Source organism: Rhodococcus globerulus NBRC 14531 (assembly GCF_001894805.1).
In the GTDB taxonomy this organism is placed as follows: Bacteria; Actinomycetota; Actinomycetes; order Mycobacteriales; family Mycobacteriaceae; genus Rhodococcus_F; species Rhodococcus_F globerula.
Map to the genome: position 1 here is coordinate 457,687 of NZ_BCWX01000001.1, position 115,343 is coordinate 573,029.

Here is a 115,343-nt window from a genome sequence, read left to right on the forward strand (position 1 = left end):
CAGGCTGGTCGTACCGCGGGTTGGGTCGGCCGTGACAGAGATAGATTCGACGGAGAGTCGAACGCTTGTGGGACATTCAGACGACGATCTTGAAATCCGCGCCAACACCACAAAGGCTGCAGCAAGTACAGATGACGTCGCTCCGGAGATTTTGATTGGATCATCAGACAACACGGGCGACGATCGTCAGATATTGACGAACCTGAAGGTCGGTAGCGTGTCGATATCATTTGATACGCGCACAATAGCCGAGATTATTAGCATTTTAACCCGTGCCACACCGACAAAATGGCAGACGGTCGTCACGCCCAATCTCCATCACATTAACCTAATCGAAAAGGATCCGGAGTTAGCATCGATCTACTCGAATGCCGGTATAGTCCTCCCCGACGGGTGGCCGGTAGCTTGGGTGCTCTCCAGGGTGAAGGGGTGCCGGGTAGGTCGTGTCGCTGGGTCTGACTTGCTTGAATTGCTTCTGTCGGCTGATGGGAAGGGCAAACCGCTGGTCTTGGTCGGTGGTCGAGACGAGATGGCGGTAAAGGTAGTCGAACGTCGTGCGAAATTGGCGGGGTGGGCAGTCGTATCGGAGCCTGCTCCGCCGTCAGAGTTAGCGAATGAGCAGTCGAGAAACGCTCTCCAAGCGCGAGTGGCCGCGGCAGGTACCGATGGAGTCGTGGTCCTGGGTTTAGGAGCGCCAAAACAGGAGCAGTTTGCTACGGCACTCGCTTCCGGACCAGGGCAAGGCTACATTCTCTGTTTAGGGATGGCCATCAATTTCAGTGCAGGAGTCATGAAGAGGGCCCCCAGCTGGATGCAGAAAGCCAAAATTGAATGGTTGCACCGTATATTGCAAGAACGTCAACGCCTATTGCCCCGCTATGTCAATGACGCGCGGTCTCTAGTACCGCTAATGATAAATAATGTGAGGTCTCGCTAAATGGACTGTGTAATTGTCACACCGATGCACAATGAGGCTGCCAATATTGCAGTCCTCGCGCAACAGTTGACGAGATCTACCGTCAAGCCAATTGCGTGGATTGTCGTTGATGACGGGAGTTCTGACGACAGTCGGGGATCTCTTTCGTCGGTTCCAACTGACGTCAATACAATTGTGCTTACGCGTGACAACGCCGGTGGGCTAATCGGCGGATCGGCTTTCACAGCCTGGCAGTACGGAGTCGACCATGCTTTAAGTCTCTACCCTGACTTGTCGTACATAATGAAACTTGATGCAGACGTGGAATTGCCGAGTGATTATCTGCAGAAAGTGCTGGAAACGTTCGCTGATTCACCAGAAATTGCATTGGTCGGTGGAGTGCTCATTGAAAAGGCCGATCGAGAGCAAACAATACATGTCCCAGGTCCAGTCAAGATGTACTCCGCCGCGGGGTATCGATCTCTGGATTCAGTTCCGCGTGTAGTCGGGTTCGATGTCATGGACGAAATTGCAATCAAAGATGCTGGCCTTAAAGTTATTGTACGAAAGGACCTTCCGTTCCGCGTACGTCGCCCTATTGGAGCAAGTCAGGGTCTAGTTCACGGGCGACGACGGAATGGTCAGGTCTGTAAATGGACCGGGTACTGGACACCATATTTCGTCTTGCATGCAACCCGTTATGCGTTTCGCAAACCCTATTTTGTAGGATCATTTGCGATGATTGCAGGCTACTTAAAAGCTTCCGCAAGTCCCTATTCTGAGCATCTCAGGCGCGCGCATGCACTAGAACAGCGTGGAAAACTGAAAAATGCAATCGCGTCTCCGCGTAAATGGCTAAAATCCACATATGGGGTGAAACCATGAAGCCTCCAGGGTCAATTGGATACATCATTGTTGCCTATAGAAACTCAACTGAGGATCTAGCGCGACTTTGCAGGAAGCTTCTGAGCTCGGCGTCAGCTGTGGGACTCGCGTCCACTACGTATATCGTCGTAAACGACGAATCTCAGATCTGCGCTGAGCCCGGGGTTACCGTAATATCCGGGCACGGCAATGTTGGATTTGCTGGTGGTATCAAGATGGCAGTTGATATTGCTACAGAAGATTATTTAATATTCTTGAACCCCGACTGCGACGTCAACACCGAGCAGGTTGAAGCATTCATTTGTGAGTCAACGACTCGGGCAGGTATTACCGTGCCAGTTATTGAGACTTCGGCTGGGGATTTTGACTACCAAACCTACGAGAACTGGACATTTACACCAGGTCGTATGATCAGTGCATATCTTTGTCAGCATCACTTGCTTCGAGATCGATCAAGCGACTTACTTCCCAGATATGCAAAGATCTCAGGTGCGTTCGTTGGAATGCCGCTGCAACTAGCTCGTGAGCTCAAATCTCCATTCGACCCAGAATTCTTTCTCTACGCTGAAGATCGGGACCTTACTCGGCGAGTACGTAAACGCGGAATTGATATTCATTTCGTGAAGTCCGTTCGAATTCGGCACGCCGGCGGTGTTAGCGGAACCTCTGTATCGGAACTTGTATCTATAGCCAAGTCCGATGGGTCTATTCGAGTCGCCAGTCGCCGTTTTGGGCGTTTCGGAGTAGCGCTCTATATTTTCGATGAATTGATATTTGACTCTATTCGAGTCGTTATCGGAAAAAAAGTGCCGTGGTCTTCAAGAAGAATAGCCGCCGCAAGATGGAAGCGGAGCGGCCTTCGAAATCCTGGATCGTTAACTGCGCCCATCCTTCGCGATCTCACATATACAAGCTCCGACGCGCGAGGCGCTACTGAAAGTGTGAATCGATGAGTGATGAACGGAAACTAAACGTACTGGTTCTTTGGGCAGATACGCGTGCCGCTAACTTTGGATTGCGCGTCCTGTCACATGGGAATGCGGGGTTAATTAAAGACGCATTCTCAAGTGACGCAACGGTAGACTTTCAGGACTTCGGCCCAGGAGATTCAGATACCTCTTTTGGGACGAAATCTATTATTCGAAATATATTTCGACGTTCCGGGCCCATCACGGAGAAAATTCGTAAATATGATCTAATAGTGGACACGGGTGCCGGGGACAGCTTCGCCGACATTTATGGTCTTAAGAGACTATTCTTCATTGCCTACGCTCATCAGGTTATAAAGAAGAACAATATTCCCTTAGTTCTGGCGCCTCAAACAATTGGACCATTTAATACCAAGATCGGACGATTCTTCGCTCGACGTTCCTTGAAGATCGCAAGACTGGTTACTGTTCGAGATACTGCAAGTGCCGAGTATGTACAGACTCTTGGTCGGTCGGCGGATGCAACTGCGACTGATGTCGTCTTTGCGCTTCCATCTGAGCATGTCGCGAGGGCGAAAACCTATGATATTCTTTTCAATGTTTCTGGACTTCTCTGGTTCTCAGATGATCACGGAAACTCTTCGCGATACCGGACCGAGACAATTGAGGCAATAACTAGGCTGACCAAGTCCGGTCGTCGCGTGGATTTGCTCCCACATGTTATCGCGAGCAAAAGTGGAAACGACGACGTCGATGCATCTAAGGAGCTCACAGAGCTGCTTACTGATTCCGGGGTCAATGGTGTCGACACCCTAATAGCGTCGGACTTGACCGAGATGCGCTCATTTATGTCTGCAGCAGAAGTCGTCATTGGTGCACGCATGCACGCATGTCTCAATGCACTTTCTGTCGGCACTCCGGCGATACCATGGGCTTACTCCCGGAAGTTTGCCCCGTTGCTCGGTGATCTAGGTTGGAGATACGTCATCGACCTGTCTACATCGACTGCACCCGCGGCAGAAACCGTAAGTATGATTGACAGCCTGACTGCGAATCCAGAGGCGGATCTAATTGACTCCATTCGAGCGAAAGCCGTCAGCAGCCTCGGAGACTACTCACGCAAACTTTCGGCTGTGGTCAATTGGAAGAGCGATGTTTCCAATTGATTTGGGCGGTCGGTCTCACGAGGGACGGGGGTTTGCGATATTGAATCGTAGGCCAGAATCGGTTCGGCCGGTGGTATCAATCGGGAGAAGCGATCCGTCACACAACGTCAATTTACTCCATTCTGGATCACATTACGTTTCGAGGCATAATGTCTAGCAGATATGCAATGGCGCGCTCCGTCATCCGGGCGCGTTTGCCAGAACAAGTTGTAGTCTTGGCTCGGGTAGCTCGCGCTGCACTCGACCTCGCGCCAGCCTATCTTTATGACCTAAAGCGTTATTATCAATTCTCTTCCTCTCGCGGCGCTGAACATCACAAGGTCAATCTTCAAGCTGCGATAACGGAGCGGTATCATAGTATTGAGAAGGGACTCTCATTACCCTCTCCGAGGCCGGCATTCGGTGCTGCTCCATTGCGCGGTCTTTTAGATTATGTCGATATATATTTGGATCTGTATGGACGGGATGAATTTCTAGATGTGGTGGCTGGGGTTCTTGATGAATACGTGAACTTTAACGCTAAAGTTGGTGTGCTCCCCGATTCAATTCCTGAATACAGCCGTATATCACGGGCGCTTGAGATTGTAAGAATGCCGGATCACGATGCTGGCATCAAGTCTGTTGATCGGGATATTGTATACGCTGCCACAAACGGCGTCGATCTCGATTTCTTTACGAGCCGTAGTTCAGTCAGGCAATACTCAGATGAACCAATCTTGGAATCTGAAATTGTCGTTGCAACCATGGCTGCTCTGAAATCACCGGCGGTTTGTAACCGGCAATTCGGCAAAATATATGCTTTTACCGACGAAGACACGATTCGAAGGCTATTAGACGTTCAGGGGGGCGCAAACGGGTTCGCGTCTGAGATAAAGGGATTGGCGATTGTTACAACCAATCTTCGTGCGTATTGGAACGCCGGTCAACGGAATCAGGCATGGGTCGACGGTGGTCTATTTGCGATGAGCTTCATACTTGGACTGCATGCGCAGGGAATTGGGTCAGTCTGCCTTAACTGGAGCAAAAAGCCTTCAAAGGATCAAGAAATGAGGCTCGCTGCCGGAATTCCACAAGAAGACGCTATTGTCATGCTTATTGGTTTCGGTAAGCTCCGAGAAGAATACGTAGTTGCTGCATCCAGCAGGGTGCCAGTTGCGCAAGCATTGATTTATGATGGCGGAAAAGATATGTTTTCTGTCAGAAAAAATGACGAAGTGATCACGAATCGGTGAAATCTGCACTAGGAGTTCTGCGACGAATTGGAGGCTTCGGGTCCTCGGTCGTATTAAGTGGGCTTGTTAGTTTGGCGACAATTCCATTCATTATGTCTCACACTGGGCAGAGTGGTTGGTCCTCAGTCGCAGTGGGACAGAGTTTAGGAGCACTAGTCGGAATTCTAACCATGTTCGGCTACTGGCAGTCTGGACCTACACATGTGGCGAGGAGAAAATCCGGACGTGGTTTCTTCTATCTAGAGAGCCTTCGTGTTCGTCTAATATTTCTGGTACCCGCGTCTGTCTTGGTTATCGCGGTATCATTTCTTCTTGGTACGGCGTCCGTTACGGCGACTTGTTTAATGGCATGCTCATACTTGGTAATTAACGTTGGAGCTGGTTGGTTCTATGTTGGCGAGTCGAACCCACTGGGGCTTTTCTTATTTGACACATTGCCCCGGGTCGGTTCGATAATTGCAGCGACTTTCGCGATCTCAATTGGTCTGAGCATCGTGTACTACACTGCATTGGTTCTAGGAGGTTCGCTTATTGCAGTCGCTGTTTCCAGCGTCGATATCTTCCGGCGTTATGGTCGCAGACGGGTAGATCCCGGGCCGCCTCGTAGGATTTTGGATATCTTGAAGGACCAACGTCATGGTGTGGGGACCGCTGTGCTCTCGACGGCCTATTTGCAGGCGCCGATGCTGGTTTTGCAACACATGGTTCCGTCCGCTATTCCGGTGTACGCGCTTGCTGACAAGGTGAAGCAGCAAGCGTTATCAGCGTATCGGCCGATTTCACAGGTAATACAGGGGTGGACACCGGCTGGCGGCGATACGTCGTTGGTACCGAGAATTCGGCGAGCGACTTGGGCGGTATTGGCGACATCGCTTCTGGGGTCGTTGGGTTTCGGTATCGCTTTGCCTATATTGTCTTCAGTGCTAGGGGGCAACAGTCTCTCAGTGGGAGTCATGTATATTATTCCATTTTCTCTCGCATTCGGAATGAATATTATCTCTCTAACGGTCGGGGTTGCATGCTTGGTCCCATTAGGGCTTGAAAGGTATGTGACGGCTAGCGCAGCGCTAGGTACGGTCACAATCCTAGTGACGATCGTACCGTTTATTCTCATTGGAGGTGGGGTTGGCGCGGCTTATGCGGTACTTATGAGTCAGATAGCTGTGTCGCTCTACCAGCTGTTGATATTGCGACGTTACCTGCACAAGCACTCAGAGTTGTCGACTGTGTGAAATTAATCTGCAGCATATTAGACTATTTGAACCGGCATTAGTGTCAGAGATTCGAGTCTGTTAGAGGGGCATGGAAATCTGACCTATTCAGCAATCGCTATATTGGCATAACGAATATCCAAATGTATTCAACTACAAAATTCTAGCTTCACATGGCGGCGACGGGACTGCGGCACTCCCACACTTCGATGTTATACATACCTAGGAAACTGTTAAAATGGTAGAAGGCTGACAACGCTACCTGGAGTTGGGCCGTCGTGAGCGGTCTGAATACAATTGTAGTACAGCACCGTTATCTTCGAAGTTTGTAAGGAAGATCGAATGTGCTTCGGTTATCGAAGCGTGCGACCGTGACAGACAGATGTCCTACGTGAAGCTCTTGGTGTTTTCAGTCTCAGTCGAATTCGATTGTGGGTGTTGTCGGGGCCTCTGGTGCCACAGAAGTATGCCGGAGATTTCATGGTTACGGCACGATCGATTCGATGCGAGCGTAGTTGCGTTCCGTTGCATCCTTTTGTGGACGCCACCATTGCTCGTTATCGCTGTACCAGTCGACGGTTGCTTTCAAACCGCTCCGAAAGTCAACGTATTGCGGTGTCCACCCCAATTCGGTGCGCAGCTTGGTCGAGTCGATTGCATATCGCAGGTCGTGCCCCGGGCGATCCGTTACAAAGTCAAACGCATCGGAAGACTGTCCGGTCTCTTCGAGGATGGCCTCAAGGACCTCTCGGTTATTCTTCTCGCCGTCCGCACCTATCAGGTACGTCTCGCCTAAAGCGCCCTTCTCAATGATGGTCCAGACCGCGTGATTGTGGTCATCGACATGAATCCAGTCGCGTACGTTCTGACCGGCGCCATACAGCTTGGGGCGCTGACCGCTGAGTATGTTGGTGATCTGCCGAGGAATGAATTTCTCTACATGCTGATACGGCCCGTAATTGTTGGAACAGTTTGAGATCGTTGCCCGCACTCCGAATGACCGGGCCCATGCCCGAACCAGCAAATCGCTTGATGCCTTGGTTGAGGAATAGGGGCTTGACGGGTTGTACGGAGTCGACTCCGTAAACCGCGCGGGATCATCAAGTTCGAGGTCGCCATACACTTCGTCGGTGGAGATATGGTGGTAGCGCACGTCGTGTTCACGAACCGCCTGCAGCAGTGTTGTTGTGCCGATGACGTTGGTATGGACGAACGGCCATGGGTTGCTCAGGCTGTTGTCGTTATGTGATTCCGCAGCAAAGTGGACAACAAGATCGGACTCGCTTACGAGTTTGTCAACGAGGGCCGCATCGGCGACGTCGCCGTGGACGAATTCGATCTTGTCCGCAACGGAATCCAAGGATGCGCGATTACCCGCATAAGTGAGGGCGTCCAGTACCGTAACTTCAACGTCGGGACGTTCGTCCACAGTTGAAAGGACAAAATTCGCGCCGATAAACCCGGCACCCCCGGTTACGAGCAGTTTCATAACTCGTGACTCTACCGGAAAGTCCGTATTCTGCCGAGTTGCAAACTGCTTGGTCAATTTTGTTCTCGCGATTAGTCGACTCGCGAGGTTTCGCTGTTATATGAGAGTATTAGCCATTATGCGCGGAATAATATTAGCGGGCGGAACTGGTTCCCGGCTACATCCGATCACGATGGGCATCAGCAAGCAGCTCGTGCCGGTCTACGACAAGCCCATGATCTACTATCCGCTGTCGACTCTGATCTTGGCGGGAATCCACGATATCCTGGTGATTACGACGCCGCATGATTCGGATCAGTTCCAGCGACTGCTCGGTGATGGCTCCCAGTTTGGCATCAACCTCACCTACAGCGTCCAGCAAGAACCGAACGGACTCGCGCAGGCGTTTGTTTTGGGGGCCGACCACATCGGTAGCGATAGTGCAGCACTTGTCCTGGGCGACAACATTTTCTACGGTCCGGGGCTGGGCTCGCAGTTGAACCGATTTGATGACATCGTCGGCGGAGCTGTCTTTGCGTACCAGGTATCGGATCCTTCCGCATACGGTGTCATCGAATTCGATTCTGCGGGCAAGGCGATCTCGCTCGAAGAGAAGCCGAAGGTGCCGAAATCGAACTTCGCGGTCCCCGGGATGTACTTCTACGACAACGATGTCATTTCCATTGCTCGAGACCTCAGACCGTCGGAGCGCGGCGAGTACGAGATCACCGACGTCAACCGCCATTACCTCGATGCCGGCCGGCTTCAAGTCGAGGTCTTGCCCCGTGGTACCGCCTGGCTCGATACCGGCACCTTTGATTCGTTGCTCGACGCCTCTAACTACGTGCGCACCATCGAGCAACGTCAGGGTCTGAAAATTGGTGCGCCTGAAGAAGTTTCTTGGCGCCGCGGTTTCATCAGTGATGATGAGCTCCGCGAACGAGCTGAGAAGCTAATCAAGTCCGGATACGGCAAGTACCTTCTCGATCTCCTCGATGGGAACAGTGAATAGCATGGGTTTTCGCGAACTGAAGATTGCTGGCGCGTGGGAGTACACCCCCCGTCAATTCGGAGATGACCGCGGCGTCTTCTTCGAATGGTTCAAGTCCTCCGCGTTTCAGGAGACGACCGGCCGTCCGTTGGACTTGCAGCAGGCGAACTGCTCGGTCTCCGCTGCTGGGGTACTACGAGGCATTCATTTCACTGATACACCGCCCGGGCAAGCAAAATACGTCACCTGCACGAAGGGCGCGTTTCTCGACGTCATCGTCGACTTACGTGTTGGATCCCCGACATTCGGCCAGTGGGACAGCGTGCTGATCGATGACATCGACCGCCGTGCGGTGTATCTGAGCGAAGGGCTGGGGCACGCAATCCTGTCGCTCGAAGACAACTCGACCGTGATGTACCTGTGCTCGATCGAATACACGCCGTCGCTCGATCGGGATCTCAATCCGCTCGATGCTGAGTTGGCAATCGATTGGCCCACTCACGCCCGCGATGGCAGCGTACTGACCTACCAACTCTCGGATAAGGACAAAGCCGCTCCGTCGCTCGCCGACGCACTCGCTGCGGGGTACCTGCCGAAATTCGACGACGAAGTCGCGCGAGTCTAGATTTCATCGGACACGTACTGATCGGCTGATTGACGGGCCGCCAGCTCATGTTGGTTGTGCGGCCCGTCAATCTATTGATCTAGCAAGTAGGTACGTCGATTGTGATGGTCGGGTCATCGACCAACGGCTGCACGGGAACTCGTGCCGCGCCGGCCGCAGTGGGTTCCTTGAGGTTGAAAACAATATCCACCGTTTGGCCCTTCGGAATCTCGGCTAAAGTCATGAAAACAGGGTGACCAAGTTCCTGTCCTGTCGCGGAGAAGGCGATCTTTCCGCCCACTGCAACGTTTTCCAATTTCGCTCCTTGGGTTGCAAGCAGTGAAATAGCAGCCATGTTGGTGCCCTGAGGGAGGTTTCGGGGGTTCGCTACGATGCCGTCCACGTAGTCCGGAAGATCACCTGCCGGAGTATTATTGGTGAGGCTGACGGTCACCTTCGAACTCCGGGTGTCGCCCTCGCAGCTGTCAGCGGAATAGGTGATCGAGCGCGTCAGGTAGTAGTCGAGCTTGTTGCCGGCCTGGTTGTTGATCACCACACCCGCAAAAGGCGCCTCGTCGGTGGGCACGGTATGTCCCAACGGTGTTGTGGCAAGTAGTTCCTGCTCATCGGGATGTGAGCTCCACACTGCGATGCGGCCCTCGGAGACACCGCGGCCCAAAGCGTCGAGAAGTGCACTGGGAGAGCTGATATTGCCGGTCATCTTGTCCACCACAAGTGCGGCAATAGTCTGCAGGTACTCCTTGCGTGCGTTGTTGTCATCTGCGAAACGTATGTACGCCGTTGATTCGGTGAGTTCCACAACGTTGTCGGCAGTAACTTTTTCGCCGTCGGGCATTGTGACCGGCCCCACAACTTTGAGTATGTAGCTCAACGCAATTGGATCGATTGCGATAGCTCCGTCAACCATCTCGCCGTTTGACTCCTGCTTCCACAGCGATTGCCAGATTTGCGCAGCGTAGGGGAAGTGTGAACTGAGGTTGCTGTTGCGGAAATCGGTGGTAGGACGGCTCATTCCGTACAGGTTGGCAAAGTCAGGACCTAGGTCTATTGGACTGTTGTCCACTCCCAATTCGGAGTTGCGACCTAATGTGTCGACTCGCGCGGCCCCGTCGTTGACTCGGACAATTCCGTAGCCGCCCAGCAGTCCGCCTGTACCGCGTGCCTCGGCGTTTGTCTGGAATCCGATGAAGTAATTGCGTGGTCCGTCGGCTCCGAGCATCGTCGGTGCGAGCCGTGCCGCGAGCGCCGTGTTCTCCAGAAGGTTAGTCAGCTCAGTAGTTTGATCCACTAACGAGGTGCGCGCATCGTTAACTGCGCCTATGAAGTTGGCTTCCGGGACGGCCGCCGCTCGGGTCGACAACTCGGCCGCGGAGGCTGCTGTCTGTTCGAGAACGGGTGTAGCTTGCCGCAATGGTTCGAGCGCAATCTGGCCCCCTGACTGAATCAATTCACCAGGAGCAAGCGCGGTTCCAGCATTGACCGCAGGCAAGAGGACGTCGTTGGTCAATCCATGGACCACATCTGTCATTTGTTTGGTGGTCTCGAACGGGCTGCCGACGACTGGGATTGCTGACGCGATGCTCCAGGGGAGGGATTGCGTCTCCGAATATGCCAAACTCGCATATTTGTCGGCATCTGCTGCAGACTGCTCGGCGGCCTCCGTGTCGCCAGCGAGGAGTGCCGTCTTGGTGGACTGCGCGTGATCTCGAGCCGATTCGAGATTACCCTTTGTTGTGATGGCGGAGTAGCCCATCCAGGCTCCAAAAGCGACGACTACCAGCACAAATGCGCTCGATCCGGCAATGATGTTGCGTCGTCGATTTGACGTCTTGATGCGGCTTCGGCGTCGAATCCGAGTAGTAGATGTTGATGTGGAATCTATAGCTTCGGATTCGTCATCGGACCTTGGTCCCGATGTGGTGCTGGACATTGCGAATTACTCCTGACTTTCGGGGTCGTCAGAGGTTACCGCGGTGTGCCAGAATTGACCCTGAAGTGGTGGGAGGGGGCGTTGCACCGTAAACTTCAGCCTGGCCGTTCTTGTTGTGCGCGTAATTAGATGGACCTGATCAGCCGGCGTTTCCAATACATAATTCGGGGCTGATGAAGGTGGAGGTATCGGGTTTGAACTCTTTCCCGCTGTCTCGTGCCCAACAGGCGCTGTGGCTGGCGCAGCAAGTCAATCCTTCAACCCCTTTTGTTGTTGCCCAGTACGTGGAACTTCGGGGACTTATCGACGTGTCCGCTTTGATCGAAGCAACGGACCGTGGGTGCCGCGAGATCGAATCTGCGCTGGTACGGCTGGTCGAGACGGATGCGGCACCACACCAGGTTGTTGACCTTTCAATTCCCGATTCGCTTGGCTATGTTGACCTACGCGGCAGTAAGAATCCGTTCGAAGCAGCACATCAGTGGATGACGCTGAGATATTCACGCCCGATTGATATGTCGGTCGATCGTCTAATTGCCGCCACTTTGTTGCACGTCTCAGAAAATCATTACTTCTGGTATTCGCACGCCCACCACTTGGTACTCGACGGACATGGCGCAATGACGCTTATGAATCGAGTTGCGGAGCATTACACACATTTGGTGGAAAACACTGAGGTGCCGCCCTTACGTGCGCTCGGATTGCATGAGCTGTACCAGTTGGATACGTCGTATCGTTCGTCTTCCCGATTCGAAACAGACCGGCAATATTGGGCTCAGCTGGTTGACGGTATGCCAGAACCCGTGCGGTTGACCGAGCGCCGCGCAGCGCCGTCGATGCCGCAGCGCATGCTCACCCGCACCATGGACGCAGATCTCGCCGCGCGGATCACCACAGTTGCGAAACTGTGGGAAACCAGCGAGGTTCCGATTATCGCCGGTGCCTACGCCGTGTACCTGGCCCGCATGGCCGGAGTTACCGAAGTTACTCTGAGCCTTCCCATTTCAGGACGGACGACGGCCGCGATGCGACGCTCCGGCGGAATGCTCGCCAACATCGTGCCGATGCGCGTGTCGGTTGATCCGGAATTGACAGCGGCCCAACTCGTGAGTCAGCTGTCCACGCAGTTGACCGGCGCCCTGCGCCATCAACGATTCCGTTACGAAGATATGGCCGGCCCCGGCAGCCGCGGTGGGACCCGTGATTCGGCTGGGCCCGCCGTGAACATCATGATGTTCCACAACACTATTCGCCTCGGCGACGTTGTCGGAGAATTTCACGTACTCACGTCCGGCCCTATCGACGATCTGTTCTTCAGCATCTACCCAGCGGTTGCGGGCGCTGATATTCGGTTGGGATTCGAGGCCAACCCCGGTGTTTACAGCGAGCAAGACCTCGAGCTTCACCACCAGCAGTTTGTGCAGGTTCTGACCGAGCTTGTCGATGCGCCCGAGGATCTTCCGGTGGGCAGGCTCGGTGTGCTGACCGCCGAGGATTACGCGATGCTGGTGCCCAGCAGGGGATTACCGGCAATCGCGCCGCAGACACTCGACGCAGTTCTGTCCGAAGGATCCGGCGGCGCCGGAACACCGGCAGTCCGCGCGGACGGCGCTACGATCACCTATGGTGAGCTCCGCTCCCGATCAGCCTTCTTGTGTAACAAGCTGATTGATCGCAGGGTTGGCGCCGGCGATGTGGTGGCGATCATCGCAGCGCGTTCGGCGGGGTCGGTAATCGCCTTCCGCGCGGTCATCCGATCAGGCGCCGCCTTCATGTTCGTCGATCCGGACTACCCGGCCGAACGTATCGAATTCATGTTGGCAGACGCGGGCGTGAGCGTCGTAGTTGCGCCGCGATCGTGGTCGGCGCCTACGGGAATTACGCACGTGGACATCAACACCGACCACTACGACGATGCCGATCAACACGAAACACCTGTACTGCGCGCTGCGGCGATCGATGACGTCGCCTACATCGTTTACACATCAGGCTCCACCGGGCAGCCGAAAGGTGTTGCGGTGACACACCGCGCTGCGACTTCGCTGCTGCGCGGCCACTCCAGGAATCTTGTTGTCGACGCGTCGGCCCGGGTCGCTCACTTTGTTTCACCCGCTTTCGACGTTGCGGTACTGGAACTCCTTCTTGCACACGGAACCGGCGCAACCGCGGTAGTGGTGCCGCCCGGCTTGATCGGCGGTGCTGATCTGGCCGACTACCTACGCGCAGAACGCGTGACGCACTTCCTGTCCACGCCGGCGGTGGCGTCGTCGATGGATCCGAGTGGCTTGCCGGACCTGCGCATGCTCAACGTCGGCGGCGAGTCGCCCTCGCCGGATCTGATCGAGCGGTGGTCGCCGTACGTCGGCGTCGTCAACTCGTACGGTCCCACCGAAGCGAGTGTGACCGCGTTCATGAGCGAACCGCTGGACCCGGCGCAGCGACCACCGATCGGCCGGCCCATCGACGGCGTATCCGCTGTTGTGCTGGATGCACGTCTGCAGCCGAGCGCAATTGGAGCAACCGGCGAACTGTATGTGATGGGCCCCGGACTGGCACGCGGATACGTGCGCCGCGCGGGCCTCACCGCTGAGAAGTTTGTTGCGGCGCCGTACGGAGACCCGTCGAGTCGCATGTACCGAACCGGCGACCTCGTGCGGTGGACGGCAGAGCGCCAGCTCGAATTTGTCGGGCGCGCAGACCATCAGGTCAAGATCCGCGGTGTCCGGGTCGAACTCGGTGAGGTGGAAGCGGCACTGACGTCCGTCTCAGGTGTGGCGTCGGCGCTGGCTGTCGCTCGCGACGGCGAAATCGCTGCGTACGTTGTACTCAAGGCCGATGAGGGGCCTGAGTCCACCTACACGTCGATTGTCACCGAGACGTCGTTTGTCACCGAGCATCTGGTGAATGTTCTACCCGCTGCGATGATGCCGTCCTCGGTCACCGTGGTCTCTACCTGGCCGACCACAATAAACGGCAAGATCGACCGAGACGCGCTACCCACGCCGCATCGCGAAGCGGACGTCGCGCTGCAACCGGTCGATCACCACGAAGCTCTTGTTGCCGCCGTGATGGCAGATGTACTCGGCGTTGCATCGCTGAGTGCCGATGCCGATTTCTTTGCCTCCGGCGGGAACTCGCTTGCCGCGGTGTATGTCGCGAACAGGCTGTCCGAGGCCCTTCGCATTCGCGTAGGTGTCCGCGACGTGTTCGAGGCCTCGACACCCACGGGACTCGCGCAGCACCTTCGCCGATCGGCCGCAGGTTCGGCGTTGCCGGAACCTGTTGTGGTCACCGCCAATGTCGTGGTGGAACCGTCACTGGCGCAACAACGTATCTGGCTGCTCTCGCGTCTCGCCCCGGAATCTTCTGCCTACAACGTCTCTTTCGAGGTGACACTCGGCGGAGTGCTCGACATCGACGCGCTCGAGCAGGCGTTTGCCGACGTCCAACAGCGGCATCGCGTCTTGCGGACGACGTATCCCATCGGAACTGCAGGCACAGCAGTGCAGGTCCTGTCGGACTCCACGACAAGCCTGCTGCAGGTTGGCGCAGACGAATACGCCGGCGCGGCCGCAGATGCAGCCGGACGCGGATTCGACGTCGCTGCCGAACTGCCACTGCGCTTGGTGCTGGCGTCGTTCGGCGAACACGACCACCGCTTGACCGTCGTTGCTCATCACATTGCTGTAGACGGACTCTCGTTCGGTGCGGTGGTAGGTGACCTGGTCCGGGCATATGACGATCGCGTTAGCGGCGCACAGCCGAACTGGCCGGCGCAGTTGCTGGATTACCGCGACTATTCGGTGTGGCAGCGAGCAGCGCTCGGCGACCCCGATCAGCCGGGAAGCCTTGCTCATGACCAACTTGCGTTCTGGGAGAACACGCTTGGGTCGCTGCCGACGCAATTGGATCTGCCCACCGACAGGCGACGGGCGATGGGCACGGAGCCGCCCGCTGCCACTATCGCGTTCGACATACCGGCAGATCTTCACGTACGGCTGACGGCGATTGCCCGCCAGCACAACGCCACCACGTTCATGGCGCTGCATGCAGTGCTCGCAATCCTGCTCCACAAGATCACCGGCGCAGAGGATTTTGCGATCGGGACTCCCACGTCCGGACGCGCACACCCTGCGTTCGATTCCACAGTTGGCATGTTTGCCGGCACGGTGGCACTGCGCACGGCGACCAAGCCGGGGGACACCTTTGCTGCATTCCTCGAACAGGTTCGCGATGTCGATCTCGCCGCAATGTCACACGCGGACGTGCCGTTCGATTGGGTGGTCGATCGGGTTGCACCCAACCGTGGACTGAACCGGAATCCGTTGTTCCGTGTGGTGCTAGCGCTCGACGCGTTTGGTACCGAGGCCGATATGGCACTCGGCTCGGCGACGGCACACGGCGTGGGACGCACCCCCGATCACGCTCGGTTCGACATCGAAATCGCCGTCCGTGAAGAACGCCTTCCCGACGGCTCGCCCGGAGGAATCGCCGGGTCACTCACCTACGCTGCCGATATCTTCGACGCGGAGACCGTGACCGGATGGATGGACCGGCTGCTGCTAGTCTGCGAAGCCGTCACGGCCACGCCGGATATCACGCTTCGTGCTGTCGACATCCTGAGCAGCGGCGAACATGATGCGCTGACGCCAGTTGTTGCGGCGCCTGCTTACTCGGCACACTCCTTGGCAGAACTGTTTCTGGCACAGGCGATTACACACGGTGATGACGTTGCAGTAGGCGTCGGCGAAGATCGTCTCACGTACTCCGAGCTCGAACATCGGTCTGCAGTGCTTGCCGGCGCATTGATCGAGCGCGGTGTGCGAGTGGGAGACCGGGTGGCCGTTGCGCTGCCGCGCTCGTCGGAGTTTGTGATTGCGGTGCTGGCCGTAGTTCGGTCCGGCGGTGTGTACGTTCCCCTGGACCTCGACTATCCCGACGCGCGGGTCGAGTATCTACTCGGCGACGCCGCACCGACACACGTGCTCTGCGCCGAATCTGCGGTACCCCGCCTGACGAACTTCGGCCGCGAACTGATCGACGTTGCGGCAGTGGGTGATCCCGACCTTGCCCGACGCCGCGCGGTGGTACCTGCGCAGGACGCGTACCTGATCTACACCTCCGGCTCCACCGGCACCCCCAAAGGTGTTGTGGTGTCACATGCCAACGTCATCGCGTTGCTGGCGGCAACCGAAAAGATTCTCGATGTAGGCGCAGGCGACGTGTGGACGATGTTCCACTCCGGTGCATTCGACTTCTCGGTCTGGGAGATGTGGGGAGCGTTGACAACCGGTGGACGGTTGGTTCCCGTCGACGCCTATGTCGCCCGGTCCACTCCGCAGTTCGCGCAGTTGCTGGTAGACGAAGGAGTCACTGTTCTCAATCAGACTCCGTCGGCGTTCCAGGCGCTTGCCGCGATCACGCAGTCCACCGAACTGCCCGTGCGGCTGTTGATCTTCGGCGGGGAAGCACTGGATGTGGGCTCGGTTCGCGGCTGGCTCGACAGCCATCGCGAGATTCGCGCCGTGAACATGTTCGGCATCACCGAAACCACGGTGCACGTCACAGCATTCGATCTTTCGGGCGCCGGTGACGACGATTCAGTCATCGGCACGGCGCTTCCCGGACTCCGTACGTATGTATTGGACAGCTCGTTGCGGCCGGTGCCGGAAGGTACCGTCGGCGAACTGTATGTTGCCGGCCCGCAGGTTTCGGCCGGATACTTCGGTAAGCCCGCACTGAGTGCAACCAGATTTGTTCCCGAACCCGCCGTTGCCGGATCGGTGATGTACCGCAGCGGCGACAGGGTTCGGATGTACCGGGGCGCGCTGCGGTACATCGGTCGTGCCGACAGTCAGGTAGAGCTGCGCGGCTATCGCATCGAGCCGGGCGAGATCGAAGCGGCGCTGTTGCGTCGGCCCGAGATCAGCGCGGCCGCAGTAGTTCTGCGTGAGCTGCCCACCGGACCGGCGCTGGTGGCCTACATCGCGCCGGACAGCGGGGATGCGGACGCCGTTGTCACGGATCTGCGCAACCAGTTGCCCGCTCATCTGGTGCCCACGCTGATTGTGCCGCTGCCCGCACTGCCGATCACCGCGCACGGCAAACTCGACCGAGCAGGATTGCCTGAGCCTGCCTCGCGCCCCACCCACGGGCGGCCACCGCGCGACCCGATGGAAGAAACCGTTGCAGCAGTATTCGCCGAACTCCTGCACCTCGAAACCGTGGACGTCGCACGGAGTTTCTTCGACCAGGGCGGAAACTCTCTTATCGCGACCCGTCTGTCTACCCGGTTGAGCGCGGTCTTCGACACCGACATCGATGTGCGTGAAGTATTCGAGCGCCCCACCGTCAGCGAATTGGCCGCAGGCATCAGCGCCAGGATCGGCAGTGGCCGTCGACGCATCGCTCTCGAACCTGCCGGCAGCGATGCAGAATTGATCCTCTCGCCGGCGCAGCACCGCATGTGGATTCTCAACCAGTTCGACACCACCGCAGCCGGATACAACATTCCCGTGATTCTGCGACTCGACGGAAACGTCGACGCCAAGACGCTGCGCAAAGCCGCGGTTGACGTAGTAGAGCGGCACGCGACGCTCCGGACGGTCTACCCGGTGGGAGTCGACGGTGTGCGTCAGGTGGTGCTCGAGGCCGAACTGGTCACTCCCGCACTCGAACCCGTGACAATCGGCTCTGAATCGGTCATGGACCGGGTTGCCGAGTTGGTGGGATCAAGCTTCGATGTGACGGTGGATCCACCGGTTCGCGGCGAACTGTTCCGCCTCGACGAGGGCTCTCATGTTCTGGCATTGGTGATCCACCACATTGCCGCGGACGCGTGGTCGATGGACGCGTTGATTCGAGACACCGTCACCGCATACACCGCCCACGCGAAGGGCGTCGCGCCGTCCTGGCAGCCGTTGCCGGTTCGGTACACCGATTACAGCGTGTGGCAGCGCGATTCGGGAGTTCCCGATCATGTCGCCGAATACTGGCTGGAGAACCTGGCCGGTTTGCCAGATCAGGTGACGTTGCCGCTGGATCATCCACGGCCGCTGACGCCGTCGGGCCTGGGCCGATCCCATCAGGTCGAGCTCGGTGATTCCTTGCGCGGGCTGCTCGACACCCTGGCACGATCACACAACGCCACCACGTTCATGGTGATGCATGCCGCGCTGGCCGCACTCGTCTCGCGGTACAGCGCCAGCGCCGACGTGCCGATCGGGACAGTGGTGGCCGGCCGCTCCGATCCCAAGCTGGACGATCTGGTGGGAATGTTCGCGGGCACGTTGGTTCTGCGAACCACGATCGATCGAACCGCGTCCTTCGCGGAGTTGTTGGGCCACGTTCACCAGCAGGACCTGGCCGCATACACCCACGCGGACATGCCTTTCGAGACGCTCGTCGAACAGCTGAATCCGGCCAGGTCGCCGTCGCACCACCCGCTGTTCCAGATCGCGCTGTCCTTCCAGGCGCCGCGGCCGACCAGCTGGGAACTGCCGGGCCTGACTCTCACCCCGATGGTTGCGGAGTTCGAACATGCGAACTTCGATCTCCAGCTGAATGTGACTGACGCCGCCGACGATCACCCGATGCGCCTGGAATTTGCCTACAACGCAGATCTATTCGACGCAGACACGGTCACCCGGTTCGCGGAACGGTACGTGCGCTTGCTCGAGCGGGTAACCGCTGATCCGTCGGTGATTCTCGGGCGGATCGATCTTCTGGACTCGGGCGAGCGAGCAGCGTTGGTTCCGGCCAGCGGGGTCGACACTAGCGCGACAACCACATTGGCGTCGATGCTCACCCGTGGAGTGCGCACCGCACCGGACGCGCTGGCAGTTACCGGCAACGGCGATACCCTGACCTATCGCGAACTCGATCGCCGCTCCGACGTTGCCGCGGCGGACTTGCGCGCCGACGGTGCGGGGCCCGAACGGGTGATCCCGTGGACGGCGGATCGCACTGTCGATTCCATCGTCCGGTTGTGGGCCATCGCCAAGACCGGTGCGGCGCCCGCCTTGATCGACCCCGCTCAACCGGCGTCGCGCACCCTCGATGCGCTCAGCGCGGTGCTTTCCCCAGATCTTGGTGCTGCAGCGACAGAGACGATCCCCAGCGGCGGCGCCGCCTACGTCGTGTTCACCTCGGGTACCTCGGGCGCGCCCAAAGCCGTCGTGGTCACGCACGAGGGTCTGGGAGCACTCGACGCCGATCTGGCAGCGCGCTACCGCGCAAGCACTGGTTCGCGCGTACTTCACCGCGGCGCACCGGGATTCGACATGACGCTCCTGGAGGTGTTGATCGCCGGCTCGAGCGGGGCAACACTGGTGCTCGCGTCGGATGCCGAGTTTGCCGGTCCCGCGCTCACCGACCTGCTTCGACGCGAACAGATCACACACCTGTGCATCACACCGACGGTGATGGCGACGGTCGAGGACAACGATCTGCCGCACCTCGAGATGGTGATGCTCGGTGGTGAGCGCCTGACCGTCGACATTGTCGAACGATGGTCACCGGGACGACGCGTAGTGAACGGCTACGGTCCGGCCGAGGCAACCATGTACACCGTTGCGACAGAACCGCTTATCGCAAACGGCCGCGACATCCCCATCGGGTATCCCGTCGCCGGCGTCGACGCTTTTGTGCTCGACAACTTCCTCGAGCCGGTTCCACCTGGCGTCGCGGGCGAGCTCTACCTTGCGGGCGCTGCGCTTGCGCGTGGATACGCCGGTCACCCCGAATGGACGGCCGAACGCTTTGTCGCCACCGCAGGCGGCGCCAGGATGTACCGCACCGGCGATCTGGTGATGTGGAAGAACACCGGTAGTGGCCACCGGCTGCACTACCTAGGCCGCAACGACGCGCAGTTGAAAGTCAACGGTGTGCGGATCGAGCCTGCCGAGATCGAAGCGGCCATCGCAGCGATCACGGAAGTCGACTTCTGCGCAACGGTTCTCCGCACCAGCACCGCGGACACTCCGATGCTGGTGACGTATGTGCGCCCGAAACGTGGTGCGCAGCTTGACGGTGACGACCTGCGCCGCAGGCTCGCCGATGCGCTCCCGTCGTACATGGTCCCGGGTGCCGTTGTGGTTTTCCACGGCGATCCGCCCGTGGTGAACGGCAAACTCGACGTGCGCGCATTGCCGACACCCCGCGTTTCCGCCTTGCCCTTCGAACCTCCGCGCACCGCCACCGAGCGTGCTGTGGCCGACGTATTCGCCAGCGTGCTCGGAACCGACCACATCGGCCGTGGCACACACTTCTTCGATCATGGCGGTAACTCGCTACTTGCTACCCGAGTGACGTCGCAAGTAGGAAACACCCTGGCACGGAACATCTCGCTGAGACTGCTGTTTGCACACCCGACCGTCGCGGAACTTGCTGCGGCGCTGGAACAAGAGCCGGATTCCGATCGGGGTGTAGCGGACATTGTTGCCGGTCCGCGTCCGGTAGAAATTCCGCTCTCACGCAATCAGCAACGTATGTGGGTGCTCAACACCCTCGACGCCACCAGCAGCGCGTACAACCTGCCGGTTGCCGTTGACCTACGCGGTGAGCTCGACGGTGCGGCTTTGCAACTCGCCCTCGGTGACGTGCTGAACCGGCACGAGATCCTGCGAACCGTCTATCCGCAGCGGCCACCGGTGCAGCAGATTCTGGCCGATGCGAACCTGATACTTGAATCCCGTTCTGCCACCGAAGACTCACTGGATGCCGATCTGCATGCCTTTGCATCCCAAGGGTTTTACGTGAGCAATCAGCTCCCCATTCGCGCCGCACTGTTCATACTCGCGCCCGAGCATCATGTGCTCGCGGTGAATGTGCACCACATTGCCGCAGACGGTGGCTCTCTGGTGCCGATCGTTCGCGACGTGCTTGCTGCCTATTCGTCCCGGCGCGCAGGTTCGGCTCCGCAGTGGCAGCCGCTGCCGGTTCAGTACGCGGATTATGCAGTGTGGGAACAGGCTTCGGAAACCGAATCGGTATCTCACTGGCAGACGGAACTCGCGGACGTCACCTCGGTGGCGCCGCTGACGCCGGATCGCGGCCTCGTGTCGACGACGTGGACAGCAGATCGTGTGGAGTTCTCCCTCGACGCCCACACCACGTCGGCGATCGCTGACTTGGCCGGCCGGGCCCAGGCAACACCCTTCATGGTCTTTCACGCCGCACTGGCAGCAGTTCTCTCGAGGTTGAGTGGCAGCTCGGACGTGGTGATCGCAACCGCGGTGGACGGACGCCGCTCACCTGCCTTGGACGGCCTGATCGGAATGTTTGTCGATACTGTCCCGCTGCGGGCACAGATCCTCCGCGACACGACGATGCTGCAGCTCGTGGAACAGGTTCGTGACCGAGATCTTGCGGCCTTCGAGCACAGCGATGTGCCCGTGGAAGCTCTGACCTCGATGCTCGGTGGCCGGATGCCGCAAGTTGCGTTGGCCCTGCAGAACTTCACCATTCCTGACGTCGACATCGCCGGCCTGGCCGTCAGTGCTACCGAAATCGATACCGGTGCAGCCAAGTTCGAGATGCAGGTATCGCTGACCGAGCGGCCGGACGGCCACACGGACGGGCTGGTTGTGTACGCGCGAGAGTACTTCGACGCAGCGACTGCGCGATCGGTGGCCGACCTGTTTGTCGACGTTGTGCAGCGCGCGCTGGCCAACCCCTCCGTGGTGGCGTCGGAAGCATCAACGATCTCAGCACCCAGCTGGGTGGCAACACCCGTTGATTCGTCCCGGACTCTGAGTGAGATCTTCACCCGTACCGCAGCGGCGTTTCCCGACAACGTCGCACTGCGCGACGGCACAGAGATGCTCACGTATCGAGAACTCGACGACGCGTCGAACGAACTGGCACGTGAGCTGGTAGCTGCCGGCGCCGGACCGGGCGCGGTGATCGAGATCAGCGCGGTGCGATCGATCGACTACGTCATCCGTCTGTGGGCGATAACCAAGACCGGCGCTGCTTTTGCGCCGATCGACCCTGATTTCCCCGACGCCCGTCTGCGTCAGTTGCGGGCGGTGTTGCACTCGGTCAGCCCTGTTCCCGGCACGCAGAATCCGGACGCCGTGGCGTATGTCATCCATACCTCCGGGTCGACCGGCAACCCCAAAGCAGTTGCGGTAACCCACCGCGGGCTTGGCCCGCTCACTGACGAAGCTGTGGCGCGATACCGCGTCACACCGGATTCGGTTGTCCTGCAGGGCTACAATCCGAGCTTCGATGCCGCTGTGCTCGAGATGTTGCTTGCTTTCGGCAGCGGAGCAGCATTGGTTGTGGCGCCTCCCGACGTTTACGGTGGCCGAGACCTCGAAAAGTTCGTGGCAGAACACCGCATCACGCACCTACTGTCCACCCCGGGTGTGCTCGACACGATGGACCCGGCCGCACTGCCACTGCTCGACGTGGTTGCCGTGGGCGGCGACGTGCTCTCGCCCGCGACCGCACACGCCTGGAGTACCGGCGCGCGGATGCTCAACGCCTACGGCCCCACGGAAGCCAGCGTCGTGGCAACTCTTGCGGATATCGACTCGGACAACGGAATTGGTGAACCCATCACCGGTACCGGAGCCGAAGTGCTCGACGCCGCTCTGCGCCCCGTCCCGTTTGGCGGGGTGGGGGAGTTGTACGTCAATGGTCCCGGTCTCGCGATGGGTTATCTCGGCGATCCCGCCGCAACGGCTACATCCTTTGTGGCGGCAGCGGGCGGGCGGCGACGCTACCGCACCGGGGACCTGGTACACCGAACAGCGAGCGGCGCATTGGGATTCGTCGGTCGGTCGGACCGCCAAGTCAAAGTGCGCGGTGTGCGTGTGGAACTGGCCGAGATCGAGACTGCGGCGCGGTTGCTCCCCGGAGTGAGTGCTGTGTCCGCGCTCCTGATTGGCGACGTGATCACCGCATTTGTCGTTGGCGAGGAAACCAGCGAAGACGCGCTCCGACATGAATTGGCGGCGCAGCTACCCGGGTACCTCGTGCCGGGACGTATCGTCATGCTCGATGCGTTGCCTCTCACCCGCAACGGCAAGGTGGATGTGAGCGCACTGCACGCGCACCTCGGCGAATCCACACCTCACGCATGGCCGCTCACTGCCACAGAAGAATTGGTGACGGCAGTGATGTCGCACCACGCGGGCAGCACTGTGGGTGTGAGCCACAACTTCTTCGAATCCGGTGGAGATTCACTGTCTGCCACGGTGGTCGCGGGTCGACTGGCTTCGGTGTTCGGGCGCGACGTATCCGTTGGTGCGGTTTTCGAGAATCCGTCGCCGCGTGCGTTGGCTTGCTGGATCGATGCGGCCGAAGACGTTGTGGTCCGGCCACCGCTCACCAGTCGTGCCGCCGAAAGCCGGGTGCCGTTGGCTCCCGCGCAGCAGCGTATGTGGTTGAGCTCGCAGCTCGGTCCGGCGTCGTCGGCATACAACTTGGTATTCGCGGTCGCCATCGGACCGGACATCGAGGTAGACGCTCTGGCGGAAGCCATATCGGATGTGGTTGGCCGGCACAGTATTTTGCGCACCGTCTTTCCCGCTGATTCCGTCGGGCCACACCAAGTAGTCGCAGATGTCGCGGCAATCGATCTTGATCCCGTGCTTGTCGGCGATCTGTACGAGAGCGCAGCGCTCTTTGCGTCCGCGCCATTCCAGTTGGAACACCAACCGCCGATGCGCGTGCAGTTGACCGTTGACGGCTCCGGCGCCCGGGCCTTGGTTGTTGTGGTGCACCATATTGCGCTCGACGGCGGTTCGACGGGCATCGTGCTCACGGATTTTGCCGCCGCACTGTCTGCGAGAGGTGCGGGGCATCAACCGGATTGGCGCCCGCTGCCCGTCGACTACCAGGACTACAGCATCTGGATGCGCGGCGTGCTCGGTGACAAGAACGATCCGACCTCACTCGCTCACCGCCAACTGGACTACTGGACAACAGTTCTCCGCGGTGTCGACGGCGTTTTGCCGCTGCCGACAGACCACCCGCGGCCCGCTGCTCCGACACAACGAGGTTCCGTCGTGTCCGCCGCGGTTGACGGTGACCTGTACGCGGGGCTGACAGCTCTGGCCCACTCGCAGGGAGTGACTGTCTTCATGCTCCTGCACAGCGTGATCGCGGTGCTGCTCGCGCGTGAAAGCGCAACCGACGACGTGGTTGTCGGCACAGCGGTAAGCCTACGAAACGATCCGGACCTGCAGTCGATGGTCGGAATGATGGTGGGTACCGTCGCGCTGCGGACGAATATCCGTCCAGGCGATCAATTCTCGGACATCCTCGACCAGGTACGACGCGTCGATCTCGGGGCCATGGACAACGCCGACGTGTCCTTCGACGACGTGGTTGCCCGAATCGCGCCGCCGCGCACGGCAAACGAACACCCGCTCTTCACCGTGATGCTTGCGTACCAACGTGCACACGAACTTCCGAGTGTGCCCGGGATCGAACCGCTCCGGCTGACCGGGGAAGCCCCCGTAACCGCCGATTACGATCTGACCTGGGATCTGACCGACACCGGCGTCGGTGTGCGCCTGCGATTGCTGTATGCCACCGACCTGTTCGAGCAGTCGACAGCAGAACTGTTTGCCGCGAGGTTCATGCGGATTCTGGGCGAAGTGGTGGCGCATCCGCAGAGTGTGGTGGGGGATATCGATGTACTCGGTGACCGAGCGAACCAGCCGCAGCGCAGTCGCGGTGATATCGCGCCGCTCACCCTGGCCGCACTCATCGGCAATGTGCTCGCTGAAGCTCCCGAGGCCATCGCGCTCGAGGCAGACGGCCGGGTATGGACTTACCAAGAGCTGTTCGACCAATCAACATACTGGGCTCAGGAACTGGTGGATCGGGGAATCGGGCCCGACGACGTTGTTGCCGTTGCAACTGGTCGCGGACATCTGTGGGTAGTTGCACTGTGGGCCGTGGCGCGAGCCGGCGCCGCCTGGGTTTCCGTGGACCCGGATCAGCACCATGAGCGACTCGAAGCGATGGTTGCCGACAGCGGAGCGAGCCTTGGACTGTGCGTGGCGGGCGCCCGCTCCCTGCCTGCGGTGACGACGTGGATTCCGATGTCCGATCGCACTGCGACAACGTCGTTGACCGGCGCGCGGGCAGCTCACCCGGACAACCTCGCTTACGTCATCTACACCTCGGGATCGACCGGTACCCCTAAGGGCGTTGCGGTATCTCATCGCGGCCTGGCAAATGTGTGTGCCACCCATCTCGAGATGTTCGAGACGGGCACCGCCATGCGCATCCTGCAGCTGGCGTCACCTACCTTCGACGCCTCGGTCCTCGAATTCATGATTGCGCCGGCCGCGCTCGGAACGCTGGTACTGGCACCGGAATATGTCTTCGCGGGAGCCGAACTGACGGAGTTCATCGTCTCGCACGCGATCACCCATCTCATCGCAACACCCACTGTTCTCTCGACACTCGACCCGAACGAGATCCCCTCGTTGACAGTGGAATCGGCGGGAGAGATGTTGAGCGTGGATCTGGCGGCGCAGTGGTCCGCTCGGCACCGGATCTTCAACGGATACGGACCCAGTGAGACCACGATCGCGGCGGCAACGTCGGCGCAGATAACCGGCGGCGACACAGCGATCGGAACCCCGGTACATGGAGCGTCGACGCTTGTCCTCGACTCCAGGCTGCATCCGGTTCCCGACGGCGTCACCGGCGAGCTCTACATCGCCGGCCACAACCTTGCCCGCGGATACATCCACGCGCCCGAGCGGACAGCTCTTCGGTTTGTTGCCGACCCGAACCGTCCCGGTGCCCGGATGTACCGCACCGGAGACCTCGTTCGACGACGGCGAAACGACGGTGCCCTCGAATTCGTGAGCCGCAACGACGACCAGGTGAAGATCCGCGGCATCCGCGTCGAACCCGCCGAGGTCGACGCCGGATTGCGTCAGCATCCCGCTGTCACGTTTGCGGTAACCGTTGTGGTGGACGGGGAACTGGCGTCGTACGTCACGCTCGAGGATGCGTCGGCGGATCCGAGCAGTCTGCGCAAGTTTGCGTCGGCAACCCTGCCGAGTCACCTTGTTCCCGCAACCGTCACGGTGATCGACGCGGTTCCGGTGCTACCGTCCGGCAAGGTCGACAAGGTGGCATTGCCGGCGCCGGACCACCGCGTCTCAGGTGTGATCGAGCCACCCGAAACGGAACTGGAAGAGTGCATCGCACAAGCGTTTGCGCACAACACATCCGCGCACACGGTTGGTCGGTATGACAATTTCTTCGACCTCGGCGGAACCTCCATGGGCGCGGTTGACGTAGCGTCGACGCTACGCACGCGGCTCGATCGTGATGTGCAGGTTCAATGGATCTTCACCGATCCGACCGTGGCCGAACTTGCCGAACGTATCGAGGCCGGCGGAAAGACCGATCCGATGGACACCATTGTCCTGCTCGGGGGAGATCCACTCGATCAGCGTCTGCCGCTCTTCTGCGTTCACCCCGTGAGCGGATTGGCGTGGTGCTACGCCGGTGTGGCGCAGCACCTGGGCGGACGTCGGGTCTACGGAGTGCAGGCAACGGGTGCGGGCGAGCTGCCCGGAACCCTCAACGCGCTCGCCGAACGGTACGTGGACGCGGTGCGGATCGTTCAACCCGAGGGCGCGTACCACCTGCTCGGCTGGTCGCTCGGTGGAACCGTGGCGCAGGAGATGGCGGTGGCGCTCGAGGAGTCCGGCGCGAGCGTCGGATCGGTTGTCATGCTCGATACGTTGCCGCCGGAGAGGATACCGGCCATTCAAGTAGCTCCCACCGCTGGCGAGCTATTTGCCGAACTGGGTCTGACCGAGCTGGAAGCGCCGCGCGTCGATCTGACCTTTGCGCAGGCGGCCGACGAGATCCGCACCAGAGCTCACCTGGAATTTGTGACCGCTGAACTCCTGGAAGCTGCTTCGGAGAGAGTGGAGAAACTTGCCAGAATGGCGAGTGACCACGAACCGAGGAGCTACCGCGGAGTTGTGGATTTTGTTGTTGCGCAGAGAGATCTCCATCGTCATCGCGACCTGGTCGAGCGATGGTCGGATCGGGTCGCGATCATTCGCGAACACTCGGTCGATGCCACGCATGCCGAGATGATGGCGCCATCAGTTCTCTCTCAGATCTTTGACCTGGTGCGGTATCGAGAGGATTCTGATGTGACGTAGCAAGCAGTGTCTAAGGATTTGCTGTTCAATTGAATGTCAGGTATGCGGCAAATGTCGCGGGTTCTGACGTGACGCTTGTGATCATCGCTCCAACGCGCAGCTCAGTGCGTGAGCCGAAAGGGATTGAAGATGGAAGTACAGGACTACCTGAAGGTATTGCAGGCGCGCTGGAAGATCATCGCTGTTGTCACCGTTGTCGCGATTCTCGGCGCGTTGGGCGCCTCGCTGATCTCGACCCCGATCTACCAGGCCTCTACCAGGCTGTTCGTGTCCACCACGCTGGGAAGCTCCGTCAACGAGGCATACCAGGGAAACTTGCTGTCACAGCAGCGGGTTACGTCGTACACCAAGCTGCTGACCGGACAAACCCTCGCACAGCGCACTATCGATCGGCTCGGTAGCGATGCAGTCAACGGAATGACGCCGGCCCAACTCGCGGCAAGCGTTGTGGCGACGTCCGCACCCGACACGGTTCTGATCGACGTGGGCGTGAAGGATCCGTCGCCCGAACGTGCACGCGATATCGCGAACGCGCTATCGGACGAGTTTGTCTTGATGGCAAAGGAATTGGAGACCCCGGAGACGGGTGGAACCCCGGCGGCCCGTGTGGTCGTCGAGCAGGAAGCGGGAACACCCACCACACCGGTCTCGCCGAACACCAAGCGCAACATCGCACTCGGCGCAGCAGTTGGTCTGCTTCTGGGTATCGCGCTTGCCGTCTTGCGTGACCGTCTCGACAACACCGTCAAGGATCGTCGGGTTGTCGAAGAGGTAGCAGGCTCGGCGTTGGTCGGAACCATTCCCTTCGACAAGGAAATGCAGACCAAGCACACCATCGAATTCAACGAAGGCAACTCTGCCAGCGCAGAGGCCTACCGCGAGCTGCGTACCAACCTTCAGTTCCTCGAAGTCGACAACCCGCCACGCGTCATCGTTGTCACGAGTTCGCTTTCCGCAGAAGGTAAGACGACGACGGCCGTCAACATTGCTCTGGTTCTCGCCGAGGCCGGAAAATCGGTCTGCCTCGTGGAAGGCGACCTGCGCAAGCCGCGAGTCTCGAAGTATCTCGGCATGATCGGTACCGTCGGCCTCAGCTCGGTCCTGGCCGGTCAAGCGCAACTCGACGACGTACTGCAGCCGACAACGCACGGCGATCTGGTTGTCCTTGCCTCAGGACCTATTCCGCCGAACCCGAGCGAATTGCTCGGCACCGATCACTCTCGGCAGGTTCTTGCCGAACTTCGTGATCGCTTCGAGTACGTCATCATCGACGCGCCGCCGCTGCTTCCGGTCACGGACGCTGCAGTTCTGACCGCAATGTCAGACGGCGCCTTGGTAATTGCGCGCCACGCCAGCACCAAGCGAGACCAGCTTGCCCGGGCCGTCGGCAACCTTCAGAGCGTCGGCGCACGCATCTTGGGCACCGTCATCACGATGACGCCCGCCAACAAGCGCGGCGGTGGATACGAGTACAAGTACTACTACGAAACCGACAAGACGGTGCCTGCGCTCGCTGAAGCTGCGCCGTTACCGGGAGCCTCCGAAGGTTCTGCGGCTCCTGCCAAGGCCACCGCACCGAAGAAGGCGCCGGCACCCGCGACGGACGCCGCAGATACCAACGCCGCTCCCGTCAAGGCTCCCGTGAAGGCTTCCGAGGAAGCCCCACACTCCTCGATACCGTTCGATGATGCGCCAACTCAGGAGTTCCAGCTCCGGACGAGTGAAAACGGACATCGCTATCTCGATTGATTCTGTTACCGCCGAATCAGCCTGAGTACATAAACGGGACTTTGGTCCGGAAACGATCACTTTTTTTCCGACCAAATGCCCGGAATGTGCTAAAAAAGGTTAGTATCACGGCGGTGGCAATCCGCCATTCACCTTAATGATCCGGAGGATCTCATGCTCGGTTCCCTGTATTCTTTCAGCGCAGAAATTGGCGTCCCGTCTGTTGATGACATTCTGGCATTCATCGGCAAGGGCATCGGGTCGATCTTGAACGTGAGTGCGTAGTAGCTAACAAACAGCCCCTGTCCAACTGAGCTGGACAGGGGCTGTTTTCTGTCTGAGGGCAATGATTACCGAAGAGGATCGGCAAGCGGAGTCCTATTGAGCGGGAATCGCAATGCGCCGTAGCAAAGGCCCCAGAAGAGTGGCGATCTCCAAACCCACAGCGTGGAAAGTTTCCTCATCCGCGCCTATAGGATCGGCAACGTCTTCACTTTCCTGAACGTGATAGCGCGGGCGAGCGTCGGCGAGTTCGGCAACGGTTGTTGCCGCCGATTCTTCCGCTAACCGAGCGGCCTCACGTAATGTGAAAGTTCGCTTGAACTGCGATGGCGCCAACGCCAGAATCTTGTCGCGATGACGCTCCGTCATAGCCAGAATCAAATCGGCTTCAGACGCGATCGCAGTGGTAAGTCGGCGAGCGCGAAAATTGGAGGGATCGCCTCCCAGCCCTTCCAGTACCAGCGCCGCTGTCGGTTCCACCGCATGACCGACAAGGGCGCGTGTGCCGGCACTCGACGCCGTGAGATCCGTGATTCCCGCTTCCTCCGCAAATGCTCGAGCAAGGCGTTCCCCTGTTGGCGATCGGCAGATATTTCCGGTGCAGACAAAGAGGATGTGCATGAGGTCAATCATAAAGGGGCAGCGCCACAATGCGGCACCATGATGTCGCGAAATGTTTGCACATCGACTACGCGGTGTTCCCGCCGCGTCCGTCGCTGGGATATATGAACTACTCATGAGACTGACCGTGTTCGGGACCGGGTACCTGGGGCTGACCCATGCCGTGTGTATGGCGGAACTGGGACATGAGGTTCTGGGCGTCGACATCGACGCCGCGAAGGTCGAGATGCTGTGCGCCGGTCATGTTCCGTTCTTCGAACCTGAACTGGCACAGCTGTTGACGCGGAATCTCGAGTCCGGGCGGCTGGGCTTCACGACGTCGTACGCGGAGGCCTCGGAGTTCGCGGATTTCCATTTTCTTTGCGTGGGCACTCCGCAGAAGCGCGGCGAGAAGGCTGCGGACATTTCTCACGTCGATGCCGTGATCGACACGCTGGCACCGCTATTGGAGCGTCCGGCCGTCATTGTCGGGAAGTCGACAGTTCCCGTGGGGACAGCCGCACGGCTAGGCGCGCGGGTTCGGGCCGCTGCCCCGGCCGGCGACGGCGTCGAGGTGGCGTGGAATCCCGAATTCCTGCGCGAAGGAAAAGCCGTCGCAGATACGCTGCGTCCGGACCGGCTGGTTGTCGGCGTCGATCGGGATCGCCCCGGCACCGCCGAATCTGCTCTTCGGGACGTCTATGCCTCGATGCTCGACGCGCGCATCCCGTTTCTGGTTACCGACCTGGCGACATCGGAACTCGTGAAAGGTTCGGCAAACGCCTTTCTGGCCACAAAAATTTCGTTCATCAACGCGATCGCGGAAATCTGCGAGGCAACCGGAGCCGACGTCACCGTGTTAGCTGACGCCCTCGGTCACGACGAGCGGATCGGGCGGAGCTTTTTGAATGCCGGTCTGGGATTCGGCGGCGGTTGCCTGCCGAAGGACATTCGGTCGTTTGCGGCGCGGGCCGGGGAGCTGGGCGTTGATCAAGCCTTGTCGTTCCTCCGTGAGGTGGACAGCATCAACATGCGACGCCGAACCAAGGTCCTCGAGATGGTGACGCAAGCCTGCGGGGGCAGTTTGCTGGGAATGAACGTGGCTGTCCTAGGGGCGGCCTTCAAGCCAGAATCGGACGATGTGCGCGATTCGCCCGCACTGAATGTTGCGGGCATGATGCAACTGCACGGCGCGAACGTGACGGTGTACGACCCCAAGGCGATTGAGAATTCGCGCACCATTTTTCCCACGCTCAACTATGCAACGTCGACGTCAGAGGCGTGCAAGCGCGCAGATGTCGTACTGGTTGCCACCGAATGGTCTGAGGTTGCCGAACTCCAACCGTCACAGCTGGATTCGGTTGTGCACGGGCGGGTGATCGTCGACGGACGCAACTGCCTCGACCCGTCACTCTGGCGATCGGCCGGCTGGATTTATCGCGGGGTAGGGCGGTGAGAGCTAAGGGTAAATAACTGACAAGTTGCCAGCCGTACGGTCGGTTCGACTCTGCACACCTCCCCGATGCAATCGAATGGGTAGACTTCCCGCCGGAAGGTGACGGGTCTGCTCATGGATCTGTTTGCAGTCGACGAAGGTGGCTCATGAACTTGGTGCTCGGTGTAACAGTGGGGGCGAGCGCTGTGCGCTTGGCACGCCCAGGAGCGCCGGAGCACGGTGGGCCGGTATTTCGATCCAGAGCGATCGTGCGCGGACACGAAACCCCCGAAGACGTGGCAGCCGATTCCATTCGCGTCGCGCTCGCGGAATTCGCCGGCCAAGACAACTCCGTCGCCGTCGTCTATCGCGATCAGAGTCAGGCAGGCGCCCTCAGCCAGGCACTTGATCGTGGCCGGATCGACAACTACCGGCTGATACCCGAATCTGCGGCGATTCTGCGGATGCTCGAGGAACCGGGAACGCTGGGCGCACAGAACACCCTGGTGGTCATCGACCTCGGCGCCACCGGTGCAACCGTCGACGTCCTCGATCGCACCACCGGTGCAACCGTCGTCACCGCCAGATCCAGTCAAGTCAGCGGCGATCAGTTCGACGCACTCGTCTACCTCGACCAAACCGAACGACGTCGCATCGCGACGCCTACCGATCCCGAAGGCATCGCAGAACTCCAAGCCCGGAGCCAACTGGCCAAGGAACAACTCTCGACCCGCAGCGCAGTCTGCCTCCCCGGACCAGGCGGATTACTACTCCTCTCCCGAGAAGTCTTCGACTCCTTGGTCGCGCCCAGCGTCGAGGCTCTGGCCCGAGAGGTCCGTGAGGTGGTTGCCACCTCCGGTCGGCGCCCGGACTCCGTTCTACTGATCGGCGGCGGCGCCCGAGTCCCCATCATTCGCACCGTGCTGGAACGGTGGATCGAAATCCCCGTCATAGCGCCGGAACAGCCAGACCTCCTCGCCACGCAGGGAGCCGCACTACTTGCCGGCGGCGCGCCCCGCAGAGAACCCGTCGCTGCGCCCGCCGTGACTGTTGCGGCCCCGGCAGTGGCGCCGATCTTTGCGCCGTACCCGATCAACACTCCTGCTGTGGCGCCGGCGCCCGTCCAGGCATTCGCCCACGGTGGCCTTGCAACGATGACCGGGCCAGGGCCTGCGCCGGCTAGTGCCGATCTCCATGCGCCCGCGCATGCGCAGGTGGCGCCCGCACCCGAGTCAGTACCGACCCAGGCTCAACCAGCCGCCGACTACGACAGCGACGAATCAGACGTCAAAGAACCCGTCATGGTCGATGCCCAGGCGTACTCGGCTGTTCACGAGGACGTCAGTGGGGGACAACCCACCTGGCTCGCCACTACTTCACACGACGAGACAACCACCCCGGAGTCAGGCAGGCAGTTCCGATTCGCCGGACTGGGAGCCGGTGTTGTTGCCGCGATCGTCATCGTCGGTCTGGGAATGGGCTACGGCGGGAAGGTGTTCGGCGATTCGGGCGAAGCCGGCCCGGTAGCAACAGAGGTCACCACAACACAAACGCCGTCGACGACGGTTCCGACCACCACCACAACACCGCCGCCTACCACCACAACAGAGCCGCCTCCGGTGACGGAGGAAGCTCCCGTGTACGAGGCACCATACGAGGCGCCGTACGTCCCGCCGGCACCTGCGCCGGCGCCGCCGCCCGCGCTGTACATTCCCGGGCTGCCCCCGATCCTGCTTCCCGTTCTGCCGCCCATCCCCGGTTTGTGAGCTAGCGCTTGGAGTGACGCCCACCGTTCGATGCGGTGGCCGTCGAACTTCCCGGCGGACGGGCAAGGAGCACTGCGATAGCCGTCGTGAGCGGAACCGACAGCGCAAGCGCGATGCCGCCGACAGCAGATCGCACAATTTCGATGGCTACGGCGTCGCCGACCAGAACGTCGCCCAGCGGACGGCCACTGACACTGAACAACAGCAGCAACGGCAAAGCGCCGCCCGCATAGGCCAAGACCAAGGTGTAGACGGTACTGGCGATGTGATCGCGACCCACGCGCATCGAGCCGGCAAACACCTGGCGTCGGGTCGCGCCCTTGTCCAACTGCGCCAACTCGAATGCCGACGACGCCTGGGTGATCGTGACGTCGTTGAGCACACCCAGCGAGCCGATGATGAAGCCTGCGAGCAGGAGTCCGGTGATGTCGACGTGCTGAATGTAGGTCTGCACGTTGGTGTTCTGCTCTTCGGAGAGCCCGGTGAGTTGTGTCAGTTCGATCGACAGGTAAGACAGCACCGCAGCAAGAACCATGGCGGCGAGCGTTCCGAGAAGCGCAGAACTGGTTCGGAGCGAGACCCCGTGCGCGAGGTACAGGACGGCATACAAAATGACGGCGCCCGACACCAGCGCAACGGGTATCGCGGGTTTTCCGTCCAACAATGCGGGGAGGAGAAAGCCGACCACCACGCCGAACGCCACCACAAGCCCGAGAAGTGCCCGCAATCCGCGCCACCGGGCAACAGCGATGATCACCACGGCAAAAGCCACGACGATCAGCGTCAGCGACAATCCGCGTGAATAGTCCTCGAAGGAATACTGTGTCGCCCCGGTCGGATCGGTCTGGCGCAGCAGACGGATATGCTCGCCGACTCGCAAATCAGGTTGGCCGGGACCCGGAATGATCTCCAGCAATGTCTGGGTACCGGCGTTCGGACCCGATTCGATGTCGACGATGCTTCGCTGACACTGATAACTCGTATTCGCCGGGGGTGCCGGTTCGCCGACGAATGGTCTTCCCGCCGAGACACTTCCGCAGGCGCCGATCTCCTGGAGGGTGACCGTGCCGGCCTCCGTGACCACTGACCCGCCGTCGGAGTTCTGAAACGGCAACGGGATGTCGAGGTTGGCCTTGTCCGGCCACAGGGCGATGACGCCGACGAGTACGGCTAGACCGACGACGGTGAGGATGCCGACGACGACGCGGGCAGCAGTGGCTCCGATGTGGAGTGGGCCGTCATGACCATGGCCGTGACCGTGGCTCATCGGAAACTGAGTGTCGGACTGGGGATTTGCACCGGTGCCATGTTAGCGGCAGTTGCTGTGAACAGGTGAGTCGCCGGACTTGGCGGCTGGAGAGGAAGAGTTCGAGCTGGGTGGCGGGGAACAGGGGGGGTTGTCCCCGCCACCAACCTGGTATCCACAGGGGGGGGAGGGATACCAGGTGCTCGCGGCACCGAAGTGCTGAAACCAATGTACCCAATTTCAAACCAATCTGGTGCATTGTCTTGCTACTAATTTACAACAGTTATCGGACCAATTGCGCTGTTTCTACCGTAGCGGCAGGTCGCGACTAGTCAAACGCTCAACCAAACCGATCGGTTTCGGAAATTTGTGACCAAGGTCGCACGAATGCCCCGCACATTTATCTGCGCGGGGCATTCGTGGAACAGCAAACTGGTCAAGTGTCCATGGCCGTGGCCAGTGGGTTTCCAGCTTCCTACTGTTTGTAACTCGTAAGGAAGTTGCCAAACCGCTCGATTGCGACAGCGAGGTCACGGGCCCACGGAAGGGTAACGATTCGCAAATGGTCATGATCGGGCCAATTGAAGCCCGTTCCCTGAACCATCAGGATCTTCTCCTGCAGAAGAAGATCCTGAACCAACTTCTCGTCGTTGTGGATCTCGTGAACATTCGGATCCAAGCGAGGGAACGCGTACAGCGCACCACGCGGCTTGACACACGAGACACCCGGAATCATGTTCAGGCGTTCCCATGCGACATCGCGCTGCTCGAGCAGACGTCCGCCGGGGAGGATGAGGTCCTCGATGCTCTGATGGCCACCGAGCGCCACCTGGATAGCGTGCTGACCCGGAACATTCGGGCACAAGCGCGTCGACGCCAAGAGGTCGAGCCCCTCGAGGAAGCCGCCGGCGTGCTCCTTCGGGCCGGTGATCGCCACCCAACCCGAACGGTAGCCCGCAACGCGATACGCCTTCGAGAGACCGTTGAACGTCAGGCACAGAAGATCGGGAGCCAACGACGCAAGCGAGATGTGCTTGGCGTCGTCGTACAAGATCTTGTCGTAAATCTCGTCAGCGAGCAGGAGAAGCTGATGCTTGCGCGCCAGATCGACCAACTGCTGGAGAATCTCCATCGAGTACACCGCACCCGTGGGGTTGTTCGGGTTGATGACCAGCAAGGCCTTGGTCTTGTCGGTGATCTTGGATTCGATATCCGCGATATCGGGATTCCAGTCGTTGCCTTCGTCGCACAGATAGTGCACCGGAGTTCCGCCGGACAAGCTGGTCATTGCCGTCCACAACGGGTAGTCCGGCGCTGGGATCAGCACCTCGTCCCCGTTGTTGAGCAGGGCCTGCATTGTCATGGTGATCAGCTCGGACACCCCGTTGCCGAGGTAGATGTCATCGACGTCCACCTCGGGGAAGCCGGGAACCAGCTCGTACCGAGTCACGATCGCGCGCCTGGCCGACAGAATGCCCTTGGACTCCGAGTACCCCTGAGCGTAGGGAAGAGCGGCGATCATGTCGCGCATGATCACGTCCGGTGCGTCGAAACCGAACGGTGCGGGGTTTCCGATGTTGAGCTTGAGGATCCGGTGCCCTTCCGCCTCCAACCGGGCGGCATGCGCGTGCACCGGTCCACGGATTTCGTACAGGACGTTCTGGAGCTTCGACGACTGCTCCAGCTCGCGCTGCGGCTGACGATGGCGGACGGGTTCTGGTGTGCTCACGACTTACATGATTCCACCTGTGCGCAAGTGGATTCTTCCGGGCACGACAGAAGGTGCCGTCTGTTCGGTTGGCTTACACGTCGGTTGGCTTATTCTGGGGCGCATGACGCCGACCGACGTGATCGCAGCCCCGTACGGATCGTGGGCATCGCCCATCGACGCAGCAGATCTGGCCAACGGAGGTCACCCGGTAGAAGGTGGCCGCTACGTCGGTGACGAGGTGTGGTGGGCGGAGCTGCGGCCAACCGAAGGCGGGCGCGTCGCGATTCGACGGTTGGGACTCGACGATCAGCCCGTCGACGTACTGCCCGCGCCGTGGAACGCACGCACCCGAGTTCACGAGTACGGCGGCGGCGCGTGGACGGTCACGGACGCCGGGCGGTTGGTTTTCAGTGAGTTCTCCGATCAGCGGGTGTACATCCTCGAAGGTCTCAGGCCGCGAGCATTGACACCTCCGACATCGTCGTCGGTGCGATACGCGGATTTGTCGATTGTCGGCGCCGACGTGTGGGCCGTGCGCGAGTCCCACGCGCCAGGCGGCACGATCACGCGCGACATCTGCGCCATTCCGCTCGACGGATCCGGCGAGATTCGCGCCATCGTCGGCGGTTCGGACTTCCTTGCATACCCGCGGCCCTCCCCGGACGGAAGCAAGATCGCCTGGATCGCCTGGAATCACCCGCAGATGCCCTGGGACGGAACCGAACTGCGGGTCGCGGATCTGGTCGACGGAGTGGCGGGTCCGCATCGAGTTCTTCTCGGCGGCACGGAAGAATCAGTGCTGCAACCGGAATGGATATCGGGCGACGAACTGTACGTGGTCAGCGATCGCAGCGGGTGGTGGAATATCTATCGCGTGGGTACAGACGTGGCCGCGCTCTGCCCGGTTGATGCCGACTTCGGTGACGCGCTGTGGCAGTTCGGCGCCCGCTGGTACGAGGTGCTCGGCAACGGAAAACTGTTGACTGTGCGCACTTTCGGCACGGATACCCTCGCGGTGCTGGACCCGGAAACCGGCGACTTGCGCGACATCGACGTCTCCGGCGTCACCAGCATCGGCCTCATGCAGGTGCGCGATGATCAGCTGCTGATCAAAAGCGGCGGCGCAAAACTGGCTACCGGACTGCGTGAACTGGACCTCGGAACCGGCGCGCTGCGTGATGTACGTCTGTCCGTCGACGCGCTTCCCGAATCTGCTTATCTCCCGGAAGCTCGAACCGTTGTTGCACACGGGTACGGCCGCGAAGTCCACGCGTTTGCCTACCCGCCCCGCAATCCCCGCTACCGCGGCCAAGACGGTGAACTCCCGCCGTACGTCGCCTTTGTGCACGGCGGACCCACCGCGCACATCGCGCCAGCTCTGAACCTCGTGTACGCCTACTTCACCAGTCGGGGAATCGGCGTCGTGGACGTCAACTACGGCGGATCCACCGGATATGGCCGCGAGTACCGCAATCGTCTGCGTGGGCAGTGGGGCGTCGTCGATGTCCAGGATGTGATCACCGCGGTCACCGGACTCGCCGAGCAGGGGCTTGCCGACCCTGCCCGTCTGGCCATCGAAGGCGGGTCTGCGGGCGGCTGGACCGTGCTGGCCGCGTTGACAACCTCCGACGTGTTTGCATGTGGCGCTTCCTATTACGGCGTTGCCGAGCTGGACGGCTTTGTCAAGGAAACCCATGACTTCGAATCGCGGTACATCGACGGACTGATCGGGCCGCTGCCGGAATCCGCAGCGCTGTACGCGGAGCGCGCACCGCTCAACAACGTCGACGGTTTGAACTGCCCGGTATTGCTGCTGCAAGGTCTCGACGATCCGATCGTTCCGCCGTCACAAGCCGAACGCTTTCGAGATGCACTGGTATCGAAGGGCATTCCGCACGCCTACCTGGCCTACGAAGGCGAATCCCACGGCTTCCGTAAGCAGTCCACGATCATCAGTTCCCGCAACGCGGAACTGTCCTTCTACGGCCAGGTGTTGGGGTTCACGCCGCCAGGTGTTCCGCAGCTGAAGCTGTGGACTCACGAGGTGTAGTGCCGCTTCCGTTGTCGAGGATCGTGACCGCCCAGTTCTTCTCGGGGACAAGATGAGTCACCGACGTACAGCCGTTGGTTGCGGCTCCTGCAGTGCCGGGGAAGAGGGTGAGTGCCACTGTAAGTGTCACTGCCACTGCAAGAGTCCGCGTGGCTGCAGACTAACCGGTCTGAACTTTTGGCGGATGGCCAAGCGGACAATTCGGGTACTTGGTCCTCGGGGATCAGTGGTTGTGGGGAAGCTGACATGGTTTGTGTGCAGTGAACATGGTGTGCGGCACGCTGGTACGGGTGCTCACTGGGCAGAAACTGTGCTCACTTGCAGGGTTGGCTGGGCGGCCGGCTATGGGGTGCGGCCGCGGTTGAATGCCGCACGGATACGATCCGAGACCACCTGCGGCGTCGACAAGTCCGCCCACGTCCACCGAACCACCTGCCAACCCGCATCCCGCAGACGGTCTTCGCGGAGCTTCTCCGCCCAGAGCACATCCTCAGGGGTGCGGCCGACGGGAACGAAGCGGCCGTACTTGACTCGGCCGTCGAACTCCCCGACAGTGCGATGCTCGCGCCACAGGAAATCGACACGAGCATCACCGATCTGAACTTGCGGTTCGGGTATCGGAAGGCGCTCGGAGACAAAGAGCGCCAAACTCCTTGACTCGCCGACGCTTTCGATCCGGCCGTCCATCGCGTCGATCGCATGGAACGCGTGGCGGTGCGACGGATGACGCGGCACCCCAGCCAGATTCGAGGTGATGTCGGCCAGAGCGAGCGGTGTTCGGTGCAGCGCAGAGTTCCCCGCGACCAGGGCCGGCTCGAACGGTAGTGAACGGGCGAGGTCGACTACCGTGCGCGCAAGCGTTGTCACCCGCAGACCGTCGACGGTCGTGACTTCGTCCACGGTGAATAACGCAGAGTGCACCTGCCTGTGAGTGGACGTGCTGCCGCCACCTCGACGGTTTCGAGTCAGGTGAACCAGGCGGAGCGGAGTGTTCCATAATTCGAGGCCGTGCAGTACTGCCGCGGAGGTATGACTGACAACTGCGTCGGACGTGGCTGCCTTCGCTATCGCATGGACCTGCAGACGATGGCGCGCATGTGCGTCGAGTTCGGAGAACGGCTGCGTCGACACGTAGGCGCCGCGATGTAGGCGGGTCCAGTCGCCGTGTGAACAGCTGCGACGGATCTCGGAGTCGGTGCCGCCGGTGGCGAGATGCTCGGGTCTGCGGACGATGTGCGGTTGTTCCCCCATGCCGAACAATCCTGGTGCATCGGAGCCCGTCTGGGCCGACGGGTTTCTGTGCTGTGGATAGGTCGCGCAGTGTGCATAGTTTGTGTGCAGTGAGCAGTGTTTGTGTGCAGTGAGCAAGGGTTCCGGCGACCTGGAAGGGGTGCTCGCTACCCAGAAACCCTGCTCGCTTACGAGCCAGGCAAACACGAACGCCCCCGCCGTAATGGCGAGGGCGTTCGATGACGTGATTACTACTTGCGGCCGGGAGCCTTTGCGCCTGCCTTGAATCCGAGCCCGCCCGGCTTTGCGGCCGGGGGAGCCTTGGGGGCCTGCGCAGCGGGAGCCTCAGCTGCTGGTGCCTCGGTGGCTGGTGCTTCGGTAGCCGGAGCTTCAGGTGCAGCTGCTTCCACTACCGGTTCGGCAGCGGGAACCGGCGCTGCAGCAGCGGGTGCTGCCTTGCGTGCACCGGGAGCCTTTGCACCCGATTTGAATCCGAGCCCACCAGCCTTGGCAACCGGCGGAGCCTTAGGAGCGGGAGTCTCGGCAGCCGGTGCTTCAGTGGCTGGTGCCTCGGCAACAGGAGCTGCCGGGGTTTCCGCAGCGGGAGCCGGAGCTGCGGCAGCTGCCTTCTTTGCACCGGGAGCCTTTGCGCCCGACTTGAATCCGAGCCCGCCGGCCTTGGCAACCGGAGCAGCCTTGGGGGCCTCGGCAGCAGAGACCGGTGCAGCCTCAGCAGCAGGTGCGGCGGGAGCCTCAGCAGCAGGTGCGGCGGGAGCCTCAGCAGCCTTTGCGCCCGGAGCCTTTGCCCCACCCTTCATCTGCAAGCCCTTGCCGGGAGCCTTGGCGCCGGACGCCAGGCCCAGCCCCTTCGGCTTGGCGGGTGCGGCCGGAGCAGCGGCTTCGGGTGCAGCGGTTTCAGGAGCGGGTGCGGCTGCAGCCTTTGCACCCGGCGCCTTGGCAGCGCCCTTCATCTGCAGGCCCTTGCCACCGGGAGCCTTGGCTCCGCCGGCCAGGCCGAGGCCCTTGGGCTTTGCGGCGGGTGCAGCTTCGGGTGCTGCGGACTCGGGAGCTTCGGCAGCTGCCGGAGCAGCCTTCTTGGCACCGGGAGCCTTTGCCCCACCTGCCATTCCGAGTCCCTTGCCGGGTGCCTTTGCGCCGGGTGCTTTCGCGCCGGGTGCCTTGGCCAGACCCTTCATTGCGAGGCCCTTGCCGGCGGGTGCGGCCTTGGCTTCCGGCGTCGCGGCAGCTTCCTCGACCTCGGCGACACGATCCTGCTCGACAGCTTCGGCCTTGGCTTCGGCAACAACCGGGGCCTTCTCACGCGGGATCACCTTGATGTTCTCGGTGAGCTGGCTGGGTTCGAGGCGGGTGACGGAGTTCAGCATCAGCTGTGCGACGTCGACAACCTCGACGCCTTCTCCCTTGCCCTGTTCCTGGCGTGCGGTGACGCCGTCGTTGAGCATCACGCGGCAGAACGGGCAACCCGTTGCGATCTTCTTGGGGTTGGTGGACAGCGCTTCGTCGACGCGGTCGACGTTGATGCGCTTACCGATGTTCTCTTCCATCCACATGCGAGCGCCACCGGCACCACAGCACATGGAACGTTCGCCGTGACGAGGCATTTCGACGAGCTTGGCGCCGGATGCTTCCATGAGTTCACGGGGTGCGTCGTAGACCTTGTTGTGGCGGCCGAGGAAGCACGGGTCGTGGTAGGTGATGTCTTCGCTCACCGACGCGACGGGGATCAGCTTCTTCTGGCGCACCAGACGGTTGAGCAGCTGGGTGTGGTGCACGACCTCGTAGTCGCCGCCCACCTCCGGGTACTCGTTACCGAGGGCGTTGAAGCAGTGCGCACACGTGACGACGATCTTGCGCTTCTTCTGCTCGACACCCTCGAAGACGGAGTTGAGCATTTCGATGTTCTGCAGCGCGAGCTGCTGGAAGAGGAACTCGTTGCCGGCGCGGCGAGCGGAGTCGCCGGTGCAGGTTTCGTCGGCGCCGAGGACCATGAACTTCACACCCGCGGTCGCGAGAAGTTCCGCGACAGCCTTCGTGGTCTTCTTGGCGCGGTCTTCGTAGGCGCCGGCGCAGCCGACCCAGAACAGGTACTCGTAGTCCTCGAATGTGTCGGCGTCCTTGCCGTACACGGGGATCTCGAAGTCCATCTCGTTGATCCAGTTGAGGCGGTCCTTGGAGTTCTGGCCCCAGGGGTTGCCCTTGTTCTCGAGGTTCTTGAACAGGCCGGCGAGCTCGGACGGGAACTCCGATTCGATCAGGACCTGGTAGCGGCGCATGTCGATGATGTGGTCGACGTGTTCGATGTCGACCGGGCACTGTTCGACGCAGGCGCCGCAGTTGGTGCAGCTCCACAGGGTTTCGAGATCGATGACCGGTGCGAGTTCACCCTCGACCGTCTCGCCGACGAGTTTGCGCTCGGCTTCCTGGCGGGCGGCCTCGGGGATTGCGGCGAGGGCGGCTTCGTTGACGTTGCCGTCGGCGTCGACCAATCCGATTTCGTCGCCGCCCATGTCCTTGCGGCCACCGGCCAGCAGGTACGGGGCCTTGGCGTAGCCGTGGTCACGCAGCGACATGATGAGGAGCTTGGGAGAGAGCGGCTTTCCGGTGTTCCAGGCGGGGCACTGGGACTGGCAGCGGCCGCACTCGGTGCACGTGGTGAAGTCGAGCCAGCCCTTCCAGGAGAAGTCTTCGATCTGGCCGGCGCCGAGGGTGTCGGTGTCGGGATCGACGTTGTCCATCGTCAGGGCTTTGCCCGCGCTCATCATGGGCTTTGCCGCGCCGAGAGCAACGGTTCCGTCGTCTTCACGCTTGAAGTAGATGTTGAAGAACGCGGAGAAGCGGTGCCAGGCAACACCCCAGGTGATGTTGCGGCCGACGATGTATAGCCAGATCATGCCGGACATCAGCTTGATGAACGCAAAGATGGCCACCATCGTGGCGCTGGCCGGGAGCAGCTTGGCCAGGTTCATCGTGAAGAAGTCGGTCCACGGATTGGAATGACCGTAAGTCGCGATCTTGCCGGCCTTCACGAAGATCATGCCGAGGCCCTCGATGAGGACAACGGTTTCGACGAAGTAGGCAGCCTTGAAATCCGAGCCGCCGAAGCGGGACAGGCGGATCGGCAGGCGCGGGTGGTTGAGCTGGCGGATGACGATCAGCGTGGTGATACCGATGACGGTGCCAAGACCCAGAATCTCGTCGACCAGGTGGTAGATGGCCCAGTTGCCGAAGATCGGCCAGTGGAACTCGGGGTTGAACGTCTGGCCGTAAGCCTCGAACCAGACGATGGCGCCGAGCAGGAAGCCGACCATGACGAGCCAGTGAGCCCAGCCGACGGTACGGAACTTCGCCATGCGCGTGTGCGCGATGAACTCGATGACCATCTGCTTGAAGCGGGGGAAGAACGGACGCCAGCGGTCTGGTGCTGATTGGCCGATTTGGACGACCTTCACCATCTTGAGCGCGCCACCGATGAAGGAATACCAACACACGAGGCTCAGCAGCACACCGATGGTGCCCAACGTGATCGTCAGGGCATTCATGTCGCGGCCTTTCATTTGAGGGCGACGCGTCGGCCACCTGGTAAGAGCCCACTGATACTAACCTGCCATATGTTACCCACCAGTAGCTTGATGTGTCGACCATGTATACCGGCGAGTAACCATGCTTGGCCTGGCGAGATCAATTATTCCGCAACGACGGGCTGGGCCGTTACGCAAACATATCTACCGTCACGTTAGGTGGTGTGCATCTCGCCCCTGTTAATCAGGCAGCCCTAACCTGCCGTCCGCGCTGTTTTTGGGGGTACCGACCGACCCGTCCGGAGCGAACGCACCTTTCGGCGCATCCAGGGCGATGAAAGGTACGTTCGCGCCGGTAGGGGCGGGGGGAAACGGCGCATTTGCGACAAAAAACTGTGGCCCACCTCGACAGGAGGTGAGCCACAGTAGGTGCGGTGCGATCAGTAGTCGCGGACTTTCAAGCCGGGGTTTTCGGCGAGGATGTCCTTGATGGGCGTTCCGTACTGAATCGGCTGAGGGCTGCCGATGAGTGTCGCCGCCCGAGCGACCTCGCAGAAGGATGATGTTGCGACCGTCGACGCGCTGGTGATGCCCAGTGCGCGGGTGCCGGTCATGATCGGGCCGCCGCTGTCGCCCTGAAGGACGCAGATGTCGGTGGTGAAGAGGTTGGACATCGGCTGCTCCGAGACCACTGCATTGCGATTGACGCTGGTGACAACGCCGCAGCTGTAGCCGGTGGTCGATCCGGCCTTGCAGACCGGTGCGCCGACAACGGGATCGGCAACCCCGTCGATGTTGACGGATCGGTTGAAGGGAACCCGGACGCTGTTGTTGTCGAACCGGTACTTCGCCTGGTCGTCGATGTTGATGATCGAGTAGTCCCGCGGCCCGAACACGCTCTTGGCGAAGTATCCCACTCGCGGTCCCGGCTGGTTGTTGACGAGCGGGAAGGCTTCAGAGGCGTACTGCGTGCCTGCGGCGATGCGGTTGGGGTCGCAGTGTCCTGCGCTGATGTTCACGGTGCGACCGGAGGCATCGGTTCCGTTGAAACCGAAGGAACATTTGAACCCGTTGAAGCCGGAGATTCCGCCGAACGCGTCGCCGCCGAGTGCGGCGTCGCCGGTCAGGGAACCGGTGGCGGGGAGGAGGTCGACAACGATCGGCGGCACGGAGATCGGGACGGCGGCGTGGCGGACGGTTGTGTTCAGGAAGTCCGGCAGGGTCAGTCCGGCTGCCGGATCTGCGGTCAACTCGACGCCGTTTCCGACAACGTCGATGGCAATTCCCCGAACCAGATCTGCGACGGCAGGTGGCTGCGACTCGAGCCAGGTGTTGAGTGCGGACACCTCGTTCTGCAAAGCCGATTCGCTCTGTGCCACGTCATTGACCTGGAAACCGGCTTTTTCGGCGGCCGAGCGAGCTGCATCGTTGCCCTGCCCGGAGGCCAGTGCAACAACGGCCTGCCCGAGGTCGTCCAGCCAGACTCCGGCAAAACTGTCGGGGAACTGCACCCGCGCGATGTCTGCGAACTCGGCAAGTTTCTGCGCGAGTTCCGAACGCGTCAGGTACTGATCAGGCGTCAATGCCAGATCGTGCTGAAGTGCCTCGGCGAGTTCGACGGGCAGATGTGCGGCCTGGTCGGACACGCCGGGCGTCGACGGTTCGGCACTCGCAACAGCGGCAATCGGTCCGAGGAGCAGCAGCATCGTCGATCCGAACACTGCGGCGCGACGTGCGGTGGAGCTTCGCATGTGGGCCTTTCCGCTTCATTGACCGCGTGCGGCCCCCCTGGGTGCACGCGGATACGGCCCGCCTTTCGGCGAGCCGTATCGCAGTCGCACACGACTATAACGGGTTCTTCCCCACGAATCCCACCCGTTACAACGAGTGAGTTCCGGTGATCAGCCGATTGTGCGGACCCGGATTCCGGATCCGACGCCGCCACTGGAGGCTGCGTCAGCGGCCTGCGTGATGTTGTCGACGGGGATTCCGATGTTCGTGGTCCCGCCGGACATGGCGAGGACAAGATTCGCTTCGGTGCAGTTGGGGGCGCCGGTGCTGTTGGAACCGCTCGTGATTCCCAATGCCAGGGTTCCGGTGACGATAGCTCCGCCGCTGTCGCCCGCAAGGGTGCATGCTGTTCCGGCAAAGCCGCGAACGGTGCGCGATTCGCCGCCGGGCCGGACAAGCTGGATTTCGACCTGATCGGCTGCGACCACGCCACACGTGAACGAGCTGGCCTGACCGGACTTGCACATCGGTGCTCCGATGACGGGGCGTGCGGTGCCCGTGATCTCGAGTGTCGTGCCACCGGCGCCGCGCACCGATGCGCGGTCGAGTCCGGCGTCGACGCCCGCTTGGTTGAGCTTGATGACGGAGTAGTCGAGTTCTTCGCCGGCCTTGCCTACCGCGGACTGGGCGAAGTTGCCGACCTGGAGGCTGTCGTCGATGTTCTGCGGGTTGGGCAGATAGACGGGTGCAGCGGTTCCCTCGGCCTTATTACAGTGTCCCGCACTGATATTGAGCGCATTGTCGTGACTGTCGACTGCATTGAATCCGAACGAGCAGACGGAGATGTCCTCGGTCGGTGTCTCGCGGATCGGACCCGGTGACGTGACATAGATGTCGCCGCCGAGTGCGCGAGCGTCGATCGCGCCGCCGCCATCCGGGCTGAGCCGAATTTTGGTGTTCTCGAGCATCGTGGGCAGGTTGAGTGCCTTGCCGACGGGGCTGTTGGCAACGTCGACGACAACCTGGTTGTTCAGTACGTCGATGGAGGTGGAGCTGACTGCCGTCGCGATATCGCCGGGCAGTTTCGCGATCCATCCGTTGACGTCGGCAAGGCTCTGTTCCAGACTGCCTGCGGAGACCGGTGCCACATGCGTGACGAATCCGTCGGCTGCCGCGACGCGTGCTGCATCGGCGCTGGTAACTGCCACAACCGGTTGACCGTCGAGGTTCATCCACGAGCCCGCGTAATCGCCGGGGCGCGAGGACCGGAAGCTTTCCGCGTACGCACCCAACTCCTGGGCCTTGGCGGCGCGATCGAGATATTCCTGTGGGGAAATCTTCAGATCTCGGCTGATCGCCTCGACCAGTTCGGCGGGTAGCTGATCCGCGGAGAGCTGTTCGACTGATGATTCGGATGTGGGTTCTGCCGGCTGCGCCAAAGCTGTAGCTGAGAACGATGTTGCGAGCAGAAGTGCCGAGGCGCCGACCAGAACGGTCCGGATCGCCGACGAGTTACGCATGAAATCCCTTCGAGTCTTTCGGCCGTAACGCCGGAAGGTACCGCCCCACCATAGGGGAAGGCTCCGATGTGAGATCGGGCGCCTAGGTCGAGGGAAGTCGATATGTGCAGCTAGGGAGTTGTTTCTGGTGCCTGTTCGGGATCGACGGGCTGCGGGTCGACAGGCTGCGGGTCGACCGGTTCGGGATCGACAGGCTGCGGATCGACCGGTTCCGGATCAGTTGTGCCAGGGTCGACGGGATCGGTCTGTTCGCCGCCAACGTCGTAGTCGTCCACGGCGGGGATCTCGGATGCGAGCGGTTCGACGCTCTCGTCTTCGGTCGGAACGTCGTCGAACTCGTCGACCAGAAGGGCGTCCTGGGTGGGAGCCTGATATCGCGGGGTCGGCGTGCGGTTCTGTGGGACGACGGCCACGGGCGCGGCAGTGGGGAATTGGATCGGAACCTCGCGAAGGGGCGCGGGATCGGTGGGCGGCGCTATTTCGGCATACGCCGGGACGGCGGCGTCACGAATTTCCGGCACCTGCGTTGTGGGGGCGTTACCGATCAACACCGCGAGCGCGCATGCCGCGGCAGTCAAGAGACCGGCGACGGCGGCTGCGAGGTAGACGGGCCGCCGACTCGGTGCGGCATCTGTGCTGAGGATGTCTTCCGTCTCCGGCGCCTGCTCGATGTCGGGGACGGAAGCACTCGCCGCGCGGGGAACAGCCAGAATCGCGGCTCCCCGTGCCGAGCGTTCACCCGTGGTGATGTCGGAATCGAGGTTGTAGGCGCCGAGGGTCGCGGAGTAGGGCGCAAGCTCGATGTAGTCGAGATCCATGCTGTCGAGCGCGGTTCGCAGCGTGTCCACAGATCGAGCCGAGAAGTTGGGAGGGATGGCGGCGACAACGCGCAGCGGCTGATCGGTGAGGCTGTGCACTTCCGTAACGAGGCAGTACAGCGCGGTTGCGACCAGTTCTTCACCGCGCGTCCGCTGGGTGGGAGCCGCTTCGTTGTCGGTTGTGACTCGGTCGAGGAACCGTCGTACGCCCGGTGAATGTGTGTGGGCAGTACCCAGTGCGATAGTTCCGTCCGGCGCGTGGTGCAGCACGGACTCGTGGTCGATGATCACCGGTTCGGCGTCGGGCACGGCGATCACCGCAGTGCAACGTGTGTTGCCGACATCAAGTCCGACTCCCCAGGTCACTGCGTCCCCCCTCAGTGGCTATCGCATCGCATCGCGCAACAAACATGCACTGGCTGTGGAAACTACCACTCGAAAGCTCGTTCGTGTCGGGAGGGTGAATGTTCAGCTAATTCCGGTTCTGGGTCGTGAGGCTGCGCAGGACTACCAGGAGTTCTGAACGGGACTGCGCTCCGACTTTCCGCTTGATGCGCGCGACATGATGTTCGACGGTTTTCGCGGAGATGTAGAGGCGCTCACCGATTTCGCGGTAGGTGAGCCCGAGTACGACAAGTTCGGAGATCTGGTGTTCGCGCTCGGTCAAGGGCGAGTCGGGGAGTGCGTTGGCATCTTCTCTCGAGGAACCAGGCTCAGGTGTGTTGACCCGAAAGGAGCGCGCGAGCTGAAGCAACGTTGTTGCGGACTTGGTGTCGGGTGCCCGAAGCGCGGCCTCTCCCGCAAGGCGCGCAGCGTCCCACGAGTGACCGATTCGATTCAGAGTTCTTGCAGCGGTCTCGATTTCGTCGCCGCTCACCGTTCCTTGAAGGACAAGCAGCCATTGGCGGCCGGCTTCGGCGAGACCTGCGGAATACGAGTGGATCTTGGCTGATTCCGCGAGCGCACGCGCGTGCGGCAGCAGATCAGCCGGGGATTGTCCCAAAATCGCGGCCTGGACGCCGTACCAGTGAAACAGCGACGACCACAGCGGCGGATCGCCGAGCAGCCGTAGCAGATCCTGAGCCTCGTCGATGAGATGGTCGACGTGTTCCGTATCGCCGAGACGAACTGCGGCCAGCCACAATTCGCAGATCGGCAACAGATCGAGCAGATTGACGCTGCATTCGAAGAGGGTTCCCGACGCCCGAGACCACGTGCGACGCACGTCCTCGAGGTCACCGAATCTCCGGGCGACACCCACTTCCAACGCTAGGAGAAACAATGTGTCGCGCTGGCCGAGGGTATCCGTGAGCGCTGATTCGGGGATGTCGGCGACGGGGTTTTCACTGCCGGCGAGCAGTGCTGCCCACGCGGCGAGAATCTGATGACGGGCCCACAGATGGCTGGACGTGTCGTGCGCCGGGGTTGCTTTCGCCAGAACGTCTCTAGCCCGATCATGTGCTCCGGTGTGCATGAGTGCAGTGGCGACGATGGCAGCAGGGGAGTCGGCCTGAAAGCGCGAAGCCCCAGGAGATCGAGGCAGTGTCAGCGCCCGGGACATCGTGTTGAGCGCAAGCGGAGGCGGTCCCGTCAGCGACTGCATGAGTCCACGGGCGAGCAGGCCGGTACCGGTACTGCCTGGCGATGGTGCGCCGCTGGTTCCGGCGAGCATCGCTGCGGCGTCGTCGATGCGGCCGGACGCGACGAGGAGGATCGCCCCGAATGCCGATTCCGCGTCTGCTCGCGCGGGGCCGAGCCACGCGTAGAGTTCTGCGCCGGAGGCGATTTGACCGCACACTGCGGATACCGCTGCTGAGATTCGCACTGCAACAGCTAGATCGGCGTCTTGTGCGCTCTGATCGCCGAGTATCGAATCTGTCAGGCTGACAGCGGTATCGAGGTCGCCGCGCGAGGCCGCGCACTCCGCGTGGTGCAGCATGGTTTCGGCAGAAGGGGATTCGATCACCGCAGCGCGCTGGTACAGATCGGCGGCCGTAGCGGAGGTGGCGCGCTTGGCGTGCTCGTAGAAGTGGTGTGCGATCCCCGGGTGACGTACTCCTGCATCAAAAAGTCGCACAGCGGTGTCGATATCGAGAACGCCCGCTTCGATGCGCCGGTCCAGTATTCGATCCAATGTCGCGCGCTCGGAGCCGACTCCGAGAGGATGCGCCAGTGATTCGACGATCGCGGGGGATTGCGCAGCAAACAGTCCCGTTCCCAGCGCGCGATCGAATGCGTCGCTCGGACCGCCGAGTTCCAGTTCGTCGGGCGCGAGATTGTGCACGATACTCGAGATGTGCAGAATCTCGCGTTGCCAGGCATCGAGCGCACCCACGGTGCGGGCGAAGTACCCCCGAAGTGCATCGTCGACGGTCTGACGCCCCCGAACCGGCGACCGAAGGGCCGCGTCGAGGGCACCGAAATGTCCACCCGACAAGAACTCGAGATCGCTGGCTTCGTCCGGCGCGAGTGAATGCCCGTACCCGTTCGCGAGTGCCTGAATATCCGAGCAGCGCAAGCGGTCCAGGTGGAGTACCGAACCTGACGCGGAGAAGTCGGCCGCAGTGTCGGCCAGACGCGGATCGACCATGTCCGTCGCCACGACGGCTGAGATGTTGGGGCGTCGCAGCGTTTCGAGGACCTTCGCAAGCTCGGCCGCGTCGAGGTCCAGCGCGTTGTCGATCAAGAGAACGGTATCGGGCCCACGGTCGTCTCCGGTGAAATCGGCTGTCACGACGACGGCTTCGCGGCCGATCAAGCGTCGGTGCACCGCTGCGACAAGCTGTGGCCGAGCACTTGCACCGGAACCGGTGACAAACAACCTCAGCGGTTCGGCCTCCAGGTCGATAGTGCTCAGAAGGTCACGGATATAAGGAGATTCACTGTTCACGACGCAGCCTCGGCTATCCGACGGGGAAGCGTGGGATGGCCGTTGGCAGTGTCAGTTGGTCCGGGAATTGCGGCGCGACAACAACGGGAAGCTCCGGAACCTCGAACGCCGGGACCTGTGGAATCTGAAATGGCGAACCGGAGTCGACGTTCTGCTGGGCGGTCGTGGGATCGGAGTTCGGCTGCGCGGCAGCAGGTGGGTCTGTGGCTACTGGTGCGGCGGGCGCACCCGTTCCGGCAGCCCCCGTCGTCGCGACGCCCACAGATCGGGTGCCGGGGGCGGGCGACCCGGTGACGGCGACGGCCACGCCCGTCGATGGCGCGGCGTCGGCCACCGGTTCGGAGCCCGATGGCGCGCTCGGGTTGGACACTGTTGCGGAAGTAGGGGATTCGATACTCGGGTCGGCGGAACTCGAAGCGGGTTTGATCTTGTCCACGGCGGTACCGATTCCGAGTCCACCAGCCGCGAGGATCGCACACGCGCCGACGACAGCTGCGACGATGCCTACTCGGGACGAGCGCCGCGCCGCCGATGTGGCCTCGGGGTCCGAAGTAACAACAATCGGTGTCGAGAATGCCGGAACGGGAATCGGTTTCGGCTGCGAATGTTCGACGGCAGTAGCGGTATTTCCTATTGCGGTTGCGCGAGTCGCAGCTCCGGCCGCCGCGCAGGATCGTGGATCCGGTGCGGCGATCATCGGTACTCGGAGTTCGGACGACAACAGTTCCGCGACCAGCGGGATGGACGAGCTACCGCCCGCGAGAACAACATGACTGACGTCGTTCGACTCGACACCGGCTGATCGCATCGCCTCGTATACCAAGGCAACCGATCGTGTGATCGCGGGACGGAGTAGGTCTTCGAGTTCAGACCGGACAAGCCGTAGGTTGTGGGAGCCGCCGGGAAGATCAACGTGGACAACCGTTTCGGTATCGAAAGACAGTGTCTCTTTGGCCTCGCGAGCGTGGCCACGCAGCGCTGTCAACGCGTCGAGCGTTTCCGGCATGGACGTGTCGATGTGTGTATCGCGGTCGAATTCAGCGAGCAGATGCATCGTGACAAGATGATCGAAGTCGTCTCCGCCGATATCGTCGGAGTGCAGGGGCTTGCCGACGATCGTGGTATTCCCACCAGTGGTGGTCACGACAGTGACGTCGAGCGATCGGGCACCCAGATCGAAGACAACGGTGAGCCCTTCCGAATCGGGGTGACCGGAGGTGCGCAACCAGTCCACCACGGCGATCGGCTCCGCGACCAGCGTCGTATTTACCGCGGTGGCGTCGTGAATCATTCTGGTAGACAGGGCGTTTTCCAATGTCGAAACCGCGTGACGGCTCCACCAGGCGGGATGGGCGATGACAACGTGGCTCGGCTGGTCGTGATCAGCAAGAGCGTCGCGCATCAGCGTCGTAATCGCTACCGCGGTGAGGTCCTCGCCGCGATGTGGGGTCCCGTCGGCGGAGAACAGCGGAACCGGGTCACCCACGCGTTCCACGAAATCGGTGAAGACGCTGCTCGGATCCAGTTGAACGACACTGTCACTCCGCACGGTACGTCGGGAGCTTGCGGGGGCGTCGTCGAGTTTGTCGACGACGGCCACCAGAGTTGTCGAGCCGATACCGATGCCGAGCCCTGCCTCCATGAAAGTGAACTCCTCGGTAGTGGATGGTCGAACGCCCGTCGCAGTTGTCTGCAATGTCGGGATGAAGGACGGGTTTGTTACTCCCCGGAGGCTCCTCGATGCGAAGTAGGGGAGCGATCCCCTATCGGGGGCAAATCCCCTAACGCCGATACCGGGGGATTCTCCCTGCGATCTGGAGCAGGAGTGGGGGCGTTCCCCGTTGGGGTCGGCGCTCGATCGACTTAGCGTTGACGGCAGTCGATTCGCATGCAGCGAAGCACCATCCGCTCGAACCGCGATATTCACCAAGATTCTAGGAGAACCCATCATGGCTACCAATGCCGTACTCGAATTCATTCTCGGTCTGTTGCGTGACGACGAGGCCGCCGCTCAGTACTGCGCAAATCCCGTCGCAGCACTCAATGCAGCCGGCCTGTGCGAGGTGAGTCCTGCCGACATCGTCGCCGTTGCACCTCTTGTTGCCGAGTCCGGACTTTTTGCCGGAGCGGGCGCTGACCTGTCCGCGATCGTCAACGCCGGAACCCAGGCGGCCGGAGCACTCGGTGGCACGCTGGGTGGCGGATTGGGTGCTGGCCTCGGTTTGGGAGGCAGCGTCGGTCTCGGCGCGGGAGCCGGATTGGGTCTCGGCGGCGCGCTTGGTGGTGAGTTCGGTGGTGGCATAGACGTCGCCGGTGATTTTGCCGCGGCACTGAGCGCTGCCCTCGCTATCGGTGGCGACATCAGTGCGCAGCTCGGAGCCGCTTTTGGTGGCGTCATCGAAGCTGGTCTCGGGCTTGGCTCGGCTGTTGATCTGGAGGGCGTTCTCGATATCGGAGCACAGCTCAGTGCGGCTCTGAGTGGGGCGCTGGGTGTGGGCGGTTCCCTCACCGCTGAGTTGGGTGCGGCCCTGGATGCTGCGATTGCAGCGGCCGGTGGGCTGGACCTGGCGGCCGGGCTTTCCGGAGCGTTGGCGCCGGTGTTCGCGGTCGGTGGGGATATCGGTGCGGGCCTCGGTCTTGCGCTCGGTGGGGTGCTCGACGGCGCCGCTAGCCTCGACGGACTCCTCGCTCTCGGCGGTGGGTTGGGTGCCGGCCTGTCAGGCGCACTCGAATCGGCGTTGGCACTCGGTGGTGGCATCGACGTCGCCGGTGATCTTGCCGGTGCTCTGGGCGCGGCGCTCGGATTCGGTGGGGACATCAGCTCGCAGCTCGGAGCTGCTTTTGGCGGAGTCCTCGAAGCTGGTCTCGGTCTCGGTTCCGTGGTTGATCTGGGGGGAGCTCTCGACGTCGGAGCTCAGCTCAGTGCGGCTCTGAGTGGGGCACTCGGAGTGGGTGGCTCTCTGACGACCGAGTTGGGTGCGGCTCTGGACGCTGCGATCGCCGCGGCCGGTGGACTGGACTTGGCGGCCGGGCTTTCCGGAGCATTGGCACCGGTGTTCGCGGTCGGTGGGGATATCGGTGCGGACCTCGGTCTGGCGCTCGGCGGAGTGCTCGACGGCGCCGGGAGCCTCGACGGGCTTCTCGCACTCGGCGGCGGATTGGGCGCAGAGCTGTCGGGCGCACTGGAATCGGCGTTGGCACTGGGCGGCGGAATCGATCTCGGCGGCGATCTGAGCGCTGCCTTGTCCACTGCACTCGCGGCCGGCGGATCGATCGGCACCGACCTCGGAGCGTCTCTCGGCGGCACTCTCGGAGCATTGACGGACGTCAGCGCACTGACCGGGCTGGCCGGCGATCTTGATCTCGGCGCCGTACTCAGCGGGGCGCTGACAAGCGCACTGGGAGTGGGCGGCAGTCTCGACACCGGGGTGGAAGCTGCATTGGCAGGCGCTCTGGATTCAGCTCTGGCTCTCGGCGGCGGACTCGACCTCGACGCCGTACTTGGCGGAAGCGCGGATCTCGGAACCGAGCTTTCCACGGTGCTGTCCGGTGCTCTGGGCGGTGGAGGATCGGTCGGAGCAGACCTCGGCGGCGCACTCGGCGGCGTGTTGAACGGATCCACAGGCTCGGCAATCGGCGGCGACGCCGTCGCAGGGCTTGGTGCGTCGTTGGATGCAGCACTGAACGCCGGCGGATTCGATACCGGTTCGATCGGCGCAACCCTGCCCAGCCTCGACCTGGGGGCCGTGAACCTCGGTTCCGTCAGCGCGGATCTGCCGGAACTCGATCTCGGCAGCTTCTCGGCCGAGGGGCTGGATATCGGCGGGGTCAGTGCGGGCCTGAACTCGACGGTTGGCGGCGTGCTTGACGCAGGTGCCGGTCTCGATGCAACAGCCGGCCTCGACGCGGTCACTGACGCGGCGACGCAGATCGGTGGCTCGCTCGAGGGCGCACTTGGCGGTTCAGGCGCACTCGGTGGATCGTTCGATGGCGGTCTGGGCGGTTCATTCGACGGCGGTCTTGGTAGCTCGACCAACCCCTGGTCGTCGATCGACGCCAGCGACGTATTCGGGACCGGATCAAGCGGATCGCTGGCTGCTGATTCCTCGGAGTCGTTGTTCGCGCCGGACTCGGTTGCCGACGTTGTCGAGCAGGTCGATCCGCTGGCAGTACTCGACAACCTGCACCCCTGAGTCAGCGGGTAGGGAAACGGACTGATGTAACAATTCCGGCCCTGTGTGCGCTAAGCGTGCAGGGCCGGAATTGCCGAATCGGAAGAACTGCGAGTCGACGGAACACATGGAAACTGCAGCGGATCAGGTCAGCAGTCGTAAGGCACGCGTCGCGTCGGCGGCCGCGTCGTTGCTCGATCGAACGGCGGTACTTGCGAGAGATATCGATCGATCCGATCTGGTCGCACGCGCCGAGAGCGCGCTGGTGCGCGTCACCGATCCCCGGATTCGCATCGTTGTCGTAGGCCCGCTCAATCAGGGCAAGAGCCAGTTCGTGAATTCGCTGCTCGGTTGCGACGTGTGTTCCGTCGGAGACGACGAGACAACGGCCGTTGCGACGGTAGTTCAGTACGGGGAAACCGCTGGCGCAGAGCTGGTTCTGGCCGAACCTGGTAGTGAACCTCGGAGAGTTCCGCTCCCGCTCGACGAGTTGCTCGGCATAACGCCCGCAACACCACGGGCCGACGGACGGGAAGTCCTCCGCATCGACGTTTCCGTTCCGAGCCCGCTGTTGGCCGACGGGCTGGTCTTCATCGACACACCGGGCGTCGGAGGGCACGGAAATCCGCATGCTGCTGGAACTTTGGGATTGATTACGTCGGCAGATGCGGTGCTGGTGCTCTCGGATTCGAGTGCGGAGTTCACCGAGCCTGAAGTCGCGTTCATCCGGCAGGTCCTGAATCTGTGCCCCGTTGTTGCCGGTCTTGTCAGCAAGACGGATCTGTACCCTCACTGGCGTCGGATTGTCGACGCAAATCATGGTCACCTGCAACGCGCCGGCCTCGAGCTTCCGCTGATTCCGATATCTTCCGTCCTGCGATCGCATGCGCTGCGCTTGGACGACCGGGAACTCGATGCGGAATCCGGATTTCCCGACCTCTATCAGTTCTTGCGGGACAAGGTTGTTGCGCGCGGCGAGGCAAATACGCGGCGAGCGGTGGTGATGGACGTGCAGTCCATTGCCGCCCACTTGTCGCTGGAAATGGGCAGTGAGCTTGCGGCGCTGCGTGATCCGTCGACGGCGCAAGCAGCAGTGGCCGGGTTGCATCGGGCCAGGGAGGTCGCAGAAGAACTGCACAAGAAGACATCCCGCTGGCAGCAGAGCCTCGGCGACGGAATCGCCGATCTCGCGGCAGATATCGATCACGACCTGCGTGATCGCCTGCGCCGCGTCACCCGAGCGGCCGAGGAAACCGTCGACGGGTGTGACCCGGGCAAGGACTGGGATGCCGTCGGGACCTGGCTCGAGCAAGAGATCGCAACAGCCATCGGCGACAACTTCGTCTGGGCGCACGATCGTGCGCAGTGGTTGGCGGAGGTAGTGGCCGAACACTTCGCCGAAACCGGTGACGTGGCGCTGCCGCAGATCGACCTTGCCGACACCGACGCTTTCCTCGAACCTGTTGCGGCGCTGTCGGATCTCGAATCCGGCCGTATCGGCATTACGCAGAAAGTTCTGGTGGGCATGCGCGGTTCGTACGGTGGCGTCCTGATGTTCGGGCTGATCACCACGATGATGGGTATGGCGTTGGTGAATCCGATCTCGATCGGTGCCGGGGTTCTGCTTGGCACCAAGGCTTATCGTGAAGACAAGCAGACACAGGTGCTCAAGCGCCGGGCCGATGCAAAGTCGGCGATCAGGCGCTACGCGGACGACGTGAGTTTCCAGGTGGGCAAGGAATCGAAAGACCGGCTCCGCCTGGTGCAGCGGCTCCTGCGTGATCATTTCACGGACATCGCCGAGCAGGCCTTGCGCTCGATCAACGAATCGTTGCGAGCGACGCAGGAGGCGGCCAAACTGGAATCGAGCGAGCGGGCCGGACGCATCGCGCAACTCGAAGAGAATCTGCGTGCGGCAGAGGAATTGACCACGCGTGCCGGATCGTTGGTCGGCGAGCGAGTGCAAGCGGGCAGGTCTCGGAAGGCTGAGGTCGGAGCATGAACGTCACCGCCACGGAGTCGGCGCGCACGTTGATCGAGCAGGCGCGAGGATTTTATCTCGACAGCCCGGAACTCTGTGCTCAATTGGACGAGTGCGCGGCGCGGTTGGACGAGCCGCTGCGGGTAGCTCTGGCAGGTTCGCTCAAGGCCGGTAAGTCGACACTTCTCAATTCTCTTGTCGGGCAAGATATTGCACCGACAGATGCCACCGAATGCACACGAGTTGTCACCTGGTATCGAAACGGTACGACGCCGAAGGTAAGCGCTACGGACTCCGGCGGCACCGAGTTCCACATACCGGTGGCACGCAACAGCGGCCGGCTGACGTTCGATCTGGGTGTGCGCACATCCGAGATCGTCGATCGAATCGACGTGGAGTGGCCGTCGTCGGCGCTGGCGCGCATGACGATCATCGATACACCAGGCACGTCGTCGCTGTCCACCGACGTGTCGGCCCGGACGTGGAAAGCCCTCGTTCCCGACGACGGGGTGCCCGGCGCTGATGCCGTCGTGTATTTGCTGCGGGCATTGAATGCGACTGACCTGCAGTTCTTGACGAAGGTTGCCGAACACGTCGGTGGTGAATCAGGTCCGCTCGGTGTGATCGGGGTGCTCTCGCGCGCGGACGAAGTGGGCGCGGGCCGAATGGACGCGATGGCGTCGGCCGACGATGTGGCGGGACGGTTTGCCGAGGAACTCGGCCGCTCGGGCCTGTGCCAGTCGGTGGTGCCGGTCGCCGGACTGTTGGCACTGGCTGCCCGAACTTTGCGGCAGAGCGAGTTTGCGGCGTTCGCGGCGCTTGCCGAGGTGCCTGCAGCCGATCTGAGCTCGGCGATGCTGTCGGCGGATCGTTTTGTCCGCGAAGATAGTTCGCTGCCGGTGGATGCGGCGATGCGGGCTCAGTTGGTGGAACGGTTCGGGCTGTTCGGGATTCGGCTGGCGGTGACGTCGGTCAAGTTGGGCGTCGGCGATTCTCCCACGCTGGCAGCGGAATTGCTCCGCCGCAGTGGATTGGACGAGTTGCGTCGGGTGATCGATGTTCAGTTCGGCCAGCGCGCCGACCAACTCAAATCCCATACAGCGCTGGTAACACTGAGCCGACTGCTCGAACGCAATCCGCGCGAGAACACTGCACCGATCGCAGCGTCGGCGGCGCGACTCCTCGCCGACGTGCACGGTTTTCGCGAACTTCGACTGCTCGGGCGGCTCGGATCGGTTCACACCGATCTCTTGCCGGACGATCTCGCAGCGCTGCAGCGATTGATCGGCGGCCACGGAATCAGAACGCACGAGCGCTTGGGGGCGACAGAAGGGGAGAGCCTCGATGCTCAGCGCGCCCAGGCCGCGGACGCAGCGCAGCGGTGGCGCACATTGTCGTCGCACCCACTGTTCGATCAGTTCACAGCGAGAGCGTGTCAGGTCGCAGCGCGCAGCGCGGAAGGTGTACTCGCGGAAATCGTGGCCGAATAGGGATGTCATTAGTCCTGCGCGAGCGAGCCGACGGATCTATGTTGAGTTCGGAATGATCCGGACAAAACGCCTGGTTCGGATTCGGCCTCGTTGGGAGCAGCCCTATGTCGAACGACATCACGTCGAAGTCTCCGGATCGTGCCACGTACGTACTCGGCACACTCATTCTGGTTGCGGCGGTGGCAAACCTCAATCTGTCGGTGGCCAATGTTGCCCTGCCTGACATCGGCAAGGCGTTCGACGCGAGTCAGACGCAACTCAATCTGATAGCCGTCGGGTATTCACTGGGATTGGCAGGCACAGTCCTGTATCTCGGTGCGGTCGGTGACCGGTACGGCCGCAAGATGCTCCTGGTGACGGGTATGGCGTTGTCGATTCCGGCGTCACTCGTCGCGGGGTTCGCAGGCGGCTTCGAAGTATTGTTCGCGGCCCGCATCGTCGGTGGTATCTCGGCGGGCTTGGCGTTCCCGACAACGCTGGCGATCATCACGGCACTGTGGGCGGGGCCGGCGAGGACCAAGGCGATCGCGATGTGGTCTGCGATCGGTGGCGCGATTTCGGCTCTCGGTCCGATCGTTTCCGGGGCCTTGCTCGAGAAATTCGATTGGGGCTCGGTCTTTTTCGTGACCCTCCCGTTGGCTCTCCTGGCCTTGGTGTGCGCGGTGATTCTGGTTCCCGCCCATGTCAACGAGACCACCGATCCGGTTGATCATCTCGGCGGAATCGTGTCCGTCGTTTTCATCGGGGCGCTGGTGTTGTCCATCAACTTCGCACCGGTCAAGGGCTCCGGAACAATGGCGTTGGTCCTGGGCGCGATCGCACTGGTCGCAGGTATCGGGTTCTTCCTGCAACAACGACGCGCAGTCAATCCACTGTTCGACCTTCACGTAGCCGCTCGTCCCACCTTCTGGGTAGCGGCCGTTGGCGGCTTGGTGGTGTTCGGTTCGCTCATGGGCGCAATGTTCATCGGCCAGCAGTTCCTGCAGAACGTACTGAGTTACTCGACGCTGGCGGCGGGTGCGGCCATCATTCCGGCCGCTCTGGCGATGGTGATCGTTGCGCCGCAGTCGGCGACGATGATCGAAAGGTACGGCGCCCGCGTCACTCTGCTCTCCGGTTACCTGTTTGTGGTTCTCGGATTGTTTGTCGCGCTGTTCATGTGGAACGAAAGCACACAGTACTGGCAGGTCGCGCTCGCCTACGCACTTGTCGGTATCGGCGTCGGCCTGGCCGGCACACCGGCATCGCGTTCCCTCACCGGGTCAGTTCCCGTACACCGCGCAGGTATGGCGTCGGGTACCTCGGATCTGCAACGCGACCTGGGCGGCGCCATCATGCAGTCCATTCTCGGTGGAATACTCACGGCCGGGTACGCAAAATCTTTGGGGAATGCGATCTCGTCATCGCCGGAAGCTTCCCAGGTAACCCCCGAAACTCAGGCCGCGCTCACCAAATCGTTCTCCAGCGCCGAAGTTCTGGCAGAGCGCTACCCGCAATACGCGGATCAGATCATGACCGCCGCCAAAAGCGCCTTCCTGGACGGCGATACCAAGGCCTACATTGCGGCAATCATCATCGTGTGCGTCGGCGGCGCGGTGGTGACGTTCTTCTACCCGCATCGCGAGCGCGAGCGTGTTCTGCTGGCGCAGTACGCGGCGGAATCCGATCTCGCAGAGGAGAAGAGTTGAGCGCGCTCTGGTACTGATGGAAGGATGCCACAGCTACTGCACATCGATTCGTCAGCCGACCTTCACACATCGACGTCCCGTGAACTCACCGCGTTGTTCGCTCAGACGTGGGCCGAGATCAGCCCTGAACATCAGGTAGTCGGGTTGGATCTGCACCGGGACCCCCTGCCACACCTCTCGGACGCGGCCCTGCACTACGCACAGCGGCTGCGAGTGGCTGGAGAGCAGCCGGATGCCGACGCAGAAGCACTGCAGGGTCGGGTCATCGAGCAACTCGCTGCTGCGGATGTTGTCGTGATCGGTGCACCGATGTACAACTGGTCGATCCCGTCCACGTTGAAGGCGTGGATCGACTACGTGCATGTCCTGGGAACGACTGTGCCTTTTGATACGCCGCCTGCTGGAACTTCTGCTCAGCCCATGGCGGGTAAGCCGGTGGTGATCGTGTCCAGTCGCGGAAACACCTATGCGCCGGGTTCCGGGAACGAAGGCGACGATCACACCGTTCCGCCACTGGTGCAGGTGTTGGGTGTTTCGATGGGTATGAACGTCAGCGTTATCACCGCGGAACTGACTTTGGCGCAGCGTATTCCGCCCATGGCACCGCTGATCGAGCAGGGGAAGATCAGCCTGAGCGCTGCCCGTGATTCGTTGATCGATCTTGCCCGCACGCTGGGGGCGTGATCAGGACTGGGCGAGCGCCGAGATCATCGACGCCACATCTGCCGGATCCGCGTCGTAACCCGGGAAATAGCAACATACTTCGGTGGCATGATTTCCGAATCGTCGCCGGATTTCGGTAGCGCATTCTTCCGGTGTGCCGACGACAGCAAGTGTTGTCAGCATGGGATCGGTTATCAGTGACGCCATTTCGACGTACCCGCCTCGTTTGGACAGCGCGTTGAGCTGGGGCTGTACGTCGCCCCAACCTTCGATGTCGAGCACCGGCCGGTAGGCGGGGGTCGAGCCGTAGAACGAGAGCAGGCTGCGGACTCCGCGGGCCGCTGCATCCAGTTGCTCGCCGCCACGTCCGACGCCCACGATCACCTGCGGGATGATCGTGAATTCCTCTCGGGTTCGGCCGGATTCGTGGAGGCCGGCGTCGACGGCCGGCAGGGTCCGCTCGAGGAAATGGCGCTCGGAGTGGAACGGCATGACCAGCAGACCGTCGGCCACTGCCGCCGCGGTTCGCGTCATGATCGGCCCGAGTGCGCCCATCAGAATCTGCGGGCGACCGAATGGGTTGGGGCCGGGGTTGAAGGTGGGCGGCATCAGGGTGTGGGTGAAGAACTCGCCGCGGAAGTTCAAGGGAGTTCCGTGTTCCCACGCGTCGAAAATGGCGGTGATCGCGCTGACGGTTTCCCGCATGCGCGCCGCCGGCCGCGACCACGTTGCGCTGTAGCGCTTCTCGATGTGCGGTTTGATCTGCGAACCGAGGCCCAAGCGGAACCGTCCCCGGCTGAGAAGTTGGAGATCGTTCGCGGAATGCGCCAGGTGCATCGGGCTGCGGGGGAGCGCGATGGCGACATTGGTCATGAGGTCCAACTCCACCGACGACGCGGCTTCCACGAGCGGGAAGAAGACGTCGTGTGGGCCTTCGAACGTGAAAAGCCCACCGGCGCCGGTCTGGGCAAGTTCGCGACTGCGGGCGGCCCCGTCGCCGGGTGCGGAGTCGAGCTGAATGTGAACTTTCATCGGCGCACGCCGGTGATCGCCGCCACCGCTACAACCGTGCAGTACAGGAGTGGTCCCCAACCGAGTACGGCGCTCACCTGGTCGGCACCCGAGACCAATGACCGGAATCCCAGACCTGCGGCAATCCCGAGTACGCCCACCACCGCGCCCACGATCCGCGCGGAAGACTTCCGGGCAGACAACAGTTGCACTGTCAGAAGCGTGAACAGAAGTAGAAGGACAGCAGCGGCGCCACTGCCGATCAGGACGACGGTGACCGCGTCGGAGATGTCGGTTGCCGAGTAATCGGGATTGTCCCGCGCGATCGACGCCTCTAGTGCGCTACGGATCTCGGTCAGGTTCACGATCATGATCGCGGCGATTGCCAGGAGTACAACGACGGACCCCGCCCAGGCCGCCATCGAGACTTTTGGTGTTCGGTGAGGCGAGTGCTGGTGCAGCGGACGGATCGAGACAGCGGGCCTCGTGGGACTGGGGCGCGTACCGGCGCTGGGAGATTTGTCGGGATCCGTCACGGGCCGATCGTAACCAGTCCGGGTGATCCGGAGCACATTTCGGAAATTTCTCGGAAGCCGGGAACAAATTTACCGGTGTTGTAGTTGACCATTTCGACAAGCTTGAGCGCCCCCGGCTCAACTTCGAGTTGACTCTCAGCCTCGGTTGAGGGCAAACTTGAGCGGAGGACGCTCACCAAGCGAAAAACGCGCGGTCATGGCCGAGATCAAGCACTCGGACAGAGCACCGCAGAACGAAAGGTAGGAACACTATGGCTCGTGCAGTCGGTATCGACCTCGGTACGACCAACTCGGTAGTAGCAGTGCTGGAGGGCGGCGAGCCCGTAGTGGTCGCCAACTCCGAAGGCTCGCGTACCACGCCGTCCGTCGTCGCATTCGCAAAGAACGGCGAGGTCCTCGTCGGCCAGCCTGCGAAGAACCAGGCGGTCACCAACGTCGATCGCACCCTCCGCTCCGTCAAGCGCCACATCGGCACCGACTGGAATGTCGAGATTGACGGCAAGAAGTACACGCCGCAGGAAATCAGCGCTCGCACGCTCATGAAGCTCAAGCGTGACGCAGAGGCTTACCTCGGCGAAGAAATCACGGATGCCGTGATTACCGTCCCCGCATACTTCGAGGACGCACAGCGTCAGGCCACCAAGGAAGCCGGCCAGATCGCCGGCCTCAACGTTCTCCGTATCGTCAACGAGCCCACCGCGGCTGCACTGGCATACGGCCTGGACAAGGGTGACACCGAGCAGACCATTCTGGTCTTCGACCTCGGTGGCGGCACCTTCGACGTCTCCCTGCTGGAAATCGGCGACGGCGTCGTCGAGGTTCGCGCAACCTCCGGTGACAACCACCTCGGTGGCGACGACTGGGACGAGCGCATCGTCTCCTGGCTCGTCGATAAGTTCAAGGCTCAGAACGGCATCGATCTGACCAAGGACAAGATGGCCCTGCAGCGTCTGCGTGAGGCTGCGGAGAAGGCGAAGATCGAGCTCTCCAGCTCGCAGAGCACCTCCATCAACCTCCCGTACATCACGGTCGACGCGGACAAGAACCCCTTGTTCCTCGACGAGCAGCTCACGCGTAGCGAGTTCCAGAAGATCACCTCTGATCTCCTCGACCGCACCCGCGCGCCGTTCCAGGCCGTGATCAAGGACAGTGGCATCTCCGTCAAGGACATCGACCACGTTGTTCTCGTCGGTGGCTCTACCCGTATGCCGGCTGTCTCCGACCTGGTTCGCGAGATGACCGGTGGCCGTGAGCCCAACAAGGGCGTCAACCCGGACGAGGTTGTGGCCGTCGGTGCTGCTCTGCAGGCCGGTGTCCTCAAGGGTGAGGTCAAGGACGTTCTGCTCCTCGACGTCACACCGCTCTCGCTCGGTATCGAGACCAAGGGTGGCGTGATGACCAAGCTCATCGAGCGCAACACCACCATCCCGACCAAGCGCAGTGAAACCTTCACCACGGCTGACGACAACCAGCCTTCGGTGCAGATCCAGGTGTTCCAGGGTGAGCGCGAGATCGCTTCGCACAACAAGCTTCTCGGCTCCTTCGAGCTCACGGATCTGCCGCCCGCACCGCGTGGCGTCCCGCAGATCGAGGTCACCTTCGACATCGATGCCAACGGCATCGTGCACGTGACCGCGAAGGACAAGGGCACCGGCAAGGAAAACACGATCAAGATTCAGGACGGCTCCGGTCTGTCCAAGGAAGAGATCGAGCGCATGGTCAAGGACGCCGAGGCTCACGCCGAGGAAGACAAGGCCCGCCGCGAAGAGGCAGAGGTCCGCAACCAGGCCGAGTCGCTGGTCCACCAGACGGAGAAGTTCGTCAAGGAACAGCGTGACGGCGAGAACGCGGGCAAGGTCTCCGAGGAGATCCTGACCAAGGTCGAGGCAGCGATCAAGGACGTCAACGACGCCCTCGCAGGCACCGACATCTCGGCAGTGAAGACCGCCGTGGAGAAGCTGGGCACCGAGTCGCAGGCTCTTGGCCAGGCAATCTACGAAGCCTCCGCAGCCAGCGAAGCCGGAAACACCGACGGCGCAGGCAATGACGACGACGTCGTCGACGCCGAGGTTGTCGACGAGCCTTCCGACTCGGACAAGAAGTGACCTCGGACAACTCCGAGAACAACCCGGTCGACCCCGAGACCGGTGCACAGGGAGAGGCGGCCGGCGAAGGCCGGCCGCCGCTCGACTCGGAAGACACAGGGGTAGTGCAGGAAGCCGAGGCCATCGTGGAAGAAGCGACGTTGGCTGATCAGTTGGCAGAACGCACTGCAGACCTGCAGAGCTTGCAGGCGCAGTTCATGAACTACAAGCGCCGCGTCGACCGCGACAAGCAGGTCGACATCGCCAACGCGAAGGCTTCCGTGGTGGGAGTGCTCGTCCCGATCCTCGACGATCTGGATCGCGCTCGTGCACACGGAGACCTCGAAGAGGGTCCGCTGCGAGCCCTCGCGGACAAGCTCAACACCACCCTCACGGGTCTCGGTTTGAGCGAGTTCGGCGCCGTGGGAGACGCTTTCGATCCCGAACTGCACGAAGCTGTGCAGCACGAAGGTGAAGGAGCCGACCCGGTCCTGAGTGTGGTCATGCGTAAGGGCTACAAGTTCGGTGACCGCGTCCTGCGACATGCGATGGTAGGCGTTGCCGATCGAGTGGGCGACGAGCCGACCGACGGCAACGCGGCAGGCGCAGAAGAAGAATCAAAGTAACAGCGAGAGGAGGAGACGCCCAGTGAGTCAACGGGAGTGGATCGAGAAGGACTTCTACAAGGAGCTGGGCGTCTCGTCCTCAGCTTCGGCCGACGAGATCAAGAAGGCGTATCGCAAGCTGGCTCGGGATCTGCATCCCGATGCCAACCCTGACGATCCCAAGGCCGAAGAGCGCTTCAAGGCTGTCAGTGAAGCGAACACGATCCTGTCGGATCCGGAGAAGCGCAAGGAATACGACGAAGCCCGAAGGCTCTTTGCCAGTGGCGGATTCGGCCCCCGGGCGCAAGGCGGCGGTGGCGGATTCAACCCCGGCGCCGGCGGCTTCGACATCAACGACCTGTTCGGCGGCGGTGCCGGCGGTCAGGATTCAGGTCTCGGCGACATCTTCGGTGGATTGTTCAACCGCGGCGGCGCCGGTCAGCGAACCTCGTCCGCTAATCGTCCGCGTCGGGGCAAGGATCTCGAAACCGAAACCACGCTCGGGTTCCGCGAAGCGGCGCTCGGTGTCACGGTTCCGCTGCGGATCACCAGCCCGGCATCGTGCACCACGTGCCACGGCAGCGGCGCAAAGCCCGGCACAAGCCCGCGAGTGTGCCCGCACTGCAACGGAACCGGTGTCATCAACCGCAACCAGGGTGCCTTCGGATTCAGCGAGCCGTGTGACGATTGCCGGGGAACCGGTTCCATCATCGACTCGCCCTGCGAGGACTGCCACGGCAGCGGCGTCACCAACCGCACCCGCACCATCACGGTGCGCGTGCCGTCCGGCGTCAGTGACGGTCAGAAGATCAGGCTCAAGGGCAAGGGCGAAGCGGGACTCCGCGGCGCTCCCGCCGGCGACCTGTTCGTCAACATCCGGGTGCGTCCCGACTCCGTGTTCGGACGCAACGGCGACGACCTCACGGTCACCGTGCCGGTGAGCTACGGCGAACTGGTTCTCGGTACCACACTGTCGGTACCGACGCTGGAAGGCCGTGTCGGCGTCAAGGTTCCACCAGGAACTGTGGACGGGCGTGTTCTGCGGGTTCGCGGACGCGGCATCCCGAAGCGGCCTGAAGGAGCCGGCGATCTGCTGGTCACTGTCAAAGTGTCTGTCCCGCAGAAGCTGGACGACGCGGCGATCGAAGCGCTCGAGACCTATCTCGAAGCAGAGAAGGCGAGCGGATTTGATCCACGGGCCGGGTGGGCCGGTGTGTGATGACCGAGCAGCCGAAGAATCAGAGAGACGTATCGCTTGACCCCGATGCTCAGATCTTCGTAATTTCCGTGGCCGCCGAACTGGCGGGCATGCATGCGCAGACCTTGCGCAACTACGACCGTCTCGGATTGGTGACCCCGCACCGCACCACCGGTGGCGGGCGCCGTTACTCCCCGAGAGATGTTGCGCTTCTTCGTGAGGTGCAACGCCTTTCGCAGGATGAAGGCGTCAATCTTGCCGGAATCAAGCGGATCATCGAGCTGACAAATCAGGTCGAGGCTCTGCAGCATCGAGTTCGGGAAATGGCTGAAGAGATCGCCAAGGTCCATGCCGGCTACCGCCGGGAACTGGTGCCGATACCGCGCAACAATGCGTTGGTGGTGTGGAAACCGCGTAATCAGCGGTAGCGCGTAGCAGCACGAACTCACGGCCCGGTGGCCTTTCGAATCACAGGATTCGCAAAGGTCACCGGGCCGTTTTGCTGCGTTCTTTTGATGATTTTCATGTACTTCCACCCAGCGGGAATTGCCCTGTCGAGACGGCCTGAATGTGCATAGCGTTCGCCTGGATGGCCCGTTTGACGTTAGCCAGATCACATCCTATGCTTCGAACCCAAGCAACCGCTTGCTGGATTATCAAGCGGGCGCTTGGTCGACTGATGCCCAAAACGGGGTGTGTCCATCGGTCGGGCTAATTCCACGTCAGGTATTCGCCTGACGTTCGATACAAATGGGTTCTAGGAGTGCGGACATGAAACGTCGGCCTATTCTTGTGGCGGCAGTTGCTGCGACGGCGGCTCTGACTCTCGCGGGTTGCAGTGGCTCCACTGATTCGGAAGGCGGAGCGGACTCGCCCTATCGGGTTCTGCTGACCGGCGGCATCAGCGCCCAGGGCGTTCTGGCGGCGAACTCGCAGACCTCGCTGCTCGCGACCAAAGCCGGCGTCCAGGTCCAGAACGCGGCAGGCGGTATCGATGGTCGTCAGATCGAGTTGACGACGGTGGACGATGCAGGCGACGCGACCATCGCGGTGACCAAGCTGCGTGAGGCGATCAACTCGGGCAACAAGCCGGACCTCTACCTGAACTCCGGCCCGTCGTCCATCGCGGCTGCGGTGCTGCCGATCCTCAAGCAGAACAACATCCTGTCGATGAGCATGGCGCCCTCGCCCGATTCCACGGACCCCGCGAAGTTCCCGCTCAACTTCGACCTCGCACCTGGTGCGACGGATACCGCTCGCGGAATCTCCGAGTACGCAAAGACCAAGGGTTACACCAGTGTCGGAGTTCTGCATGGCAGCACCGCCTACGGTGAGCTCTTCGGCGAGGAGATGACAACCGAGCTCGGCAATGCCGGGCTGAAGGCCGCCGGAAACGAAGAGTACGACGCTGCCGCTCTGGACATGACGGCACAGTTGCAGTCGCTCAAGAACTCCGGGGCCACGGCAATTGCGTTGGACGCGTACGGCGCCCCGCTCGGATACGTCCTGCAGAGCCTCGAGCGTCTGGGCTGGGATGTACCACTGATCGGCAACACGTCGGTCTCCGCGACCAACCTCATCGCCAATGATCCGCCTGCCGGCGTCCTGGGCACTCCGCAGGTGAAGAACCTGGTGACGCAGGTCTTCACCAGCACGGTGTTCGATCCGAACAACGAACTGGTCAACACGATGGTGGACACGATGGCATCGCTGGGTTCCATCCCGTCCACGCTGATCCTCGCGGACAACTACGACGCGTTCCCCCTGGTTGCGGCCGCAGCGGAGAAGGCCGGCAGCTCGACCGACCCGAAGAAGCTTGCCGAAGCACTGGAAACCTCTGAGGTCCAGGAGAATGCCAAGACGGCGTTCCTCTCTCGCTACAATTTCAGTGCCGACAACCACGGTCCGAACCCGAATACCAGTGAGCTGCAGTTCATCAGCCCCACGAAGATCCTCAACGGCCAGTTCGGAAACCCGGCCGCCTCATGACAATTCTGTGGTCCGGGTTGGCGCTCGGCGCGGTCTACGTGCTCGTCGCCATCGGATACAACATCGTTTTCGTTTCCTCCAACACGTTCAACTTCGCTCAGGCTCAGCTGATGATGGTGGGCACGTTTGTCGCCTACACCGGGTTGGTCACTCTGAAACTCCCCGTACTCGTGGTGGCGGTCATGGCCACCGTGACGGTGATGCTGTTGGCAGCAGTGGAGGAGATCATCGCGATCAGACCGGTCGCCGATCATCAGAATCAATTGGTGACAACACTCGGCGTTGCCACCCTGCTCAACGGTGCGACGCAGTTGATCTGGGGCAGTGAGCCTCTCACTGTTCCGTTCTTCGGCTCCAACGATCCCATCACCTTGCTCGGCGGCCGAACCTACCCGGTGGAGATCGCCCTGCTGGTCGCGGCGATCGCACTGGTCATCGGCTTGAGCTACGTCTCGAAGAAGACGATGACGGGCCTGGCCCTGATCGGAATCTCCGAAGACCGCGAGGCGGCGATGCTGCGCGGCGTCAACGTACGACGGCTGGCACTGGGAGCGTTTGCCTTCTCCGGTGCCTTGGCCGGCGTCCTCGGACTCCTGGTCGGTCCCAAGACGTTTGCGGTCGCGACCTTGGGTGCCGCGCTGGCACTGAAGGGGTTCGTGGCGTTGGCGATCGGCGGATTCGGCTCTCTGCCAGGCGCTTTGATCGGCGGGCTGACCGTCGGTCTGGTGGAATCGTTCACCGCGCTGTGGGCGGGCAGCCAGTACAGCAATATCGCCGTCTTCACGGTGCTGATCGTCATCTTGATGGTCAAACCAGCCGGATTGTTCGGCAACGTCCGAGAACGGGTGGTATGAAATGGTAAGCGCGTGGCGGACTTTCCGTTCCCTTCCGAGTTGGATCCTCCCGCTGGTCCTGGCTGCGGTGATCTTGCTGCTGCCCGTGATGGGGCTCGACCTGTCGACGTCGCGGCAGATTCAGTTGGCGTGCATCCTGGCGCTGGTGGTCAGTGGCTTGAACCTGAGCCTCGGCTTTGCCGGTGAACTGGCACTCGGGCAGGCCGCGATGTACGCGGCCGGCGCCTACACGGCGGGTCTGATGTCGCAAGCCGGTCACACCGACATCCTGGTCCAGCTCGCTGCCTCCGGTGCGGTGGCTCTGGGCGTCGGCATTCTGACCGGTGTTCCCGGTCTGCGCCTGGGCAATTGGTCACTCGCCATGACGTCGTTCTTCCTGGTGCTGCTCGTGCCGGACGTACTGGCGATCTTCGGCGGCAAGACCGGTGGCCGAAACGGTCTCACCGGCATGGAGCCTCCGACGCTTTTCGGTTCCGAACTCGACACCCAGCAGTACTACATGGTGGTCGTCGTCGTGACCGTCCTCTGGTTCGCGGTGATGCGCAACCTGGTGGTCTCACGCCACGGCATCGCGTTCCGCACCCTCAAGCAGTCGCCGGTGTTGGCGTCCTCGCAGGGTGTGTCGGTCTTCCGGATGAAACTGCTCGGCTATGCGATCGGCGCGTTCCCGGCCGGTCTGGCGGGTGCGTTGTTCGCCAACACCGACCTGTTCATCTCGCCGGAAGCGTTCGGGTTCACCTTTGCCACAGCAGTTCTGGCGGCATCGATCCTGGGCGGCGCGGCAAGCGTGTACGGCGCCGTTGTCGGTGCTGCGATCATGCAGCTCGGGCCCAATCAGTCGACGGCGTTCCAGGAGTACTCGCTGATCTTCTACGGCGGCTTCCTGATCATCGGTGGTGTGCTGCTCTCGGGTGGATTGACGAAGGTCGGCCGCTCGATGGTCTCGAAACTTGATCGCAGGGCGGGTCTGGGCGCCGTACTTCCGAAGGAGGATGGCAGCGCCGCAGTCGAACTGGCGCCGATCAACGGTGCACGGTTGGTGGTCGACGGAGTGTCCAAGGCGTTCGGTGGCAACCAGGCACTCAACGCCGCGACCCTGAGCGCGGAGGCCGGTAAGGTCACCGCGTTGATCGGACCCAACGGTTCGGGTAAGACGACCATGCTCAACATGATCTGCGGGTTCTACACCGCAGATGCCGGCGTGATCACGATCGGCGACACGGTGGTCTCCCAATCCTCACCGCACACGGTGGCGCGTGTCGGTGTCGCTCGAACGTTCCAGACTCCGACGATTCCCGAGAACATCACGGTCCTGGAAGCTGTTGCCTCCGGACGCTATTCGGTGCACCGGGCGTCGATGGCGTCGGCTGTGCTGCGGTTGCCCAGCTTCCGCAAGGTAGCGAAAGCCGACATCGTCGAAGCCGAGCGGGTGCTCGAGTTGGTCGGGATGTCGCACCTGCGCAACGAGATCGCGACGTCGCTGCCACTGGGTATGCGTCGTATGCTCGAAGTTGCCCGCGCCGTCATCGCCGAACCGCGAGTCGTCCTCTTCGACGAGGTGGCGTCAGGACTCGACGAGGACGAACTCGAACGCCTGGCAGACCTGATCCGGGTGCTGCGCGATGCCGGGGCCACAGTGGTGTTGGTAGAGCACAACTTCCGGCTCGTACTCTCACTCGCCGATGAGATCGTGGTGTTGGCGCAGGGTCAGGTGATCGCCACCGGCGATGCTGCGGCCATCGAACACCACCCACGCGTCTTGAGCGAGTACCTCGGGGTGAAATCCGGTGACGAACAAGCGCTTCTCGAAGAAATCGGTGCCGTCGACCATCAGAGCAGTGAGGTGAAGTGATGGAACCGATTCTCAAGGTCCGCAATCTGCAGACCGGGTACGGCGATCTGCGCGTCGTCTGGGATGTCTCGTTCGACGTCTATCCCGGTCAGGTGACAGCTCTGCTCGGTCGAAACGGCGCCGGGAAGACCAGCACGTTGCGTGCTCTGTCGGGGCTCAACAAGGTGGCCTCTGGGACCGTCGAAATGGACGGCGCCGACATCACCGGAGTTCCCGCGCACAAGCGGGTGCGCCAAGGAATGGCGTACGTGCAGGAGGGCAAGCGGGTCTTCCACAAGCAGACCGTGGAGCAGAACCTTCTTCTCGGCGGGTACACCCGCAAAGTGAAACGCGGCGAGCTCATGGAATCGGTGGAATCCATGTACGAGATGTTCCCGATCCTGGGGGAGAAGCGTGCGCTTCCCGCCGGTTCCATGTCGGGTGGTCAGCAGCAGATGCTCGCGATCGGCGCGGCGTTGATGGCGCAGCCGAGGTTGCTCCTGCTCGACGAACCTTCGGGCGGTCTCGCTCCCGTGATCGTCGGTGAGGTGATGGACCGCGTCCAGCAACTCAAGGAAACCGGGTTGGCGGTCCTGCTGGTGGAGCAGGCCGTCGAAGCGGCGATGAGCGTCGCCGATCACGTGACAGTCCTCGACATCGGCAAGGTGGTTCTCGACGCCGACGCCAAGGACATCGACGACCTGGCAGTTCTCAAGGACGCGTACTTCGGACGCGTCTGAACAGCGGCGAAAAGGACTTCAGCCCGGCCACCACGGCCGGGCTGAAGTTGTCTCCCGCTCCGTGGCACGGCCCGTAGCCAGCCGTCGAGCATGCGCCTACCGTCGTCGAACAACTCCTGTGAGAGGCAAACTCGATGACTGCTCCTGATGTGCTCGCTCCGGCAAAGCTCGGTCCGGTGACCCTGCGAAACCGCATCATCAAGTCCGCAACGTTTGAAGGCAAAACTCCCGATGCACTGGTCACTGACGACCTGATCGAATTTCATCGACGCCCGGCAGCAGGCGGCGTTGGAATGTCTACCGTCGCGTACTGCGCCGTTGCGCCCGAGGGGCGCACGGAATACGGCCAACTATGGATGCGGCCCGATGCCCTGCCCGGACTGCGACGGCTCACCGACGCGATTCACAGCGAAGGTGCGGCCGCGTCCGCTCAGCTCGGACACGCCGGCCCGGTCGCGAATCAGAAGTCGACCGGACTGCCCGCACTTGCACCGTCGAGCTCATTTAATCCGTTGAGCATGAGAATGATTCGCACCGCCACCACCGCGGACATCACCCGCATTGCTGCCGCACACGGCAGCGCCGCACAACTTGCTGTCGAGGCAGGATTCGACGCAGTCGAAATCCACTTCGGCCACAACTACTTCGCGAGCTCGTTCCTGAGCCCGAAACTGAACCGTCGCAAGGATTCCTACGGTGGATCGCTCGAGAACAGGGCCCGGGTTGTTCTCGAGACCGCACGCAGCGTTCGTGACGCTGTCGGCGACAAGATTGCAATCTTGGCCAAGCTCAACATGGATGACGGTGTGCCAGGCGGATTCTGGGTGGACGAAGCGATTCAGGTGGCGCAGTGGCTGGAGGCGTCCGGCAGTGTCGACGCGTTGGAATTGACGATGGGCAGTTCGCTGCTCAATCCGATGTACCTGTTCAAGGGTGACGCGCCGATCCGTGAGTTCGCTGCCGCGATGCCGCAACCGGTTCGACTGGGTGTGCATCTCGTGGGTAAGAGCATGTTGCATGCGTATCCCTACAAGCCGCTGTTCATGCTGGAAGAGGCTCGGCAGATCCGTGCGGCGGTGAAGTTGCCGCTGGTGCTGCTCGGCGGTGTCACGGACAAGGCGGGGATGGATACCGCGATGGCGGAAGGATTCGAGTTCGTCGCGATGGCCCGCGCCTTGCTCCGTGAACCCGACCTGGTGAATCGGATTGCGGCAGAATCGGATACCCGATCGCTGTGCATCCACTGCAACAAGTGCATGCCGACTATCTTCAGCGGTGCGCGCTGCGTGCTGGTCGAACGCGCCTGAATGCTCCAGAACGGTTGCGGCCCGACATCTTCGTGATGTCGGGCCGCAACCGTCCGAAGGGTGAATTTACTCGGCTTGCTTGATCCAGTCCGTGGCATACATCGTCATGGGACCGAAGAACTCGTGAACGACGTCGTTGACCGCTTCGAGTCCGCTTTCGCTGTTTGTCATGATCACAACACTGCGACCTGTCTCGGGGTAAGCGATGAAAAAGGCTTTGAACGCGCCGTTGTCGCCCCAGTGCCAGATCGCCTTCCCGAGTTCGTTCTCCTGCAGACCGATGCCGAGGCCCCACTTGATGTGGTCGATCGCGTCTTTGTTGCTGCCACCGTGGTCAGCGCTGCCAGCAGCGGTGAACATCATGTCCCGAGTTGCAGGTTCGAGTCCTTCGCCTGCGAGAAGTGCTCCGCGCAGGAACTTCGAGTAGTCGCCGGCCGTTGTCTTCAGAGTGTACGCGACGTTTGCCCGGGGAAAATTGCGCAGGGCCTTTGCCGTGCCGTCGGCGGTATGACCGACCGCGGTGACGGCCTCGAAGGCCGGGTTGGTCAGTAAGTCGCTGCTTGTCATTCCGAAACGCTGGAAGACGCGCTGCGAGGCAAGTTCCGCAAACGATGTGCCGGTGAGCGACTCGACGGTCTTCTGCAGGTAATAGAAGCCTTCACCCGAGTATGACCACTGGGTCCCGGGTTCGAAAGTAGTACTGACCGGCGTGGTCTCGAACTCTGCACTCGATGGGCCGGTCGCCCAGTTGGGCAGGCCGGTGGTGTGCGTCAGCGCCATTCTGGCGGTGATCTTGTGGGCTGCAGGATCGGCAGCGATGCGTGGGTATTCAAAATACTCGGACAGTGGCCGATCGAGATCGATGACACCCTCGTCCACCAGTTGGAGGACAACGTACGACGCCACCACTTTGGTCAGTGAGGCGGCCTCGAAGACGGTATCCGACGTGACGGTGCTGCCGGTCTCGATGCTCGAGACACCGTAGTTGAACTCCTGTCGTCCCTTGCCGTCCGTGTACACGACCTGTGCTCCGGGAATGCCATGCGCGGCAAATGCTGCGTTGATTCGCTGCGCTAGCGCGGGATCCGTGCTTCCGCTCAGGGAACCGGTATCGAGAAAGGCAGATCCGGTGGTAGGGAAATTGATCGGCTGAGCCCCGGCGCCGACTGCGGTCGAGATAACGATTGCTATGGAAAATGTTGCGGAAAGTGCAGGTATTAAAACCTTGCGTTGAGCGGACTTCACAAAGACCTTCTTCGAATACAGGGCTGATGGGACTCCCGAATGTTAGGAGACCCGTTTGCCTGTTTTCCCAGGTGTAACTGCGGGGTCATTAACTCTCAACGCGATTGAAACGAGTCAGGCGTGATCATGACTGCCCATCCACCGGGAGAAGCCGTTCCGGAACCGATGGAGCAACTCGTACCGTTTCCGGCATGACCGATCCTGATATCTCCACCGCACCACTCGACGTCGTAGTCATCGGCGCCGGCGTCGCAGGCCTGTACGCCATGTACCGACTCCGCAAGCAGGGACTGCGTGTCCACGGCTTCGAAGCCGGCTCCGGAGTTGGTGGAACGTGGTACTTCAACCGCTACCCGGGGGCTCGCTGCGACGTCGAGAGCTTTGATTACTCATTCTCATTCTCCGAAGAGCTGCAACAGGATTGGGACTGGAGTGAGAAGTACGCTGCGCAGCCCGAGATTCTCGAATACCTGGACCACGTGGCGGATCGGTTCGACCTGCGGAGCGGTTTCACCTTCGACACGCGGGTGAAGAGCGCGCAGTTCGAAGAGGAATCGGCGCTCTGGCGAGTGCAGACCACCACCGGGCATGACGTCACCTCACGTTTCGTCGTGTGCGCCACTGGCAGTCTCTCGACGGCGAACATGCCGAACATCGACGGGCGAGATTCCTTCGCGGGGGATGTTTTTCACACCGGGTTCTGGCCGCACGAAGGCGTCGACTTCACTGGAAAGCGAGTGGGTGTCATCGGCACCGGATCGTCGGGAATTCAGTCGGTGCCTCTGATCGCCGAGCAAGCCGATCATCTGTATGTGTTCCAGCGATCGGCGAATTACAGTGTCCCGGCTGGAAACACACCTCTTGACGACGCACGCCGCGCCGAGATCAAGGCAAGCTATGCCGAGCGTCGCGCGCTCAGCAAGCGCAGCGGCGGCGGCTCCCCGTTCATCTCGGACTCGCGAAGCGCGCTGGAGGTTCCTGAAGACGAGCGGACCGCAGCGTACGAGGAACGATGGCGCCTCGGGGGAGTGCTGTTCGGCAAGACATTTGCCGATCAGACCAGCAACCTCGAAGCCAATGACACGGCACGCGAGTTTGCCGAGTCCAAGATCCGTTCCGTTGTGGAAGACCAGTCGATCGCGGATCTCCTGATCCCGAACGACCATCCGATCGGTACCAAGCGCATTGTGACGGACACGAACTACTACCAGACGTACAACCGGGACAACGTCACCTTGGTCAACCTGAAGAAGGCTCCGATCGAAGCAATCGACGCGACCGGGATCAAGACCACCGAATCTCACTACGACCTGGATGCGCTGGTGTTTGCCACCGGATTCGACGCGATGACCGGTGCACTCGACCGAATCGACATCCGTGGACGCGGCGGGGAAACCCTGCGTGAGAACTGGCATGCCGGGCCGAGAACGTATCTGGGACTCGGGGTCAACGGATTCCCGAACCTCTTTGTCGTGACCGGACCAGGCAGCCCGAGCGTTCTGTCGAACATGATCCTCGCGGCAGAACAGCACGTCGACTGGATTGCGGACGCAATTGCCCATCTCGACGCGAATAATCTGACCACCATCGAACCCAGCGTCGAAGCAGTCGACGGATGGCTCGAGGAGTGCTCACGTCGAGCGTCGGCCACACTGTTTCCTTCGGCCAACTCCTGGTACATGGGTGCAAACATTCCCGGCAAGACGCGGATCTTCATGCCCTTCATCGGCGGGTTCGGCGTCTACAGCGACATCTGCGCGGACGTCGCGGCGCAGGGATATCGAGGCTTCGAACTGAACAGCGCGGTCCACGCATGAGGCGGCTCGAGGGCGCGCGCGTGCTGGTGACCGGGGCGGCCGGCGGCATGGGGCGTGCGCACTGCATTCGGCTCGCCGAGGAGGGTGCGTCGGTGATCGCGTTGGATATGGCGGCGTCCGGACTCGATGAAACCGCTTCGGCCGTGCGTGATCTCGGCGGCGCGGCGGTCATGGGCATTGCCGACATCCGCAACTACGAGGAACTCGCAGCAGTGGTGGCGGACTGCGTCGCCGAAATCGGCGGGCTGGACGTCGTTGTTGCCAACGCAGGCGTCTACGACACGCCCGGACCTACGTGGACCATCGACCCGTCCGTGTGGAACCGTTCGCTCGACGTCAATCTGACCGGAACCTGGCACACCGTGAAAGCGTGTGTTCCGCACTTCGGCAACGGCGGATCGGTTGTTCTTGTCAGTTCGACGGCAGGAATCAAAGGCATTGCCGGAGCGGGTCATTACAGTTCCGCCAAGCACGCCGTCGTCGGACTGGCTCGAACCCTGGCCAACGAGTTGGGAGCGCAGAGTATTCGCGTCAACTCAGTGCATCCGGGTTCGGTGCGAACACCGATGATCATCAACGAACGGGTATTTGCGAACCTGTGTCCGGGCATCGAGAATCCCACGGAATCCGACGCCGCGGCCGTCCTGAGTGCTCGAAACTTGTTGCCAGTGCCGTGGGTTGATCCGGTGGACGTGAGCAACGCCGTGCTGTTTCTTGCGTCCGAGGAGTCCCGCTACATGACCGGCTGTCAGTTGGTGGTCGACGCCGGCCTGACCCAGAAGGTGTGAACTGATGAGACTCGAGGGAAAGATCGCACTGGTCACCGGTGCGGCACGGGGAATCGGACGGGCTCAGGCCGTGCGTTTTGCCGAAGAGGGCGCAGACATCGTCGCGGTCGACGTGTGTGCCTCGGTGGACACGACGCTCACGCCGCCGTCGACCGAAGCTGATCTTGCGGATACCGTCGCGCAGGTAAGGGCTCTGGGACGGCGCATCGAATCAGCGGTGGTGGATGTTCGTGATCTCGAGGCGCTGCGAAGTGCTGTCGATTCAGCGGTCGGAACACTCGGTGGACTCGACATCGTCTGCGCAACAGCGGGTATCACGTCTTCGGACAGTGCCTTGGCGATGTCGGAAGACATGTGGCAGACGATGCTGGACGTGAACCTGACCGGCGTGTGGCACACCACTGTCGTCGCTGCGCCGCATCTGATCGCGCGGGGTGGGGGATCGATGACGCTCACCAGTTCCATCGCCGGGCTCAGAGGGCTCGTCGGTGTTGCGCACTACACGGCAGCCAAGCACGGCGTCGTGGGCTTGATGCGGTCACTGGCAAAGGAATTGGCGCCGCACAACGTGCGCGTCAATACCGTGCACCCCACCAACGTGGATACACCGATGATTCAGAACCCCGCGGTGAGCAGTAAGTTTCGCCCCGATCTGGAAAATCCGACGCGCGAAGAGTTCGCCGAAGCGGCGATGACGATGAACATGCTCGCGATACCGTGGATCGAGCCGGTAGACGTGGCAAACGCGGCACTGTTCCTCTCCTCCGACGAGGCCCGCTACATCACGTCCGTCGCATTGCCCGTGGACGCGGGTAGCTCGTCCCGTTGAGATCCGTCACGGTGTGTAGCGTCGGTTCCACCTAACCGAAAGGCGCACACCGTGACGGAACGACGCTATCTCGAAGTGACAGTCGGCGCGAACATCATCCTGGTGCTCGACCACCGCACCGTCGAGGTGTTCGACCGGACCGCGGCGAGCACCAGTGAGGTATGCCGTTGGCACGTCGAACATATTGGAGTGAAAGCAAAGCCGACGAAGTCAGGCCTGAAACTGACGATCGGCAACCGGCTTGCCGACGACTCCATTGCCGTCGCCGGAGCGCGTGCTTCGCTGACGGTTCCGCCGGACGAGGAGGCGGCCGTGATCGCGTTCTTCGACGCGGTCAAAGCCGCCCGCTCCTAGCTCAGGCGTCCGCGCTGACCCGGGTGGCCGCATGGGCACCGGCAACACGACCGAACGCGAGGGCGTCGGCGATGTGGAATCCGCCGTCTTTGGCTGCGCTGTACGTGGAACTGACGGTGCCTGCCGCGTAGAGTCCGGAAATCGGATTACCGGCGGTGTCGAGTACACGCGAGTGGCCGTCGCGGCGAGGACCACCGTTGCTCCACCCTAGGAGCGGCGGCCCGGATACGGCGTAGAACGGCGCAGTGACAACGGGAGCCAACGTCGCGGGGTCCCGACCGAATGACTCGTCGACACCGGCAGTGCATGCCTCGTTGTAGCGTCGCACACTCGTTTCCACGACGGCGGGGTCCAGGCCCAGCTTGTCGGCGAGTTCGGCGAGTGTGTCCGCCTTGACGATCCACCCCTTGTCGATCTCGGTTTGGTTGTCTGCGCTCCACTCGTAGCCCTCGTCGAGAACTAGACGCCCGACAGCCAGTACGTCGCGGCCGGGGCTCAGTGGCCCGGCCAACCTCATGGATTCGTCGAACACGATGTTCATCGACCGCACCGGAAAGTGTTGGTAGGAACCTTCTTTGAATACATGGCCGTGGCGCATTTCGGCCGACTCGCAGGTGAATCGGCGTCCCTCCTGGCTGAGGAACACGTAGTTGTGTGCGTTCCACAATGCGAGGTAGTGCCCGGACGGATCGTCTGTGTCGCCGGAGATTCCGGTAATGGTCATCATGTTGTTCATGTGCCACAGGTCGGCGCCAACTGCCTGCGCCATGCGATGGCCGTCGCCGGTTGCCGCCGGTGATCCCCAGATTTTCGGGTTCTCGAGGCGGAGGTAGTCGCGGACCATGGCCGGGTTGGCCTCGAAGCCGCCGGTCGCCAGGATGACACCCCGACGAGCGTACATCTGCGAAGTTGTTCCACCCGAGACGGTTTCGACTCCGATCACTGCTCCGGACTCGTCCGTCAGCAGTGCGGTCGCCTCGGTGTCGAAGAGTGTTGTGATGCCGCGTTCCGCGAGGGCCGAGACGAGGAAGCGGTAGAGCAGTTCGTTGCCCATGGCCCCACCGATGGTGTCCATCCCTGCGTAACAAGAACTTCCGTCGAGCTCGGCGTACTCCGCCGTGGAATGGAACTCGCCGGACATCGACACCGGTGCATCCAGTTCGCGGAGCCAGTCCGAAAGCCCGTGTGTGTTCTCGGCCCACGCGTCGATCACGTCGTCGGCGACGGTGAACGAGCCGTTCAAGGCGCGCAGGAACGTTCGGGCTGCAGCGGGATCCTGGTTGACGAACCATCCACCGCCGGACAATCGGGTGTTACCGCCGGCGTTGTCAGGTCCGCACTTCTCCAGGATCACCACTGATGCGCCGTCAGCGTGTGCTTGCAAAGCTGCAGCCGATCCTGCAGCTCCCGAACCGATGACAATTACGTCGACATTGTTATCCATGTCACAAAGCTATGGCGCCGCAATTGCGTCGTATATGTAGCTTCCCAGTGAGCGAGAGAAGTCCTGTTCAGTACAGGGAGCCGGGAACGGGATAGCTGCGCTCGCTCATTTCGACGGCTCCGGCGTCGGCAAGGTCGTTGATGGTCTGACGCAACGACGAGCACGAACGCTGTGCATACGGATTATCCGACGGGCGCGCAAGTTCCGGGCAGACCTGCTCGGAATCCTCGAGCCACTGCACGCTGGTGTGCGCGTTGCTGTACTTCTCGATGAGTACTCGGTTGCCGCAATTGCGGCAGCTGACCTGCCGCATCAGCGTACGGCCATGTCCGACATCGCCCAGAACGCGCGCGTGCTGGTGATCTTGGCGTTCTCGTCGAAGGTCATCACGTCGATGGGGGAGACCTCGTAGATCTTGTCACCCATCGGTGTCACGACGCGGAAATGGAACGCCGCGCTGGAACCGCTGACACGCAGGGTCAGGAGTTCGATCTCCTGCGTGCGACCTTCGAGGGCACCGAAGAATGCGGCAATCGCCTCGCGGCCGACAACGGGTTCGCTGCCCACGGGATCCTCGAGAGTTCCGTTCTCCGCGTACAGGGCTGCGATGTCTGCGCTCGATCCGCGGGAAACCGCGTCGAGGTACGCGGTGACGGTCGCGGTGATCGCAGCGGTGATATCTGGTTCGACAGTAGTCATCGTCGTAATCCGATCAGTTGTGTCCCGGTGAGGTCGGCGGTGGGCGCCGACCTCACCGGACGTTATCGCTTCTGATCGTCCCTATCGTCGATCTCTCCCACGCAGCGGGACGTCCAGTTCAGACGTCCGTGGCTTGTCGGAGGCTTAGGCGTCGAAGCGACCGAAACCGCCACGGTAGAAGAGCAGCGGACCGTCGTGGCGCAGCACGGTCAGATCCGTGATGCGTGCAACGACGATGGTGTGATCGCCTGCATCGTGCTCGTTTTCGATGGTGGCTTCGATACGGGCCAGGGCGCCGTCGAGGGCAGGCGCGCCGTTGGAGCCTGCTTCCCAGTCGACACCACTGAACTTGTCAGTGCCGCCGCGAGCGAAAGCCGAGCACATGTCCTTCTGATCGTGCGCAAGAACGTTGATGCAGATGGATCCGGCTTCACGCAGTTTCGGCCAACTCGTCGACGTCTTGGCCGGGCAGAACGACAGCAACGGAGGATCGAGAGAAACCGAGACCAAGGACTGGCACGTGAATCCGAGTGGGGATTCACCGTCGTGGGCGGTGATCACCGTGACGCCGGTGCAGAAGTTGCTCATCACGTCGCGCAGTGTGCGCCCGTCCAGCGCCGGCGGTGCGGCATTTTCTACGGACATGTGTCTCTCCTCGATCAAAGCTCTGCAAACAGGGTGTGAGTCCCTACGATGTGGGGCAACGGCGAGGTAATCCAGCGCCAGTCCCACTCAATGGCAGCAAGAACACTTCTGCCCAGGATCCCGCTCCACCCGGTCGACTCAGCACTCCCGGTCAGTAGAAGCGCTGCCCTACGGGTTCGGGATGAACCCGTCGAGTCCGCCGGACGGTGCAATCAGTTCGAGTCCGTCCGGCAGTGTCGGGTTGATCATCGGCGCGAGTGGCGCAACAGCCGTCGACGTCATGACGCCCAAGGTCGAGAAGATTCGTCCGTCCGGAGTGACCGCCAGAATCCCTTCCGTGGTGTCGGTGGCGAAGCCGATGTTGCGCATTCCTTTTCCGGTGGCCGGATCGATGTCGACGATGGCGGACTTCACCGGCACCGAGACGGGGTAACCCTGAATCGGGACGTCGTAGCCGTAGAAGACTTCGATCAGAATTGAGCCGTTCACAACCGTCGGGTTGCCGTTGCCGCGCACGATGGGCGCGCCGTACACGTCGCTGACCGGGAGCGTCGCGTTTGTCAGCTCGCTGAGATCGGCGTCCCAGAGCTTTGCGCCTGCGGCACTGTATGCAGAGAGGACGCCGGGATTGGTGAGTGCGTAGATAGATCCTTGCGCGTCCACGGCTACCGCGGCAGCGGCAGCGCCGGACGGCGCGTTCCAGAGTTCCTTGCCGGATGCAGCGTCGAACGCATAGAGGAGTCCCTCGTCGTCACACGTGTAGACGGTTTTGCCGTCGGGCGAGATAACGGGGCTCGAACCGCTACCTGGCCCCATCTGCGCTGCAAAGGCAATGGAAATCGAGCCGGGGGCACCGTTCTTCGGTGGGGTGATGTCGAGGCCGTAGAGCGCGCCCTTGTCTTGTTCCTTGTCGGTTGCCGCGACGTAGACGCGTCCGGTCACAGAGTCCACTGCGGGAGTGTTTGCGCTCTGGACTATGCCGCCCATGATGATCTGGAAGATGGGATCCTTGATGGCAGGGTCCATCATTCCGCCGGCCCACATGTTCGGTGACATCGGAGTTTTTGTGTGCCGCTTGGCTATTGAGCCGGGAAGCTGGAACACGGGTGCGCGCAGCTCTCCGGTGGCCCGGTCGACCACCATTACCTGACCGAACACGGTGGTGCCGAAAACTGCACCGTCCTTGGTGAAAGCGGCTGTGACAAAGGGATTGATCGCTTGCGATCCGTCGGCAAAGGGGTTGGGGCTGGGCGCTGCCGGTAGGTCGATGACCCAACGCAGGGCGCCGCCACTGGTGTACGACCACAGTTGATCTGCGTCGCTGACAAAGATGTTGCCGTCCGCGTCGATGATGGGGGAGGAGATGATCGCGGCCGAGTCGACGCCGGTCTTGCCGCTCCACGCCGGTGTTTCCCAGACGATGGTGCCGAACTTGTCGAGCACATGGAGGTTGGCGCTGCCCTCGGCCTTGCCTGTGGTGATGGCCAGGTTTCCGTTGGGCAGCATGGTGGGAGCGGTGAGAATCGACGCACCCTGCAGAGCTGTCCACCGGGTGTAACTCTGCGCGGGTTTAACCCCCAGTTGCTGACGACGATTGCCCGAATCGCCGTGCAGGGTAACCCAACCTGTGTCTGCGTAGACAGATGTGTCGGGTTCGAGGCTTCCGTCGATACTTCCGGTGCTGCTTCCGAAACCTGTCGCGAGCACCGTCGTAGCGGCAACGAGTAGGGATCCGAACCTGGCCGGGGTCATCGATTTCAAGGGGCTCATTAATACTCCTTATTAGTAGTAATCGGAAAGGTACACTAAGCGCCATGAGTACGGGAGAGCTCTCGACCAAACAAAAACTTCTCGAAGTCGCGGAAGAACTCTTTGCCACGAAGGGGATTGAGGCGACGCTGGTCGGTGACATCGTTTCGGGTGCGGGCCAACGCAATCCGTCGGCGCTTCGGTATCACTTCGGCTCCCGCGAAGGCATACTCCAGGCGATTCGGGAGAAGTATCTGGTGCAGTTGGAGTCTCGACGAACCGTGATGCTGGCAAACTGGCAAGGCGATGTCACCCCGCGCGAGTGCGTCGAACTGATCGTGGCGCCGCTGGGGGAGATGCTCACCAGCGAAGCGGGCCGCAGATACCTGCGCATTCTCGGCCAGACCATTTATCAGCTCGAACCCGAGCAGATAGATCAGGTACCGCCGAAGTATCCCAGCCTCGTCAGATCCATCGAGTTGCTGCGCGAATCCATCGGCCACCTGCCCGGCCCGCTGGTGGACGAGCGTGTGCGCGGCGCAATTCTGCTTGCCACCGCAATGCTAGCCGTCCGGGCACGTGATCTGACCGGGCGCCGCCGATTGCCGCTCTCGGCGGCGGACTTTCAAGTGAACGTCATCGACATGACGACAGCAGCCTTGACCGCCAATTCGTGAAACTCTCCCGCTAAGCGGGCACCTCGGTTTGTGATGCACCTCACCTGGTTGTTCGATTGTTAGACTCCTGTCCGTGTCCGCAACCGAAGACGTGTCCAGAGGACTTCCCGCAACGAGTTGGGCGGTCCTCGGAACGCTCACGTTCGGTGAGGAGCTGACAGGCAACGATCTCAAGAAATGGGCCGACTGGAGTGTCGGGTTCTTCTACTGGAGTCCGTCCATCAGTCAGGTGTATGCCGAGCTCAAGAAACTCGAGAAAATCGGGTTCGTGGAATCGCGGGTCGTGTCCGAACCGGGAGTGCGGGGTCGGCGCCTGTACGCGATTACCGAATCCGGAACCGAGGCAGTGCGCACCTGGTCGCGCGAAGCTCCTGTGGAGGTTCCCGTACTCAAACACGGTGTCATGCTTCGACTTTGGATGGGGCATCTCAATGACCCGCCACGGCTCAAGGCACTTGTCGGTGCGCATATCGCCAATGTCGAGGAGCAACTACGACGCGCGGAACTTCACGCAGACCACGCAGAAAACGAGCCCGCCTGGGCGTACTCCGTCATGACATTGCGTTGGTCGGTACGCTACTTCCGGGCTGAAATCGACCTTGCGCGTGAACTACTCGACGATATCGACCGGGCGTCGGCAGAATTTGCCAAGGTCGCCGAATATGATCCCCTCGGGTCACCGATCCCGGTGTCGCCTGGCCGATGGAAGGACATCGAAGATCATGTCCTCTCACTCACCCAGGATCAGCGCGATATCTGAGTAACCAGCTGCCCTCGGTCATGACCAACGTGTTGCTCACGCCCTGGCAGCGGTGGGCAGGTTTCGCAGCAGCTGCCGACGCTGCAAAGTCGGTGTGACAGTGTGAGATCCACCGTCGATGGCACGCCAGATCGCAGACGCGGCCATGCGGACGGGTGCTGCACTGATGTGATCGTTACGTAGCGCCTTCGTCGGCCCACAAATCGACACTGCGGCAACTGCCCGTCCGGGCAGTCCGATCGGTGCCGCCAGACAGCTGAAGCCGGCCAACCCACTCCCACTTTCGAAGGCCACACCGGCCTCCCGAATCCGGGCACGCTGGGGATGCGTTGTGGATTGCGACTCGAATGCGAGCAGCGCCTGCCCCAAGGCAGTCGTGGGAGCATGACGCCGTTCCCCGACGCGCGTCGGGACAGCGGCGGCCAGGCGCCCGCCGATCTTCTCGAGATACACCACATCGGAGCCGTCGAGAATGCCGAGGTGAACAACAAATCCAGTGACGCGATACAGCTCGTGCAGCAGTGGCAACGCAGCTGTGTGCAGGCGATCCTGGTGTACGGCGAGAGAGCCCAACTCGACCAGGCGCATACCGAGCTCGTAGTCGCGGCCGTCGCGCCGTAGCCAGCGCATCGAGACCAGCCGCTCGAGTAGGCGGTGGGCGGACGACCGAGGAAGGCCGGTGCGGCGAACAATCTGGGCGAGTGTGAGGCGGCCAGGACCGTCGAAGGTGTCGAGGACGAGTGAGACGCGGTCGAGAACGGCAGTGGGTGTCGAGTCAACCCCCAGGTCAGCGGAATCTAGCTTCACGGTCGCTACTTGGGACTCCAGTGCCATAGTCATCGCGTCCACTACTCCTCTTCGATGAAAATCTGTGAGCTGGCTATTTCAATTAGAAATAGTGTCATATGACTCGCGATTTGTGAAGTGAATCACGTAAACGTCCTGCATCTGGGCGTAGGGGCGTGGCGCGTTCGGGTTTTTGTGGGCGCCATTCCTGTCGACTGGGCGATCCGGCGCGCATGCGTGTCGCTTCGGTTTCAGATGTGCCCGATATGTCTCTTGATTCGAATAAGTGTTCGAGTATCATTGTGGTCAAGGGTGGGGAGGCTCTGATGACCACAGTCAGCGATTTTGTTTCGGTGGGGGATGTTGTAGCTGGCTCCGCTGCGGGTGTGCGTGGCAGGTTGTGGCAATTGCGCCCGGCGGAGGTTCGGGACGTTGCCGTGAGTGCGTCTGCGGAGATTCTTCGGTTGGAAGCGATTCGGGTTGCCGCGGTTGATGAGTTGGCGCTCAATCCTGATGAGCAGGTGCTGTGTTACCGGGGTGTTGGTCGGTGGTTGGCGGCGAACACGATGCTGCAGAATGCGGCCGGTAACAAGATCGCGGCTCTCGGTGCCGCGTTGCGGGTATTCCCGGATGTTGCCGCGCAGTTCGAGGCCGGCGACCTCTCGCTCGATCATGCGGCAATGATCGTCGCGTTCTGTGAATCTCCGCCAAAAGGAATGCCGGACAGGGCGTTACCGTCTTGCATGAAGACCCTTCTCGCTGCCGCATCCGGGGTGGAGGCGACCACCGTCAAACTCCGCTACGCGATTGCGGTTTTGGAGCGGATGTTCGAATCCGACGATGTCCCGCCGGGTGAGGACGATGACCTCAATGTCTTGCGGATTTCGCCGACGCTCAACGGTCGGGTGGCGATCAAGGGTGATTTCGACGCGCTCACTGGTGAAATGTTGTTGTCGGCTCCCTCGGGTTTGTCGATGCCGAAGCCAGCAGCGGAAGGAACCCCGGATCAGCGGTCCGCTGCCAAACGAACCGCCGACGCCTTCACGGAACTGATCCGCCGCTATCTCGACAACGCCATGACCGGTGTCGACGGCGGTCAGCGTCCGCACGTGAATGTGCACATCACCGCGAAAGACCTTGCCGAGCATCGGGAATGCGCCACCATGCGCAGCGATGTCGCAGCGGATTTCGATGAGCCTGATGTCGAAGATCTGGACGTCGGGTACATGCCGTGGATGGGACCACTCAGTGTGAGCCTGACCCGGATGCTCGCCTGTGACTGCATGCTCTCCACAGTGTTGATGGACGGCAACGGCGCACCGCTGGATGCGACCCCGCACAAACGCCTCGTCACACCCGAGCAACGCACGGCGTTGATTGCCCGGGACAAAGGCTGCGCCTTCCCCAACTGTGATGCCGTACCGGCCTGGTGCGATGCCCACCATATAAAACCCTGGTCAACCGGAGGCTTGACGGTGATGGACAACCTCACCCTCCTCTGCCGAAATCACCATCGATTGATCCACAGCACCAGCGGATTCCGCGGCATCTGGGAAATCAAAATGGGCGATGATCACAAACCCTGGTTTATCCCACCAGCTACGATCGACCCGAAACAACGACGCCGACGCTCCACCACCCGCCAAGGCCCAGTCCACCGAGACTGAATTCGGCTCTGCCGGAACTGAATACCGTGTGAGAGCTTCGCATCACCAGTCAAGACGATGCGAAGCCCACACGCATGCCTACGGGGTCCGAACACAGGAAAAGGGCTTGCGCACAAATGTGCGCAAGCCCTTCCCGGTAAAAATTTACATCGCTTAAAATTTACATCGCTGCCAGCGGTTCGCTGCCCGACCAGTCATGGCCCCAGTAACTGTCGGCGGTGATCTCCTCTGCCGAGTAGGAGTCCTGATCCACCTTCGATCCCTCGGTGCCGAACTCGATGTCCCAGCCGCCGGGTGCCCGGACGTAGAACGAGACCATCTTGTCGTTGGTGTGTCGACCCAGGGTCGAGGACACCGAGAATCCGTCCTTCACCACCCGGTCGAGTGCCTGGCCGACGGCGTCGAGTGTGTCGACCTCGACCATGATGTGAATCAGGCCGGGCGCGCCGCCGTGCGGGGCAGGGCACAGCGCCAAGCTGTGGTGGCGTTCGTTGACCCCGAGGAAGCGGATGCGCAGGGGGCCGAACTCCGGCGGCGCGGGCAGGCGGAATGCGCCACGCGGATAGAAGCCGAGAACATCGGTGTAGAAATCGAAGCTCGCAGCACTGTCCATGACCGGGAGAACAACGTGGCCAAGGCCCTGTGAGCCGGTGACAAATCGAGAGCCGAACGGCGTGACGACCGGGCTGTGATCGAGGATCGCGCCGTGGAAGATTTCCACAGTTGCGCCGCCGGGATCGGTGAAGGTGATGACCTCTTCGACTCGGCGTGCGTCGGCCTCGGCCAGGGGAAGTTGGTCGACCGCGGTGCCGAACTTCTCCAGCGCGGCCTGAACGCGTCGTAGCGCGTTGCGATCGGCCACCTCCCAGCCGATGCTGACGATCTCGTCGCGCTCGCCCTCGACGATGACGATGCGGGCGGCGCGCTCGTCGAGACGCAGGTACAGCGCGTTCTCGTCCGGTCCGCTGCCCTTGGCGAAGCCAAGAACGTCGAATGCAAAAGTGCGCCAACGGTCCATGTCGTTGGTGGAGATCTTGACGTAGCCAAGTCCCTTGATGTCGGTGTGCGTCATCGTGTGTTGTTCCTTATGTCAGATCATCGCCCGCAGCGGGCCCTGCGGATCGGCGCCGAGGCGGCTGAGGGAGGCAGCGTGGAATACGGTGCCGGGGACGTGGATTGCGTGATGCTGGCCGGCATGGGCGTCGCGCCAGAAGCGCTGCAGTGGCTTGTCCATGCGAAGGGCGTTGCCGCCGCACCGCGGGTAGACCTGGTCGATGGCATTGATGGCACGCCATGCAGCCTGAACCTGTGTCTGTCGACCTTCGGCGCGCTGCTCGAACGTCACTTCCTTGCCTGCGTCGACGCGATCCCACATGCGATCGACATTGGCCAGCAAGGTGTCTCGCGCCGCGCGAATATCGGCCGTTGCCTGGCCGATGGCGAAGAGCGTGTACGGATCATCCTTGATCGCGGTGCCCTGGGCATTGATGCGATCAGCCTGGTATTCGTTGGCGTGGAACAGCATTCCCTCGCAAATGCCGATGGTCGCGGCTGTGATCCCGAGTGGGAACATGTTCGACCAGGGCATCAGGTACAGCGTCTCGGTGCGTCCGTACTTGCGTACAGCGGTACCGTCGATGACCTCGTCGCAATCCATGACGCGGTAATCGGGAACGTACGCGTCCTTGACCACAAGATCTTTCGACCCCGTGCCGCGCAAACCCATGACGTCCCACGAGTCTTCGATGATCTCGTAGTCGGTGCGCGGAATGATCACGTGCAGCATGCGGGGCGGCATTTCCATGTTGCCGTCCTTGTCGCAGGCCATAGCGCCGAGGAACGCCCAATCACAATGGTCCGTACCGGAGGAAAACTGCCAGCGGCCGGAGAACTTGTACCCACCGTCGGTGGGAATACACATGCCGCCGGGCATATAGGGAGAGGCCATCCAGGTATCAGGATCGGAACCCCAGATTTCCTGCTGAACCTTCGGATCGGCAAACGCCAACTGCCACGGGTGAACTCCGACAATCCCGTGGACCCAACCAGCCGACGGATTCAGTGACGCCATCCGCATTACAGTTTCCGCGAACTCGCGCGGATGCGCCTCCATGCCGCCGTATTCCTTGGGCTGCAACATCCGGATCGACCCGGCGGCCTTCATCTTCTTGGCGGTATCGTCTGCCAACCGTCCGATTTTCTCGGCCTCGATACCTTCTTGGAAGATGTCGTCGGCCATCAAGTTGATCTGTTCGAGCACTTCGTAACTCATGGTCACCCTATGTTGTGTTGTGTCGTGTGGTCTCGGTCAGCACGGGCTCTGATCAGGACGTGGTCTGAGGTGCCTGGGCTTCCCGGGCTGCGACGTTCTCGGCAACTTCCTGCTTCCAGCTCGCCACCGCGCGGGTGGTGTCGATCTCGAACTCGAAGCGCTTGGTCATGTCTTCGGTGACGTCCTCGACATCGGTGTAGAACTGGTTGTACCAACGCCGCAACTGATATACCGGGCCGTCTTCTTCGGAGAGAAGTGGATTGTCGATGGGAGCCTTGTTCTTCCAGATCTCCACGTCCTGAAGGAATCCCGTCTCGACGCCCTCGGTGAACTGCGCGGCCATGGCCGCAGTGTCCTCGTCGCTCATTCCGGGAAGCTTCTTCACCATGGCGCCGTACTGCAGCACGAAGGCGTTGTTCGAGATCGGGTAGTGGCAGTTGATCAGAACGGTCTCGATGATCTGACCGTTGGCCTCGCTCTTGAGCCAGTCGATCATGTACGACGGACCGAAATACGACGCGTCCGAACGAAGAACAGCGTTGGGATCGCCGTAGTTCGTGCCGCTGATGACATCCTCACGTCCCACCGACTCCATGTACTGGCTCGCGACATGACCTTCGAAGATGTTCTTGAAATACCGGGGGAAGGAGTAATGGATGTAGAAGAAGTGCGCCATGTCCACGACGTTGTCCACGATCTCGCGGCAATGCGAGCCTTCGATGGTGAGCGTGTTCCAGCTCCAGTCGCTCCACTCGCTGCTTCCGAACCCCTCGATCTCGGGGATGGTGACTTCTGCGGGCGGGGGATTGCCCTGGGGATCGTTCCAGACGAACAGCTGGCCGTTGCGCTCGAGTGTCGTCCATGCACGGGTCTTGGCCAGCGGCGGAACGCGTCGTGCGTACGGAATATCCGTACATTTTCCGTTACCGCCCCAACGCCAGTCGTGGAACGGGCACGCGATCGAATCGCCCTTGACCGTGCCCTGCGCCAGGTTGCCGCCCATGTGACGGCAGTAGGCGTCGAGGATCTTGATGTCGCCCTTACTGTCGGCGAAAACAACCAGGCTGGTGCCGAAGATTTCGATCTGGTGTGGCGTTCCGTCGCGATACGTCTTGCTGAGTCCGAGGCAATGCCACCCCCGAGCAAATCGCGCCGGGGGAGCCGCCGCCTCGATTTCGCGAATTTCCTCGTCTGCCGTTGTGGGTGAGTCCGTGCTGAGCGACATGTCTTCCTCCGAGCCGCGTCCGACGACGCTGTCAGTGATGTGATCCACCCCATAGAACCGTTGGCGTGGTTGCCTCGGATACGGGCATTCCCGCTGGATGGAACACTTACTCTCGGGACCGGAAACTCGCCCCGCGTCGCATGATGTGGGAGCGATCGAGTTCGGCGATGTCACGTACGCCCATGAGCGTCAGAGTCCGAGCGATCTCCTCGCGGAAAATCTCGAGAACGTGCGCGACGCCGTCCTCACCGCCAACCGCCAATCCATAGACGTACGGTCGGCCGATTCCGACCGCGGTCGCGCCGAGTGCAAGTGCCTTCACCACATCGCTGCCACGACGAATGCCGCCGTCCAGGTAGACGGGAACGCCGCCGGATCCGCCCACTCGATCAACTACCGCAGGCAGTGCTTCGATGCTCGAGAGCGCGCTGTCGAGTTGGCGTCCACCGTGATTCGACACGACAATTCCGTCGGCACCCAGTCGGACAGCAGCAGCGGCATCATCCGGATCGAGAATGCCTTTGACGTACATCGGACCGTCCCACAGATCGCGGATCTTCGCCAAGTCGTCCCAGCACAGTTCCGGTCGCAGGAGACTGACCTGCTTCTGCGCCGATCGCACCGCGGCGGCGGCGCCTCGCTCGTCGACCAACATGCGCGACGAGATTCGCTGGTGTTTCAGGAAGTTGTAGGCCCAGCGGGGTTTGCGGGCCGCGTCGAGGACGCGGGACGGCGAGAGAGTGGGCGGAATCCCCATGCCTCGCTTACGCTCCCCCTCCCGGTTTCCGGTCACCGGAACGTCAACCGTCACGAACAACGCGCTGTACCCGGCGTGGTGTGCGCGGTCGATGAATTTCTTCGCCAACGATTCCCCGGTGCGGACGCTGGTCCACGGGTAAAGCTGGAAGAAATGGTTCTCGGAGGTCGCGTCCGCGATCTCCTCCACGGTGTAGCTGGATGCCGTCGAGATAACCGCTCGCGTGCCAACGCGTTCGGCTGCCCGAGCGGCAGCTCGTTCACCGGTCCACTGGATAAGTCCGGTCATTCCGGTGGGAGAGAGGAAAACCGGGAGATCGAGCGCTGTGTTCCCCACTTTGGCGGACAGCCCTTGACCTTCGTTTCCGGTCAAAACCCGTGAGCGAAGCGCCCACTTGTCGAAATCATCGACGTTGGCGCGCAGCGTCAGCTCGTCCTCGGCGCCGCCGTCGACGTACGCCCAGATCATCGCGGGCAGTGCCTTGCGGGCACGTTCGCGGTAGTCAGCGACGGTTATCGGTGACGTACGTGAGGACAGAGTGAATGCAATGGCCGACATGGAGCCACTCAATCACCGGAGAATCGCCCGGTTGCCGCCTGATCCCGCTCGGTGGAACTTACCGATCCGAGTGAGCAGTCTCCGCCACGGTGACCCACGCCCTGCCCGCGGTTACGCCTGCATCATCGGTTGCACTCACGATGAAATCGGAAACATACTCCGAATCCTTGAGATACCGGGCGACGGCAGTGCGGGTAAACGTGAGACGCGAGGCATCCGAGACGAAGATCCGGGTGCGGAATCGACGGACGCTGTCGGCATCGAACGAGGAGTCGACGTGGGCGGCCAGTGCGGACGAAGTGCTCGCAGCGACAGGACCTTTGATGTCGCAGGCGATTCCCGACGCGTACACCTCGGCAACCAAGTGCCCGTACACGTCGCGGTAGTCGACGGTCCGGGCGATCCGCGACGGGCCGCCGTCGGTGGACGGGATTCGTTCGAGTGAACGGATACTTCCCACAACAGTGTCCGTGGGGCGTGGCGGGCCGAAGAACACCACATCCTGTTCGTCTGTCGACGCGTCGATCAAGCCGGCGGATGCGTCGTACAGCGTCGAAAATGTCGGCAGCACCGCGTGCGCCAAGGGATTCTCGTCGACAAGCATTGCAGTCACGATAACCTCCGTTTCCCCCGGCCAGTCGGCCGTTCGAGTGGGTGATGGCAACGCTAGTGACCATCGCGGCTACCACAGCATTTGCTCCCGCTGATCGGGAATATGTGCAGAAGTGCCCTGTAGTGCGGCTGGGACGTGGCCGTGGTTTCGGTGGGCGAGACATCAGTTTCTGGCGGTATTGCGCTCGTTCCACCGTGCGGGAGATCCTCTGTCGAGCGGGCTGTAGGCCGAATAGTGTGACCCGAAAATTCGGCAGAGCAACGCGTCACTGCAGGTTGCGAAGGGAATGTGATGAAACTCGAAGAATTGCGCGACGGAACAGCAGTGATCACGGGAGCCGGAAGTGGAATCGGCGAGGGTCTGGCCCGCGAAGCTGTCAACCTCGGAATGAATGTCGTCCTGGCGGACATCTCCGCCGAGCGCCTCGAGGCTGTGGCGGCCGATCTTCGGGCAGACGGAGCCCACGTGCTGACCGTCCCGACCGATGTCACCGTCGCCGCAGATGTGGACGCACTGGCCGACGCGGCCTTCGCGGAGTTCGGTGCCGTGACACTCCTGGCCAACAATGCAGGCCTCGAATCCGTCGGGTTCACGTGGGACATTCCGGCGGACGAATGGCGCCGCGTCATCGACGTCAACCTGACCGGGGTTTTTCACGGCATCCGCTCGTTCGTCCCCAGAATGGGAGCCGACCCGCGGCCTTCCCACGTCGTCAACACCGTCTCGGTCGGCGGTGTGGCGATCACACCGAAGATGACTGCGTACGCGGCCTCGAAGCACGGTGTGCAGGCGCTCACCGAAAGCCTGTATCTCGAATGTGCCGAACAGTTTCCACAGATCCGCGTCTCGGTGTTCAGTCCGGGACAGGTTGCCACCAGGATTTTCGAGGACGTCGCGGTGCGCCCGCAGTCCGGGGCGGACACCGAGTTCTGGCGCGAGAACATCAGAGAAGGTATGTCGCCCGCGGCCGCAGCCAAAATCTACTTCGACGGTGTTGCGCAGGAAGAGTTCTGGATACTCACGCACCCCGATTCGTTCGACCGTCTGGCCGCAAAGCGGGCCCAGGTTCTGACCGGAAAACTACGTCCGGACGCACTTTTCGACGGCCGGAACTGAAAGGTACTGCTATGACGAACAAGGCACCTAACGTACTGATCGTCTTGGTCGACGACATGGGATTTGGCGCCACCTCGCCGTTCGGTGGGCCGATCGACATGCCCACGGCGCAGCGGCTCGCAGATGACGGCCTGAAGTACAACAGGTTTCACACCACCGCATTATGTTCGCCGACCAGAGCATCGCTGCTGACCGGCCGAAATCCACATGCGGTGGGGTTCGGTACTGTCACCAACTTCGAGAGCACAGATCCCGGATACAACTGCACAAGGCCAGACAGTGCCGCAACGCTCGCGATGACTCTGCGTGAGAACGGATACAACACAGCAGCATTCGGAAAATGGCACCAAACTCCGGGTGTCGAGACGGGGCCGGCCGGACCGTTCGATCGTTGGCCAACCGGGGAGGGGTTCGAGCACTTCTACGGATTTCTCGGCGGATCCACCGACCAGTACTACCCGGCTCTCTACAACGGCATCACCCCGGTTGACGCCCCAGCAGGTCCGGAGGAGGGCTACCACCTCTCCGAAGATCTCGCCGATCGCCTGATCGACTGGGTGGGCCACCAGCAGGCGGCCGCGCCGGACAAACCCTTCTTCACGTATCTGGCTCTGGGAGCGACACATTCACCCCTTCAGGTCCCGGCGCAGTGGCGAGACAAATACGCCGGGAAGTTCGCGCACGGGTGGAACCGTCAGCGCGACATCACCGTGACACGCCAGCACGAGTTGGGCGTCGTACCGGAAGACGGACAGCTGACGGCGTGGCTGGATTTCATTCCCCAGTGGGATTCGATGAGCGACGAAGACCGTCGCGCGGCGGAATTGCTCATGGAACTGTACGCAGGTTTTGCCGAGCACACCGACGCTCAGGTCGGACGGGTGATCGACGCACTCGACGACATGGCCGCGCTCGAAAACACCTTGGTTTTCTACATTCTCGGCGACAACGGTGCGGCCGGTGAAGGCGGCATGCTCGGCACCGCCAACGAGGGCATCCTGTTCAACGGCCTGAAGGACACGTCGGCGCGGATCATCGACAAGAGTGCGGAATTGGGTGGACCGACCACAGCGCCGCAATATCCGATCGGGTGGGCGCTGGCGATGGATACGCCCTACCAGTGGGTGAAGCAGGTCGCGTCGCATTACGGCGGCACGCGAAATCCGTTGATCGTGCACTGGCCGTCCGGCATCGACTCGGGTGGCGAGATTCGCGAGCAATGGCACTTCGTGTCCGACGTCGTTCCCACAGTTCTCGAGGCTGCGGGAATTGCTCAGCCAGGGACTGTCGGCGGCGTGGCGCAGCAGCCGATGGACGGAGTGTCGATGCTCTACAGCTTGAACGACCCGTCGGCGCCCGATCGGCGAACCACGCAGTATTTCGAAGTATTCGGCAACCGCGGGATCTACCACGAGGGGTGGGTGGCGTGTACCGCTCACCGCGTCCCGATGCAGGCGGCATCCGGTGACAAGCCATTCGAAGACGATGTGTGGGAGCTGTACGACACGAATACCGACTGGACCGAGGCCGCCGACCTGGCGTCGACCCGGCCGGACAAACTTGCCGAGCTTCAAGCGGTGTTCGAACGCGAGGCGGTCCGAAACCAGGTCCTGCTCGACAACACTCGCATGCAGAGGATGCGCAAGGGGTCGGTGAAGCCGGCGCCGAGTTCGCACACCTATCCCGGGTCGATGCCACCCTTGCTGCCGGACGCGGCACCCAAACTGTTCAATCGTTCGCACGCGATCACGGCGAACGTCGAACTGTCGGAGGCGGGGCGAACCGGCGTTGTCGTGGCTCAGGGTGCTCGCGCCGACGGCGGATGGAGTCTGTATGTGCACGACGGCGCCCTGACGTACTGCAACAACGTCGCGGATCTGCATGTGCAGCACGTTCGTAGCCGGGTGGTGATCGAACCCGGCCATCACGACCTGCGGATGGAACTGCACTACGAGGGCGACGGATTGGGCTCCGGCGCGCAGATCGTGCTTCTGGTGGACGGCGCCGTTGTTGCGTCGGATCGGATCGAGCGGACGACACCGTTCTACATCGGCGGAACCGGCCTGCTGACAATCGGGCGATGCCACGGCGTCGCAATCAGTTCCGACTACACCGACCGAGATCGTTTTGTAGGGACGGTGCGATCCGTTCGGGTCGATCTGGATGATCTGCCTCCGCGCGAAACGGAAGCGGATCTCGCGCGGATTGCATTTGCGGTGCAGTAGGGCCGGAGGCCCCTCTGGAACCTGTTCCAGTTTTGTGCGATTGTGGATAACGTATTCGTGACCGGGAGCACATCTCGATGACGGCAGGCCAAGCAGAAGGAAGACCAGATGACAGACGAGTTTGCTGACCTCCACCGACCGATTTACGGTCCGGACCTGCTCATCACCGCCCTCGAACGGAACCACGACAAGCCGGCGCTGTACATCGGCGACGTTGTTCTCACCGGCGGACAGATGCGCGATCAGATCAGCTGCTTCGCCCAGGCACTCGCGTCGCTCGGAATCACCCAGGGCACCAGCACGGCGATGCTCTCCAAGAATCGACCCGAAGTACTCATCAGCATGGGCGCCACCATGATCACCGGTTGTCGCGCCAGCGCTCTCAATCCGATGGGCTCCCTCGACGACCACAAGTACATCGTCGACGACGCCGAGATCGAGACCCTCATCTTCGACCCCAACGCTTTCGAGGACCGGGCCGCCGAGTTGAAGGCGTCGTCGCCGTCGTTGACCACGATCCTGTCGATGGGCCCGTCGGAGATCGGCATCGACATTCTGGCTCTAGCGGCAACTTTCGAGCCGAAGCCGCTCAAAGCCGCGCACGTCGACGCCGAGGACGCCAGCAGCATGGTGTACACCGGCGGCACAACCGGAAAGCCGAAAGGTGTTATCGGGTCGTTCCGTTCGGGCGCGGCGCTCAACCAGATCCAGATGTCGGAATGGCAGTGGCCCGAGGAGAATCGCTTCCTCATCTGCACGCCGCTGTCCCATGCCGGTGCCGCGTTCTTCACTCCGACGCTCCTGCGGGGCGGCGCGCTGATCGTGCTGCCCGCCTTCGAGCCCGGAGCAGTTCTCGAAGCGATCGAAAAGTACAAGATCACGGCAACCATGTTGGTGCCCACCATGATCTACATGCTCATGGACCATCCGGATTTCGAGAAGCGGGACGTCTCGAGTCTGCAGACGCTCTTCTACGGCGCATCCGCGATGTCACCGGCCCGCTTGCAGGAAGGAATCAAGAAGTTCGGTCAGATCTTCTTCCAGTTCTACGGTCAGAGTGAGTGCGGCATGACCATCTCGGTGCTCCGCAAGGAAGAGCACCTCGCCGACGACCCGGTCCGACTTGCCACGTGTGGCCGCCCGGTGCCGTGGCTCGATGTCCGGCTGCTCGACGACGATCTGAACGAGGTGCCGCAGGGCGAACTCGGTGAGATCTGCGTCCGAGGTCCTTTGGTCATGAAGGGGTACTGGAAGAAGCCCGCCGAGACTGCAGAAGCCTTCCGCGGTGGCTGGCTGCACACCGGCGACATCGCGCGCAAGGACGTCGACGGGTTCCTGTCCATCGTCGATCGCAAGAAGGACATGATCGTGACCGGCGGTTTCAACGTGTTCCCGCGCGAGATCGAGGACGTGATCTCCGCGCACCCGTCCGTCGCGTCCGTGGCCGTGGTGGGTGTGCCGGACGACAAGTGGGGCGAAGCCGTCAAGGCGTGCGTGGTTTTGCGCGGCGGGCTCACCGTCAGTACCGAAGAGCTGGTCGAGCGGGTGAAGGCGGCCAAGGGATCAGTACACGCACCCAAGAGCATCGACTTCGTGGACAGCCTGCCGCTGACACCGCTCGGCAAGCTCGACAAGAAGGCTCTGCGCGCGCAGTACTGGGAGACCAGCGACCGCGCTGTGTAGTCGTCGGAGTGAGCTGGCAGTAGGAGTGAGCACAGTTTTCCTCGAGTGAGCAGCCCCTGCAGCAGGATGCAAGGGCTGCTCACTTCGCAAAACCTGTGTCAGCTTCGAGTTGAACTGCACTCCGACACGCTGAACTCCGCCAGCGCTTTCCGGACTGCGCTTGGAATAGGTTCGATCACCGTGGCGTCGGTGCGCAGCGAGAGCACTTGTGCGGGTTCGCTCAACGGTCCGCCGCCGATCACCACGGCTCGCGCGCCCGCCGCGACTGCACCGTCGATCGCGCTCCCCAACTGGCTGACACTGGCCGTTGTGTCTTGCGCCAGGGTCAGGGGATCGCCTTCGGTCAACCACAGTCCGGCGTAATCCCCTGTCGGGCAATACCACTGGACAAGGTCGTTCATCGCGTCCGCGAGCAGTCCCGTGGTGGTGGCGATGGCGAATCGTCGACCGTCTTGCGCGGCTTCCAGTATCGAGGCCTGTCCGATGCCTATGACGGGGATCTCGACGCGAGAACGTAATTCGTCGGCGCCGGGATCGCCGAACGCGCTGACGATCACCGCGACCGGTTGATACCGATCGATACCCACCATCGCTGCGTCGACCGCCCACCGCGCAGAGTTTTCCAAAGCCTGCGGTTCGACGATCATCTTCGGACCGCGCGCCGCAGTGACACCGACCGTGCGGAAACCCGTGCCGGTCAATACCATGTTGGCTTTGGCGACCATGCGATCGGTGGTGTCTGCGTTGGTGTTCGGATTGACGAGCAGGATGGTGCGACGGCGATCGGTATCGGTGGACATGATCAGTCATCCTCCGGCATGGGCTGACCCACGGTTTCCTGGGGGAACTGAACGGCGATGGCGCAGACTGCGAACAGGCCGGCGAGCATCGCGAACATGGCTCCGACACCGGATGAATCGAGAACCGCACCGGCGATCAACGGGAACAACCCGCCGGACAGTGAACCAAGGGCGAGGATGACCGACGTGGCCAGGCCGCGGATGCGGGTGGGGTACTGCTCCGGCGCAAACAGCCAGATGGTGGTGTTGAGGACGATGACGCAGAAGTTGAACAGTGCTCCGAAGATGAGGACCAGCGGCATGTTGACTGCAAAGAACCCGAACCCCAGACCTGCGACGACACCGAAGATCGCCGCCGCGGTCAGCGTGACTTTACGAGGTAGCCGACGCGCGATCATGGCCGCTGTCAGCGCACCCACCAATGAACCGGTCTGCATGACCAGCGTGTACCAGAGGGCGCTGGTGATCGACATGCCGCGCTCGGTGAGAATGACGGGGATCAAGGTCAGCATCGAGATCTGAGCCGCGTAGGACATGCAGACTGCAGTGCCCAGTGAGAGTGTTGCGCGACGGAACCGCTTCCCGAACATCTCGGTCCACCGCGTGGTCGTGGTCGTGGTGACTTCTGCAGCCGTCGACGCGTCGAGGTACTGCTCCTGAACCTCGATTTCGCCCCGAAGTTTGCCCTGCGCAAGGCGATTGATCACGATGTTTGCTTCATCGATCCGTCCGGTCGCGGCAAGATAGCGAGGTGTTTCCGGCAAAGCCCGCCGATAGACGACAACTGCTAGGGCCGGCAGGATCAGCACACCGAAGAGCCAGCGCCACGCGTTGTCGCCGGAGAAGATGGCAAAGACAATGACTCCGAACAATGGGGCAAGCATATTTCCCAAACCTGCTGCGGCAACGTTGATCAGGCCGACAGCGGTGCCGCGGTGCTTTGCCGAGAAGAACTCGGACAGCATGATCACAGCAGTGGCTATTTCGCCGCCCAGGCCCAGTCCGACCAAGAACCGCGCGCCAACGAGGACTTCGTAATTCGGTGCCAGCGCACACAGCAACGAACCGACGGCAAACACCAACAGGTTTGCTCCGAGCAGGGTTCGGCGTCCGAAGCGGTCCATCAACGCCCCGGCAAGCAGGCGGCCCAATGCGACTGCGGTGAATGTCGCGGTGTTCAGCAGACCGATCTGGGTTCCACCGATTCCCCACTGTTCCTTGAGAGCCGGACCAGCGATACCAACGGTGTTCTGCTCGATCGCGTCGAAGAAGACACCGAACAAGACCATCGCGACGATGCCGATATGGGCGGAGGTGATGCCGATCCTGCTGTACGACGCCTCGATCTGGTTGCTGAGGCTGGTGCGTTCGATGGGTGTTTCGCCGTGCGGTTTCATGTGTGGATCAACAGTCACCATTGCGGTGCCTTTCGTTGTTCAAGGACGGTAAGAATGAGTTGATTGGTATACCTGAGCTCGGTCAGGAATCTATGTCCAGATTTCGGCGATGCGATTGCTTGGCGGTAAAGATTGTGTTTCCAAGTGCGTATATTCAACGAAACTGGACGGTCCGGCGGAGTTGGCCGCGGGTACCTATATGGAGCACAGAGAGGAATTGGTATACCAAGAACGCTCAGTTGGGGTGCTGGATATCGTGTGGGGGAACATCAACGAAAGAGGAGTCGTAACCACGTGGGCGCACCAGAGAGACCGGAAAGCCTGTCACGTGTTGTGTTCGACGAAATCCGGGCGCGGATTCTCGACGGTCGCTTGCGCGCTGGAGAGCCGCTACCTGAACGTGACATCAGCGCTGAACTCGACGTTTCCCGGGTTCCGATCCGTGAGGCGCTTCCACTACTGGAAGCCGCCGGTTTGGTGAAGCTGTCGAAGCGTCGTCCGGCAGTGGTCACCTTCGTCACGCGCAGCGGAGTCGACGAACTGTACGACATCCGATCGGCGCTCGAACCGTTGATCGCAAAAAAAGCGGCCGCAGCGGTGGTGCGTGGCGCGGACGCGTCATTGTTGCTCGGGGCGCTCGAACGGGCAGGCGCCGCCTTGGACGTCGGTGATCTCGACGCATTCCATTTCTCGAGTGGGCAGGTGCACAAGGGAATCGAAGCGCTGGCAGGCAACACGCTCTACGTGACCATCACCGAACCGTTGCGAGAACGTAGCGAGCGACTGAACGTGGCAAACATGGAACGGGATCCAGCCAAGCGTCACGGCGAGCACGTCGCCTTGGTCGAAGCCATTGCCAACGCCGACGTCGAACTAGCTGCGGCAGTTGCTTACTCGCACGTGGAATGGGGGAGGGCGCGCACCTTCGAGACGTTATCCTCGGTACCGGGATACGATCCGAATCAGTAGCCCAGACCTCAGCTTGTCCAGACCTCAGCGTTTCCAGGTCTCAGCGTTTCCAGACGTAGCGTCGTTCCGGGCGGCCCACCACTCCGTACTTCAGGGACGTGGTGGACTGCCCGCTCGCGCACAGGTGCTCGAGGTAGCGACGCGCGCTTGCCCGCGAGATGCCGACGCGTTCGGAAATGTCTGTCGCCGAGGCAGGTTCCGCTTCTCCGCGCAGTGCGGTCTCGACCAACTGCAGGGTCTCGGGACTCAGGCCCTTCGGCAGGGGTGCTGCCACAACGCCGGCTACACCGAACGCTTCGTCGACGGCGGTCTGCTCGGCTTCACCCGCGCTGTCGAGGTTCGCGTACGTCGATCGGTACCGCTCGAGACGGTCACGGAGAACGTCGAATGTGAACGGCTTCATCAGATAATGCACGACCCCGCTGCGTAGTGCCTTCTTCACCGAGCCTGCCTCGCGCTCGCTGGTGATCACCAGAACGTCGAGTTCGGGCACCAGTTCCCGGAACGGGGCGATGAGATCGAGCCCTGTTGTTCCGGGCAGGTGGACGTCGAGAAGCACCAGATCGGGAACCAGGTCTCCGACGGCAGCCAGCGCGGCCTCGGCGGAGTGCGCAACACCGCATACCTCGAAACCGTCTATCCGCGAGACAAATCCGCTGTGCACACGCGCGACCATGAAGTCGTCGTCGACTACCAGAACTCGGATCATGCGCTCTCTCCGTCATGTAGGACTGCCGTGAAGACGGTCCACTCGAGACCCTCCGCAGTGTGAGTGCTCACGGAGACGTCACCGCCGCGCCGCCGACATGTCAGGCGCACCAACGCCAACCCGAATCCGTGACCGTCGCTCGATTGTCCCTTGGTGCTCCAGCCCTGGCTGAACACCCGCTCTCGATTTTCGGGCGCGACACCGGGGCCGGCGTCCTCGACACGCACTTCGACGGAGGCGCCCAAACCGCGAATGGACAACCGAACCGTGCGCCGCTCCGTCTCCGACATTTCAGCGACGGCATCGACGGCATTGTCGACGAGGTTTCCGACCACCGTCGCCACATCGCGCCCGAGCGCGCGTTCGAGAGTGCCCAGATGCGAATCGGCAGACAAGTCGACGGTCACCAATCCCTGTGCCGCCGCGCCGATCTTGGCAATGATAAGCGCGGCGGTGCCCACATCGGCGATCTTGTCGGTGACCGCCGCGCTGATCTGCGCCCGCTCCATGGTCAAGCCTTCGACGTAGCCGACAACTTCGTCGTATTCGCCCAATTGTATGAGACCGGAAATGGTGTGCAGTTGATTGTCGAACTCGTGAATGTGAGCGCGCAGTGCGTCGGTGCTGGTTTTGGTTACGTCGAGTTCTTCCTCCACAGCCCGCAATTCGGTGCGATCGCGGAACGTGGTGACCGACCCGATGGTGCGGCCTTTGGACTCGATGAGCACGGTGTTGAGAACTAGCAGCCGATCGCCGACCAGAACCAACTGATCGGATTCCGTTGTCCCGGAGGTCAGAACGCTCTGCAAGCGATCGTCGAGTCCTAGATCTCGGACGGATTTGCCCGCGCTGCCGTAGGCGATGTCGAGAAGTTGGTGGGCGCTCTCGCTCATCAGCACTACACGCCCCTGCGCGTCGAAGGCGATGACTCCCTCCTTGAGGCCGCGCAGCATTGCCTCGCGGTGGCGGACAAGATCGAGGATCTCGCCGGGTTCCATGCCGAGCGTCTGCCGTTTGACCCTGCGGGCCAACAGGATCGAGCCGACTGCGCCGATCACCGAAGCAACTGCGAGATACACCAGGAGGTTCGGCGCCGACTGCAGTAGGCGGGTCCAGATCGACGGGTACTCGATCCCGACTACGGCGCTGCCGATGATCGAACCCTCGTTGCCGAGAATCGGAACCTGCGCTTCGACGGCCTTGCCGGAGGACGTGTCGACCAGTCCCGTCTCGGACCGGCCCTGAGTCTGCGGCAGGGCAGTGCCGACATCGCCGGGGCGGGTGGAAATGACAACGGTGCCCTCTCGATCGGCAAGGGACACGTACGTGACGCCGGAGATTGCGCGCACCGAGTCGACAGATCCCTGCAGCCCCGAGCGGATACGGGTCTGAGCCCCGGGGAGTAGTTCTCGCACTGCCGGATTGGCGGCAAGCGACTCTGCTGCCGAGAGCGCGCGGCGCCCCTCCTCGCGCTGGAAACTCGCCGACGACTGCGCAAGCGAGAGCGCGGTGACGCAGAGAAGAACCGCCACGACGATCAGGAGTTGCAGTTCGAGTAGCTGTGTCGCCAACGTCTGTCTCCGACGGCGGAAGCGGGCGCGCAGCGGTATGCGTTCGGCCTGCGCGTTTCCTGTGGACACCTGCCAGACCCTAGCGCGGTAGTCGGGCGCCGGGAAAGTGGCTGTTTGTGAGCACAATGAGCACAAAGCACTTTGCGTTCCCAATGGTGACTCCAGTCACAAAGTGCGCCAGTATGAAATCTGTTCACACATCGAACCAGGCAGGAAAGGGCAACATCATGAGTGCATCGACGCGGCTGAGCAGGCGTATCGCCCTGCTGGCTGCTTGCGCGATGGCTCTCGCGGCGGCGATCGGATGCACTCCGGTCGAGTCCTTCCTCGCTGGTGGCCAGGCAGGAGCCAGTTCCGAGGAATTGCGCATCCTGGTGCCGTCGGTTGCCGGTGGTGGTTACGACCTGACCGCCCGAACCATGGTGCAAGCCCTTGCCGACGAGGGAACCGCCACCGCCGACGTCGTGGTTCTGCCCGGATCGGGTGGCATCGTCGGACTCAACCGACTGGTTCTCGAACGGGGTAACTCCGATCTCCTCATGGTGATGGGGCTCGGTGTGCTCGGATCCGTGGAAATTCTGCCGTCGCAGCACACGCTTGCCGACGCGACCCCGATCGCGCGGTTGATGGACGAACCGGAAGCTGTTCTGGTTCCGGCAGATTCGCCGTTCACAACCCTGGCGGATCTGACATCGGCGTGGACCCAAGACCCGTCGTCGATCTCGATAGGCGGGGGTTCGAGCGAAGGCGGACCGGACGGGCTGTTCCGGCTTCTCCTGGCGCGGGCCGTCGGCGTCGATCCGTCGCTGTCCCCGTCGCGCACGTACGACGGCGGCGGTGAACTGCTCCCAGCGCTATTGACCGGGCAGGTCGATGTCGCGGCAACCGGTCTCGGTGAATACCTGGATCAGATTGCGGCAGGAACGGTTCGGGTTCTTGCGGTCAGTTCACCGCAGCGCTCCCCGGCGGTGGACGCGCCCACCTTGGCTGAACTGGGCGTCGACGTCACCTTCACGAACTGGCGAGGCCTCATGGCGCCGCCTGGGCTGACCGACGATCAGCGACTGCGTCTGCAGACGCTGGTGACGGACTTGACGGCCAGCCCGCGATGGAACGAGCTTTCCCGCCGAAACGGTTGGAACAGTGCAGTTCTCACGGAACCCGAGTTCTCCGAGTTCCTGCAAGATCAATCCCGGTTTGTTGCTGCGACTTTGGACCGGTAGGGCGTCAACACAGAAGTTTCGTTTCACCCTCAGTAGGACATCAGCTGGATTTGCTGTGCCTTCTTCTCCTCGTTCCGTACGCAAAGGAGCTCACCATGCTCGTCACACTCGGCTTCCTCATGGTTGCGGTGTTCATGTTTCTCATCCTCACCAAACGTGCAACACCGGTGGTGGGACTGACACTGGTTCCCGTGGCCTTCGGATTGCTTGCCGGAGCGGGCCTCGGTATCGGCGACATGATCACCGACGGCATCAAATCGCTTGCCCCCACCGCGGCGCTCTTGTTCTTCGCGATCATCTTCTTCGGCATCATGATCGACGTCGGGTTGTTCGATCCGCTCGTGAAGTTCATTCTCCGGTTGGTGCGTGACGACCCGATGCGCTTGGTGGTCGGCACCGCAGTTCTGGCGATGGTGGTCTCCCTCGACGGCGACGGTTCCACGACGTTCATCATCGTGACGTCCGCGATGTTGCCGCTGTACCTCAAACTCGGAGTCAGTCCGGTGGTGCTGACAGTGGTCGCCGGGCTGTCCAACGCGACGATGAACATCATTCCGTGGGGCGGCCCCACCGTCCGGGCCGCCAGCGCCTTGGGACTTTCGCCGTCCGATGTCTTTGTTCCGATGGTGCCGTCGCTGATCGTCGGATTGATCATGGTGCTCGGGTTTTCGGTTCATCTCGGGATCATGGAGCGTCGCCGGATCGGGACTTTGGTCCTCACTTCTGAACGCATCCTCGAAAAGGTCGGAAACGGAGGAACTTCCAGCGCCGGCAGTGATAACAGTGGCAATGCCGACGACAGTGACGACGGCGGCGACACCGGACGCTTCATCGACGGCCTCGACCCCAAGCGGGATACGTTGCGGCCGAAGCTCCTGTGGTTCAACGCCGCGCTGACGACTGTCCTTCTGGTTGTTCTCGTCATGGATGTTCTGCCCATCCCGGTGCTGTTCATGATCGCGTCGTCGATCGCTCTCGCGGTGAATTTCCCTGCCGTCAAGGATCAGGGTGAGGCGATTGCCCGGCACTCGGCGAGCATCGTGTCCGTTGTCGCGATGGTGTTGGCGGCAGCTGTGCTGACCGGCGTTTTTCAGGGCACCGGCATGGTCGAGGCGATGGCCGAATGGCTTCTGCAGGTCATACCCGACGCGATGGGCTCCCACCTGGCCGTCATCACCGGCGTCCTGAGCATTCCGCTCACGTTCTTCATGACCAACGACGCCTTCTACTTCGGCGTACTGCCGGTGCTGTCGGAGACGGCGGCGCAGTACGGAATCGAGCCGGTGGAGATGGCGCGGGCGTCGATCACCGGGCAGGCAGTACACATGCAGAGCCCGCTGGTCCCGGCGATTCTGCTGCTCGTGACGTTAGCCGGTGTGTCTTTGGCGGATCACCACAAGAAGGTCCTGTGGCGAGCCGGCCTCATCTCGATCACGATGCTCGTGGTCGGAGTTGCGTTGGGGCAGATCCCGTTCTGAGCGTGATCACGTGTGGAAGGGGCATCGACCTTGGTCGGTGCCCTTTTTCTTCGTCACGAAGTTGGGGCGGATGGAGAGATCTGGCTCGTCGTAGAGGCGATGGAACGTCGGAGTGAGAGAACTGGACATCGGCGGGTTCACCCAAGACCAGTCCGTCGGGCACTTGCGTCCCGCCTTCTCTTCGCGCGCGATGTGGTCGATGAATTGTTTTGCGACAGTGTGGTGGTCGACCATGATGACGCCGGCCTTGCGATAGCTGTGAATAACTGCGCGGTTCAATTCGACCAGAGCACGGTCCTTCCACAGAGTGCGGTCGTGGCTCGTATCGAGTTCCAAATGCGATGCCACGGCGGGAAGCATGTTGTAGCGATCGGTGTCGCTGAAGTTGCGGGCGCCCACTTCGGTACTGACGTACCAACCGCTGAACGGAGTGCAGGGGTAGACGATTCCGCCGATATCGAGATTCATGTCCGAGACTGCCGGAACGGCGTGCCATTTAAGGCCCAGGTCAGCGAACCACGGGTAGTCGGGATGCTCGATGGGTACCTCGAGGACAAGGTCTGCAGGCACGTCGAAGTACTGCAGTGGTTCGTCCGGAACCGAAATGAGCAGGGGTAGAACGTCGAACGGCGTTCCGGCGCCCTTCCATCCCATCGACGTAACCTGTTCTGTCAGGTCGACGTGCCACGGGTCGCCCAGAATTGTGCCGTCCGGCTGCCGGTAGCCGGCGTAGCGGATCAGTTGCGGGCTGAGGATGCGGTACTCCTGCCCGTCCTCGCGGGGAAGTGGTCCGACGGTGACGACGGACTGGAGTGCGCCGCCGTTGGTCGAGAGTCGCAGGTGTTCCCAACAGGCTTCCGCCAGTGCGTATGCGGTGACGGCATCGCGTGCGTCGATGAGCTTGAGGGTGCGCCAATGTGCGCGTCCGACGCACCGTGCGTGGTTGCGCCACGCGAGTTTGGCTCCGGCCAGAAGTTCTTCGGCGGTGTGGGTGTACGTTCCGGTCCGATGCAGTTCCCGCAGCGCTTCGTGTCTTCTCGACGTCGGCAGGTGGCTCAGTTCCGGAGAGTCGAAGAACTCCACGCACTCGAGTTCGCGGCGTTGAAGATCGGTAGGCACCGGAGGATGTGATGCGAGCGGAGTTGAAGGAGCGCTACCTGTTGGCAATGCATCCGGTCGAACAATATCCACGGCACGACTCCTGTTTGGCTGGTTCGGATTTCGCTGGACGTTAGCTCAACTGTCGAGCGTGTCGAAACCCTTGCTTATTTTGCACCCCCCGGCGAAAAAGGGACGGGCGTACCGAAAAAATCGACGTGACGTGTGACATATACGGCCAAACATTTACGAGTTGGACATTTGTGACATAAGCTCCCCTCGGAAAGTTTGCGGCTGGTCTGCCGCGAAAAATCGGGACGAGGATAAGCGTGGATTCGCAAGCAATTTCTCTGGTCCGGTCGAGCTTCAAGTCCATCGTCGCTGAAGAAGGCGGCCCGGAGCGGCTTGCCCGGACCTTCTATTCGCTGCTGTTCGCGCGCTCACCGGAGACACGCGAGTTCTTTCCGGCTGCAATGGACGTGCAGCGTGACCGCCTGTTCACGGCGATAGCTTACGTTGTCGAACGACTCGACGAGACCGACGAAATTCTTGAATATCTCGCGCAATTGGGCCGCGATCATCGCAAATACGGTGTAACGGACGAGCATTACCAAGCCGTCGGCAATTCGATGATCGAAGCCTTCGAGCTGTTCGGCGGCGCCGAGATGTGGACCGACGAGGTCGACAGCGCCTGGCGCAACGCCTTGGCTGTCATCTCCGCAGCCATGATGGACGCGGCAAACGCAGAAGACGGACCGCCCGCCTGGAGCGCCACGGTAATCGAGACGCGCACCGCGATCAGAGGAGTCGCGATCGTGCGACTCCAACTCGATCAGCCCATGGACTACCGACCCGGTCAATACGTCAGTGTGCAGGTTGGCGCGCGGCCCCGGATGTGGCGATACCTTTCCCCGGCCAATCCGCCGGACGGATCGGGAATCATCGAGTTCCACATCCGTCAGGTAACCGGCGGCTGGGTCAGCCCCGCAATGGTCACGCAGACCACCGTCGGAGACATCTGGGTGATCGGGTCACCGATCGGCGGCCTCGGAATTCCGGAGAACACCAAAGACCTCCTGATGATCGCGTCGGGAACCGGCGTTGCACCGCTGCGCGCACAGATTCTGGAACTGATCCGTCGCGGCAATACTCGCAAGGTTCACTTGTTCTACTCCGGTGCGCATCCGTGCGATCTGTACGACCTCCCACATCTGTGGGCCCTCGCCGAGCGACATCCCTGGCTCACCATCGTCCCGGTCTCGGAAGACGACACCAATCCGTGGTGGCACACCGAGACCGAACCGCTGTCACCGATCGGAATGCCGAAGCGCATGACCGGAAAAGTCGGCAAGGTCGTCACATCGTTCGGGAACTGGGCGGGATGCGACATTCAAGTCGTCGGCAACGAATCCGTCGTGAACAGCACCAAATTCCGGCTCCGGGCCGTCGGCATCGACGCCGCGACCGTCCGCAGTGATCCCACGTACTGACCGTCAGTAAGGGTCGAAGCTTATGGCCTCGGCCGGCGTGCCCGTCGCAATCAGCCGATCTCGCGTCGAACGCACCATCGCAGCCGACCCACACACCAACACCTGGTGCTCGGTGAAGGCCCCGTACGACGAGACGACGTCGGCAAGCGTTCCCTCCACCAGATGATCCTCGCCGAAACCGATGTCGACGCCGAGCCTGTCGGCCCAGCCGTCGGGTGGGCCGGCGTCCGTGAGATCTTCGACGACGGGAATCGGTTGCAACCACGGCAGTTCGTGGGCGAGTATCCACAGCATGTCCGCCGCGTACAGATCGCGAAGCGTTCGACCGCCGAAAAACAGGTAGACCAGCGGCGGATTCGGCGACTGGGCCAGATCGAGGATGATCGACCGCATCGGCGCCAAACCGGTTCCGCCCGCGATCATGATGACGGGCGGACCGTTCTCGTCGACGGCAAGATTGCCGCGCGGATCGATGATCGTCCACATGTCGCCGGGTTGAGTGTCCTTGACTATCGCACCGCTCACCCAACCGCCGGGAACCGTCTTGACGTGGAACTCGAGCTTCCCGTCCTGCGACGGTGGCAGCGCGGGGGACAGCCGGCGAAGCAAGCGGGCATTCTGCGGCACGCTCACATCCACGTATTGACCCGGCCGGAACGGCACGACGTCGCCGATCAGGCGAACCACGGCCAGATCCTCACGCAGGCGGTGATGTTCGACGACAGTGCTGGTCCAGGATCGTGAAGTCATGGATGTCTCCTGAAAGTCAGTAGAGCGGGTCGTGCAGGATCTGGTCGATCGGAGTGCCACCGGCCCGCAACGCGTAGATCGTGGTCTTGATCATCGACGGTGACCCCGAGATCTGGATCTGACGGTCCGCCCACGAACCGAACCGCGCAACGACCCGACCGATAGGGCCGGTCAGGCGTGAATGCATACCGAATGGCGGCTCGAGTGCCGGCCCGCTGTGCCACCACGGATTCTCGGCTTCCTCGGACACCGGTACGACGGTCAGCCACGGGTTGCTGAGCGAAATGTGCCACAAGGTCTCGAGATCGTAGAGATCACACGGGTAGCGTCCGCCGACAAAAAGATGAACACGCGGATTCTGCGCTCGCTGAGACATTTCCATCACCTGAGCGCGAAGCGGCGCGATCCCGGTGCCCGAACCGATCATCAAGACGTCGCGGTCGTGTGTGAAGTCCACTTCCAGGCCGCCGAGCGGAGTGGACATGACCCATTGGTCGCCGACATTGGTCTCAGTGACGATTGCCGGGCTCACCCAGCCGCCCGAGACCTTGCGGACGTGGAACTCGAGTTGGCCGAAGGGATTGGTCGGAATGGCGGGGGAGTAGTACCGCCACATTCGGGGGCGTTGGGGTACCTGCACCCCGACGTACTGACCAGCGCCGTACGGAATGGGCGCGCCGGTTTCGAGGCGCACTATCGCAAGATCGTCGAGCACCCGTTCGTGGCTGACGACGGTTCCGCCCCACAGCGCCGGGGTGGTATCGGACTCGGCGCCTTCCGCCATCGTGCTCACGACGAACTCGGTGAACTCGGACCAGGCCTCTTCGAGTTCGGGTGTCCACTTGTACCGGCTGTGGGCGCTGGTCCCGTGCATCGACTTCACGGCGCGCCTCATCGCAACTCCGGCAGCCCGGTAGTGCTCGCGTTCGACACCGTAGCGACGATGGTCGAGGCCGAGTTGAGTCAGGAATTTCCGGATCCTGCGCTGCTGCGGCAGGTTCTTCACGACAAATTCGATAGCGGTCACAAACCTGTGGCCTTGGGATTCCATCCCGGCCGGGAACAATGAGCGGTACAGAGGATGTTCGGCAAAGAGGGCCGTGTAGAACAGAGCTGAAAAGTGGGCGCGAGAGTCGTCGTCGTCGGCCAGAGCGTCGAGGCTGGATTGCAGGCGGGCGATCACCGTCGGATCCAATCGACACCCCTTTCGCAACAGCTGCAACTCTCGTCCCAATTCTAGTACGGCTCGAATTGTTACAAACGATGGCGAACCCGCCTGGCCAAATCAAACTTGAGCGGAATAGACTCAAGTTTGTCCGCGTTGAGCATATTGACACGGCCGCACCACCACCCGGAGCGGCCCACAACTTCGACTTCGACGCGCTTGTGGCGACCGGAGCCCGGCCAGAAAGGTGACAAGTGGACTCGTTCACACCAACAACCAAGACCCAGGCTGCGATGACGGCTGCACTGCAGTCGGCGTCGTCGGCGGGTAACCCCGACATTCGACCGGCACACCTGCTGGTCGCACTCCTCGACCAAACCGACGGCATCGCCGGCCCGCTGCTCAAAGCAGTGGGCGTCGATCCCACCGTCGTGCATCGCGAAGCTCAGAGCATGGTGGATCGCCTGCCGAAAACCACCGGTGCGAGCTCGACGCCCCAGCTCGGGCGTGAAGCACTGGCGGCGCTGACCTCCGCGCAGCACCTCGCCACCGAGATGGACGACGAGTACGTCTCCACCGAGCATGTGCTGTACGGACTTGCCGACGGTGATTCCGACGTCGCGACCCTGCTGAAGAATCACGGTGCGACACCAATCGCGCTGCGTGAGGCGTTCACCACAGTTCGCGGGAGCGCGCGTGTCACCAGCCCGGAGCCGGAAGGCACCTACCAAGCGCTGGAAAAGTACTCCACCGACCTCACCGAGGCCGCACGCAGCGGCAAGCTCGACCCGGTGATCGGCCGCGACACCGAGATTCGACGTGTCGTGCAGGTGCTCTCGCGTCGCACCAAGAACAACCCGGTACTCATCGGTGAGCCAGGCGTCGGCAAAACCGCGATCGTGGAGGGCCTTGCCCAACGCATCGTCGCGGGTGACGTCCCGGAATCGCTGCGCGGAAAGACCGTCATCTCCCTGGACCTCGGGTCCATGGTGGCCGGTGCCAAGTATCGCGGTGAGTTCGAGGAGCGCCTCAAGGCAGTTCTCGACGACATCAAGAACAGCGCCGGACAGGTCATCACCTTCATCGACGAGCTGCACACCATCGTCGGCGCCGGAGCCACCGGTGAATCCGCGATGGACGCAGGCAACATGATCAAGCCGATGCTCGCCCGCGGTGAGCTGCGGCTGGTCGGTGCCACCACGCTCGAGGAATACCGCAAGTACATCGAGAAGGACGCCGCACTCGAGCGTCGCTTCCAGCAGGTACTCGTCGGTGAGCCCTCGGTCGAGGACACCGTAGGCATCCTGCGCGGCCTCAAGGAACGCTACGAAGTGCATCACGGCGTGCGCATCACCGACTCCGCGCTGGTAGCAGCAGCTTCGCTGTCCGACCGCTACATCACGTCGCGGTTCCTGCCGGACAAGGCCATCGACCTCGTCGACGAAGCCGCATCGCGTCTGCGTATGGAGATCGACTCGCGTCCCGTCGAGATCGACGAGGTGGAACGTACCGTCCGCCGACTCGAGATCGAGGAAGTGGCACTCGAAAAGGAAACCGACGACGCGTCGAAGGCGCGGCTCGAAAAGTTGCGCCAAGAACTTGCCGACGACCGCGAGAAGCTCAGTCAGCTCAGTACTCGCTGGCAGAACGAGAAGCAGGCCATCGACTCGGTGCGCGTGCTCAAGGAACAGCTCGAATCCCTGCGAGGAGAGTCCGAACGCGCTGAGCGTGACGGCGATCTGGGCAAGGCAGCCGAGCTGCGCTACGGCCGCATCCCCGCGTTGGAGAAGGAGTTGGAAGCCGCAGCAGAGGCTTCCGGCGCCGCCTCCGACGGTGACGTGATGCTCAAGGAAGAGGTCGGGCCGGACGACGTCGCAGACGTGGTCGCAGCCTGGACCGGCATTCCGGCCGGCCGAATGCTGGAAGGTGAAACCGAGAAGCTGCTCCGAATGGAGTCCGAACTCGGCAAGCGCGTCGTCGGACAGACTGATGCCGTCGTCGCCGTCTCGGATGCGGTTCGCCGCGCCCGAGCAGGTGTCGCCGACCCCAATCGGCCTACCGGTTCGTTCCTGTTCCTCGGCCCGACCGGCGTCGGTAAGACGGAGCTCGCCAAAGCCTTGGCGGACTTCCTCTTCGACGACGAGCGCGCGATGATCCGCATCGACATGAGCGAATACGGTGAGAAGCACTCGGTGGCCCGACTCGTCGGTGCCCCTCCGGGATACGTCGGTTACGAAGCCGGCGGCCAGCTCACTGAAGCAGTTAGGCGACGCCCGTACTCGGTGGTCCTCTTCGACGAGGTCGAAAAGGCACACCCCGACGTGTTCGACGTCCTGCTCGCAGTGCTCGACGAAGGCCGACTCACCGACGGTCAAGGCCGCACGGTGGACTTCCGCAACACCATCCTGATCCTGACCTCCAACCTGGGATCCGGTGGAACACGCGAGCAGGTCATGGACGCGGTACGCCACGCGTTCAAGCCCGAGTTCATCAACCGTCTCGACGACGTGGTCATCTTCGACTCGCTCTCCGAAGAGCAGTTGGAGCACATCGTGGACATCCAGCTCGAGCAGCTGCAGAAGCGTCTGGCTGCGCGTCGACTCACCCTCGAGGTGAACGGGGCGGCTCGGATGTGGCTCGCGGTGCGCGGCTACGACCCGCTGTACGGCGCTCGGCCACTGCGTCGACTCGTCCAGCAGTCGATCGGCGACCAGCTCGCCAAACTGCTCCTGGCCGGCAAAGTCCAGGACGGAGACACCGTGAACGTCGGTGTCAGCGAGGACGCAGACCAGTTGGTTCTGTCCTGACCGGTTCTGCCGCTGATGCGTTAAGCGAACGCCCCGTCGATCCATGCGGATCGGCGGGGCATTCGCGTTTTCTCTACCCTGGTTTTGTCGACGTTGTTTTTGTCTACGCTGAACGGCTGGATGCTCGTACGGCAGATGTGGTCCGCACCCGTACGTCCGAAATGAAGGTGGCCAGGAATGACTGATCAGAACGATCCGCGTAAGTCGGACCAGCCGACCGAGCATTTCGAGATTCCCGAGCAGTACCAGAACCCCGAGCAGTACCAGAACCCCGAGCAGTACCAGAACCCACAGCAGTACCAGAACCAGGGGCAGCAGTATCCCTACGGCGGGCCGGATCAGAACACCGAGTATCTGGGCCAGCCGAACCAGCAGGGCCAGCCGAACCAGCAGGGCCAGCCGAACCAGCAGGGTCAGCCGAACCCGACGCAGGCGTTTCCGCCCTACAACCCGCAGTTCGATCCGCAGGCCCCGCCGCCCGGCGCGACGCAGGCGTACCCGACATACAACGCACAGCAGTACGGGCAGACGCAGCAGTACGGACAGACTCAGCAGTATCCGGTTGCGGGCGGAAGTGGCGGCGGGGTGCCGCCGGAGCAACCATTCTTGGACAGTGGCTCGCCGGATGGTGGGAAGCGCCGCAAGCTCGGGACCTGGATCGCGGCGGGAGTTGTCGGCATCCTGGTTGCCGTCGTCGCGATCATCGGGATTTCGTTGTTCGGTTCCTCGGGTGAATCGGGAACGCAGACGGCATTTGTTCCGCCAACCAGCACGGTGGCGCCGACGACGCCCAAACCTACGACCACCGCACCTGCGCCATCGCCCACATCCTCGCCGCTCGAAAACCTGCCTGGCGGACTCGGTGATGTCATCGGCCAAGCCGGCGGAGCTGTCGGCACAGTGGTGTCCAATGACGGCGGCACCCTGGTCATCAACTCGATCGGTGGATCTCAGACCACCATTCTCACCACACCTGAGACGACGCTGATCGCGTTCAACCGATCATCCGTCGCTGACCTGCAACCGGGTGACAACATCGTCGTCGACGGCACCCCGGTGGAGAACGGCACGATGACCGCAAAGACGATTCTCGATACTTCATTGCCGTCGTTCGGCAACTGAGCCAGCGTCTCGTCGCGCTTATGAGACTTGGATCGAGGGGTTTCGCCGCACCGAAGGTAACGCCGCCACACCGATCAGGTGACAGTTCTCGGGGTGTTGCGGGAGGTTGTCGTCGGAAGTCGCTAGGCTGGCTGTGATGACTGGAATGTGGTTCGGACTCGCATTAGTGGCACTCGCAGGCGCGGGTGCGCTTCTGTACGTCGATAGAACAAGACGTGATCAATCCGGCCGCGTACGTCAGATTTGGGCAAAGGCGCAGGGCTACACGTACACCGGTGCTGATGATCAGCTTGCCGGCGAGTGGCATCGCGCAGCGATGGCCAAGCAGGACTACCTGACCGCAACCGATGTTGTGCGTGGCACAAGACGAGGTGAGCAGTTTGTGCTCTTCGACCTCGAGGAAACAGCAACCATCGTGGCAGTTCGACGCGAAGTCGGGTCTGACGTCGACATCGATCTACGGCTCAAATCGACGGCACCGCCCAAGGACGGCGACCTCAACCTCCTGGGCGCAATCGGTCCGCGCGTCGTGTTTGCAACCGACCTCGAAATCGCTCGCCGGGTCTGTGACCAGCGTATGGTCGCCTTCACCGAATCAGTACCCCCGGCAATCAGCATGCTGTGGAGCGAAGGTCGCTGGACCCTCGGCTCCCTTCCGGTCTCGAGCACCGGCCGCGATTGGGATGCTGCCATCGAAGCTGTCGCACGGCTGTCCGGCATCCTGCACGTACTCCCTCCCGTCACGGATCCGCGTGAACTCGAAGTCGATCACGACCCGACCCGGCCCCGCCCCCGCAGCGACAAATCCGATGCACCGCTGAACCGCGAAGCGCCGCAGGCCGTTCGTAGTGCACCGCAGGCACCGCCGGTCGTTCGTGGCGCACAGCAGACACCACGCCGGGAGGCTCCGGAGTCGCAGCGTCGAGAGGCTCCAGAGTCGCAGCGTCGAGAGGCTCCGGAGTCGCAGCGTCGAGAGGCTCCGGAGTCGCAGCGTCGCGAGGAGTCGGACGTGCCCCGTCGAACCGCCCCGGAATTGCCCCGCCGCGAGTTTCCCGCCCCGTCGACCACGCCGAAACCCAACCCCGGCACACCGCGCTCGGGAACCGTACGCCCTGTCGATTGAGCCGCGTGTAAGCCCACCTTTCGAGGCCTGACGCACTAGCGTGGCCGGTATGTCGTCATCGAACTCGGATCGCCCTGCGCGTCCTGTAGCCCTGGTCACCGGTCCCACCTCAGGTCTGGGTGCCGGGTTTGCCAAGAAATATGCGTCGATCGGCTACGACCTGGTGCTTGTTGCACGGGACGAAGTGAGATTGCGTGATCTTGCCTCCGAACTGTCCTCGATGTTCGGTACCGAATCCGAAATTCTGGTGTCCGACCTCGCCACGGAACCCGGCCGTGACGCGGTCGCCGACCGATTGGCCCGCGGCGTCGACGTTCTGGTCAACAACGCCGGGTTCGGTACCTCCGGTGAATTCTGGACCGCTGATCCAGCACTTCTGCAAGCTCAACTCGACGTCAATGTCACCGCCGTCATGCGTCTGACCCGTGCGGCGTTGCCCAGCATGATCGCGTCGGCGAACGGAACCATCGTCAACGTCGCAAGTGTGGCGGGATTGCTGTCCGGGCGCGGTTCGACGTATTCGGCCAGCAAGGCGTACGTGATTTCGTTCACCGAAGGATTGTCCGGCGGGCTGGCCGGAACCGGTGTTCGGGTTCAAGCGCTGTGCCCGGGGTTCATCCGCACCGAGTTTCACGAGCGAGCCGGAATCGAAATGTCATCGATCCCGAAGCCGATGTGGTTGAGCGTCGATCAGGTGGTCGCGACGTCGATGAAGGACCTCGGCGACAACAAGGTCATCAGCATTCCCGGGATTCAGTACAAGATCCTCACCACTGCCGGGCGTCTGGTTCCGAAGGGCTTGGTTCGCAAGATGACCAACCTTGTCGGACGTGGGCGGGGTAGGACGTAGATACAGGTCGCGCGGAGATTATTGCCTCGGCGCTGTGGTCGGTAGGCTGAGCACTCATGAGCGATCGTGAGGATTTGGCTGCGCTGGTGCGCGAACTGGCTGTTGTGCACGGAAAGGTGACGTTGTCTTCGGGCAAGGAAGCCGACTACTACGTGGATCTTCGCCGCGCGACGCTTCACCACAAGGCAGGGCCGTTGATCGGCTCACTGCTGCGTGAACTTGTTGCAGACTGGGATTTCGACGCCGTGGGCGGTTTGACGATGGGTGCAGACCCGGTCGCGATGGCAGTGATGCACGCGCCCGGCCGTCCGATCGACGCGTTTGTCGTCCGCAAGGCTGCCAAGGCCCACGGAATGCAGCGTCAGATCGAGGGACCCGATGTGGTCGGCAAGCGTGTTCTGGTTGTCGAGGACACCACGACCACGGGCAACTCTCCGCTCACCGCGGTGAAGGCACTTCGTGAAGCGGGCGCCATCGTGGTCGGTGTGGCAACCGTGGTGGATCGCGCGACCGGCGCCGACGCCGTAATCGGTGCAGAGGGCGTGGAATACCGCTCGCTTCTGGGCCTGGACGATCTCAACCTGGGCTAGCGCCCCCGTGCGCCTTTCTGGTAGTTCGCGCTACCGGAAAGGCTCACAGGGCCGAAGGCCTTGCCGACGTGATCATCGATC

Annotated in this window: 80 protein-coding genes (2 of these 80 only partly in view); 46 read left to right on the forward strand and 34 right to left on the reverse strand. The window is 61.8% G+C overall.

The annotated features are described in order from the left end of the window. From RG2_RS02010 to RG2_RS31225, 6 genes are all read left to right on the forward strand, one after another. On the forward strand, nt 1-35 hold the end of the coding sequence (locus RG2_RS02010; RefSeq protein WP_033235732.1) for a UDP-glucose dehydrogenase family protein. Its footprint begins 1,285 nt before the window's first position; the window shows 35 of its 1,320 coding nt (coding positions 1,286-1,320); its start codon lies off the left edge, out of view; it ends in the stop codon at nt 33-35. A 182-nt stretch (nt 36-217) separates the two neighbouring features. Then, nucleotides 218-937 carry a WecB/TagA/CpsF family glycosyltransferase gene (locus RG2_RS32665; protein WP_371851302.1) on the forward strand — a complete coding sequence of 240 codons (720 nt, stop codon included), beginning with the start codon at nt 218-220 and terminating at the stop codon, nt 935-937. A 24-nt stretch (nt 938-961) separates the two neighbouring features. Beyond that, nucleotides 962-1,801, forward strand: coding sequence for a glycosyltransferase family A protein (locus RG2_RS02020; RefSeq protein ID WP_165826249.1), 840 nt, complete (start codon nt 962-964; stop codon nt 1,799-1,801). Next, a complete protein-coding gene (locus tag RG2_RS02025; RefSeq protein WP_072782275.1) occupies nt 1,798-2,754 on the forward strand; it encodes a glycosyltransferase family 2 protein in 957 nt (318 codons plus the stop codon). Before RG2_RS02020 ends, RG2_RS02025 begins: the two co-directional genes overlap by 4 nt. Then, nucleotides 2,751-3,896, forward strand: a complete 1,146-nt coding sequence (locus RG2_RS02030; RefSeq protein ID WP_033235730.1) for a polysaccharide pyruvyl transferase family protein — start codon at nt 2,751-2,753, stop codon at nt 3,894-3,896. The genes RG2_RS02025 and RG2_RS02030 overlap by 4 nt, the downstream gene beginning before the upstream one ends. Nucleotides 3,897-4,063: 167 nt before the next feature. Then, entirely contained in the window at nt 4,064-5,128 is a 1,065-nt protein-coding gene (locus RG2_RS31225; protein ID WP_165826251.1) for a nitroreductase family protein, read from the forward strand. Nucleotides 5,129-6,823: 1,695 nt separating this feature from the next. On the opposite strand, the gene rfbB is transcribed toward RG2_RS31225, so the two are convergent. Then, nucleotides 6,824-7,828, reverse strand: a complete 1,005-nt coding sequence (rfbB, locus tag RG2_RS02045) for a dTDP-glucose 4,6-dehydratase (protein WP_033235728.1) — start codon at nt 7,826-7,828, stop codon at nt 6,824-6,826. 118 nt (nt 7,829-7,946) lie between these two features. Between rfbB and rfbA the strand changes: the two genes are divergently transcribed. Both rfbA and RG2_RS02055 read left to right on the forward strand, forming a co-directional pair. Next, the gene (gene rfbA, locus RG2_RS02050) at nt 7,947-8,819 is read left to right on the forward strand and encodes a glucose-1-phosphate thymidylyltransferase RfbA (RefSeq protein WP_033235727.1); all 873 of its coding nucleotides are present in this window, start codon (nt 7,947-7,949) and stop codon (nt 8,817-8,819) included. Nucleotide 8,820: 1 nt separating this feature from the next. Then, nucleotides 8,821-9,423, forward strand: a complete 603-nt coding sequence (locus RG2_RS02055; RefSeq protein WP_033235726.1) for a dTDP-4-dehydrorhamnose 3,5-epimerase family protein — start codon at nt 8,821-8,823, stop codon at nt 9,421-9,423. Between the two features lie 79 nt (nt 9,424-9,502). Here the strand turns inward: RG2_RS02055 and RG2_RS02060 are convergent, their stop codons facing one another. Then, a complete protein-coding gene (locus RG2_RS02060; protein WP_033235725.1) occupies nt 9,503-11,353 on the reverse strand; it encodes a DUF4012 domain-containing protein in 1,851 nt (616 codons plus the stop codon). A gap of 173 nt (nt 11,354-11,526) precedes the next feature. On the opposite strand from RG2_RS02060, the gene RG2_RS02065 reads away from it, so the two are divergent. Next, entirely contained in the window at nt 11,527-27,516 is a 15,990-nt protein-coding gene (locus RG2_RS02065) for a non-ribosomal peptide synthetase (protein WP_230590270.1), read from the forward strand. A gap of 129 nt (nt 27,517-27,645) precedes the next feature. Beyond that, the gene (locus tag RG2_RS02070) at nt 27,646-29,265 is read left to right on the forward strand and encodes a tyrosine-protein kinase domain-containing protein (protein WP_080711791.1); all 1,620 of its coding nucleotides are present in this window, start codon (nt 27,646-27,648) and stop codon (nt 29,263-29,265) included. Between the two features lie 357 nt (nt 29,266-29,622). On the opposite strand, the gene RG2_RS02075 is transcribed toward RG2_RS02070, so the two are convergent. Continuing rightward, nucleotides 29,623-30,147, reverse strand: coding sequence for an arsenate reductase/protein-tyrosine-phosphatase family protein (locus tag RG2_RS02075; RefSeq protein WP_033235836.1), 525 nt, complete (start codon nt 30,145-30,147; stop codon nt 29,623-29,625). Between the two features lie 115 nt (nt 30,148-30,262). On the opposite strand from RG2_RS02075, the gene RG2_RS02080 reads away from it, so the two are divergent. Then, nucleotides 30,263-31,582, forward strand: coding sequence for a UDP-glucose dehydrogenase family protein (locus RG2_RS02080; RefSeq protein ID WP_033235724.1), 1,320 nt, complete (start codon nt 30,263-30,265; stop codon nt 31,580-31,582). 146 nt (nt 31,583-31,728) lie between these two features. Beyond that, on the forward strand, nt 31,729-33,327 hold the full coding sequence (locus tag RG2_RS02085) for a DUF7159 family protein (RefSeq protein WP_033235723.1): 1,599 nt from the start codon (nt 31,729-31,731) through the stop codon (nt 33,325-33,327). Between the two features lies 1 nt (nt 33,328). On the opposite strand, the gene RG2_RS02090 is transcribed toward RG2_RS02085, so the two are convergent. Continuing rightward, a complete protein-coding gene (locus RG2_RS02090) occupies nt 33,329-34,594 on the reverse strand; it encodes a YibE/F family protein (RefSeq protein ID WP_033235722.1) in 1,266 nt (421 codons plus the stop codon). Between the two features lie 454 nt (nt 34,595-35,048). Next, nucleotides 35,049-36,302 (reverse strand): pyridoxal phosphate-dependent aminotransferase, encoded by a 1,254-nt coding sequence (locus tag RG2_RS02095; RefSeq protein WP_033235721.1) that lies wholly within the window; start codon nt 36,300-36,302, stop codon nt 35,049-35,051. 103 nt (nt 36,303-36,405) lie between these two features. Here RG2_RS02095 and RG2_RS02100 point away from each other — a divergent pair, with 103 nt between their 5' ends. Beyond that, nucleotides 36,406-38,334, forward strand: coding sequence for a dipeptidyl-peptidase 5 (locus tag RG2_RS02100; RefSeq protein ID WP_033235835.1), 1,929 nt, complete (start codon nt 36,406-36,408; stop codon nt 38,332-38,334). A 342-nt stretch (nt 38,335-38,676) separates the two neighbouring features. Here RG2_RS02100 and RG2_RS02105 read toward each other — a convergent pair whose 3' ends face one another. From RG2_RS02105 to RG2_RS02135, 7 genes are all read right to left on the reverse strand, one after another. Next, nucleotides 38,677-39,585, reverse strand: coding sequence for a hypothetical protein (locus tag RG2_RS02105; protein ID WP_033235720.1), 909 nt, complete (start codon nt 39,583-39,585; stop codon nt 38,677-38,679). A 230-nt stretch (nt 39,586-39,815) separates the two neighbouring features. After that, on the reverse strand, nt 39,816-43,124 hold the full coding sequence (locus RG2_RS02110) for a (Fe-S)-binding protein (RefSeq protein WP_033235719.1): 3,309 nt from the start codon (nt 43,122-43,124) through the stop codon (nt 39,816-39,818). A gap of 419 nt (nt 43,125-43,543) precedes the next feature. Continuing rightward, a complete protein-coding gene (locus RG2_RS02115) occupies nt 43,544-44,854 on the reverse strand; it encodes a S1 family peptidase (RefSeq protein ID WP_033235718.1) in 1,311 nt (436 codons plus the stop codon). A 150-nt stretch (nt 44,855-45,004) separates the two neighbouring features. After that, nucleotides 45,005-46,354: a protease gene (locus RG2_RS02120; protein ID WP_033235717.1), complete on the reverse strand. Its 1,350-nt coding sequence runs from the start codon at nt 46,352-46,354 to the stop codon at nt 45,005-45,007. Between the two features lie 110 nt (nt 46,355-46,464). Next, nucleotides 46,465-47,538 (reverse strand): hypothetical protein, encoded by a 1,074-nt coding sequence (locus tag RG2_RS31715; protein ID WP_051730632.1) that lies wholly within the window; start codon nt 47,536-47,538, stop codon nt 46,465-46,467. 106 nt (nt 47,539-47,644) lie between these two features. Continuing rightward, entirely contained in the window at nt 47,645-50,062 is a 2,418-nt protein-coding gene (locus tag RG2_RS02130) for a helix-turn-helix transcriptional regulator (protein WP_051730631.1), read from the reverse strand. A 13-nt stretch (nt 50,063-50,075) separates the two neighbouring features. Then, nucleotides 50,076-51,704, reverse strand: a complete 1,629-nt coding sequence (locus RG2_RS02135) for an Hsp70 family protein (protein WP_051730630.1) — start codon at nt 51,702-51,704, stop codon at nt 50,076-50,078. Nucleotides 51,705-52,011: 307 nt separating this feature from the next. Between RG2_RS02135 and RG2_RS02140 the strand changes: the two genes are divergently transcribed. The 5 genes from RG2_RS02140 (at nt 52,012) to RG2_RS02160 (ending at nt 60,077) form a co-directional block, all read left to right on the forward strand. Continuing rightward, on the forward strand, nt 52,012-54,255 hold the full coding sequence (locus RG2_RS02140; protein ID WP_033235716.1) for an IniB N-terminal domain-containing protein: 2,244 nt from the start codon (nt 52,012-52,014) through the stop codon (nt 54,253-54,255). Nucleotides 54,256-54,361: 106 nt separating this feature from the next. Further along, nucleotides 54,362-56,236, forward strand: coding sequence for a dynamin family protein (locus RG2_RS02145; protein WP_051730629.1), 1,875 nt, complete (start codon nt 54,362-54,364; stop codon nt 56,234-56,236). Beyond that, a complete protein-coding gene (locus RG2_RS02150; protein ID WP_033235715.1) occupies nt 56,233-57,705 on the forward strand; it encodes a dynamin family protein in 1,473 nt (490 codons plus the stop codon). The genes RG2_RS02145 and RG2_RS02150 overlap by 4 nt, the downstream gene beginning before the upstream one ends. A 104-nt stretch (nt 57,706-57,809) precedes the next feature. Then, nucleotides 57,810-59,393, forward strand: coding sequence for an MFS transporter (locus RG2_RS02155; protein WP_033235714.1), 1,584 nt, complete (start codon nt 57,810-57,812; stop codon nt 59,391-59,393). 24 nt (nt 59,394-59,417) lie between these two features. After that, entirely contained in the window at nt 59,418-60,077 is a 660-nt protein-coding gene (locus RG2_RS02160) for an FMN-dependent NADH-azoreductase (RefSeq protein ID WP_033235713.1), read from the forward strand. Here RG2_RS02160 and RG2_RS02165 read toward each other — a convergent pair whose 3' ends face one another. Continuing rightward, complete coding sequence (locus RG2_RS02165) at nt 60,078-61,088, reverse strand: TIGR03617 family F420-dependent LLM class oxidoreductase (protein WP_033235712.1); 1,011 nt, start codon at nt 61,086-61,088, stop codon at nt 60,078-60,080. Further along, entirely contained in the window at nt 61,085-61,603 is a 519-nt protein-coding gene (locus tag RG2_RS02170; RefSeq protein WP_051730651.1) for a hypothetical protein, read from the reverse strand. The genes RG2_RS02165 and RG2_RS02170 overlap by 4 nt, the downstream gene beginning before the upstream one ends. Before the next feature lie 251 nt (nt 61,604-61,854). On the opposite strand from RG2_RS02170, the gene dnaK reads away from it, so the two are divergent. The 9 genes from dnaK to RG2_RS02215 all read left to right on the forward strand — a co-directional run bounded on the left by dnaK (nt 61,855) and on the right by RG2_RS02215 (nt 72,211). Continuing rightward, nucleotides 61,855-63,708: a molecular chaperone DnaK gene (gene dnaK / locus RG2_RS02175; protein WP_033235710.1), complete on the forward strand. Its 1,854-nt coding sequence runs from the start codon at nt 61,855-61,857 to the stop codon at nt 63,706-63,708. Beyond that, nucleotides 63,705-64,313, forward strand: coding sequence for a nucleotide exchange factor GrpE (grpE, locus tag RG2_RS02180; RefSeq protein WP_033235709.1), 609 nt, complete (start codon nt 63,705-63,707; stop codon nt 64,311-64,313). The genes dnaK and grpE overlap by 4 nt, the downstream gene beginning before the upstream one ends. A gap of 22 nt (nt 64,314-64,335) precedes the next feature. After that, a complete protein-coding gene (dnaJ, locus tag RG2_RS02185) occupies nt 64,336-65,511 on the forward strand; it encodes a molecular chaperone DnaJ (RefSeq protein ID WP_033235708.1) in 1,176 nt (391 codons plus the stop codon). After that, nucleotides 65,511-65,918, forward strand: coding sequence for a heat shock protein transcriptional repressor HspR (locus RG2_RS02190; RefSeq protein WP_033235707.1), 408 nt, complete (start codon nt 65,511-65,513; stop codon nt 65,916-65,918). The genes dnaJ and RG2_RS02190 overlap by 1 nt, the downstream gene beginning before the upstream one ends. A 343-nt stretch (nt 65,919-66,261) precedes the next feature. Continuing rightward, entirely contained in the window at nt 66,262-67,479 is a 1,218-nt protein-coding gene (locus RG2_RS02195) for an ABC transporter substrate-binding protein (protein ID WP_033235706.1), read from the forward strand. Then, on the forward strand, nt 67,476-68,333 hold the full coding sequence (locus tag RG2_RS02200; RefSeq protein ID WP_033235705.1) for a branched-chain amino acid ABC transporter permease: 858 nt from the start codon (nt 67,476-67,478) through the stop codon (nt 68,331-68,333). The genes RG2_RS02195 and RG2_RS02200 overlap by 4 nt, the downstream gene beginning before the upstream one ends. Before the next feature lies 1 nt (nt 68,334). Next, entirely contained in the window at nt 68,335-70,185 is a 1,851-nt protein-coding gene (locus RG2_RS02205; RefSeq protein ID WP_033235704.1) for a branched-chain amino acid ABC transporter ATP-binding protein/permease, read from the forward strand. After that, complete coding sequence (locus tag RG2_RS02210; protein ID WP_033235703.1) at nt 70,185-70,904, forward strand: ABC transporter ATP-binding protein; 720 nt, start codon at nt 70,185-70,187, stop codon at nt 70,902-70,904. The genes RG2_RS02205 and RG2_RS02210 overlap by 1 nt, the downstream gene beginning before the upstream one ends. Before the next feature lie 134 nt (nt 70,905-71,038). Continuing rightward, nucleotides 71,039-72,211, forward strand: coding sequence for an NADH:flavin oxidoreductase (locus tag RG2_RS02215; protein WP_033235702.1), 1,173 nt, complete (start codon nt 71,039-71,041; stop codon nt 72,209-72,211). 66 nt (nt 72,212-72,277) lie between these two features. Here the strand turns inward: RG2_RS02215 and RG2_RS02220 are convergent, their stop codons facing one another. Continuing rightward, nucleotides 72,278-73,456 carry a serine hydrolase domain-containing protein gene (locus tag RG2_RS02220; protein WP_033235701.1) on the reverse strand — a complete coding sequence of 393 codons (1,179 nt, stop codon included), beginning with the start codon at nt 73,454-73,456 and terminating at the stop codon, nt 72,278-72,280. 191 nt (nt 73,457-73,647) lie between these two features. Between RG2_RS02220 and RG2_RS02225 the strand changes: the two genes are divergently transcribed. The 4 genes from RG2_RS02225 to RG2_RS02240 are packed head-to-tail and all read left to right on the forward strand — an operon-like array spanning nt 73,648 to nt 77,244. After that, a complete protein-coding gene (locus RG2_RS02225; RefSeq protein ID WP_033235700.1) occupies nt 73,648-75,273 on the forward strand; it encodes a flavin-containing monooxygenase in 1,626 nt (541 codons plus the stop codon). Then, nucleotides 75,270-76,061 carry a mycofactocin-coupled SDR family oxidoreductase gene (locus RG2_RS02230; RefSeq protein WP_033235699.1) on the forward strand — a complete coding sequence of 264 codons (792 nt, stop codon included), beginning with the start codon at nt 75,270-75,272 and terminating at the stop codon, nt 76,059-76,061. Before RG2_RS02225 ends, RG2_RS02230 begins: the two co-directional genes overlap by 4 nt. A 4-nt stretch (nt 76,062-76,065) precedes the next feature. Continuing rightward, nucleotides 76,066-76,890: a mycofactocin-coupled SDR family oxidoreductase gene (locus RG2_RS02235; protein WP_174557323.1), complete on the forward strand. Its 825-nt coding sequence runs from the start codon at nt 76,066-76,068 to the stop codon at nt 76,888-76,890. Nucleotides 76,891-76,941: 51 nt separating this feature from the next. After that, entirely contained in the window at nt 76,942-77,244 is a 303-nt protein-coding gene (locus RG2_RS02240; RefSeq protein ID WP_033235697.1) for a hypothetical protein, read from the forward strand. Between the two features lies 1 nt (nt 77,245). On the opposite strand, the gene RG2_RS02245 is transcribed toward RG2_RS02240, so the two are convergent. The 5 genes from RG2_RS02245 to RG2_RS02265 all read right to left on the reverse strand — a co-directional run bounded on the left by RG2_RS02245 (nt 77,246) and on the right by RG2_RS02265 (nt 81,802). After that, entirely contained in the window at nt 77,246-78,688 is a 1,443-nt protein-coding gene (locus RG2_RS02245) for an FAD-dependent oxidoreductase (RefSeq protein ID WP_033235696.1), read from the reverse strand. 67 nt (nt 78,689-78,755) lie between these two features. Next, nucleotides 78,756-79,001, reverse strand: coding sequence for a hypothetical protein (locus RG2_RS02250; RefSeq protein ID WP_033235695.1), 246 nt, complete (start codon nt 78,999-79,001; stop codon nt 78,756-78,758). Then, nucleotides 79,001-79,387: a nuclear transport factor 2 family protein gene (locus RG2_RS02255; RefSeq protein ID WP_033235694.1), complete on the reverse strand. Its 387-nt coding sequence runs from the start codon at nt 79,385-79,387 to the stop codon at nt 79,001-79,003. Before RG2_RS02255 ends, RG2_RS02250 begins: the two co-directional genes overlap by 1 nt. A 144-nt stretch (nt 79,388-79,531) precedes the next feature. Then, entirely contained in the window at nt 79,532-80,032 is a 501-nt protein-coding gene (locus tag RG2_RS02260) for a flavin reductase family protein (protein ID WP_033235693.1), read from the reverse strand. A gap of 168 nt (nt 80,033-80,200) precedes the next feature. Continuing rightward, a complete protein-coding gene (locus RG2_RS02265) occupies nt 80,201-81,802 on the reverse strand; it encodes an outer membrane protein assembly factor BamB family protein (RefSeq protein WP_033235692.1) in 1,602 nt (533 codons plus the stop codon). Nucleotides 81,803-81,846: 44 nt separating this feature from the next. On the opposite strand from RG2_RS02265, the gene RG2_RS02270 reads away from it, so the two are divergent. Then, nucleotides 81,847-82,458: a TetR/AcrR family transcriptional regulator gene (locus tag RG2_RS02270; protein WP_051730628.1), complete on the forward strand. Its 612-nt coding sequence runs from the start codon at nt 81,847-81,849 to the stop codon at nt 82,456-82,458. 73 nt (nt 82,459-82,531) lie between these two features. Further along, nucleotides 82,532-83,218 (forward strand): PadR family transcriptional regulator, encoded by a 687-nt coding sequence (locus RG2_RS02275; protein WP_033235691.1) that lies wholly within the window; start codon nt 82,532-82,534, stop codon nt 83,216-83,218. A gap of 36 nt (nt 83,219-83,254) precedes the next feature. Here RG2_RS02275 and RG2_RS02280 read toward each other — a convergent pair whose 3' ends face one another. Further along, nucleotides 83,255-84,058: an IclR family transcriptional regulator gene (locus RG2_RS02280; protein ID WP_033235829.1), complete on the reverse strand. Its 804-nt coding sequence runs from the start codon at nt 84,056-84,058 to the stop codon at nt 83,255-83,257. Nucleotides 84,059-84,330: 272 nt separating this feature from the next. Here RG2_RS02280 and RG2_RS02285 point away from each other — a divergent pair, with 272 nt between their 5' ends. After that, on the forward strand, nt 84,331-85,671 hold the full coding sequence (locus RG2_RS02285) for an HNH endonuclease signature motif containing protein (RefSeq protein ID WP_033235828.1): 1,341 nt from the start codon (nt 84,331-84,333) through the stop codon (nt 85,669-85,671). Nucleotides 85,672-85,831: 160 nt separating this feature from the next. Here RG2_RS02285 and bphC read toward each other — a convergent pair whose 3' ends face one another. The 5 genes from bphC to RG2_RS02310 all read right to left on the reverse strand — a co-directional run bounded on the left by bphC (nt 85,832) and on the right by RG2_RS02310 (nt 91,096). Next, nucleotides 85,832-86,743, reverse strand: coding sequence for a biphenyl-2,3-diol 1,2-dioxygenase (gene bphC / locus RG2_RS02290; RefSeq protein ID WP_033235690.1), 912 nt, complete (start codon nt 86,741-86,743; stop codon nt 85,832-85,834). Between the two features lie 18 nt (nt 86,744-86,761). Next, nucleotides 86,762-87,943 carry an acyl-CoA dehydrogenase family protein gene (locus tag RG2_RS02295; RefSeq protein WP_033235689.1) on the reverse strand — a complete coding sequence of 394 codons (1,182 nt, stop codon included), beginning with the start codon at nt 87,941-87,943 and terminating at the stop codon, nt 86,762-86,764. Nucleotides 87,944-87,995: 52 nt separating this feature from the next. Continuing rightward, nucleotides 87,996-89,168: a 3-ketosteroid-9-alpha-monooxygenase, oxygenase component gene (locus RG2_RS02300; protein WP_033235827.1), complete on the reverse strand. Its 1,173-nt coding sequence runs from the start codon at nt 89,166-89,168 to the stop codon at nt 87,996-87,998. Nucleotides 89,169-89,274: 106 nt separating this feature from the next. Continuing rightward, complete coding sequence (locus RG2_RS02305) at nt 89,275-90,483, reverse strand: alpha-hydroxy acid oxidase (protein ID WP_033235688.1); 1,209 nt, start codon at nt 90,481-90,483, stop codon at nt 89,275-89,277. A gap of 58 nt (nt 90,484-90,541) precedes the next feature. Continuing rightward, nucleotides 90,542-91,096 carry a hypothetical protein gene (locus RG2_RS02310; RefSeq protein ID WP_072782278.1) on the reverse strand — a complete coding sequence of 185 codons (555 nt, stop codon included), beginning with the start codon at nt 91,094-91,096 and terminating at the stop codon, nt 90,542-90,544. Between the two features lie 291 nt (nt 91,097-91,387). Here RG2_RS02310 and RG2_RS02315 point away from each other — a divergent pair, with 291 nt between their 5' ends. From RG2_RS02315 to RG2_RS02325, 3 genes are all read left to right on the forward strand, one after another. After that, the gene (locus tag RG2_RS02315) at nt 91,388-92,212 is read left to right on the forward strand and encodes an SDR family NAD(P)-dependent oxidoreductase (protein ID WP_033235686.1); all 825 of its coding nucleotides are present in this window, start codon (nt 91,388-91,390) and stop codon (nt 92,210-92,212) included. An 11-nt stretch (nt 92,213-92,223) separates the two neighbouring features. Then, on the forward strand, nt 92,224-94,437 hold the full coding sequence (locus RG2_RS02320) for an arylsulfatase (RefSeq protein ID WP_051730627.1): 2,214 nt from the start codon (nt 92,224-92,226) through the stop codon (nt 94,435-94,437). Nucleotides 94,438-94,545: 108 nt separating this feature from the next. Next, on the forward strand, nt 94,546-96,120 hold the full coding sequence (locus tag RG2_RS02325) for an AMP-binding protein (RefSeq protein ID WP_033235685.1): 1,575 nt from the start codon (nt 94,546-94,548) through the stop codon (nt 96,118-96,120). Nucleotides 96,121-96,218: 98 nt separating this feature from the next. Here RG2_RS02325 and RG2_RS02330 read toward each other — a convergent pair whose 3' ends face one another. Together RG2_RS02330 and RG2_RS02335 are read right to left on the reverse strand one after the other, a co-directional pair. After that, complete coding sequence (locus RG2_RS02330; protein ID WP_033235684.1) at nt 96,219-96,920, reverse strand: aspartate/glutamate racemase family protein; 702 nt, start codon at nt 96,918-96,920, stop codon at nt 96,219-96,221. A 2-nt stretch (nt 96,921-96,922) separates the two neighbouring features. Then, nucleotides 96,923-98,338, reverse strand: a complete 1,416-nt coding sequence (locus tag RG2_RS02335; RefSeq protein WP_033235683.1) for an MFS transporter — start codon at nt 98,336-98,338, stop codon at nt 96,923-96,925. Between the two features lie 273 nt (nt 98,339-98,611). On the opposite strand from RG2_RS02335, the gene RG2_RS02340 reads away from it, so the two are divergent. Continuing rightward, entirely contained in the window at nt 98,612-99,286 is a 675-nt protein-coding gene (locus RG2_RS02340; RefSeq protein WP_033235682.1) for a GntR family transcriptional regulator, read from the forward strand. Nucleotides 99,287-99,326: 40 nt separating this feature from the next. Here the strand turns inward: RG2_RS02340 and RG2_RS02345 are convergent, their stop codons facing one another. Next, entirely contained in the window at nt 99,327-99,995 is a 669-nt protein-coding gene (locus RG2_RS02345; RefSeq protein WP_033235681.1) for a response regulator, read from the reverse strand. Then, nucleotides 99,992-101,635, reverse strand: a complete 1,644-nt coding sequence (locus tag RG2_RS02350; protein WP_230590268.1) for a sensor histidine kinase — start codon at nt 101,633-101,635, stop codon at nt 99,992-99,994. The genes RG2_RS02345 and RG2_RS02350 overlap by 4 nt, the downstream gene beginning before the upstream one ends. A 113-nt stretch (nt 101,636-101,748) precedes the next feature. On the opposite strand from RG2_RS02350, the gene RG2_RS02355 reads away from it, so the two are divergent. Continuing rightward, nucleotides 101,749-102,789 carry a Bug family tripartite tricarboxylate transporter substrate binding protein gene (locus RG2_RS02355; protein ID WP_080711807.1) on the forward strand — a complete coding sequence of 347 codons (1,041 nt, stop codon included), beginning with the start codon at nt 101,749-101,751 and terminating at the stop codon, nt 102,787-102,789. 95 nt (nt 102,790-102,884) lie between these two features. Next, nucleotides 102,885-104,267, forward strand: a complete 1,383-nt coding sequence (locus RG2_RS02360) for a CitMHS family transporter (RefSeq protein ID WP_033235823.1) — start codon at nt 102,885-102,887, stop codon at nt 104,265-104,267. 6 nt (nt 104,268-104,273) lie between these two features. Here RG2_RS02360 and RG2_RS02365 read toward each other — a convergent pair whose 3' ends face one another. Continuing rightward, nucleotides 104,274-105,458: a nitric oxide synthase oxygenase gene (locus tag RG2_RS02365; protein WP_033235680.1), complete on the reverse strand. Its 1,185-nt coding sequence runs from the start codon at nt 105,456-105,458 to the stop codon at nt 104,274-104,276. A gap of 236 nt (nt 105,459-105,694) precedes the next feature. Between RG2_RS02365 and RG2_RS02370 the strand changes: the two genes are divergently transcribed. Continuing rightward, nucleotides 105,695-106,855 carry a globin domain-containing protein gene (locus RG2_RS02370; RefSeq protein ID WP_033235679.1) on the forward strand — a complete coding sequence of 387 codons (1,161 nt, stop codon included), beginning with the start codon at nt 105,695-105,697 and terminating at the stop codon, nt 106,853-106,855. Nucleotides 106,856-106,858: 3 nt separating this feature from the next. Here the strand turns inward: RG2_RS02370 and RG2_RS02375 are convergent, their stop codons facing one another. Both RG2_RS02375 and RG2_RS02380 read right to left on the reverse strand, forming a co-directional pair. After that, entirely contained in the window at nt 106,859-107,605 is a 747-nt protein-coding gene (locus tag RG2_RS02375; RefSeq protein ID WP_033235678.1) for an FAD-binding oxidoreductase, read from the reverse strand. A gap of 16 nt (nt 107,606-107,621) precedes the next feature. Then, nucleotides 107,622-108,800 carry an FAD-binding oxidoreductase gene (locus RG2_RS02380; protein WP_230590265.1) on the reverse strand — a complete coding sequence of 393 codons (1,179 nt, stop codon included), beginning with the start codon at nt 108,798-108,800 and terminating at the stop codon, nt 107,622-107,624. Between the two features lie 224 nt (nt 108,801-109,024). Here RG2_RS02380 and clpB point away from each other — a divergent pair, with 224 nt between their 5' ends. From clpB to pyrE, 5 genes are all read left to right on the forward strand, one after another. Next, on the forward strand, nt 109,025-111,577 hold the full coding sequence (gene clpB, locus RG2_RS02385) for an ATP-dependent chaperone ClpB (RefSeq protein ID WP_033235677.1): 2,553 nt from the start codon (nt 109,025-109,027) through the stop codon (nt 111,575-111,577). Nucleotides 111,578-111,754: 177 nt separating this feature from the next. Beyond that, complete coding sequence (locus tag RG2_RS02390) at nt 111,755-112,699, forward strand: hypothetical protein (RefSeq protein ID WP_033235676.1); 945 nt, start codon at nt 111,755-111,757, stop codon at nt 112,697-112,699. 145 nt (nt 112,700-112,844) lie between these two features. Then, nucleotides 112,845-113,822: a TtfA family protein gene (locus RG2_RS02395; RefSeq protein ID WP_033235675.1), complete on the forward strand. Its 978-nt coding sequence runs from the start codon at nt 112,845-112,847 to the stop codon at nt 113,820-113,822. Nucleotides 113,823-113,871: 49 nt separating this feature from the next. Continuing rightward, nucleotides 113,872-114,672: an SDR family NAD(P)-dependent oxidoreductase gene (locus RG2_RS02400; RefSeq protein WP_033235821.1), complete on the forward strand. Its 801-nt coding sequence runs from the start codon at nt 113,872-113,874 to the stop codon at nt 114,670-114,672. Nucleotides 114,673-114,728: 56 nt separating this feature from the next. Then, nucleotides 114,729-115,262 carry an orotate phosphoribosyltransferase gene (gene pyrE, locus RG2_RS02405; RefSeq protein ID WP_033235674.1) on the forward strand — a complete coding sequence of 178 codons (534 nt, stop codon included), beginning with the start codon at nt 114,729-114,731 and terminating at the stop codon, nt 115,260-115,262. A gap of 43 nt (nt 115,263-115,305) precedes the next feature. Here pyrE and RG2_RS02410 read toward each other — a convergent pair whose 3' ends face one another. Then, nucleotides 115,306-115,343: the 3' end of a MarR family winged helix-turn-helix transcriptional regulator gene (locus RG2_RS02410; protein ID WP_033235673.1), read on the reverse strand. The gene runs 412 nt beyond the window's last position; the window shows 38 of its 450 coding nt (coding positions 413-450); the start codon falls outside the window, past its right edge; its stop codon occupies nt 115,306-115,308.

Coding starts and splice junctions, on each gene's coding strand:
- RG2_RS02315 (WP_033235686.1), top strand. CDS start 91,388: ATGAAACTCGAAGAATTGCGCGACGGAACAGCAGTGATCACGGGAGCC.
- rfbA (WP_033235727.1), top strand. CDS start 7,947: ATGCGCGGAATAATATTAGCGGGCGGAACTGGTTCCCGGCTACATCCG.
- RG2_RS02300 (WP_033235827.1), bottom strand. CDS start 89,168: ATGTCGCTCAGCACGGACTCACCCACAACGGCAGACGAGGAAATTCGC.
- rfbB (WP_033235728.1), bottom strand. CDS start 7,828: ATGAAACTGCTCGTAACCGGGGGTGCCGGGTTTATCGGCGCGAATTTT.
- RG2_RS02195 (WP_033235706.1), top strand. CDS start 66,262: ATGAAACGTCGGCCTATTCTTGTGGCGGCAGTTGCTGCGACGGCGGCT.
- RG2_RS02360 (WP_033235823.1), top strand. CDS start 102,885: ATGCTCGTCACACTCGGCTTCCTCATGGTTGCGGTGTTCATGTTTCTC.
- dnaK (WP_033235710.1), top strand. CDS start 61,855: ATGGCTCGTGCAGTCGGTATCGACCTCGGTACGACCAACTCGGTAGTA.
- RG2_RS02285 (WP_033235828.1), top strand. CDS start 84,331: ATGACCACAGTCAGCGATTTTGTTTCGGTGGGGGATGTTGTAGCTGGC.
- RG2_RS02135 (WP_051730630.1), bottom strand. CDS start 51,704: ATGGAGGCAGGGCTCGGCATCGGTATCGGCTCGACAACTCTGGTGGCC.
- bphC (WP_033235690.1), bottom strand. CDS start 86,743: ATGACGCACACCGACATCAAGGGACTTGGCTACGTCAAGATCTCCACC.
- RG2_RS02355 (WP_080711807.1), top strand. CDS start 101,749: ATGAAATCTGTTCACACATCGAACCAGGCAGGAAAGGGCAACATCATG.
- RG2_RS02190 (WP_033235707.1), top strand. CDS start 65,511: ATGACCGAGCAGCCGAAGAATCAGAGAGACGTATCGCTTGACCCCGAT.
- RG2_RS02205 (WP_033235704.1), top strand. CDS start 68,335: ATGGTAAGCGCGTGGCGGACTTTCCGTTCCCTTCCGAGTTGGATCCTC.
- RG2_RS02325 (WP_033235685.1), top strand. CDS start 94,546: ATGACAGACGAGTTTGCTGACCTCCACCGACCGATTTACGGTCCGGAC.
- RG2_RS02250 (WP_033235695.1), bottom strand. CDS start 79,001: ATGCGGCAGGTCAGCTGCCGCAATTGCGGCAACCGAGTACTCATCGAG.
- RG2_RS02155 (WP_033235714.1), top strand. CDS start 57,810: ATGTCGAACGACATCACGTCGAAGTCTCCGGATCGTGCCACGTACGTA.
- RG2_RS02100 (WP_033235835.1), top strand. CDS start 36,406: ATGACGCCGACCGACGTGATCGCAGCCCCGTACGGATCGTGGGCATCG.
- RG2_RS02080 (WP_033235724.1), top strand. CDS start 30,263: ATGAGACTGACCGTGTTCGGGACCGGGTACCTGGGGCTGACCCATGCC.
- RG2_RS02235 (WP_174557323.1), top strand. CDS start 76,066: ATGAGACTCGAGGGAAAGATCGCACTGGTCACCGGTGCGGCACGGGGA.
- RG2_RS02210 (WP_033235703.1), top strand. CDS start 70,185: ATGGAACCGATTCTCAAGGTCCGCAATCTGCAGACCGGGTACGGCGAT.
- RG2_RS02230 (WP_033235699.1), top strand. CDS start 75,270: ATGAGGCGGCTCGAGGGCGCGCGCGTGCTGGTGACCGGGGCGGCCGGC.
- pyrE (WP_033235674.1), top strand. CDS start 114,729: ATGAGCGATCGTGAGGATTTGGCTGCGCTGGTGCGCGAACTGGCTGTT.
- RG2_RS02245 (WP_033235696.1), bottom strand. CDS start 78,688: ATGGATAACAATGTCGACGTAATTGTCATCGGTTCGGGAGCTGCAGGA.
- RG2_RS02270 (WP_051730628.1), top strand. CDS start 81,847: ATGAGTACGGGAGAGCTCTCGACCAAACAAAAACTTCTCGAAGTCGCG.
- RG2_RS02110 (WP_033235719.1), bottom strand. CDS start 43,124: ATGAATGCCCTGACGATCACGTTGGGCACCATCGGTGTGCTGCTGAGC.
- RG2_RS02345 (WP_033235681.1), bottom strand. CDS start 99,995: ATGATCCGAGTTCTGGTAGTCGACGACGACTTCATGGTCGCGCGTGTG.
- RG2_RS02200 (WP_033235705.1), top strand. CDS start 67,476: ATGACAATTCTGTGGTCCGGGTTGGCGCTCGGCGCGGTCTACGTGCTC.
- RG2_RS02265 (WP_033235692.1), bottom strand. CDS start 81,802: ATGAGCCCCTTGAAATCGATGACCCCGGCCAGGTTCGGATCCCTACTC.
- RG2_RS02020 (WP_165826249.1), top strand. CDS start 962: ATGCACAATGAGGCTGCCAATATTGCAGTCCTCGCGCAACAGTTGACG.
- RG2_RS02225 (WP_033235700.1), top strand. CDS start 73,648: ATGACCGATCCTGATATCTCCACCGCACCACTCGACGTCGTAGTCATC.
- RG2_RS02320 (WP_051730627.1), top strand. CDS start 92,224: ATGACGAACAAGGCACCTAACGTACTGATCGTCTTGGTCGACGACATG.
- RG2_RS02375 (WP_033235678.1), bottom strand. CDS start 107,605: ATGACTTCACGATCCTGGACCAGCACTGTCGTCGAACATCACCGCCTG.
- RG2_RS02030 (WP_033235730.1), top strand. CDS start 2,751: ATGAGTGATGAACGGAAACTAAACGTACTGGTTCTTTGGGCAGATACG.
- RG2_RS02335 (WP_033235683.1), bottom strand. CDS start 98,338: ATGGTGACTGTTGATCCACACATGAAACCGCACGGCGAAACACCCATC.
- RG2_RS02065 (WP_230590270.1), top strand. CDS start 11,527: ATGAAGGTGGAGGTATCGGGTTTGAACTCTTTCCCGCTGTCTCGTGCC.
- RG2_RS02145 (WP_051730629.1), top strand. CDS start 54,362: ATGGAAACTGCAGCGGATCAGGTCAGCAGTCGTAAGGCACGCGTCGCG.
- RG2_RS02305 (WP_033235688.1), bottom strand. CDS start 90,483: ATGTCGGCCATTGCATTCACTCTGTCCTCACGTACGTCACCGATAACC.
- RG2_RS02330 (WP_033235684.1), bottom strand. CDS start 96,920: ATGTCCACCGATACCGATCGCCGTCGCACCATCCTGCTCGTCAATCCG.
- RG2_RS02140 (WP_033235716.1), top strand. CDS start 52,012: ATGGCTACCAATGCCGTACTCGAATTCATTCTCGGTCTGTTGCGTGAC.
- RG2_RS02160 (WP_033235713.1), top strand. CDS start 59,418: ATGCCACAGCTACTGCACATCGATTCGTCAGCCGACCTTCACACATCG.
- RG2_RS02090 (WP_033235722.1), bottom strand. CDS start 34,594: ATGAGCCACGGTCACGGCCATGGTCATGACGGCCCACTCCACATCGGA.
- RG2_RS02105 (WP_033235720.1), bottom strand. CDS start 39,585: ATGGGGGAACAACCGCACATCGTCCGCAGACCCGAGCATCTCGCCACC.
- RG2_RS02400 (WP_033235821.1), top strand. CDS start 113,872: ATGTCGTCATCGAACTCGGATCGCCCTGCGCGTCCTGTAGCCCTGGTC.
- RG2_RS02060 (WP_033235725.1), bottom strand. CDS start 11,353: ATGTCCAGCACCACATCGGGACCAAGGTCCGATGACGAATCCGAAGCT.
- RG2_RS02260 (WP_033235693.1), bottom strand. CDS start 80,032: ATGTCCGTAGAAAATGCCGCACCGCCGGCGCTGGACGGGCGCACACTG.
- RG2_RS02165 (WP_033235712.1), bottom strand. CDS start 61,088: ATGAAAGTTCACATTCAGCTCGACTCCGCACCCGGCGACGGGGCCGCC.
- RG2_RS02115 (WP_033235718.1), bottom strand. CDS start 44,854: ATGCGAAGCTCCACCGCACGTCGCGCCGCAGTGTTCGGATCGACGATG.
- RG2_RS02280 (WP_033235829.1), bottom strand. CDS start 84,058: ATGACTATGGCACTGGAGTCCCAAGTAGCGACCGTGAAGCTAGATTCC.
- RG2_RS02055 (WP_033235726.1), top strand. CDS start 8,821: ATGGGTTTTCGCGAACTGAAGATTGCTGGCGCGTGGGAGTACACCCCC.
- RG2_RS02150 (WP_033235715.1), top strand. CDS start 56,233: ATGAACGTCACCGCCACGGAGTCGGCGCGCACGTTGATCGAGCAGGCG.
- RG2_RS02390 (WP_033235676.1), top strand. CDS start 111,755: ATGACTGATCAGAACGATCCGCGTAAGTCGGACCAGCCGACCGAGCAT.
- RG2_RS02395 (WP_033235675.1), top strand. CDS start 112,845: ATGTGGTTCGGACTCGCATTAGTGGCACTCGCAGGCGCGGGTGCGCTT.
- RG2_RS31225 (WP_165826251.1), top strand. CDS start 4,064: ATGGCGCGCTCCGTCATCCGGGCGCGTTTGCCAGAACAAGTTGTAGTC.
- RG2_RS02255 (WP_033235694.1), bottom strand. CDS start 79,387: ATGACTACTGTCGAACCAGATATCACCGCTGCGATCACCGCGACCGTC.
- RG2_RS02070 (WP_080711791.1), top strand. CDS start 27,646: ATGGAAGTACAGGACTACCTGAAGGTATTGCAGGCGCGCTGGAAGATC.
- RG2_RS02085 (WP_033235723.1), top strand. CDS start 31,729: ATGAACTTGGTGCTCGGTGTAACAGTGGGGGCGAGCGCTGTGCGCTTG.
- RG2_RS02215 (WP_033235702.1), top strand. CDS start 71,039: ATGACTGCTCCTGATGTGCTCGCTCCGGCAAAGCTCGGTCCGGTGACC.
- RG2_RS02075 (WP_033235836.1), bottom strand. CDS start 30,147: ATGCACATCCTCTTTGTCTGCACCGGAAATATCTGCCGATCGCCAACA.
- RG2_RS02025 (WP_072782275.1), top strand. CDS start 1,798: ATGAAGCCTCCAGGGTCAATTGGATACATCATTGTTGCCTATAGAAAC.
- RG2_RS02120 (WP_033235717.1), bottom strand. CDS start 46,354: ATGCGTAACTCGTCGGCGATCCGGACCGTTCTGGTCGGCGCCTCGGCA.
- RG2_RS02295 (WP_033235689.1), bottom strand. CDS start 87,943: ATGAGTTACGAAGTGCTCGAACAGATCAACTTGATGGCCGACGACATC.